The following is a 113,957-nucleotide window of genomic DNA, read 5'->3' on the forward strand; positions in this document are numbered from 1 at the left end:
CAGCTCGCTCGTGGCGTCGCCGACCCGGGAGTGCACGCTGGAGACGACCTCGACGGTGTTCGTCAGGAGTTCCTCGGTCACCCGCTCGCGGTCGCCGATCCGTTCGTGCACGGCCGCGATGACGGCAGGGGCACGGGGCGTGAGGTCGCCGGTCGACAGGTCGACCAGCGGGAGTTCCCACTCGACGCCGATGGTCGACGGAGGGGACTCGGTGAAGCGGATGTCCATGCTGTACATCCTGCCCGGAAGGTTGTCGGACACGCACAACGAAGCACCGTTCGGGTCGTGCGGATCCGATTCACAGTAGTTCCACACCGGGCGTACTTTGGAAGGGATCACCCAGGAAGAGGTACACATGCAGTTGGTCGTGCGCGGCACGTCCGCACCACTCGTCGGGGAGCTCGACGTCCCCGTCTCGAAGTACCACGCGCACCGAGCCCTGGTGCTCGCGTCGCTGGCCAAGGGCACGAGCATCGTCTCCGGCATCAGCGCCACCCGCCAGGTCGAGTGGACCGTCGGCACGCTCCGTGCCCTCGGCGTCGACGTCAAGCGTCGCGGGAACGAGTACCACGTCACCGGGCTCGGCGGCCGGTACGAGGCCACCGACGTCGTCGACCACGGGTCCCGCGGTGCCGACGGCATCCTGAACATGGGGTCGTCCGGCACCACGCTCTACTTCATGACGGGTCTGGCGTCACTCGCCGACCAGCCGATGACGCTCGCGGGCATGAAGTACTTCCAGCGGCGGCCCATCAAGGCGCTGCTGACGTCGCTGACCCAGATGGGCATCGAGCTCGAGGCGACGAACGACTGCCCGCCCGTCACCGTGCAGCCGAAGCGCCCCCGCGGCGGCGACGTCACGATCGCCGGCACCCTGTCGCAGTGGGTCTCCGGCCTGCTGCTGGTGGCCCCGTTCGCCGAGCAGGAGACCCGGATCCACATCACCGGCGGCCGGCTGAACGAGCAGCCCTACGTCGAGCTCACCGTGCGCATGATGCGGCAGTTCGGGCTGACCATCGAGGTCTCCGACGACTGGCTCGAGTACCGGATCCCGGCGAACCAGCAGGCCTCTCCGCACGACTACGTCATCCCGCCGGACATCGGTTCCGCCGCGTTCGGCATCGCCGCTGCGGGCATCCGCGAGTCGAACCTGCTCCTGCGCGGCATGACGGCCTTCACCACCGCCGAGACCGACCACCCGGAGAGCGAGTTCCTCGACCTCGCGACGGCGATGGGCGTCCCGATGCGGATCGACGAGGAGACCGGGTTCGTGCGCATCGAGCACGACGGCTCCCCGCTCCGACCGCTCGACATCGACTGCCAGCCGATCCCCGACCTGCTGCCGGTCCTGTCGACGATGGCCACGTTCGCCGAGGGCACCACCCGGCTCTGGAACGTCGCCCACATCCGGTTGAAGGAGTCCGACCGCGTCGCGGCGATGCTGCAGCTCAACCGCATGGGCGGTCGGGCCGAGCAGGGTGCCGACGAGCTCCGCGTCACCGGTGTCGGCGCCGAGGGACTGCACGGCGCGCAGATGTCGTCGTTCAACGACCACCGCGTGCTCATGTCGCTCGCCGTCGCCGCCTCGAAGGCGCGCGGCACCTCGGGGCTGACCTACCCGCGGGCCTACCGGATCTCGTACCCGACGTTCCTCGAGGCGATGAACTCCGTCGGCCTCGACATGGAGGTCGGCGACGCCCTCGCCGCGCAGATCGCCCGCGACGACCGGGCCGACGCGGCCGAGGCCGCCGAGATGGCCGATGCACGCACCGACCTCGGCGAGCGCACCGATGGCGAGCGCACCGACGGCGAGCGCACCGACGGCGAGCGCGCCGACGCCGAGCGCACCGACCTCGGCGAGCAGCAGCCGGTCGCGCCCACGAGCCCGGAACCGCCCGCGCTCGCCGGCATCGACGCCGACCCCCTGGTGCTGAGCGAGAAGGTCCGTGCGCTCGCCACCAGCGACCCCGACGGCCTCGCCGTCATCGAGGTCGGGGGAGCAGCCCCCGTGAACACCACGTGGCGCGAGCTGCAGGACGAGGCCGACAAGGTCTCCGCGCTCCTGCTCGAACTCGGGGTCCGCACGGGCGAGTCGGTCGCCATGCAGCTGCCGAACTGGCGCGAGTTCGTGTCCATCACGCTCGGGGCGATCCAGATCGGCGCCGTCGCGACGCCGATCATGCCGGTGTTCGGCCCGCGCGAGACGACGATGACGCTCGCCCGGTCGCGTGCTCGGGTGGTGTTCCTGCCGAACCTCTTCCGCAAGCGCCGTCCGGCGCTCGAGCTCCTCGACGTCATCGACGAGGCGAAGGCCCAGCAGCGCCGGCTGTCGGTCGAGCACGTCATCGTGCTCCGGTCCGAGGCGCGCGGGCAGGTCGACGCCCCGACGAACCAGCCGCCGCTGCCCGCCGACGCCCTGGACCGGGTGGCGGCGAGCGACTGGCACTGGCGGTACTTCGACAACGCGCTCGACGCGGTGCACGTGGACGTCGACGAGATCACGTCGCGTGCGCCGGGCCCCGACGACGTCTGCCAGCTGCTGTTCACGAGCGGTACGACGGGGGAGCCGAAGGGCGTGCAGCACCCGCACCGCACCCTCGGTCTGGCCACGGCGATGCACGTCGCGCAGTCCGGCCTGACGAGCGCGGACCGGATCTACATCCCGTCGCCGCTCGCACACCAGACCGGGTTCCTGTACGGCATGCTGCTGGCGTTCCGGCTCGGTGCGCCGCAGGTCATCCAGCCCGTGTGGGACGGCACGGTCGCGCTCGAGCAGGCGTTCGGCGTCGCGAAGGCGTCGTTCGTGCAGTGCGCGACCCCGTTCCTGACCGACCTCGTCGACCTGGTCGAGGCCGGTGCCGCCCAGCCCGAGTCGCTGCGGATCTTCGTGCCGACCGGTGCCGCCGTGCCGCGGGCGCTCGCCCAGCGGGCCGCGACGGTGCTCGGCACGGCGATCCTCGGCGCGTTCGGCACGAGCGAGACCTGCCTCGGCGCCCTGTCCAGCCCGAGCGACGACCCGGCTGCCGCGTACGGGCACGATGGCCGTGCGTTGCCCGGCATCCGGATCCGGATCGTCGACGACGATGGCCACGAGCTGCCCGCCGACACCGAGGGTGACTTCGAGCTGCACTCGCCGACCATGTTCGACGGGTACCTCGATCGCCAGGACCTGACCGACGACGTCTTCACCGAGGACGGCTGGTACAGGACCGGCGACCTGGCGAAGGTCGACGCGAACGGCTTCCTGTCGATCACCGGTCGGGTGAAGGACATCATCAACCGCGGTGGCGAGAAGATCCCGGTCGTCGAGATCGAGAACCTGCTCTACCAGCACCCGCTGGTCACCGACGTGGCGATCGTCGCCATGCCGGACGCCCGACTCGGTGAGCGTGCCTGCGCGTTCGTCGTGCCGGCCGCCGGCGCCGAGCAGCTCGACTTCCGGTCGATGCAGCAGGCACTCGACAAGGCGGGCGTGAGCAAGTACTACTGGCCGGAGCGGCTCGAGTACATCGACGAACTGCCGCGCAACGCGGTCGGCAAGGTCCAGAAGAACATCCTGCGCGAGCAGGCGGCCGCGCTCGTCGCGACGAAGGAGAACGAGACACGATGACGATCGTCGAGCAGACGAGCACCGGCTTCGACGAAGCCGCCTTCCAGCAGCTCAAGGCCGAGGTCACCGAGTGGGTCCGCGGCCGTGGTGAGGAGTGGGCCGAGGAGATCGAGCGCACCGGCCAGGTCGCCCCCGAGCTGTTCCAGGAGCTCAAGGCGAACGGGTGGCTCAGCCTCGCCGCGCCGACCGAGCTCGGCGGACGGGCCATCCCGTTCTCGCGCTACCTGGAGATCATGGAGATCGTGTCGCGTTCGCACGCGTCGATCCGCATGCTCGTGCACGTCATCAACGGGACGTGGCGCGCGATGGCCCCCTACGCGACGCCGGAGCAGATCGAGCAGGTCGTCAAGCCGTCCGTCGCCGGCGACACGCTCGTCGCGTTCACCCTGACCGAGGCCACCGCGGGCACCGGCGCGGACATCCGGACCACCGTCCGCCGCGAGGGCGACACCTACGTGATGAACGGCGAGAAGCACCTCATCACGTTCGGCGTCAAGGCCGACTACTGGCTCATCGCCGCCCGCCTCGAGGGCACCACCGGTCAGGACGGCACGGTCGCGTTCCTCATGCCGAACAGCGGGCTGCCGGGTGCCGAGGTGATCGACGACTCCGACACCATGGGCATCCGCGGCACCGACCACGCGATCCTGCGCTTCACCGACGTGCCCGTGCCGGCCAGTGCGCTGCTCGGCGCCGAGGGCCAGGGGCTCGAGGTCGCGCTCGGCGGCTTCCTGCTGCCGAGTCGTGTGTCCGTCGCGATGAGCGCCGTCGGCCTCGCCGAGCGGGCCAACGAGCTCGCCGTCGAGTACGCCAACAAGCGCGAGACCTTCGGCAAGCAGCTCTCCAGCCGCCAGGCGATCCAGTTCTACCTGGCCGAGAACTACGCCGACATCGCCGCCGCCCGCGCCCTGGTCCTCGAGGCCGCCCGCGCCTACGAGGAGGACCGTCCCGACGCCGGCACGCTGTCCAGCGCCTCGAAGATGGTCGCCGTCGACATGCTCGCCCGCGTCACCGACAAGGCCCTGCAGGTGCACGGCGGCCAGGGCTACTGGAAGCGCAACGCGATCGAGCGCGTCTACCGCGACGCGCGCGCGCAGCGCTTCGAAGAGGGCACCAACGAGATCCAGAAGCTGGTCGTCGGCCGCGCCGTCGTCACCGGCACGGCCGGGTTCTAGACCACCACCACCCACCGGACGGGAGGCCCGTGGCGGGCCCGCCCCGCGCCTCCCGTCCTTCCCCACGCACGTAGAGGACCGCAGTGACCGACACCACCAACGCACCCATCGCACTGATCACGGGCGCTTCGCGCGGCATCGGCCGCCTGCTCGCGCAGAAGCTCGGCCAGCGCGGCGTCACCGTCGTGGTGACGTACAAGGGCAACGCCGACCTGGCCGAGGAGTCGCTGGCCGACGTCAAGGCCGCCGGCGGCGACGGCATCACCGCGCAGGTCGACATCGAGCAGCCGGAGTCGATCGACGCCCTGTTCGACCTGGTGCGCGACACCTACGGCCGCCTCGACCACTTCGTCGCGAACGCTGCCGCCAGCGCGTTCAAGCCGGTCAAGGAGCTCAAGCTGCACCACCTGGACCGCAGCTACGCCACCAACGCCCGCTCGTTCGTGCTCGGGGCGCAACGCGCTGCCGAGCTGATGGACCGGGGTGGCCGCATCGTCGTCGTGACCTCGTACGGATCGCTCCGCGCCTTCCCGACCTACGCCGCACTCGGTGCCGCCAAGGCGATGAGCGAGTCGTACATGAAGTACATGGCGGTCGAGTTCGGACCGCGTCAGATCACCGTGAACGCGGTGAACGGCGGCCTCATCGACACCGACTCGCTCGAGTACTTCTACACGAAGGTCCCCGGGCAGGCGCCGATCGACTCCGTGTTCGAGAAGCTCCCACTGCAGCGCCCCGGCACCGCCGACGACATGGCGGACGCCGTCGACTTCCTGCTGTCGGACAAGGCCGGGTACATCACCGGGCAGGTGCTGTCGGTCGACGGCGGGCTGACCGTGATCGCGCCGCCGTTCTGGGCGGACACGACGTCGCCGCTCCGCGACGCGGTGCTGCCGGCCGACGCCGCGGGCGCGGACACCGCAGAATAGGCGCATGAGCAGCGTCGCTTCCGCCCCCGTCGTGCCGGACTCCCTCCGGACCGTCGCATCACCCTGGACCCTCGGCCCCCTGCACCTGGCCAACCGGGTGGTGATGGGGTCGATGCACACCGGCCTCGAGGTGCACGACGACGGCGGGGCCGGCATGGCGGCGTTCTACCGCGAACGGGCGGCCGGCGGCGCGGCGTGCATCATCACGGGCGGCATCGGGGTGAACGACGAGGCCCGGGGCGGCCCCGACTTCGCCGTGTTCGGCGTCGGGGGAGCGGACGAGCGGTTCCGTACGGCGGTCGACGCCGTGCACGAGGAGGGCTCCACGATCCTCGCCCAGCTCTTCCACGCCGGTCGCTACGCGCTCGCCGCGGGGATGGTCGACCGGCACGGGGAGCCCCAGCGGGTGGTGGCACCGACGGCCCTGCCGTGGGCGGCCGCCCGCGGCGTGGTGCCGACGGCACTGACCGCCGCCGAGGTCGAGCGCACCATCGAGGACTTCGCCGCTGCGGCCCGGTCCGCGCGCGACATCGGGTTCGACGGCGTCGAGATCATGGCGTCCGAGGGGTACCTGATCAACCAGTTCCAGTCGCCGCTGACGAACCTGCGCGACGACGAGTGGGGCGGTGACGCCGTCCGTCGCCGGCGCTTCACGATCGAGGTGGTCCGCGCGGTGCGCACCGCGGTGCCCGGGCTCGCCGTGACGATCCGGCTCTCCGGCGCCGACCTGATGCCCGGGTCCTCGACCGATGACGACGTCGACGCCCTCGTGCACGACCTGCTGCCGCTCGGGCTCGACGGCATCTCGGTGGGGATCGGCTGGCACGAGTCCCGCACCCCGACCGTGCAGGCCGCGGTGCCGCACGGTGCCTGGCTCGACTACGCCGCGCGCATCGCCGGGGTCGTGCGCGCGTCGTCGTACCCCGACGTCCGCGTGATCGCCTCGAACCGGATGACCGACCTGCGCGACGGCGAGACCGTCCTCGCCGACGGGACAATCGACGCCGTCGCCCTGGCCCGACCGTTCCTCGCCGACCCGGCCCTCGTGAACCGCTCGCTCGCGGGCCGGTTCGCCCTGGTGAACACCTGCATCGGCTGCAACCAGGCGTGCCTCGACCGCTCGATCATCGGCGCGCCGGTCTCCTGCCTGGTCAACCCGCGCGCCGCCCGCGAGGTCGCGTTCCCCACGCGTCCGACCACCGACCCGAAGCGCGTCGACGTCGTCGGCGGAGGACCGGCCGGCCTCGCCGCCGCGGTCGACGCCGCCCGACGCGGCCACCACGTCACCGTGTGGGAAGCCGCCGACCGGCTCGGCGGCCAGTTCGGCCTCGCCGCCCTCGTCCCCGGCAAGGAGGACTACGCCGCGACGGTCCGGGCCGCCCGCGCCGAGCTCGACGAGCGCGGTGCCACCGTGCACCTCGGGCGCCCGGCGACGGCCGCCGACCTCGCCGGTAGCGACGCCGTCGTCCTCGCAGCCGGGGTGGTCCCGCGGGACGTCGACGTCCCCGGCAGCGACCTGCCGCACGTCCTGTCGTACGAGCGGGCACTCCGCGAGGGCGTGCCCGCCGGTACCGTCGCGATCATCGGCGGCGGTGGCATCGGCGTCGACACCGCGGCGTTCCTGACCGAGTCGCCCGACGAGGCCGTCCGGGCCACCGAGTTCGCGGCCCGCTGGGACCTCGACGTCTCCGGTGCACTCGTCGGCGACGTGCCCCAGCGACTGCCCGCTGCGGCACGCACGATCCGGCCGGGCGCCGACGTCACCGTGCTCCGCCGCTCGGGCAAGTTCGGCCAGGGCGTCGGGATCACCTCGCGCTGGGTCGCCATCGGTCGCCTCCGTGACGCCGGGGTGCACATGGTGGGCGGCGTGCAGGAGTACCTGCGCATCGAGCCCGGCGCCCTCTGGATCCGCGACGAGCACGGCGAGGAGCGCGCGATCCCGGCGGACAGCGTCGTGGTCTGCGCCGGGCAGGAACGCGCGATCGACACCGATGGCGACGTGCCCGGCGGACTCGTGACGGGCCTCCAGGCCGCCGGTGTGCCGTTCGCCGTCGTCGGCGGCGCTCGCGACGCACGGAGCGTGGACGCGGTCCGCGCGACGTCCGAGGCCCTCGAAGCGGTCCGGCGACTCGCGCCGTAGCGCGTCGGCTCGCATCGCGGCCGGGAATCTGTAAGAATGAACGGTCGAATCGCCGCAGCTCGACCCTCTATCCAGCTGTGAGCGATCTCTCTCGAGCTTTCACCGTGTGTGCCCCCACGCCCGCGGTTCCGGTTCAACCACAACGTAAGCAAACAGGAGCAATTGTGGCTGTCAAGATCCGTCTGAAGCGTCTCGGTAAGATCCGTGCGCCCTACTACCGCATCGTCGTCGCCGACTCGCGCACCAAGCGCGATGGTCGTGTCCTCGAGGAGATCGGTCAGTACCACCCGACCGAGGAGCCCTCGGTCATCAAGATCGAGTCCGAGCGTGCGCTCTACTGGCTCGGCGTCGGCGCGCAGCCGACCGAGCAGGTCGCGGCCCTCCTCAAGCTGACCGGCGACTGGGCCAAGTTCAAGGGCGAGAAGGACACCGCGTCCAAGGTCAAGGTCGCCGAGCCGAAGCCGGCCTTCCAGGTCGACTCCTCGAAGAAGGCCGTCCTCAAGCCGAAGTCGGAGAAGACGGCTCCCGCCGCCAAGGCCGATGACGCCGAGACCGCCGACGAGACGACCGAGGCGTAGTCCTTGCTCGAATCCGCGCTGACGCACCTCGTCAAGGGGATCGTCGATCACCCTGACGACGTGCGCGTCGCCAGCTCCACCTCCCCGCGGGGCGAGGTCCTCGAGGTGCGCGTGCACCCCGAGGACCTCGGCCGCGTGATCGGACGTGCCGGGCGGACCGCCAAGGCACTCCGCACCCTCGTCTCGGCCCTGGCCGACGGCAAGCGGGTGCGGGTCGACGTGGTCGACACCGATTCCTAGGGAGACGACCCAGCTCCGGGTGGGTCGCATCACGAAGGCACACGGGCTCAAGGGCGGCATCAAGCTCGAGCTCTACACCGACGACCCGGATCGTCGGTTCACCCCCGGTGCCACGTTCACGCTCCAGGTCCCCGACGACTCACCGTGGTCGGGCAAGACCCTCGAGCTGGACGAACTCCGCTGGTACAACGGTCACCCCGTCGCGTTCTTCGCCGGGATCGACGACCGCACCGCGGCCGAGTCCCTGGCGCGCATCATCCTCTGGGTGGAGCAGGACGCCGACGCCGAGACCGGCGAGGACGACGCCTGGTACGACCACCAGCTCGTCGGGCTGAAGGTCCTGCGCGACGGCGTCGAGGTCGGCACCGTCGCCCGCGTGGACCACATGCCGGCGCAGGACCTGCTCGCGATCGACACCCCGTCCCGCGGCGAGGTCCTCGTGCCGTTCGTCGCGGCCATCGTGCCGGCGGTCGACATCGCGGCGGGCACCGTCACGGTCACACCGCCGCAGGGGCTGTTCGAGGACCCCGAGGACACCTCCCGGCCCGAGACGGTCACGGACTAGCTGCCGTGCGGATCGACATCGTCACGATCTTCCCGGAGTTCTTCTCCGTGCTGGACGTGTCCCTGCTCGGCAAGGCCCGGCAGCAGAACATCCTCGACCTGCACGTGCACGACCTGCGCTCGTGGACGACCGACCGGCACCGCACCGTCGACGACACCCCGTACGGCGGCGGCGCCGGCATGGTGATGAAGCCCGAGCCGTGGGCGCAGGCACTGGACGCGCTGCTCCGGCCGGACGGCTCGTCGACCCTGGTGGTCCCGACCCCCGCCGGCACGCCCTTCACGCAGTCCATCGCGCGCTCGCTCGCATCGACGTCCGACCACCTCGTGTTCGCCTGCGGGCGCTACGAGGGCATCGACGCCCGCGTCTTCGAGTGGGCGGCGTCTCGCTGCTCGGTCGTCGAGCTCTCGCTCGGTGACTACGTGCTGAACGGCGGCGAGGTCGCGGCGATGGCCATGATCGAGGCCGTCGGCCGACTCGTCCCCGGCGTCGTCGGCAACCCAGAGTCCCTGGTCGAGGAGTCCCACGAGGACGGTCTGCTCGAGTACCCCTCGTACACGAAGCCCGCCTCGTGGCGCGGCTTCGACGTCCCCGACGTGCTGCTCAGCGGGCACCACGCGCGGGTCGGTGCCTGGCGGCACGAGCAGCAGGTGGAGCGGACGCGTCGCGTCCGGCCCGACCTGCTGCCCGACGCGTAGCGCCTTCCTGCCCCGGGCTGGTCGCCGGGCTTGCCGGTCGCCGGTCGCCGGTCGCCGGTTGTCGCTTTCGCGAAAGCGACAGTCTGCCGTGGAACATCCGCGGGCAACTGTCGCCGTCGCGCACATGACGGCGGGCGCAGCCGAGATCTGTCGCTTTGGGGTACTGGTCGCGACCCGTGACGGACTGGAGGCGCGGGGCGGGGCTGCACCGTCCTCCCTCGCAGGCTCGGTCGGCGCGGCCCGCGTGACGCTGGCGCGTCACCGCTGAGCGGGTCGCGCCAGTCCGTCAGGCGGTCGGGTCGGCGCGCTGGGCGCGACGCAGGGTCAGGACCTCGGGTCCGGCCTCGGTGACCGCCACCGTGTGCTCGACGTGCGCTGCACGGGAGCCGTCGACGCTCCGGAGCGTCCAGCCGTCGTCGTCCTGGTACAGCTCGTCGGTGCCCTGCATGAGCCACGGCTCGATGGCGACCACCAGGCCGGGCCGGAGCTTCAGGCCGCGGCCCGGACGTCCGTCGTTCGGCACGTGCGGGTCGCCGTGCATGGTCCGACCGACGCCGTGTCCGCCGAACTGCAGGTTGACGCCGTAGCCGGCCTGCTTCGCCACGTGTCCGATCGCGTGCGACACGTCGCCGAGCTTGTTGCCCGGCGCCGCCTGCGCGACACCGGCGGCCAGTGCGCGCTCGACGGTGGCGATGAGTGCCTGGTCCTCGTCGCGGGGCGTCCCGACCTGCACCGACACGGCGGAGTCCGCCACCCAGCCGTCGACGCTCGCCGCGAAGTCCAGGCTGACGAGGTCGCCGTCCTGCAGCACGTGGTCGAAGGGCAGACCGTGCAGCGCGGCGTCGTTCACAGAGGTGCAGAGGTTCTTGCCGAACGGCGACCTGCCGAACGAGGGGTGGTAGTCGACGTAGCAGCTCTCGGCGCCCCGGTCGGCGATCATCCGCGCGGCGACGCGGTCGAGCTCGAGCAGGTTCACGCCGACGTCGACGGTGTCGAGCAGCTCGTCGAGGACGTCGGCCACGAACCGACCGGCGACGCGCAGGCCGTCGAGTTCGGTGGGGGTGCGCAGTTCGATCATGGGTCCATCCTCGCTGTTTTGCCCCCGGCGTTCCGTGTGGCAGTATGGATCGCTGTGCCCTGGCTGGACTCTGCCACGGGGGAGTCGCCGACACCGGGCACGCACCACCACTTCATCAGACATCGATCCGCGGCGACCCGTGTGCGTCCGCAGAGAGTAGAACAGCCATGAGCCAGCTCCTCGACAACGTCGACGCAGCATCGCTGCGGACCGACGTCCCGGACTTCCGCGCCGGAGACACCATCAAGGTGCACGTGAACATCGTCGAAGGCACGCGCTCGCGTATCCAGGTCTTCCAGGGTGTCGTCATCGGCCGCCAGGGCCACGGCGTCGGCGAGACCTTCAAGGTCCGCAAGGTGAGCTTCCAGGTCGGCGTCGAGCGCTGGTTCCCGGTGCACTCGCCGATCATCGACCACATCGAGATCGTCACCAAGGGTGACGTTCGTCGCGCGAAGCTCTACTACCTGCGCGAGCTCCGCGGCAAGGCGGCCCGCCGCAAGATCAAGGAGAAGCGCGACGCCTGATCGCCTTCACAGTGAGCGTCCGCGAGCCGGACGCCGCTGCTGGCCCCTCGCCGATGTACGGTTGTGCATCGACGGGGGGCTTTCCCTTTGCGCCCGCTGAACCCGGGCGGACGCGGTGTGAACGAGAGCGGAAATGACGGACACGACAGAGGAATCCGGGCGCAGGCCCCGGCCCGAGAAACAGCGCAACGGGATCCTCACATTCCTCCGCGACCTCGTCATCATCTTCATCGCGGCACTGCTCGTGTCGTTCCTGGTCAAGACGTTCCTGATCCGTTCGTTCTACATCCCGTCGGCGTCGATGGAGAACACGCTGCAGATCAACGACCGCGTGATCGTCAACGAACTCGTCCCGGGTGCCGTGGCGCTCAAGCGCGGCGACGTCGTCGTGTTCAAGGACCCGGGCGGATGGCTCGCCGGGTCCGAGGTGCCGAGCGTGACGCCCGACACCCAGCCCGCCAAGGCCATCGACTGGGTGCTGACGCAGATCGGTCTCGGGACCGGCGACAGCGACGACCACCTCATCAAACGCGTGATCGGCCTGCCGGGTGACAAGGTCTCCTGCTGCAACGACCTCGGGCAGATGTCCGTGAACGGCGTCCCCATCAAGGAGCCGTACCTCAAGCTGCCGGCCGGCGCCCCTGCATCGGCGACCGACTTCTCCGTCACCGTGCCGAAGGGCACCATCTGGGTGATGGGCGACAACCGCAACGACTCCAAGGACTCCCGCTACAACGGGGACACCCCGTCGAAGGGGTTCGTGCCGCTGTCCGACGTGACCGGCCGCGCCTTCGTGATCTCCTGGCCGACGAGCCGCTGGACGTGGCTCGACGACCACCCCGAGGTGTTCGCCGGCGTGGAGGAGCGCGACCAGTGACCGCCGTCCGCCCGTCCCTGCGTGTCGAGAAGCGACTGCTCGGCGCCGGCCGCGTCACGGTCATCGGGATGGACGAGGTCGGCCGTGGCGCGATCGCCGGCCCTGTGGGTGTGGGCGTCGCGGCCGTGACGATCGACGTCGGACGGGTCCCGCAGGGCCTGGCTGACTCGAAGCTCCTGTCGGCTGCCCGCCGGACGGACCTGGTCCCCGTCGTCACACGGTGGGCGCGCACCGCCGTCGGCATGGCGTCCGCCGAGTACGTCGACCGGCAGGGGATCGTCCCGGCGCTCGGTGCCGCGGGCGCGCAGGCACTCGAGTCGCTGGTCGCCGGAGGCCTGTCGCTCGACGGCGCCGTGGTCGTGCTGGACGGGTCCTTCGACTGGCTCACCCGAGCCGTCCCGGCGTCCCTCCGGCCACCCACGGACCCGCTCGAGGTCGTCGTGCAGGTCAAGGCCGACCGCGACTGCGCATCGGTCGCCGCGGCGTCGATCGTGGCGAAGGTCGCACGGGACGCCCTGATGATCGCGGCCCACGACGAGGCGCCCCACTACGCCTGGGCGTCGAACAAGGGCTACGGCTCGACCGCGCACTACGACGCCATCCGCACGGTCGGGGCGCACGCCCTGCACCGGAAGTCGTGGTTGCACCAGGCCTCGAGCGTCTCGCTGGACGGCTTCGACGCGCTCGTCGGCTGACGGCTGCTCCCTCCCGCACCCGTGAGGTTCCGAAATCTCGGCATCTCGGCGCACCTCCCGCTCGGACGTGAAACCTCGGTGGAACGCAGGCGGCGTGTTGTGGAACCTCGATGAGCTCAGGTGGGGGCAAGTGTCGAGGTCGCGCGCTGCTGCGGCTGTCGCCGTAGACTGTGGGCGCAATGGATGAGGACGAATTCGACGACTACGACCGCGAGGTCGAGCTGGCCCTGTACCGCGAGTACCGCGACGTCGTGTCGCAGTTCCGCTACGTGGTCGAGACGGAGCGACGTTTCTACCTGGCGAACGAGGTCGAACTCGTGCGCCGGGACACCGAGCACGATTTCTACTTCGAACTGACGATGAACGACGTCTGGGTGTGGGACGTCTACCGTTCCGACCGGTTCGTGAAGGGCGTGCGCGTCCTCACGTTCAAGGACGTGAATGTCGAAGAACTGACGTCGCGAGAACTCGAACTCCCGAAGGAACTCGCACTCGACGAGTGATCTTCATTTCCGGTGCATTCGGTGAATCGCCGGTGATCGGTGACGTGCGGCAATTCCACGCGGTATTCTGATCGGGATTTCCCGTCCAATGAACAGGAGCCGCGCATGGCACAGAAGGTCACCGTCCAGCTCGTCGACGACCTCGACGATTCCCCCATCACCACCGGTGAAGGACGCACGGTCGAATTCGGTTTCGACGGATCGTCGTACGAGATCGACCTGACGAACGACAACGTCGACAAGTTCCGTGAAGCGATCTCCGACTACATCGCAGCAGCGCGCAAGGTCTCCGGTCGTCGTACCGGTGGCACGGCTCCGAAGTCGGCCCCGAAGCGCGGGAACTCGGAAGAGCTCGGCAAGATCCGCGAATGGGCGAAGGAGAACGGCTACGAGGTCTCGACCCGTGGTCGTATCTCGACCCAGGTGCAGGAAGCGTACGCAGCCGCACACTGATCCGCTGCTGACGAAGGACCCGGGTGATCGCGATCACCCGGGTCCTTCGTCATTCCTCCCCAAAGCGGATCGTCCGCACCTGATTCCACAGATCCACCGTCTGCGCTGTCCGCCGCGGCCGGCCGCGCGATCGTTGTCGCGGAGGCAACGACATGGAACAGAAGGTGCAGGGTCCGCCCGGACGAACACTCCGCAACGGTCGCTTGGGGCGGTTCGGTGAAGACCGGGCCGTGGCATGGTTGCAAAGCCGGGGATTCCGGGTCCTCGAACGGAACTGGCGGTGTGCCCGCGGCGAGATCGACATCGTCGCGTGGGATTCCTGCACGCTCGCGTTCATCGAGGTGAAGACACGATCCGGGACGGCGACGGGACATCCGTTCGAGGCGATCACGGTGACGAAGCGCGCCCGGATGCGGCGACTCGTCCCCGAGTGGTTCGACGCTCATCCCGAAGTGCATGCACGCGCCGTCCGCATCGACGTCGTCGCGGTGCACGTCGACGGGCCCCGGACCGCCGTGGAACACCTGGCGGGTGTGCTGTGACGGGCATCGGTCGTGCTGCGGCCGTCGCCCTGCTCGGGGTGACCGGCCGCCGGATCGAGGTCGAGGCCCACCTGACCAGCCAGCTGCCCGCGTTCAGCATCATCGGACTGCCCGACACCTCGCTCGGCGAGGCGCGCGAGCGGGTCCGAGCCGCTGCTGCGAACGCCGGGTGTCCACTGCCGGCACGCCGGATCACGGTGAACCTGACGCCCGCGGCGATCCCGAAGCGCGGTTCCGGGTTCGACCTGGCGATCGCCATGGCGGTGCTCGCCGGGGCCGGGCTCGCCCCCGACGTCAGCGAGCGCATCGTCTACATCGGTGAGCTCGGCCTGGACGGCCGGGTCCGACCGGTCGCCGGGGTCATCCCGATGCTGCTGGCCGCGCGAGACGCCGGAGCCGACCGGGTCGTGCTGCCGATCGGCAACTTGCCCGAAGCACGCGTGGTCGACGGCGTGCGCACCACCGGAGTCGACTCGCTCCGGGCGGCCGCGATCGACGCCGGAGCGCTGTTGCCGCCGGTCGAGGTCGACGCGGTGCTGCCGGTGCCGGTGCCGACGGTCGAACGCCCGGTGGCCGAGTTGTCGGACGTCGTCGGCAACCCGATCGGGGTGCGCGCCGTCATCGCCGCCGCGGCCGGCGGACACCACGCCCTCCTGCTCGGTCCGCCCGGTGCCGGCAAGACGATGCTCGCCGAGCGGCTCCCCGGACTCCTGCCCGACCTCGACGACGCGACCGCGCTGGAGGTCGCGGCCGTCCGGTCCGTCGCCGGACTCGGTTCGGCATCGTGGAGCACGAAGCCCCCGTGGGAGGCCCCGCACCACTCGGCGTCGGCGATCTCGCTGATCGGGGGAGGCTCCGGTGTGCTGCGACCGGGAGCGGTGTCGCGGGCGACCGGCGGCATCCTGTTCCTCGACGAAGCGCCGGAGTTCCCCCGGGCGGTGCTCGATGCGCTCCGGCAGCCGCTCGAGTCGGGGCGGATCACGATCCACCGCGCAGCGGGGGCCGCCGAGTTCCCGGCGCGGTGCCAGGTCGTGCTCGCCGCCAACCCCTGCCCGTGCGGGAACGCCGGTGGTCCGCACGGCCAGCCGTGCGAGTGTCCGCCGAGTGCGGTCCGGCGCTACCTCGGCCGCATGTCCGGACCGCTGCTCGACCGGATGGACATCCGGGTGCTCGTCCCCCGGGTGACGACGGGGAAGATGCGCGGTGCGGACGGGAACGCTCCGACGACGGCCGAGGCCCGCGCCGGGGTCGCTGTTGCCCGGGCACGGATGGCTGCACGCCTCCGAGGGACCGGATGGACGAAGAACGCCGAGGTCACCGGAGCGTGGCTGCGGGCGGACGGTCGGATCGAACCGCGTTCGACCACCGAGCTCGACCGGGCGCTCGACCTCGGCACCCTGACCATGCGGGGCTGGGACCGGGTGATGCGGCTCGCCTGGACCCTCGCCGACCTCGATGCGGTCGACCGTCCGACCAGGACCCACGTCCGGGGCGCCCTCGCCCTCCGGAGCGCACTGTGAACGGCGTGGGCTCCGGACACGGCGGCGAACTCCTCGTCGCGATCCGGCGGATCCTCGGAACCGACGACACATCGGATCCGATGGAGACCGCAGCCCGGGTCGCGTGGTCCGTGATCGTGGAGCCGGGGGACTCCGTCGCGGGCGAGCTGATGGCTGCCTTCGGTCCGCAGCGTGCCCTGGGCTCGGTCCTGTCGGCGGCGGATGGTGCGTTCGACGAGCTGCTCGCCGACTGCGTCGAGGCCGGTGTGCCCGGGGCGGAAGATGCCGACGTCTTCGCCGGTGTCCTGCGCACGGCGATCGACCGATGGCGACCGCGGCTTTCCCGGTCCGACGTGGCCGACGTCGTCGCCGCGGCCGAGAGCGTCGGTGCCCGACTGCTCGTTCCCGGTGCTCCTGGATGGCCGACGGCGCTCGACGATCTCGGCCCGCACGCCCCGCTCGTGCTCTGGACGCGCAGCGCCACCACGAGCGTCGGCGACGGTGCACCCGCACTGGCCGTGGTCGGATCGCGGGCGAACACCGTCGCCGGGGCCGAGGCCGCCGCCGAGATCACCTCGACCGCGGCGGACGCCGGTTGCACGATCACCAGCGGTGGTGCGTACGGCATCGACGCCGTCGCACACCGCGTCGCGATCGCCGCCGGCGCGCCGACGGTTGCGGTCCTCGCCGGGGGCATCGACCAGCTCTACCCCGCTGGCAACGTCCAGCTGCTCCGCAACGTCGCTCGGCAGGGGGCGCTGCTGGCCGAGTCGGCGCCGGGGACACGGCCGACCCGGTGGCGCTTCCTGGCACGGAACCGGTTGATCGCCGCCCTCGCGGACGCGACGGTCGTCGTGGAGGCCGGCGCGCGATCCGGCGCGCTCAACACCGCGCACCACGCCGGCCAGCTCGGCCGCCCGGTGTTCGCCGTGCCGGGAGCGTTCGCGTCCTCGGCGTCGGTCGGGTGCCACCGGCTCGTGGCGCAGGGCCGGGCACAACTCGTCGTGCACCCGGGGGACCCGATCACCGCGTTGCGCCCGGCGACCGCGTCCGGTGCATCCGCGGTGCCGGACCAGCCCCTCGTTTCGGTCCAGCGTGATCCGGAGGTCGTCCGCGTCCTCGACGCGCTCGGCCGTCGTGCCCTGCCAGAGGTCGAGATCGCTCGTCGGTCCGGGCTGTCCGGAGCCGAGGTGGCGGATGCCCTCGCGCTCGCGCAGCTGCAGGGGCTCGTGGCGCACAGCAGCGGCGGGTGGGGCCGCGCATGACGTCGGCCAGCCGTACGCTGACGACGTGGTGGACCGAGCGGAGCAGACGGACGGGCGACTCGTGGCGGCGGTCGACACGTTCCTCGGGAACGCTCGACACGCCAGGGGCCTCAGCGAACAGACGCTGCGCGCGTACGCGAACGACCTCGAGCAGTTCATCGAGTTCGCCGCGCGGCGTGGTGTCGTCGGCATCGACGGGGTCGACCTCGAACTCCTCCGTGACTGGTTGTGGGAAGCCGACCAGCGGGGGCTTGCCCGGTCGACGATCGCCCGCCGGTCGTCGTCGGTGCGGGCGTTCACCCGGTGGGCGAGCGAGACCGGGGTGACCGCGACGGACGCCGGCGTGCGGCTCCGTGCGCCGAAGGGTGGTTCGCACCTGCCGCGGGTGGTGTCGGCCGACCAGGTCCGCGGGATGCTCGACGGCCTCGCGGTCCGTGCGGCGACCGACGATCCGAAGGCGCTGCGGGACCTCGCGCTCGTGGAGTTGCTGTACGCCGCGGCGATCCGGGTGAGCGAACTCGTCTGCATCGACGTCGCGGACGTCGATCGCGGGCGCCTCACGGTCCGGGTGCTCGGGAAGGGCGGGAAGGAGCGGGTCGTCCCGTTCGGCGTCCCGGCTCGCGACGCGCTCGAGGCGTGGACGTCGCGAGGGCGTCCGACCCTCGCAGAGCGGGCCGGTGTTCCGAGCACCGCTCTGTTCCTCGGCGACCAGGGCGGTCGGCTCGGGGTGCGCAGCGCGTACCGCGTGGTCGCTCGACTGCTCGGCGACCTGCCCGGTGAGGGGCCGAGCGGACCACACACCTTCCGGCACACTGCGGCGACGCACCTGCTCGACGGGGGAGCGGACCTGCGTGCGGTGCAGGAACTGCTCGGGCACGCGAGCCTCGGGACGACGCAGATCTACACGCACGTGTCCTCGGCGCGGCTGCGCGAGGTCTACCGGACGGCCCACCCGCGCGCCTGACACGCGACCGGTGCGCTCGCAGGAACGCGACCGGCGGAACTGGCAGGACCGGTTCGACCGGTGCCACCGGCGCGACCGGCGCTGCCGGTGCCACCGGCGCGACCGGCGCCACTGGCGCGATCGCCACGCCTGCAGGAACGGGGCCGGCGCAAGCGGCGTGCCCGCCCGATAGGGTCACCACGCGCCCGTCGTACCCGCCCCGTCCGAGTCACATCGATCAGCGCTTCGCGCCGACGCTCACCCGGGCCAGGCGGACTCCGGCAGCAGGACGGGCCACTCCGCCGGCGGCAGGTACGGCACCGGGTCCATGTAGCGGCCGTCCACCCTCGCGCCGAGGTGCAGGCACGGGGCCGTGGCCGGGCAGTGCCCGACGGACACCCGCCCGACCGGATCGCCCTGTCGGACGTCGTCCCCTGCGGCGACGAGCGGCTGCACCGAGTCGAGGGTGCTGACGAGCCCACCGCCGTGGTCGATGGTCACTACGCTGCGGCCGCCGACAGGTCCGGCGAACGCCACCGTGCCGTCGTCGACCGCATCCGCCAGCGTGCCGATCGGCGCAGGGACGTCGATCCCGCGGTGACCGGCGGCGTAGTCGTCGGACGGGGGCTCCCACCCGCGCTCGACCACCCGTGTGCCGGTCGGCCAGACCCACGGTTCGGCAGCGCGAGTCGCCGCCCTACGGTCCCGCTGGTCGAGCAGGCCATCCGGCACCGGCGTCGGTGTCCCCGACGAGCCGGTGAGCACCCCGACCAGACCGAGCGCCCCGAGCACCCCGGCCAGACCGAGCGCCCCGAGCACCCCGGCCAGACCGAGCGCTCCGAGCACCCCGGCCAGACCGAGCGCCCCGAGCATCCCGAACGGCTTCGCCACGACGCCCGCGACCGCGGGGAGCCGAGCACCGGAGCCGGGGAACACGAGCATGCCGCCACTCTGTCCGGCCCAGACCGGCCACACGACCGAGGTGGGCCTGCCCGTGGATGGTGGGGCGGGCCTCCCGGCCTGTGGAGGGACAGCGCAACCGCAACGAACGACGTCCTCGATGTCGCACGACGTCGAGGGTGTCGTTCCGAGTCGAGCCGACACCACGACACCGCACCCCCACCCCCGACACCGCACCCGCACCCGGTTATGACCACATCCCCCACGAGGAGTACAGTCGGGGCCGCTCCGGACCACGCAACGCCGCACGGACGGCGAACGAGCCGACCGCCGGGGCACCGTGCCCACAGCAGCACGGCCGGCAGAACCCAGGAGCATCGTGTCCAACACAGCCACCGGGCACGGCGAGGACCGTGCGTTCAAGGGGAAGGTCACCGCGTTCGCCATCGCAGCAGCGGTGGGCGGTTTCCTCTTCGGTTTCGACTCGTCGGTCATCAACGGCGCCGTCGAGGCCATCAAGGGCGAGTTCGGCCTGTCCGAGGCGGCGAGCGGCTTCGCGGTCGCGTCCGCCCTCATCGGCTGTGCGTTCGGCGCCTACTTCGCCGGTCGCCTCGCTGACCGCTGGGGCCGCACCCGGGTGATGTTCTGGGCCGCTGTCCTGTTCCTGGTGAGCTCGATCGGCTCCGGCTTCGCGTTCGCCACGTGGGACTTCGTCCTGTGGCGCCTCGTCGGCGGCCTCGGCATCGGGACCGCCTCGGTGATCGCGCCGGCGTACATCTCCGAGGTCTCCCCGAAGGCCATCCGCGGGCGGCTGGCCTCGTTCCAGCAGCTCGCCATCACGCTCGGTATCTTCGCCGCGCTGCTGTCGGACCAGTTCTTCGCCGTGACCGCCGGTGGCGCGTCCGAGGTCGTCCTCGGGCTGCCGGCCTGGCGCTGGATGTTCCTGGTCGGCGTGATCCCGTCGGTCGTGTACGGCATCCTGGCGATCACGCTGCCGGAGTCGCCGCGGTACCTGCTCGCAAAGGGCCGGACCGAGGACGCACGGGAGGTCATGACCAAGATCGTCCCGCGCGAGACCGTCAACACGAGCCTGGAGGAGATCCAGGACGGCATCAAGAAGGAAGCCAACGAGAAGAAGGGCTCCATCCGGGGCAACCGCTTCGGCCTGCAGCCCATCGTCTGGGTCGGCATCATCCTGGCCGTGCTGCAGCAGTTCGTCGGCATCAACGTGATCTTCTACTACTCGACGACGCTCTGGCAGGCCGTCGGGTTCAAGGAGAGCGACTCGTTCCTCATCTCGACGATCACCTCGGTGGTGAACGTCGCCGTGACCTTCATCGCGATCTTCCTGGTCGACAAGGTCGGGCGGAAGCCCCTCCTGGTGACCGGTTCCGCGGGCATGTTCATCTCGCTGGCGATGGTCGCGATCGCGTTCTCGCAGTCGACGATCGTGGACGGCAACCCGAGCCTGCCCGGCTCGTGGGGTGTCATCGCCCTCATCTTCGCGAACCTGTTCGTCGTGTCGTTCGGTGCGACGTGGGGTCCGCTCATGTGGGTGCTGCTCGGCGAGATGTTCCCGAACCGCATCCGCGCCACGGCGCTCGGTATCGGTTCGGCCGCCAACTGGGTCGCGAACTTCATCGTCACCATCACCTTCCCGGTGCTGTCCGGCTTCAACCTGACGGTCACGTACGGCATCTACGCGCTGTTCGCGCTGATCTCGTTCTTCTTCGTCATCGCGAAGATCCCCGAGACCAAGGGCCGCTCGCTCGAGGAGATGGGCATCTCGGCCGAGGGCGACACGGTGAACGCGAAGTCCTGACGGACCCAGAACACACCGGACAGGGCCCACGCCGCCGGTTCCGGACCGTCGCGCCAGCGACGGGCCGGCCGTGCCGGTGGGGAGAGGCCCGGATCACGTCAGCCGGTCGGCGCGCGTGATCCGGGCCTCCTGTCTGCTAGCATTTCTCCAGCAGTGCGCTGATGCGCGCTGACTTCGCGTGTCCACAGGGTCGTCAACGGTTCGCCGTCTTCGACCGGCACCCGACCATCGGTCCCGCTCTCACGAGCGGGCGGTCGCGTGCCAGGACACCAGGGATCACGACCTCCGGTCGTGCTCGACACAACCGCAACAGGAGCACAGCGCAGCTGTGCGCCGAGAACACAGAAGGAGGACGGCACATGGCCGTCGTCACCATCCGCCAGCTGCTCGACAGCGGCGTCCACTTCGGACACCAGACCCGTCGGTGGAACCCGAAGGTGAAGCGCTTCATCCTCGCCGAGCGCTCGGGCATCCACATCATCGACCTGCAGCAGTCGCTGACCTTCATCGACCGCGCGTACGACTTCGTCAAGGAGACGGTCGCGCACGGTGGCACGATCCTCTTCGTGGGCACCAAGAAGCAGGCGCAGGGCTCCATCGCCGAGCAGGCGACCCGCGTCGGCCAGCCGTACGTCAACCAGCGTTGGCTCGGCGGTCTGCTCACGAACTTCCAGACGGTCTCCAAGCGCCTCGCGCGCATGAAGGAGCTCGAGGAGATCGACTTCGACGACACGACGAAGGGCTTCACCAAGAAGGAGCTCCTCATCAAGAAGCGCGAGCTGGACAAGCTCCACAAGACCCTCGGTGGTATCCGCAACCTCACGCGGACCCCGAGCGCGCTCTGGATCGTCGACACCAAGAAGGAGCACCTCGCCGTCGACGAGGCGCAGAAGCTCGGGATCCCGATCATCGGCATCCTCGACACCAACTGCGACCCCGACGAGATCACGTACCCGATCCCGGGCAACGACGACGCGATCCGCTCCGTCGGTCTCCTCACCCGCATCGTCGCCGACGCCGCGGCCGAGGGCCTGAAGACCCGCCACAACGGTGGCGACGACGAAGAGGCCGCAGAGCCCCTCGCCGAGTGGGAGCAGGAGCTCCTCGGTGGCGACGCCGCGACGCCGTCCGCCGACGCCGCTCCCGAGGGTGCGACCGTCGAGGAGAACAACGCCGACGCGCAGGTCGCCGCGAAGGAGATCGGCGAGCCGATCGCCGACGACGCGAAGAACGCGGAGCCGACGGCCGAGGCCGAGGCAGCCGCGGAGACCACCCCCGCCGAGTGACCTGTCGCAGGCGCCGGGCCCGATCGGGTCCGGCGCCTGCGTCACCACTCTCCACACACGTACAGTCCAGAAAGGACTCCAGTCAATGGCAAACTTCACCGCTGCTGACGTGAAGAAGCTCCGCGAGGACCTCGGCGCCGGCATGATGGACGCGAAGAACGCGCTCGTCGAGGCCGACGGCGACTACGACAAGGCCGTCGAGCTGCTCCGCATCAAGGGTGCGAAGGCCGTCGCCAAGCGCGACGACCGTGCCACCTCCGAGGGTGTCGTCGTCGCGACCTCCGAGAACGGCGCCGCCACGGTCGTCGAGCTCGCGAGCGAGACCGACTTCGTCGCGAAGAACGAGAAGTTCACGACCCTCGCCGACAAGGTGCTCGGCGCCGTCGCGGCTGCCGGTGCAGCCGACGTCGCCGCCGCGAACGCCGCCCCGCTGGACGGCAAGACCGTCCTCGAGGTCGTCAACGAGTCGGCCGCCGCGCTGGGCGAGAAGCTCGAGGTCCGCACGGTCCGCCGTGTCGAGGGCTCGGCCTTCGAGATCTACCTGCACAAGACCAGCCAGGACCTGCCGCCGCAGATCGCCGTCGTCATCGCGTACGAGGGTGACAACGCTGCCGAGGCCCGCTCGATCGCCCAGCACGTCGCGTTCGCGAACCCGACGTACCTGACCCGCGACGAGGTCCCGGCCGACGAGATCGCCAAGGAGCGTGCGACCGTCGAGGCGATCACGCGCGAGGAGGGCAAGCCCGAGGCTGCGCTCCCGAAGATCGTCGAGGGCCGGGTGAACGCCTACATCAAGCAGGTGTCGCTCCTCGACCAGGACTACGCGAAGGACAACAAGATCTCCGTCGCGAAGGCCGCTGAGAACGCCGGCATCACGATCCAGGGCTTCGCCCGCGTCAAGGTCGGCGCGTAACGAACCCGTGACGGGGTCAGGAACCAACCAGGTTCCTGGCCCCGTTTTTCGCGCCTCCGGGCGCGACACACCCGCGACACATCCGCGAGTACATTTCCACGAGACCACGACGAAGGGTGCGACCAGATGACCGACGAGAAGACCGGACGACGCCGCGTACTGCTGAAGCTGTCAGGAGAGGCCTTCGGTGCCGGATCGCTCGGCGTGAACCCCGACGTGATCGGGACCATCGCCAAGGAGATCGCCGTCGCCGCGCGCGAGGTCGAGATCGCGATCGTCGTCGGTGGGGGCAACTTCTTCCGCGGCGCCGAGCTCTCCCAGCGCGGGATGGACCGCGGCCGCGCCGACTACATGGGCATGCTCGGCACCGTGATGAACGCGCTCGCGCTGCAGGACTTCCTCGAGCAGGCCGGCGCCGCGACGCGCGTGCAGTCCGCCATCGCGATGACCCAGGTCGCCGAGCCGTACATCCCGCGGCGCGCCGAGCGACACCTCGAGAAGGGCCGTGTCGTCATCTTCGGCGCCGGCGCGGGCCTGCCCTACTTCTCGACCGACACGGTCGCGGCGCAGCGGGCACTCGAGATCAAGGCCGACGAGGTCCTCGTCGCCAAGAACGGTGTCGACGGCGTCTACACGGCGGACCCGAAGAAGGACGCCACCGCCGAGAAGCTGCACCACGTGACCTACCAGGACGCGCTCCTGAAGGGCCTCAAGGTGGTCGACGCCACCGCGTTCTCCCTCTGCATGGACAACGGCATGCCCATGCACGTCTTCGGTATGGAGGGCGACGGCAACGTCCAGGCCGCCATCCGCGGGGAGCGCATCGGCACCGTGGTCAGCAACTGACCCGCACCGCTGACTAGACTCGACGCCAGTACCGAAGGAGTAACACCGTGATCAGTGATGTCCTGACCGAAGCCACCGAGAAGATGGCGAAGGCTGTCGAGGTCGCCAAGGACGACTTCTCGACCGTCCGCACCGGCCGCATCAACGCGGCGCTCTTCCAGAAGATCCCGGTCGAGTACTACGGCACGCCGACGCCGCTCGCGCAGCTCGCGTCGCTGCAGACGCCCGAGGCGCGCACGCTCATCGTGACGCCGTACGACAAGACGGCGCTCAAGGAGATCGAGCGCGCCATCGCGACGTTCCCGAACCTCGGCGCCAGCCCGACGAACGACGGTGACATCGTCCGCGTGACGATCCCGGAGCTCACCAAGGACCGCCGCAAGGAGTTCGTGAAGCTCGTGCGGACGAAGGGTGAGGACCACAAGGTCGTCATCCGCAACATCCGCCGCAAGGCCAAGGACGACCTCGACGCACTCAAGGGCGAGATCTCCGACGACGAGATCTCGCGCGGCGACAAGGACCTCGAGGTCCTGACGAAGAAGCACGTCGACCAGATCGACGACTCGCTGAAGAAGAAGGAAGCCGAACTCCTCGAGGTCTGATGCGCCGCCCGGAACAGGGCGGTGAACGCCCCACAGCAGAGCACGGACCCGAGCAGACCGGGCCCGTGAAGAAGGGGCTCCGCCAGGACTTCGATGCGCGTGCCCGAGCGGCCCGCACCGACTTCGAGGCGCAGCTCCGGCAGCGCAAGGCGGACTTCGGTGCGCGCAACGAGGCCCTGACCGCACGGACCGGGCGCAACCTGCCGGCGGCGATCGGCATCGCGCTCGCGTTCGCCGTCGTCATGCTCGGCACGCTCCTCATCTGGACGCCGTCGTTCATGGTCGTGGCGGCGTTCCTGCTCGGCGTGGGCGTCTACGAGCTGACGAGCGCCATGCGCTTCGCGGGCCGTGACGTCCCGCGGATCCCGAGTGTCGCCGTCGCGATCGCGATCGTGCCGGCGGCGTTCCTGCTCGGCCAGATCGCGGCACTCTTCACGCTGCTCGGCGGCATCGTCCTGATCAGCCTGTGGCGGTTGGTCGAGGTCGCGGTGTCGCGGCAGAAGCCGTCGGCCGGCAACGTGTTCCGCGACCTCACCAACGGGCTGTTCGTGCAGGCGTACATCTCGCTGCTCGGCGCCTGCGTGGTGCTGCTCTCCGCACAGCCGCAGGGCAACCTCTGGGTGATCGGCTTCATCCTGGTCGTCGTCGCCGTCGACACTGGTGCCTACGCCACCGGGCTCAACCTCGGCAAGCACCCGATGGCGCCACGGATCAGCCCGAAGAAGACCTGGGAGGGCTTCGCGGGGTCGGTCGCGGCGAGCATCGTCGTCGGCATCCTGGTCGCCTGGCTCATGCTCGGACTGCCGTGGTGGACCGGCGTCGTGCTCGGGGTCCTCATCTCCGGGTCGGCCACGTTGGGCGACCTCACCGAGTCGATGATCAAGCGCGACATCGGCATCAAGGACATCTCGTCCTTCCTGCCCGGGCACGGCGGACTGCTCGACCGCATCGACAGCATCCTGCCGTCGGCTGCGGTCGCGTACGTGCTGTACCTGATCGTCAACCACTGACCGACATCGATCGACCCCGTCTGCCAGCCTGAGCGCCGCCCTCAGCGCGTCCAGGTTGTGCAACGGGTCGGGACTGGCAGAATGACGCCGTGGCCACCACCTTCCCGACCGCAGCCCGCTCCGCCCTCGGATACGATGTCGACGAAGTCGAGCGTTTCCTCGAGGACGCCCGTCGCGCGTACTCCGCCGACGACAGCGCCCCCGGCATCGAGGCCGCGAAGATCCGCGCCACCGCGTTCTCGATGCGGAAGGGCGGGTACTCCACCTCGCACGTCGACGCAGCGCTGGAGCGGCTCGAGGACGCCTTCGCCGCACGTGAACGCGAGCGGGAGATCGGCGACGCCGGCCAGAAGGCCTGGTACGCCGAGGCCCGCACGAAGGCCTCCGACGTCGTGGCCCGCCTCGAACGTCCGGACGGTCAGCGGTTCAACCGGGTGAGCATCCTCGGCACCGGCTACCACCCGAAGGACGTCGACGCCTTCGCCGCCCGACTCGGGGGATACTTCCGCGAGGGCAAGCCGCTGAGCCTCACCGAGGTGCGGTCCATCGTGTTCCGTCCGAAGCACGGCGGCTACCGCGAGGCCCAGGTCGACGCGCTGCTCGACGCCGTCGTCGAGGTCATGCTCGCCGTCCGCTGACGACGCGCTGTCCCCAGGTGCTTCGCTTTCCGTGATCGTTCCGTTACCCTGGTCCTACTCATGGGCAGGCACACGGCAGACCACAGCTCCGACCGCGATCTCCGCGAGCACCTGAGCCTCCAGGCTTCGGGTGAGCGCCGCGCGGCACTGAACCGAACCCGTACGGCGGACACGTCGGTGCTCCAGGCGAACCCGCAGGTCCTGCCGGAGACCGGCCCGGTCGCGATGCCGAAGTCGGTCGCAGCGAACCGCGTGTCCGACGAACGCATCGCCGCGTTCGTGCACGAGGCCCCCGCTGCCCGCGTCGACCCGCGCGCCGCGAAGCAGCGGACCGCGACCGCGCAGCAGTCGACCCAGGGGGCTGCCGCCGCCGTGAACGCCTTCGCACGGAAGCGTTCGTCCGTCCCGGCCTTCTCGTTCGTCGGGGTCTTCCTCTTCGTGGGGGCGTCGCTGTTCAACCCGCTCCAGGCCGACGTCGCACAGGCCGCGGTCGACACCCCGGTGCTCGTGAAGACGCCGCAGGCCCCGCAGCAGTACACCGCGCACGGCACCTACGGCGAAGCCGCCGCAGACCGCGACGGCTACGGCGTGACCGTCCCGGCCCCCAAGGTCGTCAAGCCCGTCGTCGAGGAAGAGGCCGACGACGCCACCACCGACGAGACGACCGACGCTGCGGCGACCGAGACCGAGAGCGTCTCCGCTGCGAACACCCTCGCAGCCGTGGCCGCGACGCCCGACGCGGGCAGCGCGCAGGCCATCGCCCTGCAGCTGGTCACCGCCCGCGGCTGGGGGACCGACCAGTACAACTGCCTCGTCTCGCTGTGGAACAAGGAGTCCGGCTGGCGGGTGAACGCCTACAACCCCAGCGGTGCGTACGGCATCCCGCAGGCGCTCCCGGGCAGCAAGATGGCAACCGCCGGCGCCGACTGGCAGACCAACCCCGCGACGCAGATCACGTGGGGTCTCAACTACATCTCCGGGGTCTACGGCACCCCGTGCGGCGCCTGGGGCCACAGCCAGGCGAACAACTGGTACTGATCGGCAACTGGGGTGCCGCGCAGCAACCGGCCGCGGCGTCCCCGCGGTCGCGACGTCGAGCCTGACGAGGACACCGGCCTCGACCGGCTGATGAGTGCGTGGAAGCGCACCGAGGTTCGTCGCGGGCGCGAGTACCTCGTCCAGCCGGTCTCCGCGGCCTCGGCGCAGAAGGAGTACGTCTGCCCCGGGTGCGGCGGCACCGTGCTGCCCGGCACCGCGCACGTGGTGGTCTGGCGCTCCGACGGGGTGCTCGGCGACGCCGCCGACCTGGCATCACGTCGACACTGGCACAACCACTGCTGGAGCATCGCATGACCGACGACGACGGCGAGATCCGCTCCGCCACGCAACTGCCGGCCAGACGTACCGACGTCGAACTCGTCACCGACGACCACCTCACGCTGGTCGGTGAGCTCGCCGAACCCGAGACCCGGCCGGCACGGGGCACCATCGTGACGCTGCACCCGCTGCCGACCGCGCACGGCTTCATGGACTCGCACGTGCTCAAGAAGGCCGCGGCACGCCTGCCGGCCCTGGCCGACATCGCGGTCCTGCGCTTCAACTTCCGGTCGGTGACCTCGCCACGAGGCACGTCCGAGGGTGTGTTCGGCGAGGGTGTCTCCGAGGGGTTCGACCTGCGCGCCGGCGTCGCCGAGGTCGTCGACCGCGGCCTGCCGACACCGTGGCTGGTGGGGTGGTCGTTCGGCACCGAGGTGATCCTCAAGCACGCGCTGGAACACGTCGAGGCCGGAACGGTCGCAGGCGTCGTGCTGCTCTCCCCACCGCTGCACCGCACCACGGACGACGAGCTCGCACGATGGGCGGCCGTGGACGTCCCGGTGGTGGCCCTGGTGCCCGAGCACGACGACTTCCTGCAGCCCGACCAGGCGATCGCCCGGTTCGCCGTCGCCCCGAACGTCCGGGTCGTCCCGGTCGAGGGCGCGAAGCACCTGTGGGTGGGGGAGCGGTACGTCCGGATCGTGCTGGACGCGATCGCCGACCTCGTCGTCCCGGGCAGCGCGCCGTTGCCGACGCACTGGCCCGTCTGAGGGGTCAGCGCCCGGCGGCGTCCTCGTCGTCGGTGGTCTCGGACGCGCCGCCCGGAGCGGTCCCGAGCAGCCCGGTCGCGTGCGTCAGCACGCCGCGCAGGTTCTCGAGGTACCCCGCCACCGCTTCGCGCTCGGTGCGGATCGCCGACAGGCGGTCCTCGGCCTCGGCGGTGATGGCGGCGGTGCGCTCCTCGGCGTCCGAGACCATCCGGTGCACGCGGTCCTGGGCGTCGGCGACGATGGTGCGGGCGTGCTCCTGCGCCTCGGCGGTGCTGGTGCGTTCGAGGTCGTCTGCTTCCTGCTGGAGCCGCTCGGCGCGCTCCCGTGCCTCGGTGGCACGGCGGGTGGCCTCGGCGAGCTGCAGGTTCGCCTCGTCGAGGTACTTCTGCGTCTCCGTGACGGTCTCGTGGTGCTTCTGCAGGTAGTCCTGCTCGGCGTCGTCCCGGCGCGAGGCGAGCTCGGACTCGAGGGTCGTGCGGGCCTCGTCGCGCTCGCGGGCGACCTCGGCGCGGGCCTCGTCGCGTTCCTTCGCCAGGTCGGCGCGGGCCGTGTCGATCTCCTGACGGAGGGCGGTGCGCTCCGCCTCGAGCGCGTCGAGTTCGGCGGAGCGACGGTCGGCGATCTCGGTGTCGACCTCGGCGTGCTCGCGTTCGCGGCGGGCGGCCAGGGCGTTCTCGTGCTCGCGGTCCGCGCGCTCGGCGGCGGCCTCGGCCTCGGCACGCTCCCGGGCGATGCGGGTGTCGTGCTCCTCGAGCTCGCGGGCGATCCGGTCGGCGGTCTCCTGCACGAGCCGCTCGTTCTCGATGCGCGTCTGCTCCTCGTCGACACGCAACTGCGCTCGCACCGCCTCGGCTTCCTGCGCGAGGGCCGTGCGCGCCGAGGCGAGCTCCCGGTCCCACTCGGCGCGGGCGGCCGCGAGTTCCTCGTCCACGACGCGGCGGCGGTCTTCGAACTCGCCGTCGATCTCGGCGCGGCGGCGGTCGACCTCCGCCTGCAGCTCGGCGCGACCGGTCTCGATCGCCAGGGCGTGCGCCTGCTGCTGCTCGTCGCGCTCGCGGTGCCACGCGGCGCGCCCCTCGGTGACCTCACGCTCGAGTGCCTCGCGGCGGGTGGCCTCTTCGTGGTCGAGGTCCGCGACGCGGCGGGCGTGGTCGGCCTCGAACACCGAGCGGCGGTGCTCGGTCTCGCGGTCGAGGTCGGCCGCTGCCGTACGGGAGTCGGCCGACTCGCGCTGGGCGATCTCGCGCAGCTCGGCGACCTCGTGCTCGACCTGGGCGCGCAGGGCGTTCGTCTCGCGGATGGCGACGGAGCGGACCTCTGCGGCCTCGGTCACGGCGGCGCCGCGGATGGCAGCGGCCTCGTTGCGGGCGTCCTGGGTGAGCAGGCCGGCCTCGGCGCGGGCACGCTCGACGGTGTCGGCGGCCTCGGCACGCGCACGGGTGAGTTCGTTGGTGGAGCGGGTGCGGGCGTCCTCGAGGGTGTCGCGGGCTTCCTCCTGCGCCTCGCGCACGGTGCGGTCGGCCTCGGCACGGCTCGACGCACGCAGGCGCTGCGCGTCGATGTCCGCCTGGCTGATCAGTCGGGTGGACTGCTCCTCTGCCACGCGCAGGGTGGACTCGAGTCGCGTGCCCAGCCCGCTGTAGGTGGGGGTACCGGCCTCGTCGAGCTCGCCCTGGAGCTCCGAGACGCGGGACTGCAGGAGGCGGATCTCCTTCGCCGCGTCGGCGCGGTCGGTGTTCGACTTGATGAGCTCGCGGCGCAGGTCGTTCAGTGCACGGTCGACGTCGTCGCGGCGGTACCCGCGCAGCTCGGTCCCGAACTCGGCCTCGTCGTTCGCCACGTGTCGCTCCTGGGTGCTCGGCGGAGGGCCCGATCCGGCCCGCGGTCGATTGTAGTGGTGGCCCGACGGGCTCGTCTGAGTCCCGCGACAGCCCGGATGGATGCGCTGCTCAGCCATGCTCGCTATCCTGAGTCGCTGATTCGCGCGCCGACATCCCCACCCCGGCGCGGTAGGGAGAGTGTTCGTGCGATTCGTCCTGGCGATCGTCAGTTTCGTCATCGGCCTGCTGCTCGTCGCGCTGGCGGTGGGACAGCGGACCGTGTTCGCTCCGCCGTCCTCGCTCGTCGCGGACAGCTCGACCACCAGCTCCGCTCCGGTCACGGTGATCCCCGGGTCGACGCTCAACGCGAACCCCGGCTACCAGCGCATCAACGTCTCCGGATCCGGCAAGGTCTTCGCGGCGTACGGCAAGACGGCCGACGTCGACGCGTGGGTCGGTGACGCCGAGCACACCACGCTCCGGTTCGACGCCGAGAGCGCGAAGCTCGTCGGCAAGACCACCGGCTCCGAGGCGTCCGTCCCGTCGCCGAAGGGCAGCGACCTCTGGTACCAGGAGTACGACGGCTCCGGGCAGTTCACCGTCCGTCTGCCGCAGGACGTCTCCGTGCTCATCGTCAGCGACGGCACCGCCGCCGCGCCGAGTGACGTCTCGGTGACCTGGCCGCAGGACACCGCGACCCCGTCCGTCGGGCCGCTGCTGGTCGCCGGTGGCGTCTTCGCCGTCGGTGGCATCGTCCTGCTGGTCCTCGCGTTCCTGCACCAGCGCCGCGGGCGTGGGCCCCGTCGTCGCAGTGGGGGCACCCGGCCGCCGCGCGTCCGGGCCTCACGCCGCGCCGCTGCGGCCGGTGCCCAGGTCCCGACCAGGGGCCGCCGCGGGTCGCGTGCGTTCATCGCGGTCCCCGTGGTGCTCGTCGGCACGCTCGCCCTGGCCGGCTGCTCGTCCGACTACTGGCCGCAGGGCGGAGACCCCTCGCTCGCGACCCCGACCCCGACGGCCAGCGCCACCGGCGCGGCCGAGACGACCGAGCCGACGGCGGCGACCAAGCAGCAGATCACCCGGGTCGTCGAACGGATCGCCGCGGTGGCGAAGCAGTCCGACGGTGCCCGCGACCGCGACCTGGCGAAGACCCGCTTCACCGGGGCGGCGCTCGACCTGCGCCTCGCGAACTACTCGATCCGCGGCAAGGACTCCGAGGCCAAGGCGCCGCCGGCGATCTCTGCAGGTCAGGTCTGCGTCGCGTTGCCGCAGCAGACCGACACCTGGCCGCGCACGGTCTTCGCGATCGTCGCCGAGGACTGCGACGCCAAGTCGGCACCGCAGGCCCTGACGCTCGTGCAGGACACCGCGCGCGACCCGTACAAGGTCGCGTACGACGTCTCGCTCGAGGCCGACGCGAAGATCCCGAGCCTCGCCCCGACGTCCATCGGCGCCGCGCTGCTGGCCCCGCAGTCGAAGCTGCTCGCGATCGCCCCGGACCAGGTCGCGACCGCCTACGGCGACATCCTGTCGAAGGACTCGAAGAGCGAGTACGCCGACCTGTTCGCCACCGAGGGGGACGGTCTCCGCACCACCATCGGCAAGGCGTACAAGGACAAGAAGGCGAAGTCCCTGCCGGACACGGCGAAGATCGAGTACTCGTCCGAGGCCCCGGCGGACTCCGCCGTCGCGATCGCGACCGACGACGCCGGCGCGCTCGTCTCGGCCGACCTCGACGAGATCGAGAAGGTGACCCCGACCGCCTCCGGCGCCGAGGTCAACACCGAGGGCGCCGTCAAGGCGCTGTCCGGGGTGGACACGAGCAAGAAGGGCATCAGCGCCACGTACGGCGTCCAGCTGCTCTTCTACGTGCCGCCGGTCGCCTCGGATGACAAAGTGGTCCTGCTCGGGTTCACGCAGGGCCTGACCGCAGCGAGTGAGGTGCAATGAGCAACATCCCCCCGACCCCGTCCGGGCTCCGCGGAGCCGTGGACCTGTCGTCCCTCGTCGACCGCGCACAGCGGCCGCCCCAGCCGCCCGCCGGTGCTCCGGCGCAGGCGGGCAGCCCGACCGGCGCCGCCGCCCCGGGCACCGAGTCCGGCGCCGACCTGACCGTCCCGTCGCTCGTGTTCGACGTCACCGACGACACGTTCCAGGACGTCCTGCAGCTGTCCTCCGTGGTGCCGGTGATCGTCGACATCTGGGCGGAGTGGTGCGGGCCGTGCAAGCAGCTCTCGCCGATCCTCGAGCAGCTGACCGCCGAGTACGGCGGCCGTGTGCTGCTCGCCAAGGTCGACGCCGACACGAACCCGCAGCTCGTGCAGGCGTTCCAGGCGCAGTCGATCCCGACCGTGGCCGCGCTGATCGGCGGGCGCCCGCTCGGGCTCTTCGTGGGCGCGCTGCCCGAGGCGCAGGTCCGCGACGTCTACGAGCAGGTCCTCCAGGCAGCCGAGCAGAACGGCGTCTCCGGTCGCGTCACCGTGGACGGTGCCGCCGCGCCCGAGGACACCGCCGAGCAGGGTGAGCCGGAGCCGGAAGAGCTCCCGCCGCACCACCAGGCGGCCTACGACGCGATCGAGCAGGGCGACTACGCCACGGCGATCGCCGAGTACAAGACCGCGATCCTGCAGGACCCGCACGACCAGATGGCCGTCGCGGGGCTCGCACAGGTGTCGCTCCTGGACCGTCTGAACGGCCACACCGCCGAGGACATCCGTGCCGCCGCCGGTGCGGGTCCGCAGGACGTCCAGGCGCAACTCGCGGTCGCCGACCTCGACATCTCCGGTGGGCACGTCGAGGACGCCTTCGGACGCCTGCTCGACCTCGTGCCGACGGTGTTCGGCGAGGACCGTGAGGCGCTGCGCGTCCGGCTCGTCGAGTACTTCGAGCTCATCGGGACCGACGACCCGCGCGTGGTCGCGGCGCGCCGTCGCCTGGCGAGCGCCCTGTACTAGACCCGGCACGAGACGGACGGGAGGCCCGGTGCCAGCTGGCACCGGGCCTCCCGTCCGTCTGTCGGTCGCGTCCAGGACGCGGGCCGCAGCTAGCGGGCGAGCTGCAGCCAGACCGCGCCGAGCGGCGGCACCACCAGGTGCGCCGAGGCGGGGCGGCCGGCCCACGGGGTGTCCTCGGCCGTGACGACCCCGAGGTTGCCGACACCGGAGCCGCCGTACTCGGCGGCGTCGGTGTTGAGCACCTCGTGCCACGCACCGGCCTGCGGCAGCCCGAAGCGGCGTTCGACGGGCACGCCCGAGAAGTTCACGAACACCGCCAGCCGGTCGTCGCCGTCCTTGCGCAGGAACCCGAGCGTCGAGTGCGGTGCGTCGCCACCCTCGATCCACTCGAAGCCGTCGGCTGTGCTGTCGTGCGTCCAGAGCGCGGGCGTGTCCTTGTAGACCCGGTTCAGCTCGGCGACGAGGTCCTGCACGCCGCGGTGCCCAGGCTGGTCGAGGAGCCACCAGTCGAGCCCCTTCGCCTCGGACCACTCCGCGGGCTGGGCGAACTCCTGGCCCATGAACAGCAGCTGCTTGCCGGGGTGTGCCCACATGAACGCCAGGTACGCGCGGACGTTCGCGAGCTTCTGCCACTCGTCGCCGGGCATCTTGCCGTACAGGGAGCCCTTGCCGTGCACGACCTCGTCGTGGCTGATCGGCAGGGTGAACTGCTCGCTGAAGGCGTACACGAGCGAGAAGGTGATCTCGTCGTGGTGGTAGCTGCGGTACGCCGGGTCACGCTGCACGTACTCGAGCGAGTCGTGCATCCAGCCCATGTTCCACTTCTGGCCGAACCCGAGCCCCCCGGCGCTGGTCGGCTGGGTCACGCCGGGCCACGAGGTGCTCTCCTCGGCGATCATGACGATGCCCGGGTAGCGCTTGTACGCGGTGGCGTTCGTCTCCTGCAGGAACGCGACGGCGTCGAGGTTCTCCCGCCCGCCGTGGATGTTCGGCAGCCAGTCGGTGCGGGAGTAGTCGAGGTACAGGATCGAGGCGACGGCGTCGACGCGCAGGCCGTCGATGTGGAACTCCTCGAGCCAGTACAGGGCGTTCGCGACCAGGAAGTTCCGGACCTGCGGCTGCCCGAAGTCGAACACGTAGGTGCCCCAGTCGAGCTGCTCGCCGCGACGGGGGTCCGGGTGCTCGAACAGCGCGTGGCCGTCGAAACGTCCGAGGGCCCACTCGTCCTTCGGGAAGTGCCCGGGGACCCAGTCCATGATCACGCCGATGCCGGCGGAGTGCAGGCGGTCGATCAGGTACCGCAGGTCGTCGGGGGAGCCGTAGCGCGCGGTCGGGGCGTAGTAGCCGGTGACCTGGTAGCCCCACGAGCCGCCGAACGGGTGCTCGGCGAGCGGCAGGAACTCCACGTGCGTGAAGCCCGTGTACTGCACGTGCCCGATGAGCTGGTCGGCGACCTCGCGGTACGACAACCCGGGGCGCCACGAGCCGAGGTGCACCTCGTAGATGCTCATCGGGTGGTCGTGCGTGGTCGTTTCCGCGCGCCGCTCCATCCAGTCGCGGTCGCCGTCGGACCACGTGTAGCTCGACTCGGTGATGACCGAGGCGGTCGCCGGCGCGATCTCGGCCTCGCGGGCGAACGGGTCCGCGCGCTCGACCCAGCCGGAGTCGGTGAGGATCTGGAACTTGTACCGCTGCCCTGCGACCGCGCCGGGCCAGAACAGCTCCCAGACGCCGAGGTCGCTCAGGCGGCGCATCGCGGTGGTGCGGCCTTCCCAGCCCTCGAAGTCGCCGATCACGCGGACGGCGGTGGCGCGGGGCGCCCACACGGCGAACGCGACGCCGTCGACCCCGTCGATGGTGCGGACGTGCGCGCCGAGGTGGTGCCAGAGCTGCTCGTCGCGGCCCTCACCGAACAGGTGCAGGTCGAGCTCGCCGAGCGTCGGGGCGAACCGGTACGCGTCGTCCGTGGTCCAGGTGGCGTCGTCGTCCTCGGAGGACTCGTCGAAGTCGTAGTCGGCCTCGACCCGGTAGCGCCCGAGCTCCTCGGCGGTGGCACCGGCCCAGAGACCGTCGCCCTCGTGGGTGAGCTCCACGTCGTCGCCGTCGAGCCGGACGAGGCGGACCGCCTGCGCCAGGTGACGCACCACGCGGACGCTCGTGCCGCCGTCGACCGGGTGCGGGCCGAGGACGTCGTGCGGCTGGGACCAGCGGCCCTCGGCGACCTGCTGGCGGAGCCACTGTTCGAGCGGTGCCGGACGGGGGCCGGTCCCGTCGGCCGGGGCGGGCTCCGCGGCCGGTGGCGACGGCAGGGCGCCCGACGGGGCGACGGTGGACGGGCCTCCCGGCTGCGGGGCGGCGTCGACGGACGGCACCCGCGGGTGCGTGGCGTCGGCGGGGTGTCCCGCCAGGGTGGCGGACTCGTCGACCCCGCGGTCGGGTGCCTCGCGCGGCGCGGCGGGCGCGCCGGGCAGGTCCTCGTCGGGGGCGGAGACCCGCGGCTCGTAGCGCGGCTCCGGCGACGCGTCGGACGGTGTCCGCGCCGGCACGGGTGGCGGCGGGGGCGGTACCGGCGGGACGGCGGGGCCCCGGCGGGGCGGCGGCTGGGGTGCGGTCGGGTCGTTCGTCATCGGTGCAGTCCTTCCACGACGAGCAGGTGCACGGGTTCCTGGAACGCGTCCAGGCGGACGTAGTTCGACGAGCCCCAGACCCAGCGCTGCCCGGTCACGACGTCGCGGACGTCGAACCGGCTGTCGGCCGGCAGGCCGAGCGCAGCGAGGTCCAGGTGCACGGTGGTCTCACGCGCCGAGTGCGGGTCGACGTTCGCGACGACGATCACGGTGTCGGCGTGCCCGGAGCGGATGAACTCGCCGGACAGGTGCTTGGAGTACACGACGGTCGCGGGGTCGTCCGCGGCGTGGACGTGCAGGTTCCGCAGCTGGCGGAGCGCGGGATGCGCGGCACGGAGCCGGTTGAGCATCGTCACGTACGGGGCGAGGGACGCGCCCTCGGCCTCGGCGAGCGCGAAGTCACGCGGCTTGTACTCGTACTTCTCGTTGTCGATGTTCTCTTCCGAGCCCGGTCGGGCGACGTCCTCGAACAGCTCGTACCCGGAGTACATGCCCCACGTCGGGGCACCGGTCGCGGCGAGCGCTGCACGCACCTTGTAGCCGGCGCGGCCGCCGAACTGCAGGTACTCGGTGAGGATGTCCGGCGTGTTCACGAACAGGTTCGGACGCAGGTAGTCGCTCGTCTCGTGCGACAGCTCCTCGAAGTAGGACTCGATCTCCTCCTTCGTGTTCCGCCACGTGAAGTACGAGTACGACTGCTGGAACCCCACCTCGGCGAGTGCGCGCATCATCGCCGGACGGGTGAACGCCTCGGCCAGGAACACGGTGTCGGGGTGCTCGTCGCGGACCTCGCGGATGACGCGCTCCCAGAACCAGAGCGGCTTCGTGTGCGGGTTGTCGACGCGGAAGATCCGGATGCCGAAGTCGATCCAGTGCCGGAGCACGCGCAAGACCTCGGCGACCAGGCCCTCGGGGTCGGAGTCGAACTGGATCGGGTAGATGTCCTGGTAGCGCTTCGGCGGGTTCTCCGCCGTGGCGATCGAGCCGTCGGCGCGCTGCGTGAACCAGTCCGGGTGCTCGGTGACCCAGGGGTGGTCGGGGGAGCACTGCAGCGCGAAGTCGAGCGCGACCTCCATGCCGGTGTTCTTCGCGGTCTCGACGAAGTCGCGGAAGTCGTCCTCGGTGCCGAGGTCGGGGTGGATCGCGTCGTGCCCGCCCTCGGGGGAGCCGATCGCCCAGGGGCTGCCGGGGTCGTTCGGGCCGGGGGTGAGCGTGTTGTTCGGGCCCTTGCGCGCGGTCGTGCCGATCGGGTGGATCGGCGGCAGGTACACCACGTCGAAGCCCATCCGGGCGACGGCGGGCAGACGGCGGGCCGCGGTGCGGAAGTCGCCGCTCTTCCAGGAGCCGTCGGGGTTCTTCTTCGCGCCTTCGCTGCGGGGGAAGAACTCGTACCAGGCGCCGACGCCCGCGCGGGCGCGTTCGACGTCGAGCAGCTGCGTCGGGGAGTGCGTGCGGAGCGAGGTGAGCGGGGCCTCCTCGACCTCGGCCACGATGCGCGGGTCGTCGACGGCGGCCAGGCGCTCGGCCGGGTCGAGGTCGGTGTCGCGCACCGTCGCGGCTGCGCGGGTGGCGGCGGGCGAGTCGGTCTCGTCGGCGAGCCGGTCGAGCAGCAGGGCGCCGTCGAGCAGCGTCGCCTCGGTGTCCACACCGGCGGCGATCTTCAGCCGTGCGGCGTGCAGCCACGTCGCCCAGTCGTCGGAGTACGACTCGACGTGCCAGGTCCAGACACCGACGTGGTCGACCTGGACGGTCGCCTCGTAGCGGTCGGTCCCGGGCGCGCCGAGGGCCAGTGGGACGGTCCTGGTGCCCCCGTCCGGGCGTTCGAGCACGAGGTCGGCGCCGATGATGCCGTGTCCTTCTCGGAAGACGGTCGCACCGAACGTGATCACCTCGCCGTCGAACGCCTTGCCGGGGAACCCGTTCGGCGTCCTCGGAGCGAGTTCGGTGATCGGGATGCGCCCGATCTTCGGTCGGCGGGGTCGGTCTGCGGTGGCCACGTGCCGAACCTACCCGGAAGCCGCCCGGACGTTCCCCGGAACGCGTGTCGTGTGGACAGCTCGACGGTCGCTCGTGCCGGTGGAGGGACGGACGGGAGGCGCGGGACGGGGCCGCCACGGGCCTCCCGTCCGACCGTCGATCGGGACCACGCTGCGCCCCGCCGCGGTCATCGCGCCCCGACTCTCCGGGGCGCGATGACGTTGACGGGGCGCAGCGCGCGAGCGCGCGAGCGCGCGAACGCCCGGCGCTACGCCACCTCGAACAGGTGGATGCCGGGGCCGTACGCGGTGAACACCTGACCGGCGGGGCGGAGCCGCTCGTGGTCGCGGTGCTTCTCGCTCGACCACGCGAGCCGGTAGCCGAGCACGTCCTCGCGGACCGGCAGCGTCAGGTCGCGCGTGCGCCCGCTGCCGTGCACGACGACCAGGACGCGGTCGTACGGCTCGTGCTCCGGCGTCGACTCGGCGAAGTACTGCAGGACACGGTGCACCGGCTGGTCCCAGCCCTCGACGGTCATCGGGTGCCCGTCGGGTCCGTACCAGGACATCCGCGAGGCCCCGGGGGTCTCCTGGCCCTCGACGCCGAAGCGCGTCGGTCGGAGCGCGGGGTGCGCGGCGCGGAACCGAGCGAGCGCGGCGACGGCCTCGGTCATCGACTCGGCGTCCTCGTCGTCGGACCAGTCCACCGGGGTGAGGTCGTCGGAGACCACGTACGCGTTGTTGTTGCCGTGCTGCGTCCGGCTCCGTTCGTCGCCCGCGGTGAGCATCGGCACGCCGGCCGAGAGCAGCAGCGTCGCGGCGAGGTTCCGCATCGAACGGCCGCGCGCTGCCCGGACGCCGCGGTCGGCCGTGTCGCCCTCGATGCCGTGGTTGAACGAGCGGTTGTCGTTCGAGCCGTCGCGGTTCTCCTCACCGTTCGCCGCGTTGTGCTTGCCGTCGTACGACACCAGGTCGAGCAGGGTGAACCCGTCGTGGGCCGTCACGAAGTTGACGCCCGCGAGCGGACCCCGGTCGGCGCCGAACAGGTGTCGGGAGCCCGTCAGGGCGCCGGCGAGCGCGCCGATGCCCGTGTGCGGCATGCCGTTGCGGCGTTCCTCGGCGATGTCGGTGAGCCAGAACTGCCGCACGGTGTTCCGGAACCCGTCGTTCCACTCGCTGGTCCGGGCGCCCGCCGCGCCGAACGAGCCGGTCTTCCAGCCGTCGGGGCCGACGTCCCACGGTTCGGCGATGACCAGGGTGTCCTGCAGGTCGGGGTGGTTCCGGATCCGTTCGAGCAGTGGGTGCTGCGGGTCGAACACGTGGTGGGCGTCGCGGGCAAGAGCCGCCATGAGGTCGAAGCGGAAGCCGTCGACCTGCACCTCGCGGGCCCAGTACACCAGGCTGTCGACGATCAGGTCGGCGGTGGCCTCGACCGAGGTGTCGAGGGTGTTCCCGCAGCCCGTGGTGTCGTAGTAGGTGTCCCGGAACGGCGGCTGCGCCTGGGTCCACCGGTACCGATTCGCGCCGTCGATGCCGCGCAGGCTCGTGGTGGGTCCGCCGAGCCCTTCCTCCGCCGTGTGGTTGTAGACGACGTCGAGCACCACCTGGATGCCCGCCTCGTGCAGCAGCCGGACCATGCCCTTGAACTCGCGCAGGACCGCGGACGCGCCCTCGGCCCGGGCCGGTGCCGAGGCGTGTGCGGCGTGCGGCGCGAAGAACCCGAGCGTGTTGTAGCCCCAGGCGTTCTCGCGGCCGGCGTCCCGCAGCCAGTTCTCGGTGTCGAAGGCCTGCACCGGCAGGAGCTCGAGCGTCGTGACACCGATCCGGTGCAGGTGCGCGATGGTGCTCTCGTGCGCCACCCCGGCGTACGTGCCGCGCAGGTGCTCCGGCAGGTGGGGGTTCGCGGCGGTCAGGGTGCGGACGTTCGCCTCGTAGACGACGGCACGGTCGAGCGGGACCAACGGCTTGACGACGCCGCCCCAGTCGAAGGCGTCGTCCACGACGACACTCGTCCAGCGGGACGTGCTGGTCCCGGTGACGGCTCCGGGCCCGGCCCCGTCGTCGGGTCCGCTCTCGTGCGCGCCGGTCGGGGCGATGCCGCGGGCGTACGGATCGAGCAGGGGCCGTGTCGGGTCGAACTCGTTCCGCGGACCGACGGGGCCGTCGACGAGCAGGTGGTACCGGTCACCGGGGACGACGCCGGGCGTCTCGGCCGCCCACACGTCGGTCGCCGGCAGCCGCTCGAGCGGGTACCGGGCCGACTGCCCGTCCGCTCGCTCGACGACCACGACGACGGCCGTGGCGGTGGCGGACCGCAGGGAGAACCGCGGGACGTCGGCCCCGAGGTCGAACCCCGGGGTGTGGTCGATCGCTGTCTCGTGCACCCGACAAGGGTACGAGGACCGGCGCGTATCCTGGACATCGCTCGTTCCAGGGGGTGCAGATGCCGGTCTACCTCGACCACGCCGCGACGACGCCGATCCTGCCGGAGGCGCTCGCCGCGTTCACCGACGCGCTCGGAACCGTCGGCAACCCGTCCTCGATCCACAGCGCCGGGCAGCGCGCGAAGATGCTGCTCGAGGACGGTCGCGCCGCCGTCGCCCGGTCGCTCGACGCGGACACCGTCGAGGTTGTGTTCACCTCCGGCGGCACCGAGAGCATCAACCTCGCCGTGAAGGGCCTCTTCTGGGCGCGCCAGCGCGACCGCGCCCGGCCCCGCATCGTGGTCCCCGGTGGCGAGCACCACGCCACCGTCGACACGCTGACCTGGTTGGAGGCGCACGAGGGCGCCGTCATCGACGTGGTCCCGTTGGACGCGCAGGGTCGCGTCGACCTCGCCGGACTGGAGGCACGACTCGCCTCCGCCGACGACGTCGCCCTGGTCACGTTCCTGTGGGCGAACAACGAGGTGGGCACCATCCAGCCCGTGTCCCGGATCGTGGATCTCGCGCACGCCGCCGGGGTGCCCGTGCACAGCGACGCCGTCGCCGCCTACGGCCAGGTGCCGGTGTCGTTCGCCGCGTCCGGCCTCGACGCCCTGAGCGTCTCCGCGCACAAGGTCGGCGGACCGGTCGGCATCGGTGCGCTGGTGCTCGGGCGGAAGGCCACCGTCGAGCCCCTCATCCACGGCGGCGGGCAGCAGCGGCAGGTCCGGAGCGGCACGCAGGACGCCCCCGCTGCCGCAGCGTTCGGGGTCGCTGCCACGATGGTCGCCGCCGAGCCGATGCCGCACCCGTCGCTCGTCGCCCTGCGCGACCGGCTCGTCGCCGGCGTCCGAGCAGCCGTGCCGTCCGCCGTGCTGATGGGGGACCCCGACGACCGGCTGCCCGGCAACGCGCACTTCACCTTCCCGGGCTGCGAGGGCGACTCGTTGCTGTTCCTGCTCGACGCGGCCGGGGTCGCCGTCTCGACCGGATCCGCGTGCCAGGCCGGCGTGCCCGAGGCGTCGCACGTGCTGCTCGCCATGGGGCTCTCCGAACAGGACGCCCGCGGTGCGCTCCGGATCACGCTGGGGCACACCTCGACCGACGCGGACGTCGACGCGTTCCTGGCGGCGTTGCCGGACGCCGTCGCCCGAGCAGGGGCGGCGGGCATGGCGTCGCGGGAGCCCCTGCTCGGGCGGTAGGTCCTCGGCGGTCAGGGTCGGAAGACCGCCCGCACGCACCCGTCGGTCTTCTCCTTGAACATGGCGTAACCGGCGGGACCGTCCGCGAGTGGCATGACGTGCGTGGCCAGGTGCTCCGTGACGATCTCGTCCCGCGCCATGCGTTCGAGGAGCATCGGGATGTACCGCTGCCCGTGCTGCTGAGCGGATCGGAGCGTGAGGCCCTTGTTCATGACCGCACCGAGCGGGAACTTGTCGACGAAGCCCCCGAAGACTCCGAGCACGAAGAGGCTGCCGCCCTTGCGTGCGGCGAAGATCGCCTCGCGGACGGCCGTCGGTCGGTCCGTCTGCAGTCGCAGCTGCTGCTTCAGCTGGTCGTAGGCGAAGTCAGGACCGTCGCGGTGTGCCTCCATCCCGACCGCCTCGATGCAGACGTCCGGGCCACGCCCTCCGGTCAGTTCGCGGAGCTCGGCCGTCACCTCGCTGGTCTCGTAGTTCAGGGTCTCGGCGCCGATGACCTGTTCGACCTGCGTCAGTCGCTCCTGGAAGCGGTCGATCACGATGACGCGTTCGGCGCCGAGCAGCAGCGACGCGCGCGCCGCCATCTGTCCGACGCCGCCGGCGCCCCAGACCGCGACGGTGTCGCCGGGCTGGACGCCCCCGAGGTCTGCTCCCATCCACCCCGTCGGAGCGGCGTCGGAAGCGAAGAGCGCCCGCTCGTCACTGACCCCGTCGGGAACCGTGAAGGCGCCCTGGTCCGCGTACGGCACCCGGATGTACTCGGCGTGACTGCCGGCCCAGCCGCCCAGTGCGTGCGAGTACCCGTAACAGCCGCCGGGGGCTTGACCCCAGAGCATCTCGGGGATGCCCGCGTTGGGGTTCCCGTTGTCACAGAGCGAGAAGAGCTCGTTTCGGCAGTACCAGCACTTCCCGCAGCTGATGAACGAGCAGACCACGACGCGGTCACCGACCGCGTGCTCGGTGACGGCCGACCCGACCTCGACGACCTCGCCGATGAACTCGTGTCCCAGCACGTCTCCTGCTCGCATGGTCGGGACGTAGCCACCGAGGAGGTGCAGGTCGGATCCGCAGGTCGTGCTCAGCGTCACCTTGACGATGGCGTCATGGGCGTTGAGGATCTCGGGATCGTCGACGTTCTCCACGGAGAGTTCGTTCACTCCGGTCCAGCACAGCGCCTTCACAGCACACCCTCGCCCTTCGCATCGTCTTCTGCTTCGTCGACCGCGCCGCCGAGCAGTGTGCGCGGACGGTCTCCGTGCGGTCTCGGGGTCGCACGCAGCACCTCGCCCGTCTCGAAGACCTGCTTGGCGTCGCGCAGCGCTGCCCGCAACGCCGTGTCCGGATCGCCGTCCACCCCGGTGTCCGCCCCCGCCCGGACCCGAGCGTGCACCTCGAACCCCTTGTCCCCGGGCGCCGGATCGATCCGGATCTCGAGCGACTCGGACAGACGCTCCAACGGCTCGGGGTACCCGCCGCGCTCGAAGTCCTGGGCCGCTCCCAGGATCGTGACCGCCTTCCACCCGTCCGGGTGTGCGCCGTCGCCGTCCGAACCCCGTTCCTTCTTCACCAGGGAGCGGGCGACGAGGCCCGCCGCGATCCCCGCGACGCCGACGCCGACTGCTGCGGCCACTCTGCCCGCCATGATCACACCGCCGTTCCGGGCTTGAGGACGACCTTGGTCCACCCGTCGTCCCGGTTGTCGAAGTGCTCGTAGGCATCTGGTGCCTGGTCGAGCGGCAACTCGTGACTGACGATGAACGACGGCGTCGCCTTGCCAGCGGCGATCAGGTCGCGGAGCCGTCGGTTGTACTTCTTGACGGGGGCCTGTCCGGTCCCCATGGTCTGGCCCTTGAACCAGTGCAGTCCCATGTCGAACGCGATCTGCCCCTGCTTCGCCAGTTCGTCGCCGGCGCCCGGGTCCTGCGGCACGAACACTCCGACCGTGCCGATCCGACCCGTGAACCGCACCGACTGCACCAGACGGTTGAGCGTGAGGTTCGGTTGCTCGTCACCACCGGGGTCGTGCGCCTGGTAGCCGACGCACTCGCACCCGTTGTCGGCGCCGAGCCCCATCGTCTCCTCGAGGACGGCCTGCACCGGGTCGACCTTCGAGTCGTCGATGGCGATCGCACCGATCGACTCCGCCAGCCGGAGTCGGTCCGGATGCCGATCGACGACCATGACCTTGCTCGCGCCCCGGATGGTGGCCGACAGGGCGGCCATCAGGCCGACCGGTCCGGCGCCGTAGACGACGGTCTGGTCGCCCGGTTGCACCCCCGCCATCTCGGTCGCGTGGTAGCCGGTCGGGAAGATGTCGGCCAGCATCACGTAGTCGGCGGACCGCTCCTCTGCGTCCTCTCCCAGTCGGAGACAGTTGAAGTCGCCCCACGGCACCCGCAGCAGTTCGGCCTGGCCGCCGGCCCACGGGCCCATGTCCGCGAACCCGTACGCCGCACCGGCCCACTCCGGGACGGGCTGCGCGGTCAGACAGTAGTTGGTCAGACCCCGCTCGCAGTTCTTGCAGTGCCCGCACGCCACGTTGAAGGGGAGGACGACGTGGTCCCCGACCGAGACCTTGTCGACGCCGTCGCCGACCTCGATCACCTCGCCCATGTTCTCGTGACCGAACCACCGTCCGGTCTCGAAGCTGGTGCGTCCTTCGTACATGTGGAGGTCCGACCCGCAGATGTTGGTCGTCGTGACGCGCACCAGCACGTCGGTGGGGCGTTCGATGCGCGCATCCGGTACGTCCTGCACCGTGACGCTGCGCGGCCCCTCGTAGACAACGGCTTTCATGTTCGTCTCCTCACGTGCGTGACGTGCCCTGGAACGCGTCGCGGGCCGGTTGACCACGCGGCACCCTCATGTCACGCCCCGCAGCACGGGAAGGCCATCGGCAGACATGCCCACGCGGCCTGCAGCGATCTGAGCGCCGCACCCCGCTCGGCGTGCTACACCGGGAACCGACGGTTTTCGGACAATCCTTCGATTCCCGCTGCCGATGGTCCTGAGGTGGTCGATCTCCGTGACACGCACTGCTGCACACCTGTTCGCCGAGATCACGGCGCGCCCCGGACCTGTCCACGACCGTGCCCAGGCACTGCTGGACGAACTGCACCACCACGCCCCTTCGACGGCGCGTGGATGGCGCTGGCCGATCGTGGCGGCACGGGGTACAGCGCCGTCGCGAGCACCGACCTCGATGCGGCGAGCGTCCGCTACCTGAGCGGTCCCCAGATGGCGCACGACATCGAGATGACCGGTGCCGATCGCGAACGGCCGCCCACCAGCTTGTCGGATCTGCCCTACGCGTCGGCGGACCTGCGGTCGTGGGCGGAGTGCCTGCTCCCCGCGGGGTTCCGCGAGGCGCTGTCGGTCGCGTTGTTCGAGGACGGGGGCCGGCACGTGGGCTTCATGACGGTCCTGTTCCGGAGTCCCGCTCCGCCGTCGCAGACCCTCCGCCGGCGACTCGCTCGACTCGTGCCGGAGCTCGCGTCGAGTATCGACCCGGTCCGGTCGGTCGCTGCGTCGGCAGCCTTCGTCAGCGGGGTCAGATCGGGCGTCGTGCTCCTCCCGGGCCACGGGGTCACCAGCATCCCCGGCCTGTCCGACGACGAACTCCTCACCACGGGTTCGGCGCTCGTCGCCGCGGCCAGGGACGCCATCGGCGACGGGCAGGACTACGCCTCGTTCCTGTGGCCGCGCGGACGACGGCAGTCGCGGGAGGGCTACGTCCGGGTGACGGTGCTCGCCTGCGAACGCGATCTCGAGGCGCTGGCCTGCGGGGTCGTCGTGCTCGCACCCGCCACCCACCTGCGGGGTCTCACGCCGCGGGAGCTCGAGGTGCTGGGCCACGTGATCGAGGGGTGCTCCAACCTCGAGATCGCCCGAGCGCTCGCCATCGCGCCCCGCACGGTGGCTGCGCACCTGGAGCACATCCTGTGCAAGCTCGACGCCACGTCGCGCACGCTCGCCGCCGTCCGCGCCGAGCGGGCCGGGCTCTACGTCCCCCTCGCGCGAGCCCGGCCCGGGTGAGCACCGCGGAGCGGTACCCGAGCACCTGCACGACAGCACGAGCAGAGCGTCGTCGAGAGAGGAACCGTCATGTCCCACTTGTCCGTGAAGGCCGGTGTCGCCGCGATCGTCGGCGGAGCAGCCGCGGTGATCGCCGCGCTCCTCGGTGTCCCCGAGCTGTCGCCCCTGCTGGGCTGGGCGATCGCCTCCGGGGTGTTCCTCGTCTGGGCGTGGTCCGAGGCCTGGCAGGCCGATCCCGAGCGCACCCGTTCCCTCGCTCGCCACGAGGACCGATCGCGGAAGCTCGTCGACGTGCTGGTCATCGCCGCGACGTTCCTCAGCCTGGTGCTGGTGATCTTCGCGCTCGTCCGCAGCCAGCAGAAGGACCCCGTCGGGTCCGCTGCGGCGATCCTCGCGGTGGTCGGCGTCGTGGCGGCGTGGGCCGTCATGAACACCGTCTTCGCCTTCAAGTACGCGCGCATGTACTACCTCGACGACAGCCACCGCTTCGACTTCGACCAGGACGAGGACCCGTCCTACAGTGACTTCGCCTACACGGCGTTCTTGATCGGGATGGCGTACAGCGCGAGCAACATCACCCAGTCGTCCACGCCCTCGCGTCGCATCGCCCTGGGCCACGCGCTGCTGTCCTACTTCTTCGGCACCTTCGTGGTCGCGGTCGCCATCAACCTCATCACCGGCCTCACCCAGGGAGGCTGAGGCCAGGGTGCCGGCGACCGCCGTGGTGCTGCGGAACGGGCTGGTCTCGACTCCGGGCGGGTAGCTCGACGGACCCGCACCGGGCCTCCCGGTCGGTCTGACGTGGCGGGCTCGCGGCGGTAGGATCGGTGACCATGGTCGAACTTGACTTCACCGAGCAGCTCTCCGCCCTCCGAGAGACCTTCGGCAACATCCGCTCGGTGGTCGACGTCGACCGCCTGCAGCGCGAGATCGCCGACCTCAGCGAGCAGGCGGGTGCCCAGGACCTCTGGGACGACGTCGAGCACGCGCAGCAGGTGACGAGCGCGCTCTCGCACCGCCAGTCGGAGCTGAAGAAGATCACCGACACCGAGCGACGCATCGACGACCTCGAGGTGCTCGTCGAGATGGCGAACGAGGGCGACGACCAGGACTCCGCCGACGAAGCCGTCGCGGAACTCAAGGCGATCCAGAAGACGATGGGCGACCTCGAGGTGCAGACGCTCCTCGACGGCGAGTACGACGACCGCCCCGCCGTGATCACCATCCGTGCCGGGGCCGGCGGCGTCGACGCCGCGGACTTCGCCGAGATGCTCATGCGCATGTACCTCCGGTACGCCGAGCAGCACGGCTACAAGACGACCGTGATGGAGACGTCCTACGCCGAGGAAGCGGGCATCAAGTCCGCCACCTTCGAGGTCGACGCGCCCCACGCGTTCGGCACCCTGTCGATCGAGGCCGGCACGCACCGACTCGTCCGCATGTCGCCGTTCGGTGCGGCGGGCAAGCGGCAGACCTCGTTCGCCGCGGTCGAGGTCATTCCGCTCATGCCGGAGACGATGGTCATCGACATCCCCGAGAACGACATCCGTGTCGACGTCTTCCGCTCGTCGGGCCCCGGTGGGCAGTCCGTCAACACGACCGACTCCGCGGTGCGCCTGACGCACATCCCGACCGGCACCGTCGTCTCGATGCAGAACGAGAAGTCGCAGATCCAGAACCGTGCGGCCGCCATGCGCGTGCTGCAGTCGCGCCTGCTCCTCCTGAAGAAGGAAGAGGAGAACGCGAAGAAGAAGGAGCTCGCCGGCAACATCACGGCGAGCTGGGGCGACCAGATCCGGTCCTACGTGCTGGCGCCGTACCAGATGGTCAAGGACCTGCGGAGCGAGCACGAGGTGAACAACCCCTCAGCCGTGTTCGACGGCGATCTGGACGGCTTCATCAACGCCGGCATCCGCTGGCGCAAGCAATCCGTCGACGCGTAGGGGTTCGTGAGCCGCGCGCCTGGCTTGTTTTCCGAGCGGGGCGACCTACCCTGATCCGGTCATGATCAAATTCGACCAGGTCACCAAGGTCTACTCGGGCAACCCGAGTCCGGCGCTCGACAACCTCACCCTCGAGATCCTCAAGGGCGAGTTCGTGTTCCTCGTGGGCGCCTCGGGTTCCGGCAAGTCCAGCTTCCTGCGCCTCGTGCTCAAGGAGGAGAAGCCCTCCCGCGGCCAGATCCACGTGCTCGGGCAGCGCCTCGGCTCGCTGGCGTCGCGGAAGGTCCCGTACTTCCGACGGAACCTCGGCGTCGTCTTCCAGGACTTCCGACTCCTGCCGAACAAGAACGTGTTCGACAACGTCGCGTTCTCGCTGCAGGTGATCGGCAAGAGCAAGGGCTTCATCAGCGAGGCCGTGACCGACGTGCTGAAGCTCGTCGGTCTCGCCGGCAAGGCGACCCGCATGCCGCACGAGCTCTCCGGTGGTGAGCAGCAGCGCGTCGCGATCGCCCGCGCCGTCGTCAACAAGCCGGCGATCCTGCTGGCGGACGAGCCCACCGGCAACCTGGACCCCACCACGTCCGCCGGCATCATGGCGCTCCTCGAACGCATCAACCAGGGAGGCACCACCGTGCTCATGGCGACGCACGACGCCAGCATCGTGAACCAGATGCAGCGTCGGGTCATCGAGCTGTCGAACGGCACCGTCCTGCGCGACGAGCAGTCCGGCGGCTACCAGACCCAGGCGGTCCCGATCCAGCGCGGCACCGTGTCGAACACCACCGGCATCCAGACCATCCCGGGGCTCATCCGATGAGGCTCGGACTCGTCATGTCCGAGGTCGGCTCGGGCCTGCGGCGCAACGCGTCGATGGTCGTCTCCGTCGTCCTCGTGACCTTCATCTCGCTCACCTTCGTGGGCACCGCGATCCTGCTGCAGATGCAGATCAACCAGATGAAGGGGTACTGGTACGACCGGGCCCAGGTCGCCGTCTACCTGTGCACCGACACCGACACCACCGGCAACTGCACGGGCGCGAAGGCGACCGAGGACCAGCGGAAGCAGGTCCAGGCCCAGCTCGACTCGTCGACCCTCAAGCCGTACATCGAGAAGACGTACTACGAGGACCAGGACCAGGCGTTCACCCGCTTCAAGGAGCAGTTCAAGGACTCCGCGGCGACCGAGTTCGTCAAGCCCGAGTACCTCAACGAGACCTTCTGGGTGAACCTGAAGAACCCGTCGCAGGCCGACGTCCTCGTCGAGAGCCTGTCGAAGGTCGCCGGCGTGCAGAGCGTCGTCGACCAACGCGGCTACCTGCAACCCATCTTCAACCTGCTGAACGCGTCGTCGTACACGGCGATCGGCATCGCGGCGCTCATGCTCGTCGCCGCCGTGCTCCTCATCGCGACCACGATCCGGTTGTCCGCGTTCAGTCGCAGGCGAGAGCTCGGCATCATGCGACTCGTCGGTGCGTCGAACCGGTTCATCCAGACGCCGTTCGTGCTCGAGGGGGTGATCGCCGCCGCCATCGGAGCCGTCCTGGCTGGTGGTGCCATCACCGCAGTGGTGTGGTTCTTCGTCCGGAACTTCCTGGCCGAGCGCTTCACCGGCACGGCCTTCATCGGCATGGGGGACGCGGCCATCGTGGTGCCGTCGGTGATCGTCATCGGGGTGCTGCTCGCCGCGGTGTCGGCGTCGATCGCCATCCGCCGCTACCTCAAGGTCTGACCCGGCGCGCCGGGAAGGTGCGGAGGGCCTCCGCTGTTGGGTAGTCTGTAGGGCTGCGCAATGCAGTGCCCGGTACGAGAGGAGTCGTCATGGCGAAGGAACGCGGTGAGAAGATCGTCGCGACGAACCGTCGCGCCCGACACGACTACCTCATCGAGGACACGTACGAGGCCGGCATGGTCCTGTCCGGCACCGAGGTGAAGTCCCTGCGCATGGGTCGTGCCTCGTTGGTCGACGGCTACGCCTACATCGACCGCGGCGAGGCCTGGATCGATGCCGTGCACATCCCCGAGTACACCGAGGGCACCTGGAACAACCACGCACCTCGGCGCAAGCGCAAGCTGCTCCTCCACAAGCAGCAGATCGTGAAGATCTCGCACAAGACCGCCCAGGGTGGCTACACGCTGGTGCCGTTGCAGATCTACTTCCACGACGGCCGAGCGAAGATCGAGATCGCCGTCGCGAAGGGCAAGCGCGAGTTCGACAAGCGTCAGGCCCTGCGTGAGAAGACCGACAAGCGTGAAGCCGAGCGGGCCATGCGCACGAAGAACCGGGTCGGCGAGTAGCGGCCTCCCACCTCGGTCAGCTAGACTGAGGGACTGCTCCGATCGGAGCAGTGGCAACACAACTCAACAGCGTGACAGCGGCTCGCACGTCCGGCCCGCATGGGGATGATCGGTTTCGACATTGCCTGTGTGCCGACGGGAAGCGGGCCGAGGACCCACGGTTATCTCGTCAACGATCCGTGGAAAACAACAAGTGCCAATTCCAAGCGCACTGACTTCGCTCTCGCTGCGTAAGCAGCCCAGCACATGAAGTCCGTCGGCCAGGTGACCGTCCCCTAACCTGATCCCGGCGTCATCTAGAGGACTTGCTGCACGGTTGCGCCTCAGGGCCGTGCGGGACTTGCACTGAGACTGGGCCCGTCGTCCTAGAAGCCGGTAGCAAAGGACGGGGCCGAGCAGAACGAACTATCCGGATACGCCCGTAGAAGACGTCGAATTGCAGCGATGGACGGGGGTTCGATTCCCCCCATCTCCACCATTCGCCGGTCGTCGAGCCGCTGTCACCGTTGACCGAACGCCCCGTCACCGTCCCTGGACGATGCCGGGGCGTTCGCTGCTCGGCCACCTCACGGGACTACGATCCGGTGCAGGCGCAGGGACACGCCCGCGTCGACCCCGAACGGAAGGCCCCCACGTGGTGCAGGAGATCGCGATCCGAGTCCGTCTGCGCGAGCAGGAGCGAGTGGTACTCGCCGACTACGAGCGGATCGTCGGGTCCGTCGCCACGGTCGCGGCCCTCGCCGCCTGGCTGCCCACACCCGACGCCCGCCTGGTCGTCCGTGGCCGGGGTGCCGAACCGGTTCGCCTCGAGACCGTCACGTACGGGTCGGTCGTCGAGATGCTCGTCGTGCTCGACCAGCGTTCGGCCGCCGTCGAGCGGGGTGCCGCCGCGATCGCCGCCCTGATCGAGTCGGTGCGGCACGAGCACGTCGCCGACAACGTCGCCGGAGTGGCCGGTGAACTCGACCGCCTGGACCGCGCCGCACCGCGCGGCCGGTCGGTCGTCGAGCGCACCCTCCGCACGTTCCTCGAAGGTGCCCGAGCCGACGTGCTCGCCCGGAAGACGACGACGAGGGTCCGTACCGCACAGGCGCTGCTGCGACTCGCCGAGGACGACGCCGTGCTCACCGTGGAGCGGGTGACCGACCCGCTCGCGCCGGTGCTCGAGGAACACGCGGTCGACGTCGAGCTCGACACGGGCTCCGCCGTGGTCGTCGAGCCGATCGACGGGGTCGCGTCGCCGGAGCAGGCGCCGGTCCTGCCGTTGCCCTCGGCCCGGGTGAAGCCGGAGCAGCAGAAGGACGACGACAAGGAGAAGTCGTCCAAGAAGAAGGACCAGAAGAAGTCGTCCAAGAAGAAGGACGACGCCAAGAAGAAGTCGGACAAGAAGAAGTCGGACAAGAAGGGCGACAAGAAGAAGCAGAAGAGCGCGAAGGGCCGGTGAGGCGGCGAGCGTCGCGGGGCAGTTCGACGCGACGCTGGCGGATGATCACTCGATCGCGAGTGCCGGCCGGAACAAGGGTGCCAGCATCCCGCTGTACTCCGGGGAGATGTGCAGGCCGTCGCGGTACAGCCAGGTTCCGTTCCGGAACGTGGAACAGACGCCATCGCGACAGATGTCCGCGAGCAGGTCGATCTGGCCTGCCCCGGTCGTCCGGATGGCCTCGGTCTCCGCGGTACGGATGGCGTGCTGGCGATCGCGCACCGATCTCTCACTGATGGTGATCCCGCACGCAGCCGGGTCCGTGAACGCCACGGCGTTCTGGCACTCGACCGGGTGCCACCAATCGCGTTGCGCACCCGGGAAGTGCGGCAGCGTCCTGATGAGGACGACGTCGAACCCTGAGCGCTGGAGATCCTCGATCCGCTGGGCCAGGCGTTCCGCCCAGACAGCCGACTTGGCCGCCGTCGTGCGCGCCACCGAGCCGTCGCCGGCCCGGAACGTGTCATCGGCGGCCAGCACCATCTCACTGGACGCGGCGATGAGGACCGTGCCGCGCGGCTGTGACCGCAACCACGATGTGGTGTCCTCGACGTAGCGTGCGCACTCGGCGCCCTTCGATGCGTCGGAGGCGCGCTGCAGTCCGATGTCGAGGAAGGGACATCCGCCCCAGGTCGCGACGACGAGCCGTCGGTCCTCGCCGACAGCTGCCGATCTCGCGGCCTCGGTGAACTGTTGGGCGTTGGAGTCGCCGAGCAGGTACACCGGTCGGCCGTCGGCGGGCCCCCAGGTGCACGGGCCGAGGTCACGCTGAGAGACCGGAGTGGTCGACAGGCACTCGTTGTAGCTGATCGGTCGGGCCAGCAGCTGGTCAGCGGCGCTCGCGAGCTTCGGATCGCCCCACGACGTGAGTGCGCCCCCGAGGACGAGGACGCTCGCAGTGCTGCCGGCCACGACTGCGATCACCGGTGCGCGCAGCGAGCGGCGCGCCGACGTGACCGTTCGGCCACGGAACGGGGTCTCGACGAATCGGTGGGTGAGCGCAGCCAGTGCGAGTGCGAGGGCGATGGCGCCGAGGACTGCACCCTGCTGGCCGGGCCAGAGGCGCCACGCGAAGACGAGCAGCGGCCAGTGCCAGAGGTAGAGCGAGTACGAGACGTCACCGAGCCACGCGAGCGGGCGTTGCGCGAGCAGTCCGGACACCGGATTGTGACGTGCTCCGCCGGCGAGCACGAGGGCAGTCCCTGTGACGGGCAGGAGTGCCGCGGTGCCGGGGTACGCGCCGCCCGGCTCGATCCAGATGGCCGAAGCCGCGATGAGGATCAGTCCGAGGGCGACGGCGACCGGGTGCACCGCGTGCCACCGCGCTCGTGCAGACCACAGCGCGAGCGCGGCGCCGACGGCGAACTCCCACGCTCGCGTCGGTGTCATGTAGAACGCGAACTGCGACGGGTTGGCGATGCCGGGCAGCACCGCCGAGAAGGAGAACACCAGCGAGACCGAGAACGAGACGACGGCGACCACTGTGATGCACCAGAACAGCGTGCTCCGTCGAGATCGTCCCACTCGCCACGCGACGCAGAGCAGGAGCGGGAACAGGACGTAGAACTGTTCCTCGACACCGAGGGACCAGGTGTGCAGGAAGGGGTTCGACTGCACGTGTTCGCTGAAGTAGTCCGCCGAGATGAAGTACAGCGCGATGTTGGACATCCCCAGTGCGGCCGCGACCCCCGTGCCGGCCGACTGCTGTTGTGTGCCGAAGGGCGAGAGCAGGAGGGCGGTGCCGATCGCGGTGACGGCGAGGACGACACCCGCGGCCGGCAGGAGGCGATTGGCTCGTCGGATGGAGAACCTGCGGAGTGAGAAGCCCGCATCACTGGCGAGGTCCCTGACGACCATCGAGGTGATGACGAACCCGGAGATGACGAAGAACACGTCGACCCCGACGAACCCACCGGGCAGGGCGAGTTTCGCGTGTTCGATGACCACCAACGCGACGGCCACACCGCGGAGTCCCTGGACGTCGAGGCGAAGACCCTTGTGCTGCATCACATCAGAATATCAGATGTGATGCAATGAACTCTCGTCCGGTGACTCCGCCAGAGGTCGAGCAGGTTTGCCCGGACGCCCCGGCGCCGTACGCCCGCCGCAGGAGTCCGCGGAGCCGGAGCACCGGCACGAGGTCGAGGAGACGAACGTGGTGGAGCCGGCTCGCTCCCTGGCCTGCGCGGGGAGCGACCCCAGCAGATCAGCGGCCCGCGGTCTCTACCATGGTGCCGTGCCCCAGGTCCCACCCACCGAGCGCCGGCGAAGGCTGCTCCGTGCCGTCGAGCGTCACTCGGGCGCACTCGCCGCCGCCGCGCTCGCGATCGTCACCGCGATCGGGACCCTCCGGTACCACGCCGTCCACGCCGGCGACCCGGGCCACCTGAGGGTGGTCGTGCTCGGCGTGCTCCTGACGGCGGGTTCGGCGGCGACCGCGGTGCTGCCGCGGCGGGCACGGGTGCGCGAGCCGGCCGCGGTGACGCTCGCGCTCGTCGCCGTCGTCCTCGTCCTCGTCGCCCCGAGTGCCGCGTGGAGCGTGGTGCCGCTCGTGGTCCTGCTGCAGACGACCGTGCGCGTGGTGCCGGCGACCCTGGCGAGCGGCGCGGCCATCGTCGCTGCAGCGGCCTCGGTGCCGCGACTGACCGGGAGCCACGACCCCGGGCTCGTGGCCGGTTGCCTGCTCGCCGGGCTGGTCTTCCTGGCGGCGATCGTCCTGTCACGGTCGGCGCTCCGTGAGCGTTCCACGTCGGTCCGTCAGCTCGTCGCGACCCGGGCTCGACTCGTGGACAGCGAGCGGCGGGCGAGTGCTCTCGGGGAACGGCAGCACGTCGCCGCCGAACTGCACGACACGGTCCTGCAGTCCGTCGCCGGGGTGCTCCTGCTCACCGAGGCCGCCGAACGGTCCGGGGACGACGGGCTCGCTCGGGACGCCCGCCGTGCGCTGCGCTCCGCTGTCGCGCAGACCCGCACGCTGGTCGACGACCTGGGGTCCGGGTCGGACGACGAGGTCGACCTCGCGAGCGATTCGGCGGAGGCCGCCGCACGGGTCGGTGCGGGCTGGTCGACGACGGGGGAACCGCAGCCGCTCTCACCGTTGCGGGCGCTCGCGCTGCTCCGGACGGCCCAGGGGGCACTCGGCAACGCCGAGCGGCACGCGGACGCGACGACGATCACACTCGAGCTCCGGTACGGGGCGGATTCCGTCGTGATCGTGGTCTCCGACGACGGAGTCGGCTTCGACGTGGAGGCCGAGGTCGTGGCGGGCCCGGACGGCGGGCACGGCCTCGCGATCATGCGACGTCGGCTCGCGGCCGTCGGGGGAGCGCTCGACGTCCGATCGGACGACCACGGAACCGTCCTGACCGCGACGGTGCCGGTGGCGGAACGATGATCCGCGTCGTGCTCGTCGACGACCACCCGATGCTCCGGACCGGTGTCGCGGCCGTCCTGGGGACCTACCCCGGCATCGAGGTCGTCGGCTCGACCGGCGATCCGGACGCCGTCGTGTCCCTGGTGGAGGCGACGTCGGCGGACGTCGTGGTGCTCGACCTGGGGCTCGGTTCGCGGAACGGCGGTGACCTGCTGCCCGAGCTCGTGCAGCGCACCCGCGTGCTGGTGTTCACCGCGACGGGCACCGACGTGGCCATCATGCGCGCACTCGATGCGGGCGCGACCGGGTACCTGCTCAAGGACGCCTCGGCTGACGAGCTGTCGGCGGGCATCACGGCCGCGGCGACCGGCACCGCGGTCTACGCCGCGGCGGTCGCAGAACGCATGCTCGACCGTGGACGTCGTCCGGACGAGACCCTGACGCCGAGGGAACTCGACGTGCTGGAGCTCCTCGGTGAGGGGCTGACGAACCGGGTCATCGCCGAGCGGCTGTTCATGAGCGAGTCGACCGTCAAGACCCACCTGATCCGGGTGTTCGCCAAACTCGGCGTGGACGGGCGAGCGGGTGCGGTGGCGGAGGCCACGCGCCGCGGGATCATCGCACTGACGTGATGTGACGCGACGCGACGGCAGCGGAGCGACCACGTGGTCGCTCCGCTGCCGATGAGGTCCGGACCCCGGGGTCAGTGAGCAGGCGTCACTTCGAGATCGCGTCGAGGCCGGCCTGCGCGTACTGCTCGTCCTGGTCACCGGACGGGGCGCCGCCGACGCCGATGCCGCCGATCGAGGCGTCGCCGTCCTTGACGGACACGCCACCGCCGAGGAACAGGGTGCCGGGCAGGTCCCTCAGGCCCGCGTTGTCGCCCGTGGCACGCTTCGCGAGCTCCGAGGTGGCCGCACCGAACGCGGCGGCCGTGTACGCCTTCTCACGGGAGGCCTTGATCGTGTGCGACGCCGCGTTCTCACCGCGGACGAACGCCTGGAGCTGTCCGTTGCGGTCGACGACCGAGACGCTGACGAAGCCGGCGCCGTCCTCCTGCGCCGCCGCGAGCGCTGCCGAAGCGGCCTGCATCGCCTCGGTGGAGCCGAGACGCTTCGATTCGACGACGGCCTTGCCGCTGACGGACGCGGCGGTCTGCACCGAGGCGGTCTGCGCCGCGGCGGACGTCCGGTCACCGACGGTGATCGACGCGCCGGCGGTGACACCGGCGACGGCGAGTGCCGCGGCGGTCGTGGCGATGAGGGTGTGGGAGAGACGCATGGGGGCGACCTTTCGTTCGTCGTTGTGCTGCAAGCCTCCCTCCGGGGGACATGTCGGCACATCGACCGTTTGGGCAGCGGATGCGCACCGAACGGTTGACGTCAGAAATCGAACAGGTTCGCCCGGATGCCCCCGGCGCCGTACTCCCGCCGCAGGAGCCCACGGCGTCGGAGCCTCGGCACGAGGTCGCCGAGCATCCGGTGGATCTGCGCCGGGTGCAGGTCACCCGAGAAGATGATGCCGTCGTTGTCGGCGTCCGACCCGAGCTCCTCGATGAAGTCCGCGAACTCGTCGGCGGTCCCGACGAAGCCCTCGCGCGAGGACACCCGCCCCTTGCGGGCCTTGCGCTCCAGGAGCGAGCGCAGGGGAGCGTCCGGGGTGTCGCCGAGCAGTCCGCGGATCGTGCCGGCGGACACGTGGTCGCCGAAGGTACGGTCCGGCACGGGCGCGTCGAGGTCGAGCGCGAGCAGGTCGGTCTCGGAGTCGCTCGACCACGCGATCGCCGCGGTCCGGAGGTCGTCGTCGGACGGGTGCCGGGACGCCTCGACGATCCGATCGGCCTCGTCGGGCGACGACACGATCTCGGGCTTGAGGACGAACAGGATCCGCAAGTCGGCGGCGGTGCGTCCGGCGGCCTGCGCTGCGCTGATCACGCGATCGCGGTAGTCCGACACCGCGGCGGCCGACAGCGGTGCGAGCGCGAGCTGCACGTCCGAGTGGGTCCCGGCGAACGCGAGGCCGCGACCGGAGCCTCCGGGGGAGACGACCACCGGGTCGGAGTCGAGCGGCAGCGCGTTGAGCGGGCCGTCGGCGGTGAAGTACGCGCCCTCGTGGTGGAACGCGTCGAGTTCGTCGCCGTCGGCGAAGTGCCAGTCCGAGGGATCCCCGACGTGTCCGTCGGGCCCCCACGAGTGCCAGAGTCGGCGGAGCAGCGTGAGCCACTCCTCGGCACGGTCGTACGCCTGGTCGTGCGGCAGCGGTGGCAGACCGGCGTGCCGGGCACTGCCGACGTCGGTCACGACGTTGATGCCGAGGCGTTCCGACGACAGGTGCGCCAACGTGGCGAACTGTCGCGCCGCCAGGTACGGCGGGGTGAACCCGGCGTTCACGGTCGGCGCGATGCCGATGTGCGAGGTCGCGGCGAACAGGTACGGCGCGAGCAGCAGCGGGTCGTGCTTCGGGCCGCCGTACGCCTGGCGGATGCGCAGGTCGAGCGTCGACGGGTTGCCGAGGGAGATGGCGTCCTCGGCGATGACCAGGTCCATGCCAGCCTGCTCGAGCGTGCGGACGGACTGCTGGTACAGGTCGGGCTTGGTCCAGCCGTGCCCCCAGTCCCAGTCCGAGCGCCCCCACGCCTGCGGGCCGAACCCGCGCGAGAAGAAGTAGCCGAAGTGTTGCGGTCGTGCCATCGTCTAGAGCTCCTCGGAGATCACGTGCGTGCCCGGGACCGAGTGTTCCAGGGACGCACGCTCCGCGTCGGACGCGCCACGGGCCTCCAGGCCAACGCTGCCGTCTGCGGAACGCAACGCGGCGAACCCGCGTTCCAGGTCGCGGAGCAGGTCCGCGACGTCCTCGATGCCGACCGACAGTCGGATCAGGCCGTCGTCGATGCCCTGGTCGGCGCGCTCCGCGGCGGTCTTGCCGGCGTGCGTCGTCGTCGCGGGGTGCAGGATCAGCGAGCGGACGTCGCCCAGGTGGGTCATCCGGCTGAACAGCTGGACGCTGTCGATGAAGGTGTGCGCGGCGGCTTCGCCGCCCGCCAGCGTGAACGCGAAGACGGAGCCGGCACCACGCGGCAGGTAGCGCTGGGCGAGGTCGTGGAACGGACTGGAGGCCAGACCCGCGTGGTCGACGCTCGTCACCTCCGGCTGTGCTTCCAACCACTGCGCCACCGCCAGCGCGTTCGCGCTGTGGCGTTCCACGCGCAGGCTCAGCGTCTCGATGCCCTGGCGGATCAGGAACGCGTTGAACGGCGACGGGGTGGGGCCGATGCGCGAGGCGACGACGTCGCGCGCGAAGACGACGAACGCGCGGTTGCCGTAGCGCTCGACGTAGCTCTCGCCGCCGAGCGACCGCTCCGGGCTGGTGAGGTGCTGCCAGCGCTCGGGGGAGGCGGACCAGTCGAACGTGCCGCCGTCGACGACCACGCCGCCCAGTCCCGCGCCGTGACCGGAGAGGAACTTCGACGCCGAGTGGATGACGATGTCGGCGCCGTGCTCGACCGGCCGGACCAGGTACGGCGTCGCCAGGGTGTTGTCGACGATCAGGGGGACCCCGGCACGGTGGGCGGTGTCGGCGACGCCGGTGATGTCGAGGACGTCGTTCTTCGGGTTCGGGATCGTCTCGGCGAAGAACGCCTTGGTGTTCGGGCGGACCAGGCGCGCCCACTCGTCGAGGTCGCGCTGGTCGGCGACGAAGTCGACCTCGATGCCGAGGCGGCCGAGGTTCTGCACGAGGAGCCCCTTGGTGCCCTCGTAGATGCTGCGGGCGGCGAGGACGTGGTCGCCGGCCTGCAGGAGCCCGAGGAACGCGATGGTGGCTGCCGCCTGTCCGCTGCCGACCAGGATCGCCTCGACGCCGCGCTCGAGCAGGGCGACGCGGCGCTCGACGTCGGCGTTCGTCGGGTTGCCGAGGCGGGTGTAGGTGTAGCCGTCCTCGGTGCCGGCGAAGCGGTCGCGCGCCTGGTCGAAGTCGTCGAAGAGGAAGCCGGAGGACATGTGGATGGCGGGGATCCGTGCGCCGTGCCCGGCATCGGGCACGAAGCCGCCGTGCACCTGTTCGGTCGAGAAACCGTGATCGTCGTTCGCCATGGGACACCTCCGGGAGTCGTCTGGCGGTAGCCTCGCAGCCTTCGCCGTGCGGACAGGCGATTGCGGCGTTCCGTTACGCAGGGCGGGGGCGCGGCGCCGGTCCCGATGCGGAACGACGAGGTCGACGTCGTACGACATCGAGGGCGTCGTTCCGGGTCGACCAGCGCCCGTCAGCCGCGGTGACCGACCGATGCGATGGCCGCCGACAGCCGGCCGGGCAGCCCCGGCGGGATCTCGGCCGGCAGCGCATCGAGCGCGAGCCAGCGGACGTCGTCGCTCTCATCGCTGACGGCCGTCACCACCGACGGGTCGGCGAGGGCGACGAAGCCGACGTCCCAGTGCGCCGCGCAGGCGAACCCGCCGCCGAGCTCGTGCCGGTCCAGGTCCGCGATGCGGCCGTCGACGAGCTCGAGGTCGGTGATGCCGGACTCCTCGCGGGCCTCGCGACGAGCGGCGTCGGCCAACGAGGCATCCGACGGCTCGAGGTGCCCGCCGAACTGCACCCAGAAGCCGCCCTTGCGGTGCAGGCAGAGCAGCACCCGGGCCAGGTCGGGCGAGAACACGAAGCACGACGCGGTGAGGTGCTCCGGGCCGCCGTCACGCCACAGTGAGGCATCCCCTCCGGCGGCGACGAACGCGGCGAACGCATCGCGGTGCCGATCGTCAGCGGTGGCGAGGGCGGTGGTGACGGTGTCGAGCAGCACCGCACCATCCTCCCAGGTGTGATGACGACGACGCGGTGGGTGGCGACGACGCGGAACGACGAGGTCGACGTCGTTCGACATCGAGGGCGTCGTTCCGGGTCGACCAGCGCCCCTCGTCAGAAGAGTGCGCGCACGCCCGCGACCACGGTGTCCCAGACCTCGAGCAGTGGGACCCGTGCGAGCCACACCGCCAGGCCGTTCACCAGCACGAACAGCACGAACCAGACCCCGGCCGGCACCCGCATCTCGGCTGCGGCGATGTGGAAGTCCGTCTGCACGCGGGCACCGGTGAGCAGCCACCGTGCGACCTGCACGACGGACCGCAGTCCGTCGACGACGAAGAACGCCCCGACGGCGGCGACCACGAGCACCGTGGTCTCGGACGGACGCAGTGCCACCCACAGCGCCAGGACGTCGAACCCGAGCACGACGAGCAGCCCGAACCAGTTCCGCACGAACACCAGCGCCACGAGCCCGATCACACCGAGCACCGCGACGGGCAGCCACCGCGAGCCGTGCAGCACCCCGGTCACCAGGAGCACCCCGGCCCAGAGCGGCGCGCTGTACCCGGCGTAGAGGTTGAGGATCCGGACGAGCCAGCGGATGCCACCGGGCACCCGGCCGAGCTGGACCCAGGCCTCGCCGGAGCCGTCCGGGTGCAGGTCGATGCGCTGGATGCGGCCACCGAACGGGACGACGACGACGCAGTGCCCGACCTCGTGGGCGATGGTCGCGGCGATCCGGGCGACGCGGCCGACGAGCGGCAGGAACGGCAGGAGCGCGCCGACGACGAGCGCGACGAACACGAGGGGCGGGGCTGCGGTGGTCAAGGGACCAGCATCGCAGCCGTGTCCCGCGAACTGCCCGAGACCCAGCCCAACCGTGCCCGTCAGCCCAGGGCGGTCGGCCCCGCCACCACGACGACGAGCACCGTCGTCATGGCGATCGCGAACGCGGTGAGCACGACCAGGAACGTCGTCAGGTGGTTCATCCGGCCGCGCATCACTCGACCGTCACCGACTTCGCCAGGTTGCGCGGCTTGTCGACGTCGCAGCCGAGCTGCAGCGCGAGTTCGCGGGCGAGCATCTGCAACGGTACGACTGCCTCGAGCGGGCCCCACGGCGCGGCCATGGCGCCCCAGGCGAGTCCGCCGGTGCCGCGGCTGCCGAGCGCCGGGATGTCCGACCCCTCGCCGCCGATGGTGATGACGAAGCCGCCGCGCGCACGGACCTCGGCGATCGCGGACTGGATCTTCGGCTCGCCGTGGTCGACCACGACGACGGGCGTGCCCTCGTCGACGAGTGCGAGCGGCCCGTGCTTCAGTTCCCCGGCGGGGTACGCCTCGGCCCAGCGGTAGCTGAGCTCCTTGAGCTTGAGCGCGCCCTCGGCGGCGTACGGCAGGCCGGCACCGCGGCCGAGGAACAGGAAGCCGGTGGCCTCCTTCACGCTCGACACCAGGAGCGGCATCCGGTCGGCGGACACCTGGGTGGCGTGTTCGATGCGTGCCGGCAGGTCGAGGAGTTCGTCGACGAGCGCGTGGGCGCGTGCGACCTCGATGCGGCCGGACGCGACGAGCGCGGAGATCACCGCGGCGACGCCGACGACGACCTGCGCCGTGAACGTCTTCGTCGCGGCGACGCCGATCTCCGGGCCGGCGTGGCAGTCGAGCACGGCGTCGGCGCGACGGGCCAGCGAGGAGTGCATGTTGTTCGTCAACGCCAGCACCGGGTGGCGGTCCTCGAACCGGTCGAGCGCACGGAGGACGTCGGCGGTCTCGCCGGACTGGCTGATCGCGACGACCAGGGTGTCCGGGCCGAGGACGGCCTGGTCGGCCTCGCTGGCGACGACGATGTCGGTCGGCACGCCGCCGATGCCGCGCAGGGCGGTGGCGATCACCTGGCCGGCGTTGAGCGAGGTCCCGCAGGCGACGATCGCCAGGCGTTCGAAGGCGGGCAGCCCGAGGCCGACCCACATGCTGCCGTCCGCGGTGCGCCGGGCGATGCGGTCCAGGATCGTGCTGACGACGTCGGACTGCTCGCCGATCTCCTTCGCCATGTGGTCCGGGTGGTCGCCGAGGTCCAGCGCGGTCGCGGCGAACGGCGAGGGGGTGGGGAACGGCACGGGCACCGTGATCCCGTTCGACGACCAGGTCCAGGCCTCGCCGAGCTCGACGACGTCACCGTCGCGGAGTGCGACGAAGGTCTCGCACCACTCGGCGATCGCACCGATGTCGCTCGCCACGAAGTCGCCGCGGGCGGACCGGGCGACGACGAGCGGGGAGCGGTCCGCGGCCACGACCATCCGGCCGTCGCGGGCGTCGAGGACGACGATCGCCCACGACCCCTCGAGCTGCGCGGTCGCGATCTGCACGGCGAGCATCAGGTCCGGGTCGACGGCCAGGGCGCGCTCGACGAGGTGCGCGATGACCTCGGAGTCGACCTCGGAACGGAACCGGTGCCCCTGCGCCTCGAGCATGTCGCGCAGGCGGTCGGCGTTCTCGATGATGCCGTTGTGCACGATGCTGATCCGGCGCGAGCAGTCGGCGTGCGGGTGGGCGTTCGCCTCGCGCACGGCGCCGTGCGTCGCCCAGCGGGTGTGGCCGATGCCGACACCGGTCAGGGCATCGCCGGACCGGGCGGCGACGAGCGTGCGCAGGTCGCCGACGCGGGACACCGAACGGATCGTCTCGGTGCTCCCGGTGGCGGTCCGGACGGCGATGCCGGCGGAGTCGTAGCCGCGGTACTCGAGTCGCTCGAGTCCGTCGAGCAGGTAGGGCGTCGCGTCGTCAGACACGCGGGCCGCGATGATGCCGCACATCGGCTGTCCCTTCGGGGGAACGGGGTGGGGGAGTGGAGCGGGGTTCGGCACCGACCGCCGTCGGGTCTGCCGCGCGTCCGGGTCCTCGCGGTCCTGACCGGCGCCCGTCCTCGGATCAGGCGAGGACGGACGACGGAGTGGGTGGGCCACGAGGTTCGGGTACCGGACGGGGTACCGCGGTCTGGCCCCTGGGGAGGGGCACGGCGGTCGGTGCATGAGAAGCCTCACCCGGCGACGCCGCCACGGCAACAGTCGTCGACTGCTCTTGCGGTTCCCCGCGTGCGGGGGACGCCGCGGTGCGGTCGCGTGCGGACTCCCGCAACGTGCGCGCGCAACGCACGCCGCGTTCTGGACAGGGAAAAGGCGGACGGGAGGCCCGGTACCAGCTGGTACCGGGCCTCCCGTCCGCCTCGTGGTCGCGTCGACTACGTGAGCAGCGCGACCAGGTGGGAGCGCGACCGCGCGCCCACCTTGCGGTAGATCTGCGTGAGCCGCAGCTCCACCGTGCGCTGCGACATGAACAGCGACGACGCGATCTCGCGGTTGCGGTAGCCCTCCGTCACCTTCTGCACCACGGCGCGTTCCTCGGCCGTGAGCGAGGTGAGCACCGCGGAGGCGTCCGGAGCGCTCCGGGGCGTCCCCGGCACCGACGCGGACAGCACCGGTGCGGACCGGAGCGACGACCCCGTGCCGAACGGCGGCATGGCCGCTGCCGGTGCGGGGGTGACGAGGGGACGGCGCATGCCGGCCGCCTCGTACGCCGCGGCCGCTGCTGCGCCGAGACGCGGACGCTCGGCGGGGTTACCGACGACCGCGAGGGCCGCGAACGTCCGTGCCCGCTCGAACTGCGAGTCGTGCGGCTGGAACAGCTCCAGCGCGCGGCGACGGGCCGTGTCCCGGGTGGTGTCGTCGGCGACGAGCGCGAGGCTCCTCGCCAGCACGAGCGCACCCCAACGACCCGGTCGGGCGTGGTGGTCCGCAGCGAGTCGCGCCGTGATGGTGCGGGCGTCGTCGATCCGTCCGAGGCGCGCGTACGCCTCGACCAGGTCGCCGAGGTGCCGGAGCACCGCGGGGTTCCGCAGGGACCGGCCGATGGCGTCCGCCGCTTCGAGTGCGGCGGCTGCCTCCTCCAGTCTGCCGTCGAGCAGCAGGACCCGACCGCGGAGCGCGTGCAGCTTCGCCGTCGCACCCCACAGGCGGCTCGTCGAACGGTGCTCGAGGCACCGGTCCACGACCGCCAGGGCTTCGGCGGAACGCCCCTCGGCGAAGTGCCGCCAGGCGATCGCGATGGCCCGCGACGGCTCACGGAGCCGCTCGACCACCGAGGAACCGGCCTCCCACACGTCGATCGCGCGGAGCGCCTGCCGGAAGTTCCCGGAGCGCACCTCGTTCTCGGCGGTCAGGTAGCGAGCTGCCTCGGTCCACACCGGTGCCGTCTGCGGGCCCCGGGCGAGCACGAGTGCGAACACCCGACGCGCGCTCCGGTACCGCTCGGCGATGCTCAGCGCGTGGGCGAGGAGCAGCAGGGCCGGGTCGGACATCGCCAGCAGCACCGACGTCGCGAGTCCGTCGTGCAGGTCGGTGTCCGCCGGCAGGGTGCCGTCGATCGCGGCGATGAGCTCCCGCGCGGTCGTCGTGATCTCCAGCGTGTGCGGAGACGCCGACGCCTCGAGGGGCTCCACACGGTGCAGGAGGTCCCTCGCCTGGTCGAGCTCCCACGCCTCGGCACGGAAGCACGCCACCATGGCCATCAGCCCGGCGATCGCGTCCACGTCGGCCGGCTCGGTCGCGTCCACCGACACGAGGAGCTCGTCCGCGTGCACGGCGTCGCCACTGAGGTACTGCGCCGAGTACTGCAGGCGCAGCCGGCGGACCTCGTGCGCAGTCGTCCGGAACGGACGGAGCGCGGCGAGGTAGCGCGCGGCGTAACCGAGCATCCGGTTGCCGAGCAGGGCCTCGGCGACCCCGAGCAGCGCGACGAGCTCGTCCTCGGTGCCGCCACCGACGTGCAGGGCACGCTCGGTGAGGGCGATCGCGGCGTGCACGTTGCCGTCCACCACGTAGGACCGTGCGGCGCTGAGCAGCGCGACCACGTCGGGGACGTCGTCGACGAAGCTCCGGTGCCACGCGGCGGCCCGCGGGTCGGACTCGGCGCTCGCCGTGGCCAGCGCGGCGTGTGCCGCGCGGCGGTCACGGGCGGGCATCCGCCAGTACAGCGCGGACCGGACCAGGGGGTCGCGGACCGTCACACTCTGACCCCGCACGGTGGCGAGGCCTGCTCCGACCAGGTCGTCCAGCTCGTCGCGGTCCCAGGCCGTGGTCTTCGCGACCGGCACCAGGGCGAGCTTCGCGAGGACGTCCAGATCTCGTCCCGCGGCGGACCCGAGTGCGAGCGCCGCGAGGGCCTCGGTCGTCGGAGTGGGTCGGAGCGGGAGCACGATCGGCTCCGCACCGGTGAGCTGCTCGCGGCTGAGCACCGCGAGCTGTTCGCGGAGTGCGCCGGGGTTGCCACCGGTCTCCGCGGCGAGGACGGCGAGGACGCCGTCGTTCGCCTCTTCCGGTGCCATCGACCGGGCGAGGATCAGTGCCTCGTCGGACGGCAGCGGCTCGATGCGGAGCGCCGGCAGGGCCGCGAGCGGACCGTCCGACGGCACCGAACGGACCGTCGCCACGACGCGCAGGGCGGTGCCCGCGAGTCGGCCGGCGAGGAACGCGATGAGCTCCTGGCTCTCGACGTCCATGCGGTCGAGGTCGTCGATCAGCACGAGCGTCGGCGGCAGGGTGAGCGCGTGCACGGCGTCGAGGAAGTCGTGCGCCGCCGCCAGTCCGGCGGTCACGGGGACCGCCGTCTCGCCCGTCTGCAGGAGATGGGCGATGTGGGCCGTCGCACGGGGGTCGTCGAGCGCGGTGAACAGGGAGGTCACGCCGGCCAGGGGCCACCGGGATTCACTCCCGTTGACACCGACCCGCACGACGGGGAGGGAAACGCGGTTCGAGACCGCGTCGAGGACGCTGCTGCGTCCGGAACCAGGGTCGCCGACCACGACCATCGCGGACTCCCGAGGGAGTACAGCGAGGGTCGCGATCCGGTCGACCTCGAGACGTCGACCGGTGAGTGCCATGACTCACCGGCCTCCGGGCCCGGAAGCGGATCCTGCGGAGAGGTCGTCGGCGAACGCTGCGTTCGCTGCGACGGGGCGCCGTGAGGCGGACCGGACTGCTGCACGGTGGGTGGCCGTGTCGGAGTGCGGACGGGAGGCGGCGACTGCGCGCGCGCCGGAGCTGTCGTGGATTGGATGCGGTCGACGAGTGAGGGTGCACTCGGTTCCGCTCGGGAACGATGATGTCATCGTCTGTATCACCCCTCGGGTTAGGGTCTTCGGACGAACACGGTCGGTCTGCGCTCATGTACTCGGATCTAGGGAATCCGGGTCAGCGCGTGACCTTCCGCATGAGCACGATAACTCAGGTACTGGCCATCTGAGCCGCCCCGCGCACCCCGTATCCGGCAACGGTGCCCCCAGTCCGGGGGGCCACGACGAGGGGGTGTCACCCGCCCGGGGGTGGGTCTCGCCCGCCCGGAGGCCGGTCGGTGTACGAACGATGGTGATGTCCAGCGCTGACCCGACCGACGCCCGCCTCGACGACCGCACGCGTTGGAGGGCCTTCGCCGTGTGCGTCGCCGTGGCGGCCCTGACCATCCTCGACCTGTCGAAGGTCAACGTCGGACTGCCGTCGATCGAGCAGTCCCTCCACGCCACCAGCTCGTCGCTCCAGCTCATCGTGGCGGGGTACGCCCTGGCGTTCGGTCTCGCCCTCGTGCCCGCCGGTCGGCTCGGCGACCTGAAGAGCCGCCGCGCCCTGTTCATCGTCGGGCTCGTCGCGTTCACCGTGTCGAGCCTGCTCTGTGCCGTGGCACCGACCATCGAGGTGCTCATGGTCACGCGGATCCTGCAGGGCTTCGCCGCGGGCACGCAGATGCCGCAGGTGATCGGGCTCGTGCAGCAGCTGTTCCGCGGGCCGGAACGCGGACGGGCCTTCGGGCTGTTCGGCGCCATGATCGGCATCTCCACCGCGCTCGGCCCGACCATCGGCGGTGGGCTCATCGCGATCGGCGGTGAGGAGAACGGGTGGCGCCTGCTGTTCTGGATGAACGTGCCGCTCGGCCTCGTCGCCCTGTTCTTCGCGGTGAAGCTCCTGCCCAAGGGAGCGCAGGGACAGGCGAAGGACCGCGAGCTGGACATCGTCGGCATCCTGCTGCTCGGCGCCGCGATCATCACGCTGATGCTGCCGTTCGTGCTCACCACGGGTGCTGGTGACTCCGGCGCGCGGTGGCTGTGGCTCGTCGGGTTCGTGGTGTTCCTCGGACTGTTCGTGCTCTGGGAGGTCCGGTACAAGCGGCAGGGCAAGTCGCCGGTGGTGCACTTCGAGCTGTTCCGGCTGTCGTCGTACCGCAACGGGCTGTCGATCGTCGCCGTCTACTTCGCGGCGATCCCGGCGTCCTTCCTGATGGTGACGCTCTTCCTGCAGGAAGGCCTCGGACTCTCCCCGCTGTTCGCCGGCATGGTGAGCATCCCGTTCGCGGCCACGAGTGCCGTCGGGTCGTACATCGGCGGTCGGATCGTCGACCGGGTCGGGCGGGCACTGGTGGTCTTCGGGCTGTTCATGGTCGTGGTCGGCTTCGTGCTGCTCATGCTCGCCGCGGTCCTGACCCCGCCGGAGGTCACGCCGTGGGCGATGGCCGGGGCGTTCCTGGTCGGCGGGCTCGGCGGCGGGTTCGTGGTGTCGCCGAACCAGACGCTCACCCTGGCCGAGATCCCCGTCGAGCAGTCCGGCGTCGCCGGGTCCATGCAGCAGCTCGGGCAGCGCGTCGGGACCGCGATCGGCACCGCGGTGGCGACGAGCATCTTCTACGGGATCGTGCGGGGTTCCGCTGCCGGTGGCGACGGGTCCGGGGGGAGTCGGCTCGACGCGTACCACGACGCATTCCGGAGCGGCACGACGTTCACGGTGTCGCTGATGGCGCTCGCACTCGTGCTCGCCGTCGGGGACCTGGTGGTGCGGCGGCGTGCGGCTCGGCGCGAGGCCGCGGCGGCCTGATCGACTCGGAACGACACCGTCGACGTCGTCCGACGTCGACGGTGTCGTTCTGCGTCGCGCTAGCGGCGGATGACCTCGACGACGGCGTCGTGCACCAGGCCGTTCGTCGCGAGCGCGCTGCCGTGCCAGGCTCCGGGGTCGCCGTCGAGCGAGGTGAAACGTCCGCCCGCCTCTTCCACGATGGGGACGAGGGCGGCGATGTCCCACGGCTTCAGGTCGGGTTCGCCCGCGATGTCGATGACGCCCTCGGCGACCAGCATGTACGACCACATGTCGCCGTAGGCGCGCGTGCGCCAGACCCTGCGCGACAGGTCGACGAGCGCGTCGAGCCGGTCGTCGTCGTCCCACTGCTGGATGCTGTTGTAGCTCAGGCTCGCGTCGGACAGGTCCGCGACGCCGGACACGCGGAGCGCGCCGTCGAACGAGTGCGCGCCGAGCCCCTCCGCCGCCCACCAGCGCTTGCCGAGTGCGGGGGCGCTCACCACGCCGAGCACGGGGCGACCGTCGACCGCCAGGGCGATGAGCGTCGCCCACACCGGCACGCCGCGCAGGTAGTTCGCGGTGCCGTCGATCGGGTCGACGACCCACTGGCGGTGGCCCTCGCTCGTCGCCTCGGCGCCGGTGTCCGCCGTCGTCTCCTCGCCGAGGAACGCGTCGTCGGGCCGTTCCGTCGCGATCCGCTCGCGCAGGGCGTGCTCGACGGCCTGGTCGGCATCGGTGACGTGCGTGCTGTCGGCCTTCTTCGACACGTGCAGGTCGGCGGCGCGGAACCGCTCGAGGCTGATCGTGTCGGCGATGTCGGCGAGCGAGCGGGCGAAGTCCAGGTCGGCGCTGAGGTCCACGGGTCGAGCGTAGCGGGGCTACGCGGCGACGACCTCTTCCTCCTCGAGCCGGGTGACCTCGCGCTCGCGGGCGATGCGCGTGCGGCGGGCGACGAGCCCGTGCACGACCACGCAGAGCAGGACCGCCGCGGCGAGCCAGAGTGCGAGGACCAGGGACGACCGGCCGAGGGAGGCGTCCGGGAAGTACTGCAGGTCCTGCGCTGCCTGCAGCCACGCGGCGCCGCTCCAGAAGGAGTGGAGCGCGGAGAAGAACCCGGGCACGAACGACGCCTGGAAGATCCCGCCGGACGACGTGAAGTTGAGCATCACGAACAGCATCGTGAGCACCGGAGTGGTCCACCGCCCGAGCACCGGGTGCAGGCCCACGCCGATCGCGACGATGATCGCGTCGTACAGCCAGGCGAACAGGAACACCTGCCAGTGGTGCGTGGTGATGACGCCGTAGATCGGTCCGGCGACGATGATCCCGATGCCGGCGACGACCCCGGCGGTGGCGAGCCCGACCACCGCGGTCCACACCGCGCGGAGCTTCGTCGCGACGGACGCCACGGCGATGGCCGATGCGTAGCCGCCGACGCTCAGCGCGACGAGCAGGAAGAACAGCCCCTGCCCGGTGCTGTCCTGCTCGCCCGTCGGGACGACGTCGACCACCCGGAACGGCACGTGCTGCTCGTACGCGATCGGCAGGAAGACCTTCTGCGCGGCGGACGCGGTCGTCTCCGACGCAGCCGTCGAGACGTAGAGCGTCGCGCCCGTGGTGGTCGGGGCGTACACGGCGGCGAGGTCGCGGTCGCGGATCTGCCGCTCGGCGTCCTTGGTCGAGGCGACGACGTGGGCGACGAGCGCGCCGTCGGACTCGTCGGTGACGGTCTGGGCGAACACCTGGGTCGCGGCAGACTGCCCGACGATGCCGACCGGCAGCTCCTTCGGCGCGGGTGCGTGGAAGGCGCCGAGGTAGGCGAGTCCCATGCCGGCGGCCAGGAAGAGCGGCACGAGGATGTGCGTCGCGAAGGTCAGGAGCACCCGTCCGAGGCCGGCGGGGCGCAGGACGCTGTCGGTGCGCTGCGGCTTCGGGGCCCTGGGGGACTTGTGCGTGGGGGAGTGGTGCGCGTGCGACGTCGTTGTCGTGCTCGAGGACGGGGCGTCGACGGCGGGGGTCGGCGCAAAGTTGTACTTTGCAACTTCAGACACGAGGGTCCACTGTACAACACTGCTGCACACGTGTCGACGCGGGGGTGGGCAGGCGGGCGGGCAGCGGGGCGTGGCGGGCAGCGGGGCGGGGCGTGGTGGGGCGCGGCTCGGTGATACTGGCGACACGCCCGAGCTCACTCCGCCGAGGTTCCACAACACGCCGCGCGCTGTTCGCCGAGGTTCCACGAACGGCCCGTGACGCCGCCGAGATGTGCAGATTTCGGAACCTCGACGGGACGGCACGGGCGCGGCGGGACGGGCTACTCCAGGCCGGGGTCGGAGGCGCCCATGCCGGTCAGCAGCGCGCGGAACGAGTCGAGCCGCTCGACGCCCGTCGGCCCGAGCTCGCCGTCCTGCACCCGGTCGACGATCTCCCAGTCGTGCGCCTGCGCCAACGGGATGCCGTCCCGCGCGGGCCGCACCGGGATCGCGTGCGAGGCGAACGCGCGGAAGACGTTCGCCGGGTCGACGTGCCCGAGGCCGAACGACCGCACGCCGGGGGTGTCGATGATCCAGCCGCCGTCCCGCACCCGCAGCGCGATCGACGACGACGAGGTGTGCCGCCCGCGACCCGTCACCGAGTTCACGACACCGATCGCCCGCGTCGACCCGGTCAGGGCGTTCACGAGCGTCGACTTGCCGACGCCCGAGTGCCCGACGGTCACGGTGACCTTGTCGTCGAGCAGGTCGTGCAGCACCTCGAACGGGACGTCGTCCGATCGGCTCGTCACGATCCGGAGGTCGAGGCACGCGAAGTGCGCCAGGAACGGGGCAGGGTCGGCGAGGTCGGTCTTCGTGATGCAGAGGATCGGGTCGAGGCCGGCGTCGAACGCGGCCACCAGGTACCGGTCGATCAGGCGGGTGCGCGGCTCGGGGTCGGCGGCGGCCACCACGATGAGCATCTGGTCGGCGTTCGCCACGATGACGCGCTCGACCTCGTCGGAGTCGTCGGCGCTGCGGCGGAGCAAGGTGGTGCGCTCGGCGACCTTCACGATGCGCGCCAGCGATCCGGGGTCACCGGAGACGTCGCCGACGAGCGACACGTGGTCGCCGGTGACGACGGACTTCTTGCCGAGCTCCCGGGCCTTGGTCGCCGTGATGACGTGCTCGTCGCCGGAGCCGGAGCCGGAGCCGGAGCCGGACCCCGTTCCCACCAGCACGCCGAACCGCCCGCGGTCGACGTTCGTCACCCAGCCGACGGGGGCGTCGTCGTAGGTCGGCCGCGTCTTCGTGCGGGGTCGGTTGCCCTTCGGGTTCGGACGCACCCGCACGCTCGACTCGTCGTACTGTCCGTACGGCTCGTCCGCGTCGGAGTCGTCCCCGTCGACGTCGTCCCACCAGCTCATGGGCTCAGACTCCCGGAACCGAGTCGAGCGAGCCGGAGGAGGCGACCATCGCCGCCCACAGCTCGGGGAACTGCGGCAGGGTCTTCGCCGTCGACCCGATGTCGTCGACGGCGACGCCGTCGACGACGAGCCCCACGATGGCGCCGGCCGTCGCCATCCGGTGGTCGTCGTACGCGGCCCAGTCGCCGCCGTGGAGCGCGGCAGGCTCGATCCGCAGGCCGTCGTCGAGTTCGTGCACCGAGCCTCCCGATCGGTTCACGTCCGCCGCGAGCGCGGCGAGGCGATCCGTCTCGTGCCCACGCAGGTGGCCGATCCCGGTGATCTCGGTCGGCTCGCCGGCCAGTGCCGCCAGCGCGACGAGCGCCGGTGCGAGCTCGCCGCCGCGGCTGAGGTCCAGGTCGACACCCGGCAAGGAGGCCCCGCCGCGGATCCCGACGCCGCCGTCGACGACCAGGTCGTCACCGTCTCGGGCCACGGTCGCGCCCCACAGGGGCAGGAGCGTCTCGAGGTCGGCGCCGACCTGCGTGGTCGCGCGCGGCCAGGTGCGGATGCGGACGGTGCCGCCCGCGACGAGCGCGGCGACCGCGAACGGTGCGGCGTTCGACAGGTCCGGCTCGATCGTGACGTCGCGCGCGCCGATCGGCCCGGGGTGGACGACCCACTCGCCGACCGCGGGCTCGTCGACGGTCACGCCGCGGGCACGGAGCGTGGCGACGGTCATCTCGATGTGCGGCAGGCTCGGCAGTCGTTCGCCCACGTGGGTGAGGTGCAGGCCCTCGTCGAAGCGCGGCGCGGAGAGCAGCAGGCCCGAGACGAACTGGGACGACGCCGACGCATCGATCGACAGGGCGCCACCCCGGACCGAGCCGGTGCCGGTGAACGCGAACGGCATCGAGCCGTCGCCGTCGTCGGTGACGTCGACGCCGAGGTCGACGAGCGCCCGGATGATCGCGTGCATCGGACGCTTGCGGGCGTAGGGGTCGCCGTCGATGACCACGGGGCCGACTGCCAGGGCGGCGAGGGGCGGCAGGAACCGCATCACGGTGCCGGCGAGCCCGCAGTCGACGCGCACGTCACCGTGCATCGGCGCCGGGGTGATCCGGAGGTCCGGGCCGTACGGGTTCGGCTGCTCGCCCGGTGCCGGTTCGACCTCGTCGATCCCGACGCCGAGCTGCCGGAGCCCCGCGATCATGAGCGCCGAGTCGCGGGAGTGCAGCGGCAGGCGGATGACGGAGGGGCCGTCCGCGAGGGCGGCGAGCACGAGCTCGCGGTTCGTCAGCGACTTCGAGCCGGGCAGCGCGACGTCGCCGCGCAGGGGGCCGCGCGCGAGCGGGGCGATCCAGGGGGCCGGGTCCGCGGCGGGCTGTGCACCGCTCCGGGAATGCGTCGTGTCTGCCATCGGTTCACAAGACTACTGAAACGATCGGGAGGACCCTTGGCGACAGCACTCGCACCATCGCGGACGCGCCTGCCCGGCGTGTCCACGTCGCTCGCTCTAGACTGGCCCGCGATGACGACCGACGAGCCGCAGGCAGCACCGCACGACCTGGTCGAGGAGACCGAGGAGCAGCTCGACGCGGTCGAGGCGGAAGACGAGGCGTCGTTCGTCGACGCCAAGACGGTGCCGGCCGACGAGCTCCGCGCCCTCTTCGAGACCCAGGCGCTGCCCTTCATGGACCAGCTGTACGGCGCGGCGATGCGGATGACCCGCAATCCGGCCGACGCCTCGGACCTCGTGCAGGAGACCTTCGTCAAGGCGTTCGCTGCGTTCCGTCAGTTCAAGCAGGGCACGAACCTGAAGGCCTGGCTGTACCGGATCCTGACGAACACGTTCATCAACACGTACCGCAAGAACCAGCGGAACCCGTACCAGGGCACCATCGACGAGCTCGAGGACTGGCAGTTGGGCGGCGCGGAGAGCGTCACCCAGTCGATCTCCGCACGGTCGGCCGAGGCCGACGCGATCGACCACCTGCCGTCCTCCGCCGTCAAGGACGCCCTGCAGGCCATCTCGGAGGACTTCCGGATGGCCGTGTACTTCGCTGATGTCGAGGGCTTCTCGTACCAGGAGATCGCCGACATCATGAAGACCCCCGTGGGGACGGTCATGAGCCGTCTGCACCGTGGTCGCCGGCTCCTCCGGGGGCTCCTGGCGGACCACGCCCGTGAGACCGGCATCGTCCCGGACGCAGCGTCGACGGCGACGATGCGCGGACGAGGCCGGAAGACTGCCGCGACCGAGGGTCGCGTCGATGGGAAGGAAGCACGATGAGCGGCTGCGACTGCTCCAAGGCGAAGGCCGAGCTCGAGGAGTTCCTGCACGGGGAGCTCTGCCGCGAGGACGCGGCGGACATCCGCGAGCACATGGACGACTGCGAGGACTGCACGACCGAACACCGCGTCGGCGTCGTCCTGATCGAGACCGTGCGCCGCGCGTGCAAGGAGACCGCTCCGGAAGAACTGCGTGGCGAGATCCTCGCGCGCATCCGGCTGGAGCAGTCCACCCACTGACGAAGCCGCGGGCTCAGCGTCCGGCGGCGTGGTGCGCTGCGATCGTCGAGGCGTCCAGGACGTCGTCGTACACGCGGACCGTGTCGACGTCGCCGGTGAACGCGTACCCACCGGCGTTCGGCCATCCGGCCAACGTCTGCCGGCCCGCTCGCCAGTGCCCGTCGTACTGTCGGAGTGACACGGCGTCGGTCCGGGCGTCCTGCTGCACCCCGTCGAGCCAGAGGGTCAGCAGCATATATGAATATCAGTTGTGATGACACCCCGTCGCAACACAGCGCGGCGCCCGGGTAGGGTCGCCAGCATGACCCTCCTCGTCGAGTCGATCACCACCTGGTCCGACACGGACGTCTCCGACGTCGCTGCTCTCGTCCGCCTGCTCGGCCACGAGGTCGACGACGCGGCGATGCGCGCACGCCTCGAACGGCTCACGCCCGAGGCCGGACACCGCACCTGGGTGGTGCGTGGCGAGGACGGCCGCCCGGTGGCGGTCGCCGGCGCGCAGGTCACCTGGGCGTACGCGAGCGACGAGCCGACGGCGCAGCTCCTGCTGCTGGTGGTCGACGACACGGCGAGGAGGCTCGGCACCGGTTCGGCGCTCATCGCCACCTTCGAAGCATGGGCGGTGGAGCAGGGCGCGCGTCGCCTGAGTGCCGTCAGTGCGGCCGCGACGGACAGCGCGCACCGGTTCTACCAGAAGCGCGGGTACCACGACGCCGGGGTGCGCTACACGAAGATCGCGTAGCGCACCCCGGCGTGGGGTCTAGCCGAGTGCCTTCTCGATGACCTCGGTGGCCTCCTGCGCGGAGCGCTTCGACGATCCGGTGGCCGGCGCGGCACTCGCGGCACGGGCGGCGACCGACAGCGGTCGACCGTCGAGGTGCGGTGACAGGTTCATGCAGACGAAGGGCCAGGCGCCCTGGTTCTCGGGCTCTTCCTGCGCCCACACGACGTCGGCGTCCGGGTAGCCCGCGAGCACCTCGAGGATGCGCGCGAGGGGGAGCGGCGCGAGCTGCTCCAGCCGGACGAGGGCGACGTCGGTGACCCCGCGCTTGTCGACCTCGGCGCGCAGGTCGTGGTGCACCTTGCCGGAGTGCAGCACCACGCGACGCACCGCTGCCTTGTCGGTCACCCGGTCGTCGTCGATGACCTCTTCGAAGGTGCCGTCGGTGAAGGCCTCGACCGCACTCGTCGCCTGCCGCAGCCGGAGCATGGCCTTCGGCGAGAAGACGATCAGCGGCTTCTGCGGACGCGCCCACGCCTGACGGCGCAGCAGGTGGAAGTAGGACGCCGGGGTCGAGGGGCGGGCGACGACCATGTTGTCCTCGGCGCACAGCTGCAGGTACCGCTCGATGCGGGCGGAGGAGTGGTCCGGTCCCTGGCCCTCGTAGCCGTGCGGCAGCAGCAGCACCAGGCCGGAGCGCTGTCCCCACTTCTGCTCGGCGGACGAGATGAACTCGTCGATGACGGTCTGGGCGCCGTTCGCGAAGTCACCGAACTGCGCTTCCCACAGCACGAGTGCCTCGGGGCGCTCCACCGAGTAGCCGTACTCGAACGCCATCGCCGCGTACTCGCTGAGGAGCGAGTCGTAGATGGTGAAGCGGGCCTGACCCTCGGAGAGGTTCGACAGCGGCAGCCACTCCTGGCCGTTCGACCGGTCGTGGAACACCGCCTGGCGCTGGACGAAGGTGCCGCGCCGGGCGTCCTGGCCGGCGAACCGGACGGGCTTGCCCTCGACCAGCAGCGAACCGATCGCCATGAGCTCGGCCATCGCCCAGTCGACGCCGCCGTTGCGGGTCATCTCGGTGCGCTTCGACAGCAGCTGCTGCAGCTTCGGGTGGATCGAGAAGCCGGCGGGCGGGTTGCTGTGGGCGTCCCCGATGGAGCGGACGAGTTCTTCGGAGACCGCGGTGTCGCGGACCTCGACCTCGGAGTCGTCCTGCTGCGCCGCCGGACGTTCGAGCCCTTGCACGGCGCCGTCGTCGTCGACCTGGATGACCGGGATGGTGCCGGTCTGCGCCTCGTGCGTCTCGGCGAAGGCACGCTCCAGGCGGTCCTGGAAGTCGCGGTGCGCCTCGTCGTACTCCTCCTGGGTGATGTCACCGCGGCCGACGAGGGCCTCGGTGTACAGGGTGCGGACGGAGCGCTTCGCCTCGATGAGGTTGTACATGAGCGGCTGGGTCATCGAGGGGTCGTCGCCCTCGTTGTGTCCGCGGCGGCGGTAGCAGATGAGGTCGATGACGACGTCGCGGTGGAACGCCTCGCGGTACTCGAACGCCAGGTCGGCGACGCGTGCGACGGCCTCGGGGTCGTCGCCGTTGACGTGGAAGATCGGCGCCTGGATCGTCTTGGCGACGTCGGTGGAGTACACCGAGCTGCGTGCCGACTCCGGCGGGGTGGTGAAGCCGACCTGGTTGTTGATGACGAGGTGCACGGTGCCGCCGGTGCGGTAGCCGCGCAGCTGCGACATCTGCAGCGTCTCGACCACGACGCCCTGACCGGCCATCGCCGCATCGCCGTGGACGAGGACCGGCAGGACGTTCGTCGAACCGGGGCCCTGCTTGTCCTGCTTGGCGCGGACGATGCCCTCGAGCACGCCGTCGACGGCCTCGAGGTGGGACGGGTTCGCCGCGATCGTCACGGGGATGCTCGAGCCGTCCGAGGTGCGGAAGAGCCCCTCGGTGCCCACGTGGTACTTCACGTCGCCGGAGCCCTGGCCGGACACCGACCCCGGCAGGGACGACCCCTCGAACTCACGGAAGATCTGGCCGTACGTCTTGCCCGCGATGTTCGTCAGCACGTTCAGGCGACCGCGGTGCGCCATGCCGATCGCGACCTCGGCGAGGCCCACAGCAGCGGCGTGCTGGATGAGGGTGTCGAGGAACGCGATGGTGGACTCGCCGCCCTCGAGCGAGAAGCGCTTCTGTCCGACGTACTTCGTCTGCAGGAAGGTCTCGAACGCCTCGGCCTCGTTGAGCTTGCCGAGGACACGGAGCTGCTCGTCCTTCGACGGCTTGGAGTAGGGGACCTCGATGCGTTCCTGCACCCAGCGGCGCTGCTCCGGGTCCTGGATGTGCATGTACTCGATGCCGACCGTGCGGCAGTACGCGTCGCGCAGGATCCCGAGCACGTCGCGCAGCGGAGCGCTCGTCGTGCCGGCCAGCCCGCCGGTGACGAACTCGCGGTCGAGGTCCCAGAAGGTCAGCCCGTGGCTCTCGATCTCGAGGTCGGGGTGTGTGCGCTGGCGGTACTCGAGCGGGTCGATGTCGGCCATCAGGTGCCCGCGGACGCGGTAGCTGTTGATGAGCTCCTGCACGCGAGCGGTCTTGTTGACGCGGTGCGCCAGGTCGACGTTGATGTCGTTCGCCCACTGGATCGGCTTGTACGGGATCCGGAGCGCGGCGAAGATGCCGTCGTAGAAGCCGTGCTCGCCGATGAGGCGCTCGTGCACGTGCTTGAGGTACTCGCCCGACCCGGCGCCCTGGATGACCCGGTGGTCGTAGGTGCTCGTCAGGGTGATGGTCTTGCCGATGCCGAGCTCGACCAGGGTCTTCGACGCCGATCCCTGGAACTGCGCCGGGTACTCGAGGGCGCCGGCACCGATGATGGCGCCCTGCCCCTTGGTCAGGCGGGGGACCGAGTGCACGGTCCCGATGCCGCCCGGGTTCGTGAGCGAGATCGTCGTGCCCTGGAAGTCGGCCGGCGTCAGCTTGTTGTCGCGGGCCCGCTTCACCAGGTCCTCGTACGCCGACAGGAACTGGCCGAAGGTCAGGGTCTCCGCGCGCTTGATGCTCGGGACGAGCAGCGACCGGGTGCCGTCCTTCTTCGGGACGTCGATCGCGATGCCGAGGTTCACGTGCGCCGGGGCGACGACGAACGGCTTGCCGTCGCGCTCCTCGTAGAACACGTTCTGGCTCGGGAAGTCCTTGAGCGCCTGCACCATCGCCCACCCGATCAGGTGGGTGAAGGAGATCTTGCCGCCGCGGGCACGGCGCAGGTGGTTGTTGATGACGATCCGGTTGTCGATCATCAGCTTCGCCGGGATCGTCCGGACGCTCGTCGCGGTGGGGACGGTGAGCGAGGCGTCCATGTTCGACGCCAGGGTCTTCGCCATGCCCCGGAGCGGGGTCGCCACGTCCTCGTGGGTCTCCTCGTGGTCGTCGGCGGCGTCGTTCGCCTCGGCCGGGATCGGCGGTGGCGTCGGCTGGCGCGACGTGGTCTTCGCCTGGATCGGACCACCGGCCGGAGCGGGCGCTGCGGCGGACGGCTCCGTGGTGGTGGTCTCGGCCGCGGCGGGAGCGGCGGGGGCGGTGTCAGCTGCCGGAGCGCCGCCGACCTGCGTGCGGTGGTAGCTCTCGAGGACCGGCCACCAGGACTTGTCGACCGACTCCTTGTCCGCGACGAACTGCTCGTAGAGCTCGTCGACGAGCCACTCGTTCGCCCCGAATTCGCCCGCGGTCTCGTCCGTTCCGGTCAGATGGCTCGACACAGCCGATCGCCCACTCTCCGTCGATAGATGCTCGTGTGTGTCGTGCGGCGCAACCCTGCCCCGCACAGGTGCCAAGCCTAGCCGCTCGCACATGTCCGTTCCGTGTCAGCCTCGGCGCGAGTCGGGGCCCGGTCCGGCCCCCGGGCGGAGCCGTACAGTGGGGCCCATGAGGTTCTACGAGACGCGGCCGACGCACGACCTGACCTACTCCGACGTCTTCCTCGTCCCGAGCCGTTCCGGTGTGACGAGCCGCTTCGACGTCGACCTGGCGTCCAACGACGGCAGCGGTGCGACGATCCCGATCGTGAGCGCCAACATGAACTCGGTCACGGGTCCGCGCCTCGCCGCGACCCTGGCCCGGCGCGGTGGCCTCGGCGTCCTGCCGCAGGACATGCACCTGCAGGACCTCGACGCCGCGATCCGCTGGGTGAAGGACCAGCCGGTCGACTACGACACCGCCTACGACATGGGCTCGTCCACCACCGTCGCCGAGGCACTGGAGCAGCTGCTGCCCGTCGCCGGTCGTGGCGTGGTGGTCCGTGACGCCGCCGGAGAGTACCTCGGCTGCGTCCCCGCGAGCCGCCTCGGCGATGCCGGCCCGGACGCGACGCTCGGCGACCTGCTGCACGGCGCCTCGACCGCGATCGACGCCGAGGACGCCGGCACGCCCCGCCACGTCTACGACGTGCTGAGCGGCGCCGAGGTCGACTTCGCACCCGTCGTCCGGCACGGCAAGGTGGTCGGCACCACGAGCCGGACGAGCGCCATCCGCTCCGACATCTACACCCCCGCCGTCGACGCCTCGGGCCGCCTGCGTGTCGCAGCCGCGATCGGCATCAACGGCGACGTCGCCGCCAAGGCGCAGGCCCTCGCCGCCGCCGGGGTCGACGTCCTGGTCCTCGACACGGCCCACGGACACCAGGAGGGCATGCTCCGCGCGCTCCGCACCGTCGCCGCACTGCGGCTCGGCATCCCGCTCGTCGCCGGCAACGTCGTCACTGCCGACGCCGTCGCCCACCTGGTCGACGCGGGTGCGGACATCATCAAGGTCGGTGTCGGACCCGGCGCCATGTGCACCACGCGCATGATGACGGCGGTCGGTCGGCCGCAGTTCTCCGCCGTGCTCGAGACCGCGGCGGCTGCCCGGTCACTCGGCGCACACGTCTGGGCCGACGGCGGGGTGCGGTACCCGCGCGACGTCGCCCTCGCCCTCGCGGCCGGCGCCTCGGCCGTGATGATCGGCTCGTGGTTCGCCGGCACGCTCGAGGCGCCGGGCGTGCTCCGCCGCGACGCCGCCGGCAAGGCCTACAAGGAGAGCTGGGGGATGGCGTCCGCCAAGGCCGTCCGCGAGCGCTTCGAGCGGCTCGACCCGTACGAGCGGGCCCGCAAGGAGCTGTTCGCCGAGGGGATCTCGTCGTCGACGATCTACCTCGACCCGGAGCGCCCGAGCGTCGAGGACCTGCTCGACATGATCACCACGGGCGTCCGCAGCTCCGCCACCTACGCCGGTGCCGCGTCGCTCGCCGAGTTCTCGGAGCGCGCCCTGGTCGGCATCCAGTCCGCCGCCGGCTACGAGGAGGGCAAGCCGCTCCCCGTCAGCTGGTAGCGGCTGGCCGCCAGCACCGCGAAAGCGACAGATCCCTGTGGAACGTTCGCAGGGATCTGTCGCTTTCGCGGCGGTGAACGTGGCCACACGATCGACGGGAGGCACGATGCCAACTGGCACCGTGCCTCCCGTCCGTCTGTTCCCGCGTCTACCGGCGTCGGGTCGCGTCCTCGACCTCTCCGACGAGCTCCTCGAGGATGTCCTCGAGGAAGAGCACGCCGATGGTCCGGCCGTCGGCGTCGAACGCGCGAGCCACGTGGCGGCCAGCAGCTCGCATGGTGGCCAGGGCGTCCTCGAGGTCCATCTCCGTGTAGAGCGAGATGAGCTGCCGGATGCGCTTCGGCGGCACCGGGTCGTCGAACTCGTCCGGCCGCAGGTCGATGACGTCCTTCACGTGCACGTAGCCCGTGGGGGAGCCGTCCTCGCCCACGAGCACGTACCGCGAGAACCCACGCTGCGCCACCGCACGCTCGACGTCCGCCGGGGTGGCGTCCTCGGGCAGGGTGACGAGCTCGGCCATCGGCACGGCGACGTCGCGGACCTTCTTCTCGGTGAACTCGAACGCCAACGCGAGCTTGCCGTCGTCGGTCAGGGTGCCCTCGCGGCGGGACTGCTCCACGATGGTCTGCACCTCTTCCACCGTGAACGCGCTGACGGCTTCGTCCTTGGGCTCGACACGGAACAAGCGCAGCACGGCGTTCGCGACCTCGTTCAGGCCGACGATGACCCAGTGCAGGCCGTGGCCGATGTACCAGAGCGTCGGCACGAGCAGCAGTGCTGCCCGGTCCGGCATCGAGAACGAGATGTTCTTCGGGACCATCTCGCCGAACACCACGTGCAGGAACGAGACGAGCAGCAGCGTGATCACGAACGCCACGGTGCCGATGACCTCGACGCTCCAGCCCGTCAGGTGCAGCGGGACCTCGAGCAGGTGGTGGATCGCCGGCTCGGAGACGTTCAGGATGAGCAGCGAGCAGACCGTGATGCCGAGCTGCGTGGTCGCGAGCATGCGGGTGGCGTGCTCCATCGCCCACAGGGTCATCTGCGCGGCCTTCGAGCCCTCCTCCGCACGCGGTTCGATCTGCGAGCGGCGCGCGGAGATGACGGCGAACTCGGCGGCGACGAAGTACGCGTTGCCGAGCAGCAGCACGAAGAGCCAGAAGATGCCCCACCAGTCGGAGCTCATCGGGTACTGCCCTTCGTGGTGGTCTTCGTGGACGGGATGATGATGGCGGTCGCCGCGGTGTCCGTCGGCGGGGGCGTCGGGGTCCAGCGGATGCGGTCGATCCGCCGGCCGTCGAGGCGTTCGACGCGGAACACGCCGCCGTCGAGCGGGACCTCGTCACCGACGACCGGCAGGCGGCCGAGCGTCGACATGAGGAAGCCGCCGACGGTCTCGTACGGGCCGTCCTCCGGCACCTTCACGCCGGCGCGGTCCTCGAGCTCGTCGGGCCGCAGGAGACCGGGGAAGGTCAACCAGTCGCGGGAGCGGACCACGTCGATGCGCGCGCGGTCGTGCTCGTCGGAGACCTCGCCGACGATCTCCTCGATCAGGTCCTCGAGCGTGACGACCCCGGCGGTGCCGCCGTACTCGTCGACCACGATGACCATCTGGTAGCCGCGGCCGCGGACCTCGGCGAGCAGGGTGTCGCCCGGCATCGTCTCGGGCACGCGTTCGGCGTCGGTCATGAGGGCCCCGACGGGGACCTCCGCGCGCTTCTCGCGGGGGACGGCGACCGCCTGCTTGACGTGCACGATACCGACGACGTCGTCCGCGTCCTCCTCGATGACGGGGAAGCGGCTGAAGCCGGTCTTGCGGGCGAGGGCGATGACGTCCTGCGCGGACTCGGACACGCGGATGGTGGAGAGCCGCGGGCGCGGGGTCATCACGTCGCTGGCGCTCAGCTCGGAGAACGAGATCGTCCGTTCGAGCAGGGTTGCGGTGTCCTGCTCGAGCGACCCCTCTGATGCCGACCGGCGGAGCAGCGAGGTGAGCTCCTCGGCGCTGCGAGCGCCGGACAGTTCCTCTTGCGGCTCGATGCCGATCGACCGGAGCACGGCGTTCGCGGTGCCGTTCAGCACCGCGACGGCCGGCTTGAACACGGTCGTGAAGGCGATCTGCAACGGCACGACGAGCTTCGCGGTCTGCAGCGGCAGCGCGAGGGCGAAGTTCTTCGGCACGAGCTCACCGAGGATCATCGACAACAGGGTCGCGATGACGAGCGCGATGATCGAGCCGACCGTCTCGACGATGCCCTCCGGCAGGTTCATCGCCAGGAACGGCGCCTCGAGCAGCTTCGCGATCGACGGCTCGAGCAGGTAACCGGTGAGCAGCGTGGTCAGCGTGATGCCGAGCTGCGCACTGGACAGGTGCGTCGAGGTGACCTTCAACGCCCCGATGACGGGTGCCAGGCCCGGCTCACCGCGGTCGCGACGCGCTTCGACGTCGGCGCGGTCGAGGTTGACGAGCGCGAACTCGGACGCGACGAAGACGCCGGTGCCGAGCGTCAGCAGGATGCCGCCGACGAGCATGACGATGTCGATCGGACTCATGATTCACCCCCGTCCGCGCACGGGGATGACGTGCAGCTCACCGAGTGAGCGGCGGATGAGTGAGGCGAAGAACTATTCGGGGGATCGTCCACAGTGCTGCCAATCGTACTGCCTGCCGGGGCCCGGAGCCGTGAAGCCGTACAGAACCGCCGGTCCCTACGCGGTGACGCGGGCGCGGTGGTACTGCTGCGGCTCGTAGTCGACGGTCACGCCGAGCTCGACGGCCACACGCAGCGGGAAGCCCGGGTCGCGCAGGAACTCGCGGCCGACCATCACGACGTCGGCCTGCCCGGTCGCGACGATCTGCTCGGCCTGGAAGCCCTCGGAGATCATGCCGACCGCGATGGTGCCGATGCCGGCGTCGCGCTTGATCGCCGCGGCGTGCGGCACCTGGTAGCCGGGGCCGACCGGGATCGGTGCGCTCGCGACGTTGCCGCCGGTCGAGACGTCGGCCAGGTCCGCGCCGTGCTCCGCAGCCCACCGGGCGACCTGCGTGGTCTCGTCGAGCGTGACCCCGCCGTCCACCCAGTCGGTCGCCGAGAACCGGACGACGATCGGGAAGCCCTCGCCGACCTCGGCACGGACGGCGTCGACGACCTCGAGCAGCGCCCGGGCACGGTTCTCGAGCGATCCGCCGTACTGGTCGGTGCGGTGGTTGCTGAGCGGCGAGAGGAACTGGTGCAGCAGGTACCCGTGGGCTGCGTGGATCTCGACCAGGTCGAACCCGGCCTCGACGGCACGGCGAGCGGACTGCGCGAACGCCAGGGCGACGACCCGGATGTCCTCGGTCTCGAGCTCGCGCGGCACGGCGTACCCGTCGAAGGCCACGGCGGACGGGCCGACGGTCGACCAGCCGCCCTGCTCGGCGGGGACCGACCCGTGCTCGGACTCCCACGGACGGAACGTCGACGCCTTGCGGCCGGCGTGCGCGAGCTGGACACCGGCGGCGGCACCCTGCGCGTGCAGGAAGTCGACGATCGGCTTGAAGGCGTCGCGCTGCTGGTCGTTCCAGAGTCCGAGGTCCTGCGGGCTGATCCGGCCCTCCGGCACCACGCCGGTGGCCTCGACGACGACCGCTCCGGCCCCGCCCTTGGCGAAGCCGCCCAGGTGGACGAGGTGCCACGGGGTCGGCATGCCGTCCTGCTCCTCGGCCGAGTACTGGCACATCGGGGAGACCCAGATGCGGTTGCGGACCGTCAGGTCACGGATGGTGATCGGCTCGAACAGGGCGTGCGTCACGCGGGACTCCTCAGGGGACGGGCGCCGGCTCGGCCGCGAGTTCCGTCAGGAACGACCGCAGTGACGCCGACGACGTGTAGTGGTGGCCGACCGCCCCGATCGCTTCCGCACCGGTGGCGTTCTCGGCCCTGTTGTCCACGAACACCATCTGCTGCGGCTCGATTCCCAGACGCGCGCAGGTGTCGCGGTAGATGGATGCGGCGGGCTTCAGGACGTGCTCCTCGGCGCTCACCACGACGGTCTCGAACAGCGAGCCCATCGGGGAGCGTCGGTACGGGTCGCCGAAGTCGAAGCCGGCGTTGGACAGCAGCGCCACCCGGGTACCCGCGTCGTGCAGCTCCTCGACGATCGCCAGGGTCTCCGGTTCGACCTCGAACCACCCGGTGAAGTCGATGGCCCAGAACCGGTGGATGTCCGTGATGCTCCAGCTGCGTCCGACGCGCTCGCCGATAGCCCGCCAGTACGCCACGACGGAGAGGTCCCCGCGGTCCAGGTCGTGGCGGAGCTCCTGGTAGACGGGGAACAGCTCGTCGGCCGGCACCCCCGTCAGCTCGACGAGGGCATCGCGTGACGCGTGCGGCGTCCGGCTGATCACCTCGCCGTAGTCGAAGACCACCACGCGACCAGGCAGGAACAGGCTCATGCGCTCCACCGTAACGTGGGGCCGGTGAACGACTTCGTGCCCGTCCAGCCGTCCGATGCAGCCGCGTGGGTCACCGCGCCGACGGGGGAGTCCACCAAGTACCGCCGCGGGGTCCTCGGCATCGCGACCGGGTCCGACCAGTACCCGGGCGCCGCGGTGCTGGGCGTCGACGCCGCCGTGCACACCGGCGTCGGCATGGTCCGCTACGTCGGACCGTCGCGTGCCACCGACCACGTGCTCACCCGCCGCCCCGAGGCCGTGTCCGGCGTGGGACGCGTGCAGGCCTGGCTCGTCGGCTCGGGCATCTCGGCGTCGTCGCTCGGTGACCTGGACGACACGACCGCCTCGGGGTTCCGGCACGCTTCCGACGACGGCGTCCCGGTCGTGGTCGACGCGGGCGCGATCCCGCTCGTCGACCTCGGCCCGCTCGCCGTCCTCACCCCGCACGCGGGGGAGCTCGCCTCGTTGCTGCAGGAAGACCGCGAATCGATCGAGCAGGACCCGGCCGCCGCTGCCCTCCGTGCAGCCGAGCAGACCGGCAGCGTCGTGCTGCTCAAGGGCGAGCGCACGCACGTGGTCACCCCGGACGGGTCGGTGCGGCTCGTGGCGTCATCGGCGACGCCGTGGCTCGCTGCGGCCGGTGCCGGGGACGTGCTGGGCGGGGTCCTCGGGGCGCTCGTCGCCGCGCGGCAGGGGTCCGTCGAGGCAGCCGGATCGTCGCTGACGCCGTCGGACCTCGCGCACCTGGCCGCGTCGGCTGCGGTCGTGCACGGCCTCGCGGCCCGGCGGGCGTCCGGCGGCGGCCCGTTCCCGATGGCCGGGCTGATCGCCGAGCTGCCGGGCGTCGTGCGGGACCTCGTCGTCGACGGCGACGCGCGCGGGTAGCGGTCGGTGCGACATCCTCGACGTCGTACGACGTCGGTGATGTCGCCTGTTGCAGACGCCGCGTGACGACTTCCTCGTTGTCGCGCGACGACGAGGACGTCGTTCCGTGCGAGCGCCGGGGGTTGCACGCGCGCGGTGGCGACAGCGTCGATGTCGTACGACATCGAGTTCGTCGTTCCTTGCCCACCTGCATGGTTGCGGGAGCGGGATGACGACACGGTCGACGTCGTGCGACATCGATCGTGTCGCCAGTTGCAGACGTGAGCGGAGACGGACGGGAGGCCCGGTGCCAGCTGGCACCGGGCCTCCCGTCCGCCTGTCGCGCACGTCCCGGGCGTGACGCGCGTCGCGGACGTCAGCTCGCGGGTGTCGCGTGCACCAGGAACTCGACCGTGCCGGAGTCGTCGACCTTCACGAAGCCGAGGCTCGGTGCCTGCACGTCGTAGTCCGAGAACGTGACCGGGATCGAGCCGGAGATGTCGACGCCGTCGCCGTTCAGGCCGACCTGGAGGTCGGCGGTGACGTCCTTCGTGACGCCGTGCAGCGTGAGCTTGCCGGTCGCGGTGACCGTCGTCGTGTCCGAGCCGCTGGGAACCGCGTCGGCGATCGGCTCGGTGAGTTCGAACGTGGCCTCGGGGAAGGCGGAGGTGTCCATCGCGGAGTCGCGGAAGTAGGAGTCGCGCTGGTCGGAGTCGGTGGCGATGTCGGCGACCTGCACGGTGATGGTCGCCTTCGTGATGCTCGTGCCGTCGACGGTGGCGCTGCCGGAGACGCTGTCGGTGCGGCCCGTGACGGTGACGTCCGAGCCGTTCAGGACCTCGTGCAGGCGGTAGCCGGCCTCGGAGTCGCCGCCGACCGTCCAGTCGCCGGACAAATCGGCGTCGTCGAGGGTGGAGGCCTGTCGGCTGGCGGCCACGGACGGTGCCGCGGACGCCTTCGCGTTCTCATTGCTCGTGTAGACGTTCGTCGCGACGATCGCCCCGATGACGCCGAGCACGACGACGGCGGCGATGACGGAGATCCAGATGACGGCCTTGCGGCGCTTGCGCGGGGTTTCGGAGGTCACGAGCAAGACGGTGACACGTCATGGTTGGGGGAGCCTGGGATTCTCAGCCGGTTCGGGTGCGCTTGGTGCCGGTTCGGGTGCGCCCGCTGCCGGTACGCGCGCTGCCGGTACGCTCGTTCGGTGCTGAGGACCGGGAACCCGTGGATCGAACGCGTCGGGTTCGTGGTGGCGTTCGCCGCCGTGCACGCGGCGCTGTGGTGGCTGACGGCCGTCTCGGCGAACCTGCCGCTCGGCGACGTCACCATCACGTACAGCCGGTGGATCGAGACCGGGCGGAGCGCGGACTTCTGGGTCGGTATCGACGGCGAGTGGGTCTACCCGATCCTGGCGATCGTGCCGATGGCCGCCGCGGCGCTCGGCGGCATCGCGTCGATCGGCTCAGGGTGGCTGCTGCTGATGGTCCTGCTCGACGCCGTGGCGTGTGCGTTCCTGTGGCGGTTCCGGGCGCGCGGCGCGTTCGGCTCGCGTACGGGCGGCTCGTCGTCGCGTGGCGTGCGGGTCGTGTGGTGGTGGCTCGCCTTCCTGCTCGCGCTCGGCCCGATCGCCCTCGGGCGCATCGACACCGTGGCGACCGTGTTCGCCCTGGTCGGTGTGGCGTTCGTCGCCTCGCGGCCGGCGGTCGCCTCGGCGCTGTTCACCGCCGGAGCCTGGACGAAGGTCTGGCCGGCCGCCCTCGTCGCCGTGCTGCTGCTCCTGCGGAAGGGGCACCGCCGCGGCGTGCTGTCGGGGGCGCTCGTGCTCAGCGCGCTCATCGTGCTCGTCGACGTGCTCTGGGGCGGAGCGCCGTACCTGCTGTCGTTCATCGGTGAGCAGACCGGGCGTGCGCTGCAGATCGAGTCGCCACTCGCGACGCCGTTCATGTGGGCGGCGGCGTTCGGGGCTCCCGGCGCTGCCGTGTTCTACAACCAGCAGATCCTGACGTTCGAGGTCTCCGGCGCCGGCACGCACGCAGCGGCCGCGCTCTCGACGCCGCTGATGGCCCTCGTAGTCGTCGCCGGTGTCGTCCTCGCGCTGTGGGCCGCACGCCGTGGTGCTCGTCGGGCCGAGCTCGCTCCCGTGCTCGCGCTGCTCTTCGTCGCGGCGCTCATCGCCACCAACAAGGTCGGGTCGCCGCAGTACATCGGTTGGCTCGCCGTGCCGATCGTGTGGGGGCTCGCCGCAGGGACGCCGAGTGTGCGCCGGTTCGTGCCGATCGCCATCGCCGCGCTGCCCACCGCCGTGCTGACGCAGCTGATCTACCCGGCGTACTACGACCAGGTGCTCACGCTGCAGCCGTGGATGCTCGTGGTGCTGACGCTGCGGAACGTGCTCGAGGTGGCGATCCTGGCGTGGACCGTGGTCGAGCTGGTGCGGATGGGCCGGGGCGCGGGCAGGATGGACGCATGATCGTCGCCTTCTCCGTTGCTCCGTCCGGTGGTCCCTCCGAACAGGCGGACGGCTCCGTGCACGACGCCGTCGCCGCAGCCGTGCGGGTGGTCCGCGAGAGCGGCCTGCCGAACCGCACGTCGTCGATGTTCACCGAGCTCGAGGGGGAGTGGGACGAGGTCATGGACGTCGTCAAGCGCGCCACCGAGGCCGTGGGCGCCTACGGCACGCGGGTGTCGCTCGTGCTCAAGGCCGACATCCGACCGGGCCACACCGGCGAGATCGACGGCAAGCTCGAGCGGCTCGAGGCGGCACTGGGCGAGTAGCGCTCTCGCTCTCGCTCGGCGCTCGCGCTCAGCGCTTGTCGCGCCGCCGTGCCCGGGTCCGTCGGCGGGGGTCCGGCCCGAGCACCACGAGGACGGTGAGCAGCGCGATGCCGGCGAGCACCGCGATGAGCACGATCACCATGCCCATCGGGTCGGTGGCGTCCTCGCAGTTCACGGGCGCGCCGGCGGGGCACGAGGCGAGCACGGTGGCGGCGAGGGACATGTGCTCATTGAACAACGGGGGCCCGCGCGACACGCCGTCGCCCTCCCGGGGATGTCGGTGGTCGGGTGTCTCATGGCCCGTATCGAGCCACATCCGGTGGCCCCGAGACGACGAGGAGCGCGTGATGACCCACGACGGCTGGTGCCCTGACTGCGACCTGCAAACGGTCGTCATCGACACGGACGAACAGGGCGAGAACGCCTGGGCTACGTGCGCCGAGTGCGGCGTCGGCTGGACGCACCGCGACGAGCTGCCCGAACTCGCTTCTCCGTCGACGCGTCCCGCCCACACGGAGCGTCAGGCGGCCTGAGCCGGTTCTCCTCGGTTACGGCCGGGCCAGCCCGGTGCGACCCGTGCCGGCCGCGCACGGCGACTTCCGTTCGGCCTTTGGAGCGGTCTACACTGCTCGGACCGGGATGGTCGTCGCCACCCGGACCGTCCCGTTCGCTGCTGAACCCGGACCGGCACCCCGTTCGGGCGTGGCCGCGCTGCCGATCAGCACGTGGACCGCGACGATCGCGGATCGCCCCCGCCGACACCGTCCAGCCGACACCCCGATCCGACGCCGCCCGTGCAGGACGTCGTCCGAGAACAGGCCCCATGTCACAGCTCACGCCTGCGCGTCGCACCGCCGCGCTCATCTCGCTCGCCCTCGGCGGCTTCGCCATCGGGTCGACCGAGTTCGTCGCGATGGGCCTCCTGCCGAACATCGCGCAGGCGCTGCTGCCGCAGCAGTACGGCCTCGACCCGGATGCCGGCATCGCGCACGCGGGCTGGCTCGTCAGCGCCTACGCGCTCGGCGTGGTGGTCGGTGCTCCCACCATCGCGGCGATGTCCGCGAAGTTCCCGCGCAAGGGCCTGATCCTCGTGCTGCTCGTCGGGTTCGTCCTCGCGACGATCGCGAGCGCACTGCTGCCGTCGTTCGGCCTGGTGCTCGTCGCCCGCTTCGTGGCCGGCCTGCCGCACGGCGCCTACTTCGGCATCGCCTCGATCGTCGCCGGCGACATGATGGGCCCGGGCAAGCGCGGCAAGGGCATCGCGATGGTGCTGCTCGGTCTGTCGGTCGCGAACGTCGTCGGCGTCCCCGCGATCACCTGGGTCGGCCAGCTCGCCGGCTGGCGGATCGCCTACGGCGTGGTCGCCGCGCTCTTCGCGCTGACCTTCCTCGCCGTCGCGGCCTTCGTGCCGAAGAGCGCCCGTGACGAGCACGCGACGATCGGCCGGGAGCTCCGCGCCTTCCGTGTGCCGCAGGTCTGGATCGTGATGGGCCTCGGCGCGGTCGGGTTCGGTGGCTTCTTCGCCGTCTACTCGTACATCTCACCGCTCGTGCAGCACGTCACCGGCATGCCCGAGTCGTTCGTGCCGATCGTCCTGGTGGTCGTCGGCATCGGGATGGTGGTCGGTGGTGTGCTGGGCGGACACCTCGCCGACCACAGCGTGAAGCGCACGATCTACTTCGGCATGTTCTCGCTCATCGGCGCCCTGCTGCTCACGGTGCTGACCGCGCAGTGGCTCTGGGGCATGCTCCTCGGCGCGTTCCTGCTCGGGGCGACCTCGTCGGCGATCCCGCCGGCGGTGCAGTCCCGGTTGATGGACGTCGCCGGCGACGCCCGGACGATCGCCGCGGCGCTCAACCACTCGGCGTTCAACATCGGCAACTCGCTCGGCGCGGCACTCGGCGGCGCGGTCATCGCGGCCGGCTTCGGGTTCGTCGCACCGGGCTGGCTCGGCATCGTCCTCGCACTGCTCGGCGTCCTCGTCACGATGTTCAGCTACTCGGTCGAGCGTCGTACCACGCGCCGTGCCGCGCTGCGCTCCCCGTCGCCCAGTACTGGCCCGATCACCGCGCCCGTCCCCATCCACTGACCGCGCGCGGGCGACGCCAGAGCGGTTCGCGAAAGCGACAGTCTGCCGCGAACTGTTCACGGCAGACTGTCGCTTTGCCGGATGGGACCGTCGGCGTCGGCGGCACAGTGTCGCTGTGGCGGTACAGACCGCAGGTCGGCCCCGATCGCCGGACACGCGCGGTGGGTGTGCCCACGCACCGGACGGGAGGCCCGTGGCGACGCCGCCACGGGCCTCCCGTCCGATGTGGGGTGCGGTAGACCGCCGCACGTGCGCCGCGCGCTACAGGCCCAGCGGGCCGCCGTCCTGCACGATGATGCCGTCGGTGATCGCGCGCTTCCGGAGCGCGACCTTCGTGCCGACGTCGAACCCGGCGACGCGGTACTTCTCGCGGATCCGCTTGAGGTAGCTCTTCGCGGTCTCCTCGGAGATGCCGAGCTGGTAGGCGACGCTCTTGACGGGCTCGCCACCGCCGTACAGCGCCATGACGCGACGCTCCTGGGCGCTGAGCTTCGGCACGCCGCCGACGTCACCGCTGTTGATCGCCAGGTCGAGCTCGGCGGAGACGTACTGTTCACCGCGCTGGGCGGAGCGGATCGCCTCGACGATCATGTCGGCGTCCTCGCTCTTCACCAGGTAGCCGAGGGCTCCGGCCCCCAGGGCCTCGCGCACGACGTTCGGCTCCGAGTACGTGCTCATCACGACCGTCTTCACTCCGGCGGTCTTGAGCGTCGAGATCTTCAGCGACACCGGGATGGAGTCCTTGAGGTCCAGGTCGAGCAGCACCACGTCCACCGGGAACGCCGGGCTCGTCAGGAGCTCGGGCCAGGTCGTGACCGCGGCGACCAGGGTGATGTCGTCGGCGGCGTTCCGGATCCACTCCGTGAGCGCGCCGAGGAGCATCCTGTGGTCGTCGACGAGTGCGAGTCGGATGGGTTCCTCTGGAGTCGCCATGCGGGCGTCCTTTCTCGGGGGCAGGTCGTGCCCGATCCTAGGAGGGCGGGGCACGTGGCACGGGCAGGCTGTCCGGGTGTCCGGCAGCTACATCGACGGATGTCGGTCCACGACACAGTGCGCGACGATGTGGAGTGCGCCGTCGCGGACCGTCTCGGTGTACGGGCCGATGCGTTGCAGGGCACTCCAGGCGGTGGGGCCGAGGCGTCGGCGCTGGACGCCGCGGGACTCGATCACGACCGGCACGTCCATCCGCTCGTCGGTGACGGGGTGGCCGTCGGACCCGACCGGGCCGAGCGTGACCGAGACGACCGGCAGGCCGGGGGTGGCGGTGCGGCCGTCGCCGACCATCTGCCACAGGGCCTGCAGCAGTCCGTCGCGCTGGGCGGGGGTGAGGTGTCCGGCGAGGGCGCCCGGATCGGCGACGCTCACCGAACGCCCGAGGTGGTCGGACTCCGTGATCGCGTGGTAGAGCCAGGTCTCGCGTCGGCCCTCGATGAGGTGCAGGCGGAGCTCGGTCGCGAGCGAGGCCGCGACGGAACTCGAGGCGTCCGACAGCGGCAGGGGATCGGTGCCGTTCGCGACGGCGTCGAGCAGCTTCTCGGCGGCCAGGTCGAGTCGGGCGAGCTCGTCCGAGGCGAGCATGCCGACGGCGAACTGCGGCGCCTGCACGTTGCTCTGCACGAGCACGCGGTCGAGTTCCCGCTGCACGAGCTGCCGGAACCGCTGCACGACGTACAGGGCGATCGACGGCGGCACGACGACCAGGGCGAGCAGGGACACGATGCCGGGCAGCGTGTCGTTCGTGATCGGGGTCGATGCGATGCTCATGCCGATGAACGCCAGGCCGAGCACCGCGATGGCGGCGGCGACTTCTCGGGCGGGCCGGAGCGTGGCGATCGGCAGCAGCGCGAAGCCCGCGGCGATCGACGCCGACGCCCTGTGCGCGATGTCGTGCTCGGGCCAGATCCCGATGAAGTCGAGGGTCACCACGCACGCGAGTACGACGCAGATCAGCACGAACGCCAGTCCGGTCAACCGCTCGCCGTAGGTCAGCACGCTCAGGCCGACACCGACCGCGGCGACGAGGTAGAGCGCCCACGCCGCGGCGGGCAGCCACGGGTCGGAGAAGTCGGACCAGCGGACCAGGAAGTACACGATGCCGGACACGGCCTCGATCGCGGTGAGCACCGCGGCGCCGAGGCCCAGGTACCCGGCACCGAGCGAGGCGCCGGGCTTGGCGGCCTGGCGGAGCGACCGTGCGCCCGTCGAGGTCGAGGGGAGTCCACGGGCCTGCCGACGTTCGCTGGTGCGGTAGCGCTCGCGCGCCTCGCGGCGGGTGCGGGGCGGCTGCTGGCCGCTGGACTCACCGGGCAGGCCGCGGCTGATGGTGTCCTCGGGGACCCGGGTCATCGCGGTGCCTCCAGGACGACGGTGGTGCCGGAACCCGGCGCGGAGAAGAGCTTGGCGTCGCCGCCGACCTCGCGCAGACGGCTCACGACGCTCTCCTTGAAGCCGAGTCGTTCGGCGCTGACGGTGGTCAGGTCGAACCCGACCCCGGAGTCCGTGACCATGGCGCGCACCATGTCGTTGTCGTGGACGATCGTGACGTGCGCCTCGCCGACACCGGCGTGCCGGCGGACGTTCTCGAGGCACTCGCCGAGCGCCAGCAGGAAGGCGTCGAGCACGTGCGACGGCAGGAGCACCTGGCCGGTGCCGTGCCAACTGACCTCGAGGCCCATCCGGCCGAAGCGCTGCTTCACCGACTCGAGGGTCTGGCCGAGCGGCGACTCCTCTTCGCGGGTGAGCGAGTAGTCGCCGGACTGCGACGGCTGCGGGGTCGCGCCGAGTCGCAGGTGGCGCAGGAGTCGGGCGTCCTCGGCGGCCTGCTCGCGCATCGCCTGCTCGGAGACCCCGACGCCCGAGTGGGCGAGGAGCGTGAGCGTCGCGAGGACCGTGTCGTGCAGCAGCCGAGCGCCCTGCCGCCGCTGCGCCTCGGTCTCGCTCGCCTGGCGTTCGGCGCGGTGCGCGGTGCCGATGCTGTAGATCCGTCGGGCGACGCGGGGGATGCTGCGCGAGATCCAGATGGCGACGACCGCGATGAGCACCCAGCCGAGCAGGGCGCCGCTGACGGGCGTCGACAGGAACCCGCCGGTGGCCCAGACCATCACGACCACGACGACACCGCCGGCGGCGATCGTGAGTCCGAGGCCGACCGGCTGCCCGCGCTGCGCCATCAACGGTGCGGACAGCGAACCGCCGGCGAGCGTCATGACGGCACTGGCGACGAGCGGGCGGACCGACTCGTCCGCCCCGGAGAACAGGATCGCGAGCGACGCGAGCCCCGTCACGAGGATCGCGGCGGTCCACCACACGGTGCCGCTGCGCCCGAAGAACACGAACGAGGCCACCATCGCGGCGATGCAGAGCAGGGCGCCCACGAGCGGCAGAGCGGGGACCGCGGCGGCGGAGACCACGCCGACGACGCTGACGAGCGCGCAGACGATGCCCACGACACGGGTCGTCGCCCGCAGCAAGCGGTCGCGTTCCTGTGCGATGAAGTCCATCGATGTCCTGGTTGGTGACGAGCTGGTGTGACGGGTCGTGCGGGGAAACCGAGCCTCGTTCAGTCCGGGCTCGCAGCCATCCAACCACGGGCGACACCCGTTGGGGGGTGTTCGGCGCGCCGTGCCGCGCGCGCCGCGCTCAGTCGTCGAGCAACCGCCGCAGGTGCGCGCCGACCTGCTCGTGCTCGATGAGGAACCCGTCGTGCCCGAACTCGCTCTCGATCACGGCGGCCGTGTCCCCGTCGACCGTGTCCGGGACCCCGGCGGCGATCCGGTGCTGGTCCTCGATCGGGAACAGCCGGTCGCTCGAGATCCCCACGACGAGCGTGCGCGCCGTCACGAGTTCGAGCGCCGCCGCGACACCGCCACGTCCCGCGCCGACGTCGTGCGAGTCCATCGCGTGCGTGAGCGTGATGTACGACGATGCGTCGAAACGCCGGGTGAACTTGTTGCCGTGGAAGTCGAGGTAGCTCTCCACCGAGAACCGTCCGTCGTCGCCGAGCGGTGAGACGTCGCTCTGCCAGGACCGGGCGAACCGGCCGTTCAGCTCGTCGGACGCCCGGTAGGTCATCAGCGCCATCCGCCGCGCGAGCGCCAGCCCGCGGTGCGGTCCCTCGCCGGCGTGGGCTTCGTAGTAGTCGCCGCCGGCGAACGCCGGGTCCATCTGGATCGCCGAGCGCTGCAGCGAGTTCGCCGCGATCTGGTCCGCCGTGGTCTGCGCCGTCGACGCCAGCACCGCCAACCGCTGGACCCGCGCGGGGTGCGACACCGCGAACTCGAGGGCGTGCATCCCGCCCATCGACCCGCCGACGACGGCCGCGAACACCTCGATGCCGAGTCGGTCGGCGAGCTGGCGCTGCACCTCGACCTGGTCGCGGACGGTGACGAACGGGAAGCGCGAGCCCCACTCGACGCCGGTGGGGGACACCGACGACGGCCCGGTCGTGCCCTGGCAGCCGCCGAGCATGTTCGGTGCGATCACGAACCACTCGTCGGTGTCGATCGCCAGGCCGGGGCCGACGACGTCGCCCCACCAGCCGGCGGTGCGGTGCCCCGGACCGGGAGCGCCGGCGACGTGCGAGTCGCCGGTCAGGGCGTGGAAGAGCAGGACGGCGTTGTCGCGCGCCGGGTTGAGCGTGCCCCACGTCTCGTAGGCGACGCGCACGGCCGGCAGGCGCCCGCCGCGCACCCACTGCTCGCCGAGGGACACGAAGTGCCGCGCACCCGGGTGGTCGCCGGGGCGCCAGGCGCCCGTGACGGGCGGCTTGCCGAGGGTGCCGAGTTCGGCGCCGGGCACCAGGGTGGACGGCACGGAGTCCTCGGGGGTCGTCTGCCAGTCCATGGTGCGTCCAGTCTGCCGGGAGGCGCGGCTCGCCGCCGCCGTGTTACGTCACGTCCGCCCCGCGGCCGGGTCTTCGGCCGCGGGTGGGTGCGACAACATCGACGTCGTACGACATCGAGGAAGTCGCACCGCCGCGCCGGCAACTGTTGCACGGGCGGGCAGACGACAAGGTCGACGTCGTGCGACGTCGACCTTGTCGTTCGGAGTCGGAGTCGGGGTCCCCGGGCGGGCGAACGCTACGCGCGCTGCCCCTCCTGCGACACCGCACGCGCCGCGGCGAGCCCGGCCTCGAGGTCGGCCTTCAGGTCCTCGATGTTCTCGATGCCGACGGACAGCCGGACCAGGCCCGGCGTGACCCCGGTGGTGAGCTGCTGCTCGGGCGTGAGCTGCGAGTGCGTGGTCGACGCCGGGTGGATCACGAGCGAGCGCACGTCACCGATGTTGGCCAGGTGCGAGAACAGCTGCAGGTTGTCGACGAACGCCTTGCCGGCCGGCACGCCGCCCTTGAGTTCGAACGACAGCACGGCGCCGACGCCCTTCGGCGCGTACCGGTTCGCCGCGGCGTACCAGGGCGACGTCGGCAGGCCGGCGTAGGCGACGGTGGCGACGTCCGGGTGGCGGTCGAGCCACTCGGCGATCTCCTGCGCGTTCGACACGTGGCGCTCGATGCGGAGCGACAGGGTCTCGATGCCCTGCAGCAGCGCGAACGCCGTGTCCGCCGAGTTCGACGCCCCGAGGTCGCGCAGCAGCTGCACGCGCGCCTTCACGATGTAGGCGAGCTCGTTGCCGACCGCCTCCGCGAAGACCGCACCGTGGTACGACGGGTCGGGCGTGTTGAACTCCGGGAACTTGTCCGGGTGCTGCGACCAGGCGAACTTCCCGCCGTCGACGATGATGCCGCCGATGACGGTGCCGTGGCCGCCGAGGAACTTCGTCGCCGAGTGCACGACGATGTCGGCTCCGTGCTCGAACGGACGGATCAGGTACGGCGTCGCGATCGTGTTGTCGACGATCAGCGGGACGCCGGACTCGTGTGCGACGTCGCTGACGCCGGTGATGTCGAGGACGTTGATCTTCGGGTTGCCGATGGTCTCGGCGAAGAACAGCTTCGTGTTCGGGCGGACGGCGCGCCGCCACTCCTCGAGGTCGTCCTGGTCCTCGACGAACGTCGTCTCGATGCCGAGCTTCGCCAGCGTGTACTTGAACAGGTTGTACGTGCCGCCGTAGATCGACGACGACGACACGATGTGGTCGCCCGCCCCCGCGATGTTCAGCACGGCGTACGTCTCCGCCGCCTGACCGGACGCCACGAGGAGTGCGCCGCTGCCGCCCTCGAGCGCCGCGATGCGCTGCTCCACGACGTCGTTCGTCGGGTTCATGATCCGGGAGTAGATGTTGCCCGGCTTGGCGAGGGCGAACAGGTCGCGGGCCTCGTCCGAGTTCGCGAAGACGTACGAGGTCGTCTTGTAGATCGGGGTGGCGCGGGCGCCCGTGGTCGGGTCCGGCTGTGCGCCGGCGTGGACCTGCGTGGTCTCGAACCGCCACTGCGCGGCGTCGTGCTCGGTCATCTTGGTGCTCCTGTCCGGTGCGGCTGGTCGTCGGGTCGCCTTGCGCTCGGCCTGGAGGCGCGGCGCTGCTTTGCGTCGGCACTCACGGTACGCAGGTGGTCGCGCTGGTACCAGCGCGCCCGCCTCGGGACGTAACGCGCACGCCCGACGCGCCACGGGCCTCCCGTCCAGCGCAGCGCGACGCGGGGTCGCACGGTGCGAGGTCACCTGTGGTGCGAGGTTCCGGACTCGGTGCGCGCCTGCGCCCCCTGCACCACGGGCGGAACCTCGCACCGTTCGCCAGCGGGCCTCGCACGGTGCGAGGAAGGGGGAAAGGGTCACGCGTCGCGACGGAACAGCCAGCCGACGTTCGGTTCCAGCAGCCAGCGCATCCCGCGCCGCACGAAGGGCTGGGCCAGGAAGAGGCTGACCGCGCAGGCGATCGCGACCATCAGCAGCACGAACGGCCACGCGGAGTGCGGGCCGGCGAGCACACCGGACTCGCGGATCGGGTAGAGCACGAAGGTGTGCAGCAGGTAGACGTACATGGTCGCCGCACCGAACTGCGTGAGCCAGATGTTCCGGCGGGGGATGAGCACCAGGAACGACGCGGTCAGCAGCGACGCGAGCAGCATCAGGCCGAAGCGGACGGCTCCGGCCCACCACGCGTCCTCGCCGAGACCCGAGTACGAGTCGTCGTAGAAGAACCAGTGGTGCAGGTCGAACTCCTTGAACTGCGGGATCCACACCGCGCACGACACCGCCCAGGCGGCGAACACCACGGCGGCGGCGACCCGGACCCTGACCACCACGCGACGCGAGGCCTCGTACCAGCGGTCGAAGAGCCCCCACTGCTTGACCTGCCACCCGAGCAGGAAGAACGGCAGCAGGCTGATGGCGCGGGACAGCGAGAGCGTCGAGTCCACGTTGTCGAAGTAGCCGACGCCGATGCTGGACACGACGGCCCAGAACAACGGCCACCGCAACTGTGCGAGGTACGGCAGGATGAGCTTGAAGATGCCGAGGGCCAGCAGGAACCACAAGGTCCAGGTCGGCTGGGTCGGGTTGAAGTCCTTACCGCCCTCGACGATGCCCTGCACCACGGTCCAGATCGTCTGCATGATGATGTACGGCACGACGATGTCGGTGATCGTGCGGCGCATGCGCTTCGCCGTCGGGGTGTCCGCCGACGAGAAGTACCCGCTGATCACACCGAACGCGGGCATGTGGAACGCGTAGATGAACGTGTAGAGCGCCAGGGCGTGCTCGCTCGCCGTCGTCTGGCGCTGGATCGCGTGACCGATCACCACGAGCGTCACGGCGACGAACCGCGCGGTGTCCCACATGGGGATACGGCGCGGTGCCCGGCCGGGTTCGAGCTGCGTCGCCGGGGCCGAGGGTGCGGGAGGGGCGGCATCCGTCGTCATCGTCGGTCACGTTACCGGATCGTGACCTGGGAGGGTCGGTACGGTTGGGGTCCGGGGCGAGCAGTCGTCCAGGAACCGGGGCGATCAGTCGCCCGGTCACCGACCCAGGAGGCAGATCACATGGCAGCACGGCGCGCAGTCGTCACCGGAGCGAGCTCGGGCATCGGGGCGGCCACCGTCCGGCTGTTGCGGTCGCGGGGCTGGGACGTGCTGGCCGTCGCCCGCCGAGCGGCGAAGCTCGAGGCGCTCGCCGCGGAGACCGGTGCCGAGGTCCTGGTGGCGGACATCACGAGTGCTGCCGACGTCGAGGCGCTCGCCGCCCGCGTCGCCGAGCTCGGCGGCGCCGACGTCCTGGTGAACAACGCCGGTGGCGCGTTCGGCTCGGCCAGCGTCGAGGAGTCGGACGTCGACGACTGGCGTGCCATGTTCGAGGTCAACGTGATCGGCACGAAGCGTGTCGTCGCCGCGCTGCTGCCGCACCTGCGGGACCGTGCCCGTGCGACCGGTGGAGCCGACATCGTCACGGTGACGAGCACGGCCGGGTTCGTGGCGTACGAGAACGGTGGCGGCTACAACGCCGCGAAGTTCGCCGAGCACGCCCTGGTCGGCGCGCTCCGGCTCGAGCTGAACGGCGAACCGATCCGCGTCGTCGAGATCGCCCCCGGACTGGTGAAGACCGACGAGTTCGCGCTCACCCGGTTCCGCGGCGACGAGCAGAAGGCCGCAGCGGTCTACGACGACGTGCCGGGCCCGCTCGTGGCCGACGACGTCGCCGAGGCGATCGTGCACGCGGTGGAGCTGCCGGCGCACGTGAACCTCGACCTGGTCACGATCCGGCCGGTCGCGCAGTCGGCGCAGCACAAGCTCGCGCGCGGAACGCTCACGCCGCGCTGAGCCGCCGCGCTGATCCCCTGCGCAGCGCCCACGCTGATCCGCTGCGCAGCGCCCGGGCGGCGACCACGGGTCGCGGGCGCGGGGTCCCTGCCGGTACCGTGGTCGGATGCCGATCAGCAGCGAACCCGAGCCCACGGCGCCGGCTCAGTCGACCGTGACCGTGACGAGCGGGCCCGAGGTGCTCGGATGGCTGGAGTTCGGTGACGCCGCACGCCTGCTCGCGAAGGACGTGCTGTCCTCCGGCTTCGAGCCCGAGGTCGTCGTCGCCGTCGCCCGTGGCGGGCTGATCATCGCCGGTGCCGTGGCGTACGCGCTCGGCACCAAGGAGTGCGGCTCGATCAACGTCGAGTTCTACACCGACGTCGAGCAGCGCCTGGACGAGCCCGTCGTGCTCGCACCCGCGCTCGACGCCCCGAGCCTGGCCGGCAAGCGCGTGCTCGTCGTCGACGACGTGTCGGACTCCGGTCGGACTCTGCGCCTGGTGGTCGACATCATCCGGAACGCCGGTGCCGACGTCCGCAGCGCGTGCCTGTACTCGAAGCCCGGCACCGTCCTCGAGCCCGACCACGTCTGGCGCCGCGTCGACGGCTGGATCACCTTCCCGTGGAGCGCCCTCGCACCGGTGACGGCCGAGTCGTGAGCATCCACCTCGTCGGCGGCGGACGCTTCGCCGCCTCGGACGCCGCAGCGCCCTTCCTCGCCGAGGCCACCGCACGGTCGGCTGCCGTCGGCCGGACGGTCCCGCGCATCGCCCTGCTCTCCGTCGCCGGCCCCGACGGCGGCAGCCCGTCGTCGACCGCCGACATCGCCGAGGTGCTCGGTGGTGCCCGCGCGGCCGAGGTCGTCGTGACCGAGGTCGCAGCCGGCCAGGTGTTCGACACGACCGTGCTGAGCGACGTCGACGCGCTCGTCGTCGGTGGCGGCGTCACGCCCGACTACCTCGGCGCGATCGCCCCGCTCGTCGACCAACTCCGGTTGCTCGTCGCCGACGGCCTGCCCTACCTGGGCTACTCCGCTGGCGCGATGATCGCCGCCGACCGCGCGCTCGTCGGCGGCTGGCGCATCGGCGGCGTCGAGATCTGCCCCGGGGAAGCCTCCGAGGGCCTCGACGAGGTCGAGCTCCGCGAGGGCCTCGGCCTGGTCGACCTGACCATCGACGTCCACGCTGTGCAGGCCGGCACGCTCGCCCGTCTCATCGCCAGCGCCGAGGCCGAGTTCGTCACCGCCGGCCTGGCGATCGACGAGGACACCGCACTCGTCGTCGGCGAGGGCGCGCTCGAGGTCCGGGGCACCGGCAGCGTCTGGCGCGTCATGGCCGGCGAGGAGTCCGTGGCCGTCGCCACGATGGGCGCGTAGCCGTCGTGGAACCACGACCGCTCGCAGACCTGGTCGACCCCGGCTGGGCGTCGGCACTCGCTCCGGTCGAGGACGACGTGCACCGCATGGGTGCCTGGCTCCGTGACGAAACAGCGGCTGGCCGTACCTACCTGCCGGCCGGCGCCGACGTGCTCCGAGCCTTCACCACGCCGTTCGACGCCGTCAAGGTGCTCGTCGTCGGGCAGGACCCCTACCCGACGCCCGGCCACCCGATCGGACTGTCGTTCGCCGTCGACCCGGCCGTCCGCCCGGTGCCGCGCAGTCTGGCGAACATCTACAAGGAGCTCAGCGCCGACGTCGGCGTGACCCCACCCGCGCACGGTGACCTGCGTGCGTGGTCGGACCAGGGCGTCCTGTTGCTCAACCGGGTGCTCACGGTCCGCGCGGGCGATGCCGGCAGCCACCGCGGCAAGGGCTGGGAGGCCGTCACCGACCAGGCCGTCCGCGCACTGGTCGGCCGGGGGACCCCGCTCGTCGCCGTGCTCTGGGGCGCGCAGGCCGCGTCCGTCCGTCCGCTGCTCGGTGGCACCCCGGTGGTTGCGTCGGCCCACCCGAGCCCGTTGAGCGCCTCGCGGGGCTTCTTCGGCAGCCGTCCGTTCTCGCAGGTCAACGCGCTGCTCGAGGAGCAGGGCGCGACGCCGGTCGACTGGTCGCTGGCCGGGCGCTGACGCGCCGCGCTCACTAGGCTCGGCACGTGCTCGAGGAGGAATACCAGCGACGGCGGGTCCTGCCGCGACACCTGCGTGCCCGTCCGGCGAGCGAGACCGCGTTCGAGTACCGGATCCGTGCCGCCGAGGTGAGCGACCTGCCCGACGTGCGTGAGATCCACACGCACTACGTCCGCAACTCGTCGGTGACCTTCGACCCGTCGGCGTTCACCTTCGCCCGCTGGAAGCAGCGCTACGACGACATCCGGAAGCGCAAGCTGCCCTTCCTGGTCGCGGAGAACCCCGCCGGGCAGATCCTCGGCTACGCGCTGGTCGACGCCTGGAACCCGCGCGACCGGTCGAACCGCGTGGTCGAGGACTCGATCTACCTGGGAGCGGCGTCCGGCGGCAAGGGGCTCGGGCGTGCACTCATGGAGGCGCTGCTCGACGAGTGCCGGTCCGCCGGGGTCCGCGAGGTCGTCGCGGTGATCGCCGACCGGCAGGCCGAGGCCTCGATCCGCCTGCACGAGCGGCTCGGCTTCGAGGAGGTCGGTCGCATGGGCAAGGTCGGCTACAAGTACGACCGGTGGCTCGGCACGGTGACCATGCGCCTGCGGTTGCGCGGTCCGCGCCTCTTCGCCCGGAAGTAGCCGGGCGGTCGTCCGTCGTTCGGTCGTGTCTCGGGCCGCGCCGAGGTTCCGAGATCTGCGCATCTCGGCGTGCGATCGCGCGTGTTGTGGAACCTCGACGACCAGCGCACGGCGTGTTGTGGAACCTCGACGGTCAGCGCACGGCGTGCCGCCCCTCGCCCGCCCCCGCACACCCCGTCAACCGTGCGGGGCCTCGGCGATGAACTCGTCGCGCGTGACACCGACGAGCGCGGTCGTCGCGGCCGCCGCGGCGGCTCCGTCGCCCGCGACCAGCGCGTGTCCGACGGCCTCGTGCCGGAGGGCGGCCTCGCGCGTCCAGCGCGTGATGGTGTCGCGCGACTCCGAGGTGCGGGTGCGCAGCAGCGCCTCGACGGTGCCCGCGAAGTGCGCGAAGACGGCGTTGCCGGACCCGCTGAGCAGGGCGCGGTGGAAGCGGACGTCGGCCTCGAGGTACGCGCGGCTGTCCTCGCGCGCGCAGGCGGCGAGCATGTCCTGCGCGGCGTCGAGGACGGCAGACGCCCCGGATCCGCCGGCGGTGAGCGACGCCGCGACGGGTTCGACGCCGAGCCGCAGCTCGAGCAGTTCCCGCTGCTGCACGAAGTAGGCGGGCGATGCGCCGCGCCACCGGATGACCGTCGGCGCGAGCAGCTCCCACGACCCGATGCCGAGCACCTGCGTGCCCACGCGCTGCCGGGGCTCGACGAGTCCGAGGGACTGCAGGACGCGGAGCGCCTCGCGGACGACCGACCGGGACACGCCGAACTCGTCCGCCACGAGTTCGGGGCGGACCACCGTGCCGGGCTCCAGCGCGCCGTCGACGATGCGCTGCCCGAGGGTGTCGAGCACGTGGGCGTGCAGTCCGCGTGCGGGGGGCATCGTTCCTCCATGCAGTACGTGTCGCGCGGTTGGCGTGACGTCGGTCCCATCGAAACGGCAGACTGCGTCCGAGGGCGGATGGCGCGCGGCGGATCGTCGTATAGTCTGATTAATCAGATTATTGAGGGTCGGCTCGTGCAGCGCCAGCCGCCCTCGACACGAAGGCGACGGAGCCGCGCGGCAGCGGCTCCAGGAAGGGGCACCGATGCCTCACCCTCCAGTCCACGCGCTCGCGCACCCCGTCGGCGCGGTCCTCGCCGCCGAGGGTGGCGGCACCGAGACGGTCGACCCGTCCGGTCCGATCCCGCAGCTGATCATCGCGGCCCTCGTCGGCATCGTCGTGATCATCGCGCTCATCACCTGGCTCAAGGTGCACCCGTTCATCGCGCTCGTGATCGGTGCCCTGGGCGTCGGCATCGGTGCGGGGCTCGCGCCCGACAAGGCGGTCACGAGCTTCGGCAACGGCTTCGGCGCGACGATGACGAGCGTCGGCATCCTGGTCGGCCTCGGGTCGATGTTCGGCAAGATGCTCGTCGACTCCGGCGCTGCCGACCGCGTGGTCGACACCCTCGTCCGCAGGTCGTCGAAGGCCGCGCTGCCGTGGACGATGGCCCTGATCGGTGCGCTGATCGGCCTGCCGATGTTCTTCGAGGTCGGCCTCGTGCTCCTCATCCCGATCATCGTGCTGGTCGCCAAGCGCAGTTCCGTGCCGATCATGAAGATCGCCGTGCCCGCCCTGGTCGGCCTGTCGACGATGCACGCGTTCGTCCCGCCGCACCCCGGGCCGCTCGTCGCCATCTCGACCGTCGGCGCGAACCTCGGCACCACGCTCGCCTTCGGCATCGTTCTGGCGATCCCGGTGATCGTGCTCGCCGGTCCGGTCTTCGCGCAGTTCGCGGCACGCTGGGTCGACATCCCGGCCCCCGACCTGTTCGGGTCGCGTGGTTCGGACTCCGGGTCGGCGTCCGGTCCGCAGGACCCCGCTTCGGGCGGACGGGAGGCCCGGCGCGGCCCCACCACGCAGGACACCGCGTCCCTGCCCAACGGCAAGAGCGACTTCACGCGCGTCATCAGCGAGCCGCGCAGCCCGTCCTTCACCGTCGCGCTCGTCGGCATCCTGCTGCCCGTCGTCCTCATGCTCGCCCAGGCGATCCGCGAGGCCACGATGCCCGATGCCGCCGGCTCGTGGGTGAGCCTGCTCGACTTCCTCGGGTCGCCGATGATCGCGATCGGCATCGCCGCGATCTACGCGATGGTCTTCTTCGCGATCGGCGGCGGCATGGACCGGTCCGCCGTGGCGAAGTCGCTCGAGAGCGCGCTGCCCCCGGTCGCCGGCGTGCTGCTCATCGTCGGTGCCGGCGGTGGCTTCAAGCAGGTGCTCATCGACACGGGCATCGGCGGGGTGATCGCGGACGCCGTGAAGGACTCCGGCATCTCGGTGCTCCTCGTCGCCTGGGTCGTGTCGGCACTGGTGCGCGTCGCGACCGGGTCGGCCACGGTCGCCACCGTCACCGCGGCGGGCATCATGGCGCCGATCGCGGCCGACCTGTCCTCGCCGATGACCTCGTTGCTCGTGCTGGCGATCGGTGCCGGGTCGGTGTTCCTTTCGCACGTGAACGACGCCGGGTTCTGGCTCGTCAAGGGCTACCTCAACACCACCGTGGGGCAGACCTTCAAGACGTGGACGGTGCTCGAGTGCCTCATCTCGGTGCTCGGTCTGCTCGGGGTCCTGCTGGCCGGGGTGTTCATCCGATGAGCGGCGACTCCGCTCTGGATGCGCGCGTCCTGGTCGTCATGGGGGTCTCCGGTTCGGGCAAGTCGACCGTCGCGGCGATGGTCGCTGAGCAACTCGGGTGGGACTTCGCCGAGGGCGATGCGATGCACCCGCAGGCGAACGTCGACAAGATGCACGCCGGCACACCGCTCACCGACGAGGACCGCTGGCCGTGGCTCGACGTCGTCGCCGGCTGGATCCGCGGGCACCTCGACGCCGGCACGCACGGTGTCGTGACCTGCTCGGCGCTGAAGCGGTCCTACCGGGACGTGCTGCGGGCACCCGGGGTGGTGTTCGTGCACGTGGCGGGTGACGGTGCGCTCATCGAACAGCGGATGTCGCAGCGTTCGGGGCACTTCATGCCGACGTCGCTGCTGCAGTCCCAGCTCGCGACGCTCGAGCCGCCCCAGGACGACGAGGCGCACCTGACGATCGCCGCCGACCGCACTCCGGAGGAGGAGAGCGCCGAGGTCGTCGAGCGGCTCGGGCTCGGCGGCGGCCGCTAGCTGAACCGGATCGGGGTGCCGACCGGCAGTGCGGCGAGGGTGCGGGTCATCTCCGCTGAGATCCGCACGCACCCGTGCGAGCTGCCGGTCGGGTCGGGGTAGTAGTGCAGCGCCGTCAGGGCCGCGTTGCCGCCGTACGACGGGATCCGTGACGAGTGCGCCCCGGTCAGGATGATCGGGTTGCCCTGCGTGTAGGTCACGCGGGTGTCCACGTACGCCGCTTCGACGTAGGTGGCGGTGTCGGTCGGCGTGGGGTCCTCGGGAGTACCGAGCCGAGCCGCCTCGGTGGAGGTGACGTCACCGCTCCGGGTGACGACCGACACCGTGCTCCGGGCGACGTCGACGCGGATCATCCGGTCGGTGTCGGCGATGGTGAAGTCGGCGGCCCGCGCCCAGGCGAACGTGGCACTCGGCGCGTCCGGGTCACCGCCGTCGCCCGGAGTGCGGTTCCGGGCGGGGGTCGAGACGAGGAGCATGCCGCCGTCGGCACCGGGTGACCGGCCCCAGACCGCGGTGGCGGCGGGCAGGTCGATCGTCGACACCAGGTGCGAGAGCGTGGCCACCGGACGCGCGCGGCTCGACGGGCTGGCGTACAGGGCCACGAGGTCGTGCCGCGGGGTGGCGATCTGCCAGGTGTCCGTGGGGCGGACGTCCCCGCCGTCGAGGAGTTCCGGGACGACGCCGTCGTGGAACGTCAACGGCAGGGCGGCGAGGGTGGCGGCCGACGGCGCTCGGGGGACGGCCGCGAGCGTCGGGGTGGGGGTCGGCGTCGGCGTCGCGGTCGGGGTGGCCCGTGCGACGTGGGTCGGGTCGGCGTCTGGCCGGTCGGCGGTCACCCCGACGACGACGGCCGCGACGGCGACCGCAGCGGCGCCTGCGGCCACGGCGATCCAGGTCTTGCGTCGCATCGGCATCCCCCTGTGCTCCTGGTCCAGCGTGCGCTCGTCGTCTGGGTGTGTGCTCGTGGTGTCGGTCAGCGTTCGGTGACGTGGCCGGCGTCGACGTGCCACTGCCGGTCGAGGCGGACGGTCTCCAGCATGCGCCGGTCGTGCGTGACGAGCAGCAGGGTGCCGTCGTAGGACTCCAGCGCCTGCTCGAGCTGCTCGATCGCCACCAGGTCGAGGTGGTTGGTCGGCTCGTCGAGCACGAGCACGTTCACCCCGCGGGCCTGCAGCAGCGCGAGTCCGGCGCGGGTCCGTTCGCCGGGGGAGAGCGCCGACGCGGGACGCCCGACGTGGTCCGCCTTCAACCCGAACTTCGCCAGCAGCGTCCGGACGTCGGCGGTCGTGTACTCGGGCACGATCGCCTCGAACGCCGCGGCGAGCGACTGGTCGCCGGTGAAGGCCGCACGGGCCTGGTCGACCTCGCCGACGGCGACGCTCGATCCGAGCGAGGCCGTGCCGGTCGTCGGCACCTGCTTGCCGAGCAGCGCACGCAGCAGCGTGGACTTGCCGGCGCCGTTCGGTCCGATGATCCCGATGCGGTCGCCGCCGTCGACCTGCAGCGACACCGGACCGAGGGTGAAGTCGCCCTGCGTGAAGGTCGCGTCGGACAGCGTTGCCACGACCGCGGACGACCGCGGTGCGCTGCCGATCGTGAACTCGAGCTGCCACTCCTTGCGTGGTTCCTCGACCTCGTCGAGCCGCGCGATGCGGGACTCCATCTGCCGCACCTTCTGCGCCTGCTTCTCACTCGACTCCGAGGCGGCCTTCCGGCGGATCTTGTCGTTGTCGGGGGCCTTCTTCATCGCGTTGCGCACGCCCTGGCTCGACCACTCGCGCTGCGTCCGGGCGCGGGAGACCAGGTCGGCCTTGGTCGCGGCGTAGTCGTCGTACGCGTCTCGCTTGTGCTGCCGGGCGATCTCGCGCTCCTCGAGGAACGAGTCGTACCCGCCGCCGAACAGCCGGTTGGACGACTGCGCCAGGTCGAGCTCGAGGACGCTCGTCACCGAGCGCGCCAGGAACTCCCGGTCGTGGCTGACGAGCACGACGCCGCCGCGCAGGCCCCGGACGAACCCCTCGAGCCGGTCCAGCCCGTCGAGGTCGAGGTCGTTCGTGGGCTCGTCGAGCAGGACGATGTCGAACCGCGACAGCAGCAGCGCCGCCAGCCCGACCCGAGCGGCCTGCCCACCGGACAGCGCGGTCATGAGCGAGTCCGGTCCGACGCCGTCGTCACCGGCTCCGGTCTCGAGGCCGAGGTCGGCCAGGACGGCGGGGATGCGGTCCTCGAGGTCGGCGGCGCCCGCGGCGAGCCAGCGGTCGAGCGCCGTCGAGTAGCGGTCTGCGGCGGCGTCCCCGGCGTCCGGGTCGCCGAGCGCCGCCGCCGCGGCGTCCATGGCCTCGGTCGCCTCGGCCGAGCCGGTCCGGCGGGCGATGTAGCCGGCGACGGTCTCGCCGGCGATCCGTTCGTGCTCCTGGGGGAGCCAGCCGACGAACGCGTCGGTGGGTGCGAGCGACACCGTGCCGGCCAGGGGCTCGTCGACGCCGGCCAGCAGCCGGAGCAGCGTGGACTTGCCGGCGCCGTTCACGCCGACCACGCCGATCACGTCGCCCGGCGCCACCGTGAGGTCGAGGGAGTCGAACAGCGTGCGTGCGGCGTACCCGCCGGACAGGCCCTTGGCGACGAGCGTGGCGGTCATGCGCCAATCGTCCCACGTGGCGGCGTCCGCACGGCACCGTGCTCAGAGTGCCCGGGGCTCCGGGTGCAGCACACTGGTCGGATGGAACCCTGCGTCTTCTGCGCGATCATCGCCGGCGACGAACCGGCCGTCTGGGTCGAGCGCGAGGAGCACGCCGTGGCGTTCGCGCCGCTGCCCGGGTCGGCGCTCGCACCCGGGCACACCCTGGTCGCGCCGGTCGAGCACGCCGACGACCTGCTCGGCGCCGCACCGGTGGCACTGGCCGCCACCGCCGCGCTCGTGCAGCGGGTCGCACGGGCGATGCGGGGTGCGCTCGGCGCCACCGGGACCGTCGTGCTGCAGGCCTCCGGCGCCGATGCCGGGCAGAGCGTGCGGCACCTGCACTTCCACGTCGTGCCGTGCTGGCCGGACGACGGCACGACGCACTGGCCGGAGCCGCCCTCGGCACACGTCGTCGACGGTGACCCGCACGCGCTCCTCGCCGAGATGTTCGAGTAGCCGATCCCGGGCAGCGGTGCGCAGAACGGAGTGGAGTGGGCGCTGCACCGTCTCGCTGTCCCACCGACACCTCCAGGAGCACACCATGACCACGAAGATCACCCTGATCATCGACAACCCGGCCGACCCGTCCGCGTTCGAGCAGTCCTACGTGGAGCTCGAGTCCCTCGCCGCGAAGCTGCCGGGCCTGCAGCGGCTCGAGGCGGCGAAGGTCTGGCCGAAGGAGGACGGCACCCCGACCCCGGCCCACCGCACCCTCGACCTGTACTTCGCGTCGTACGGGGACGCGTCCGACGCGGTGGCGACCGCCGAGGCCGGCGCGTTCTTCGAGCGGCTCGGCGGGACGGGCGCCACGTTCACCGGCCTGTTCTCCGACATCGAGCACGAGTAGCACCGACGGCCCGGCCCGGGTCTCGGGCTCAGCGACACTCCTCGGGTCCCGCGCTGCGAGGAGTGTCGTTCAGCGCGAGTCTCGGCCCGGCACCGGCGTCAGCCTGCCCGCGCCGAGAGGGAACAGGCCAGCGTGGTACTCGAGCACGGCGGCGTCGCCGACGGACAGCGTCGCCGCACCGAAGCGCCATGCCCGGTTGAACAGGTACACCCCGATCGCGGTCCGGCCGTCGTCGGCGACCGCCCACGTGCCGGTGCCCCACTGCGCCGGGTGCCCGACCCCGTCGATCGTGACGGTCGGGCGGGCGAACCAGGTGAGCAGGGGGCGAGCGAGCCGGAGCTCGATCCGGCGCTTCGTCGTGCCGGAGGGGAGAGTCGTGTCCACCTCCGCAGGATAGGGCCACCGCACTGCCGCCACCGCGCCGCCACCACCACACCTGTGCCCGCCGCACCCACGCACCCGTAGCGTGGCCGCCATGACCACCACCGTCCTCGTCGCCGGCGCCACCGGAGACCTCGGCGGACGCATCGTGCACGAGCTCCTGCAGCACGACACCCGCGTCCGCGTCCTGACCCGCCCGAGCAGCGACGCAGCACAGCGCCGTTTCGCCGACGACGACCGCATCGACGTGGTCACCGCCGCCTACACGGACCGACCGGCCCTGGTGGCGGCGCTCGCCGGGGTCGACGTCGTCGTCTCCGCGGTGAGCGGCACCCGCGCCGTGATCGTCGACGCGCAGCGCGCCCTGCTCGACGCCGCGGTCGAGGCCGGCGTCCCGCGGTTCATCCCCTCGGACTACGCCGCCGACTACCGGTCGATCACCCCCGGCTCGAACCGCAACTTCGAGCTCCGCCGCGAGTTCGCCGCCGCCCTCGACGCCGCTCCGATCCGTGCGACGTCCGTGCTGAACGGGGCGTTCACGGACATGCTCACCGGTCAGGCGCCGATGATCCTGTTCGACCGCCAGCGGGTCCTCTACTGGTCGTCGGCCGACCAGGTCCTCGACTTCACCACGAAGGACGACGTCGCACGCGTGACGGCGCTCGTCGCACTCGACGCGGACGCACCCCGTGTGGTCGAGGTCGCGGGGGACCGCGTCACGGCACGGTCGATCGCCGACACGATGTCACGGCTGACCGGCACGCCGTTCCGGTTGCAGTGGGCGGGCACGACCGGCACGCTGTCGGCGATGGCCCGGGTCGGTCGGCGGCTGTCGAAGGACGACGCCGAACCGTTCCCGGCGTGGCAGGGCATGCAGTACTTCGTGAGCATGTTCAGCGGCGAGGCCGAACTGCACCACGTCGACGACGACCGTTACGGTCCGCACGGGTGGACGAGCGTCCGCGACGTGCTCGCCGCCCACCTGGGCGTCTGACCGTCCGCCGTCACGGTCCGACCGGGAGGCCCGCCCCGCGTCGCGCGGGCCGGCTGCCGGTCGGACTCGTGCCCGGGTTCAGTGCGTCGGCTCGCTGAGCCCGAGGAGCGCACCCCGCACCGCCGCGACGCGGATGGTCGCCGCGTCGTCGTAGAGCACCGTCTGGCTGACCGCGCCGACGTGCGCGGCGACGACCGCACGGGTGAAGACGTCCGGCGCGACGGTGAGGCGTCGGCCCTGCGCCGTGACCGACTCGACGAGCAGCGGTTCGAGCGCGGCGTGGAAGGCGTCGGTGTGCGTGCGGAGCAGCGCCCGGAGCTCGGGCTCGTGGCGTGCCCGCGACAGCAGGACCGAGCGGATCGCGTACCACTTGCCCTCGGGTGGCAGGCCACCGAGGACCCCGGAGACGATCGCGTCGACGGACTGCTGGTCGGTCGCGTCGAGCGCTGCCCGGAAGCCGTCCTCGAGCCGCTCGACGACCACGGCCTCCTGCGCTTCGTACACCGCGAAGAAGAGCTCGTCGGTCGTCGCGAAGTTCGAGTAGAAGGCCCCGCGCGTGAAGCCCGCACGCGCGACGATCGCCTCGACGCTGGCCGAGGCCGAGCCGGTCTCGTCGAACAGCGCCTCGGCGGCGCGGACGAGCTCCGCACGGGTGCTGCTGCGCCGCCGGACGGGTCGGGCGCGTGCGGCGGGGTCGTCGCTCACTCGTGGGGACACCGGTTCATCCTAGGAGGCGTCGTCCGACCGGCGCGGGTCCGCCAGGTAGTCGTGCACGGACCGTACCGGCGCGAGCGTCAGGTCGGTCAGGACGTGTGAGGCGCTGACGACCTCGAGCACCGGCAGGTCCGCCATCGGCGCGAGGGCGTGCTCGAACAGTTGCAGTCGGGCGGACCCGGTCCAGGCCCCCTTCACGACGATGTCGGTGATCTCGGTCCGCACGAGGTCGGCGGCCCGCAGCCCCAGGGTCGTCACGTCGGGGACGAGCTTCACCATCCAGGTCGGCACCGTGATCTGCGCCGCGGCCTCGACCGGGTCCATCGGCTCCCACTGGTACGCCATGGTCGCCGTCGCCACCCGTTCGGAACCGCGGTCGAGCGTGCCGACGAGGGCGCCCTGGTCGACCCGCAAGCCCGGGGTCCCGAGCACCTTCGGGTAGGCGCTCAGTTCGCGACCGGCGAGCGTCGCGGCGGAGTTGTCGAGGTACATGGCGTGCAGGTACTCGCCGACCTCGCCGTCGAGGGCGACCTGGATCGCCTGACCGGACTCGACGTACGGGCCGCACCCGTCGACGTCGCCCATCTTCATGACCTCGAACCGGACCAGGGGTGCCTCGACCCGCAGCGGCTCCGGCACGACGGCACGGAGGGCGTCGGGGTCGGTCCGGTACACGACGTTGAAGTACTCGCGGTCGGTGAAGCGCGTCGGTCGCAGCGGGTACACCGGCGCGGTGAGGGGCGTGGTGGCGTGGCGGAGGACGTCCGAGGCCTGCATGGGAACTCCTTGTCGGTTGCAGTACGATCCGTACTGAGTACGTTGTGTATCGAACGTACACCCGAGAACGAAGGACACCATGGGCTTCCCCCTGCCGACCGACATCCGCAACCGACCCGTCACCGTGATCGGCGGTGGGACCCTCGGCCGGCGCATCGCGCTCATGTTCGCCAGCGCCGGCGGCGAGTCCCGCGTGTACGACCTCGCCGAACCGGTCCGCACGGCCGCCGTCGAGTACGTCGAGCGCGAGCTCCCGGCGCTCGCCGCCGCGCGGGACGGCGGCGCGGTCGGCACCGTCCGCGCGTTCGACGACCTGGACGAGGCGGTCGCCGGTGCGTGGCTCGTCGTCGAGGCGATCCCGGAGCGCATCGACCTCAAGACCACGGTGTTCGGCCAGCTCGACCGCGCCGTCGGGGCGGACACGATCCTGGCGAGCAACTCGTCGTCGTACGCGAGCCGACTGATGATCGACGAGGTCGAGCATCCGGAGCGTGTGCTGAACATGCACTTCTACATGCCGCCGGCGCAGAACGCCGTCGACCTGATGAGCGACGGCGAGACCGACCCCGCGGTCGTCGACCTGCTGCTCGAGGTCCTGCCGACCTACGGCGTCCGCCCGTTCGTCGCACGCAGGGAGTCGACCGGGTTCATCTTCAACCGCATCTGGGCGGCCGTCAAACGCGAGTCCCTGGCGGTCGTCGCCGACGGGGTCTCCACGCCCGAGGACGTCGACGCCATGTTCGCGGTGAACACCGGGTCGCCCGCCGGTCCGTTCCGGATGATGGACCAGGTGGGGCTCGACGTCGTCCTGGACATCGAGGAGCACTACGCGGCCGAGGACCCGCACCTGCCCGAGGGTCCGCGGCAGCTGCTCCGTCAGTACGTCGAGGCCGGCGACCTGGGCGTGAAGACCGGCCGCGGCTTCTACCGGTACGACCAGGACTGACGCACGACCAGCACCGACGCCGCCTAGGCTCGGGAACCGTGTTCGAACTCCACCACCTCGCCGCACAGGAACTCTGGGACTGGATCCGCCGGGGGGAGGCGACCGCGCTCGAGGTGACCGAGCACTACCTCGCCCGCATCGAGCGCCTCGACCCAGCCCTCGGCGCGTTCGTGACGGTCACGGCGGACGCAGCGCGCACGAGAGCCGACCGTCTCGGCCACCTGGTGCCGACGTCCAGACCGTTGTGGGGCCTCCCGTCCGCCGACAAGGACCTGTACGACCGCGCCGGGGTCCCCACGCGCAGCGGCACCGCGAGCCTGCCGGAGCGCCCCGCCGGGGCCGACCACCCGCTGGTCGCCGCGCTCGACGCGGCCGGCACGGTGAGCCTCGGCAAGACGACGTCGCCCGAGTTCGGGATGTCCTCGTCGTCGGAGACCCGGTTCGGGGTGACGCGGAACCCGTACGACACGAGCCGTGCGCCCGGCGGGTCGTCGAGCGGTGCGGCGGTCGCCGTCGCGGCCGGACTGCTGCCGGCGGCCGTCGGGTCCGACGGTGGGGGATCGGTCCGGATCCCGGCCGCCGCGACCGGACTCGTCGGCCTCAAGCCGAGCCGTGGGCGGGTGCCGTCGATGCCCGGTCGCTCCGGCGTCGGTGGACTGTCCGTCGCCGGGCCGCTGACCCGGTCGGTCGCGGACGCCGGGATGCTGCTCGACGCGCTCGTGGCGCCGACCGGGCTGGCGGAACCGGCACCGTACGCCCTGGTCACGCCGGACGTGGGTGACGGCCCGTTCACCGCGGCGGCCGTCCGCGGCGAGGGGCGCTTCGTCGTCGGACTGCTCGACGGCTCACCGTGGGACGACACCGTCGACGTGGTGGTCGACCCCGCGGCGCGCGCTGCCGTCGAGACCGCGGTGCGGGTCCTCGGCGAGGTGGGGCACGGCGTGGAGGACGTGCAGATGCCCCGGGCGCCGTACGCCGACGCGTTCCGGGTGGCCTGGGAGAGCTCTGCGGCGCGGCTGCCGATGGTCCCCGGCATCGACCTGACCGCGCTGACGCCCCTGGTGGCGTGGCTCGTGGAACGGGGACGGCGGCTCACCGGCACGCAGGTGCTCGACGCGATGACCACGCTCGACACGTTCTCGGCGACGCTGATCGGCGCGTTCGACCGGCTCGACGCGGTGCTGTCACCGACGCTCGCGCTGACCCCGCGGCCGCTCGGCTGGTACGGCGACGACCCGGACGAGGACTTCCGCCGCCAGTGCGCCTACTCGCCGTGGACCTCGATGGCGAACGTGGCGGGGCTGCCGGCGATCACCCTGCCCGTCGGGGTCACCGCCGACGACCACCCGGACGGTGGCGGCCTGCCGATGGGCGTCCAGTTGATCGGGCGGCCAGGGGGCGAGCGGGTCCTGCTCGCGATCGGGGCCCAGCTCGAGCGTCGGCTGCGGTGGCAGCGGCGGCACCCGGCGGCCTGGACCGCCTGACCGCGCCGCCGCCCGCGCTACGGCAGGGTCGGCGCGGCCTCGACCAGCGCCCGCGTCACCGGGTGCACCGGCGCGTCGAGCAGCCCGACCGGCCCGTGCTCCACGATGCGCCCCGCCGACATCACCGCGACGGTGTCGCACAGCCGCTGCACCACGCCGATGTCGTGCGACACCAGCACCAGCGTCAGCCCGAGGTCGTCGGCGAGCGAGCGGAACAGGTCGATGACCCGTGCCCGCACCACCACGTCGAGCGCGCTCATCGGTTCGTCCCCGAACAGGATCCGCGGACCGTGCACCACCGCCCGCGCGATGGCGATGCGCTGCCGCTGGCCGCCGGAGAACTCGTGCGGGTAGCGGTCGACGGCGTCCGCCGGCAGGTCGACCCGTTCGAGGACGTCCCGGACGAGCGCGGCGTGCGAACCCTCCACCCGGAGCGCCCGCAACGGTTCGCGGATGATCGCGCCGACGCGCATCCGCGGGTCGAGCGACGCGTACGGGTCCTGGAACAGCACCCCGGTCTCGCGACGGAACCAGCGCATCGCACCCGCGGACCCGGACGCCACCACCGGACGACCGGAGGCGGTCACGGAACCCGCGGAAGGTGCCTCCAGGCCGGCGAGCAGCCGAACCAGGGTCGACTTGCCGGATCCCGACTCGCCGACGATCCCGAGCCGCTGGCCGGGGGCGACCGTCAGGTCGACGCCGTCGACGGCGGTGCGCACGGGGCCGGGTTCGAAGGGCCCGCGGCGGGGGAGTCGGTAGGTGCGGTGCAGCCCGACTCCGTCGAGGACGGCGGTCATGCGGAGCCTCCGGACGGACGGGTACGACGGGCGGTCGCGCGCGCGGCATCGACGAGCGCGACGGTCGCGGGGTGCTGCGGCGCCGCGAGCAGCGACGCGACCGAGCCCTGCTCGACGACCCGGCCGGCGTCGAGCACGACGGCGGTGTCGGCGATCCGGGCGAGCACCGCCAGGTCGTGCGTGACGAAGACCATGCCGGCCGACAACCCTTCGAAGAGGTCGAGGATCCGTGCCTCGGTCGTGACGTCGAGCGCCGTCGTCGGTTCGTCGGCGACCAGGTACGCGGGCTGCCCGGCCATCGCCATCGCGATGCAGATCCGCTGGCGCTGCCCACCGGACAGCTGGTGCGGGTACTGGCGCAGCAGCGACTCCGGATCCGGCAGTCCGAC

At 71.3% G+C, this 113,957-nt stretch carries 106 protein-coding genes and 1 other RNA gene (2 of these 107 cut by a window edge); 62 read left to right on the forward strand and 45 right to left on the reverse strand.

All coding sequences use genetic code 11. The features are described from left to right. Positions 1-237: the 5' portion of a glutamate--cysteine ligase gene (locus EDF63_RS06780; RefSeq protein ID WP_185021391.1), read on the reverse strand. The gene continues 903 nt to the left of window position 1, outside the view; the window shows 237 of its 1,140 coding nt (coding positions 1-237); its start codon is at positions 235-237; the stop codon falls past the left edge of the window. Positions 238-355: 118 nt separating this feature from the next. On the opposite strand from EDF63_RS06780, the gene aroA (EDF63_RS06785) reads away from it, so the two are divergent. The 8 genes from aroA (EDF63_RS06785) (at position 356) to trmD (ending at position 9,935) form a co-directional block, all read left to right on the forward strand. Continuing rightward, positions 356-3,610 (forward strand): 3-phosphoshikimate 1-carboxyvinyltransferase, encoded by a 3,255-nt coding sequence (gene aroA / locus EDF63_RS06785; RefSeq protein WP_123312283.1) that lies wholly within the window; start codon positions 356-358, stop codon positions 3,608-3,610. Further along, positions 3,607-4,785: an acyl-CoA dehydrogenase family protein gene (locus EDF63_RS06790; protein WP_123312284.1), complete on the forward strand. Its 1,179-nt coding sequence runs from the start codon at positions 3,607-3,609 to the stop codon at positions 4,783-4,785. Before aroA (EDF63_RS06785) ends, EDF63_RS06790 begins: the two co-directional genes overlap by 4 nt. Positions 4,786-4,868: 83 nt before the next feature. Further along, positions 4,869-5,714, forward strand: coding sequence for an SDR family oxidoreductase (locus tag EDF63_RS06795; protein ID WP_123312285.1), 846 nt, complete (start codon positions 4,869-4,871; stop codon positions 5,712-5,714). Positions 5,715-5,718: 4 nt separating this feature from the next. After that, entirely contained in the window at positions 5,719-7,854 is a 2,136-nt protein-coding gene (locus tag EDF63_RS06800; protein ID WP_123312286.1) for an FAD-dependent oxidoreductase, read from the forward strand. 164 nt (positions 7,855-8,018) lie between these two features. Further along, a complete protein-coding gene (rpsP, locus tag EDF63_RS06805) occupies positions 8,019-8,432 on the forward strand; it encodes a 30S ribosomal protein S16 (protein WP_123312287.1) in 414 nt (137 codons plus the stop codon). Between the two features lie 3 nt (positions 8,433-8,435). After that, positions 8,436-8,672, forward strand: a complete 237-nt coding sequence (locus EDF63_RS06810) for an RNA-binding protein (RefSeq protein WP_111086067.1) — start codon at positions 8,436-8,438, stop codon at positions 8,670-8,672. 19 nt (positions 8,673-8,691) lie between these two features. Beyond that, complete coding sequence (rimM, locus tag EDF63_RS06815; RefSeq protein ID WP_311316880.1) at positions 8,692-9,237, forward strand: ribosome maturation factor RimM; 546 nt, start codon at positions 8,692-8,694, stop codon at positions 9,235-9,237. Between the two features lie 5 nt (positions 9,238-9,242). Continuing rightward, positions 9,243-9,935: a tRNA (guanosine(37)-N1)-methyltransferase TrmD gene (gene trmD, locus EDF63_RS06820; RefSeq protein WP_123312288.1), complete on the forward strand. Its 693-nt coding sequence runs from the start codon at positions 9,243-9,245 to the stop codon at positions 9,933-9,935. 286 nt (positions 9,936-10,221) lie between these two features. Here the strand turns inward: trmD and map are convergent, their stop codons facing one another. Next, on the reverse strand, positions 10,222-11,013 hold the full coding sequence (gene map, locus EDF63_RS06825; RefSeq protein ID WP_123312289.1) for a type I methionyl aminopeptidase: 792 nt from the start codon (positions 11,011-11,013) through the stop codon (positions 10,222-10,224). 167 nt (positions 11,014-11,180) lie between these two features. On the opposite strand from map, the gene rplS reads away from it, so the two are divergent. The 9 genes from rplS to EDF63_RS06870 all read left to right on the forward strand — a co-directional run bounded on the left by rplS (position 11,181) and on the right by EDF63_RS06870 (position 18,335). Then, on the forward strand, positions 11,181-11,537 hold the full coding sequence (gene rplS, locus EDF63_RS06830; RefSeq protein WP_123312290.1) for a 50S ribosomal protein L19: 357 nt from the start codon (positions 11,181-11,183) through the stop codon (positions 11,535-11,537). 133 nt (positions 11,538-11,670) lie between these two features. Further along, positions 11,671-12,414 carry a signal peptidase I gene (gene lepB, locus EDF63_RS06835; protein WP_123312291.1) on the forward strand — a complete coding sequence of 248 codons (744 nt, stop codon included), beginning with the start codon at positions 11,671-11,673 and terminating at the stop codon, positions 12,412-12,414. Beyond that, complete coding sequence (locus EDF63_RS06840) at positions 12,411-13,109, forward strand: ribonuclease HII (RefSeq protein WP_123312292.1); 699 nt, start codon at positions 12,411-12,413, stop codon at positions 13,107-13,109. The genes lepB and EDF63_RS06840 overlap by 4 nt, the downstream gene beginning before the upstream one ends. Before the next feature lie 179 nt (positions 13,110-13,288). Beyond that, positions 13,289-13,612 (forward strand): DUF2469 family protein, encoded by a 324-nt coding sequence (locus tag EDF63_RS06845; RefSeq protein WP_111086072.1) that lies wholly within the window; start codon positions 13,289-13,291, stop codon positions 13,610-13,612. Between the two features lie 105 nt (positions 13,613-13,717). Further along, the gene (locus EDF63_RS06850) at positions 13,718-14,065 is read left to right on the forward strand and encodes an Lsr2 family protein (protein ID WP_123312293.1); all 348 of its coding nucleotides are present in this window, start codon (positions 13,718-13,720) and stop codon (positions 14,063-14,065) included. 152 nt (positions 14,066-14,217) lie between these two features. After that, on the forward strand, positions 14,218-14,607 hold the full coding sequence (locus tag EDF63_RS06855; protein WP_123312294.1) for a YraN family protein: 390 nt from the start codon (positions 14,218-14,220) through the stop codon (positions 14,605-14,607). Next, a complete protein-coding gene (locus EDF63_RS06860) occupies positions 14,604-16,127 on the forward strand; it encodes a YifB family Mg chelatase-like AAA ATPase (RefSeq protein WP_123312295.1) in 1,524 nt (507 codons plus the stop codon). Before EDF63_RS06855 ends, EDF63_RS06860 begins: the two co-directional genes overlap by 4 nt. A gap of 5 nt (positions 16,128-16,132) precedes the next feature. Continuing rightward, on the forward strand, positions 16,133-17,371 hold the full coding sequence (dprA, locus tag EDF63_RS06865) for a DNA-processing protein DprA (protein ID WP_148061742.1): 1,239 nt from the start codon (positions 16,133-16,135) through the stop codon (positions 17,369-17,371). A 25-nt stretch (positions 17,372-17,396) separates the two neighbouring features. Beyond that, positions 17,397-18,335: a tyrosine recombinase XerC gene (locus EDF63_RS06870; RefSeq protein WP_395871558.1), complete on the forward strand. Its 939-nt coding sequence runs from the start codon at positions 17,397-17,399 to the stop codon at positions 18,333-18,335. A gap of 237 nt (positions 18,336-18,572) precedes the next feature. On the opposite strand, the gene EDF63_RS06875 is transcribed toward EDF63_RS06870, so the two are convergent. Further along, complete coding sequence (locus EDF63_RS06875) at positions 18,573-19,256, reverse strand: murein hydrolase activator EnvC (protein WP_221180539.1); 684 nt, start codon at positions 19,254-19,256, stop codon at positions 18,573-18,575. Between the two features lie 337 nt (positions 19,257-19,593). On the opposite strand from EDF63_RS06875, the gene EDF63_RS06880 reads away from it, so the two are divergent. The 10 genes from EDF63_RS06880 (at position 19,594) to EDF63_RS06930 (ending at position 28,418) form a co-directional block, all read left to right on the forward strand. Continuing rightward, positions 19,594-21,036 (forward strand): sugar porter family MFS transporter, encoded by a 1,443-nt coding sequence (locus EDF63_RS06880; RefSeq protein ID WP_260233003.1) that lies wholly within the window; start codon positions 19,594-19,596, stop codon positions 21,034-21,036. Between the two features lie 359 nt (positions 21,037-21,395). Then, on the forward strand, positions 21,396-22,322 hold the full coding sequence (rpsB, locus tag EDF63_RS06890) for a 30S ribosomal protein S2 (protein ID WP_123312300.1): 927 nt from the start codon (positions 21,396-21,398) through the stop codon (positions 22,320-22,322). An 85-nt stretch (positions 22,323-22,407) separates the two neighbouring features. After that, a complete protein-coding gene (gene tsf, locus EDF63_RS06895) occupies positions 22,408-23,235 on the forward strand; it encodes a translation elongation factor Ts (RefSeq protein ID WP_123312301.1) in 828 nt (275 codons plus the stop codon). A 126-nt stretch (positions 23,236-23,361) separates the two neighbouring features. Then, complete coding sequence (gene pyrH, locus EDF63_RS06900) at positions 23,362-24,081, forward strand: UMP kinase (protein WP_071406376.1); 720 nt, start codon at positions 23,362-23,364, stop codon at positions 24,079-24,081. Between the two features lie 47 nt (positions 24,082-24,128). Next, positions 24,129-24,683: a ribosome recycling factor gene (gene frr, locus EDF63_RS06905; RefSeq protein ID WP_123312302.1), complete on the forward strand. Its 555-nt coding sequence runs from the start codon at positions 24,129-24,131 to the stop codon at positions 24,681-24,683. Positions 24,684-24,748: 65 nt separating this feature from the next. Then, positions 24,749-25,693 (forward strand): phosphatidate cytidylyltransferase, encoded by a 945-nt coding sequence (locus EDF63_RS06910; protein ID WP_123313072.1) that lies wholly within the window; start codon positions 24,749-24,751, stop codon positions 25,691-25,693. An 89-nt stretch (positions 25,694-25,782) separates the two neighbouring features. Further along, positions 25,783-26,331: a DivIVA domain-containing protein gene (locus EDF63_RS06915; RefSeq protein ID WP_123312303.1), complete on the forward strand. Its 549-nt coding sequence runs from the start codon at positions 25,783-25,785 to the stop codon at positions 26,329-26,331. 60 nt (positions 26,332-26,391) lie between these two features. Continuing rightward, positions 26,392-27,369 (forward strand): transglycosylase SLT domain-containing protein, encoded by a 978-nt coding sequence (locus EDF63_RS06920; RefSeq protein ID WP_395871564.1) that lies wholly within the window; start codon positions 26,392-26,394, stop codon positions 27,367-27,369. 12 nt (positions 27,370-27,381) lie between these two features. Next, complete coding sequence (locus EDF63_RS06925) at positions 27,382-27,684, forward strand: hypothetical protein (RefSeq protein WP_260233004.1); 303 nt, start codon at positions 27,382-27,384, stop codon at positions 27,682-27,684. Beyond that, a complete protein-coding gene (locus EDF63_RS06930) occupies positions 27,681-28,418 on the forward strand; it encodes an alpha/beta hydrolase (protein WP_123312304.1) in 738 nt (245 codons plus the stop codon). Before EDF63_RS06925 ends, EDF63_RS06930 begins: the two co-directional genes overlap by 4 nt. Before the next feature lie 4 nt (positions 28,419-28,422). Here the strand turns inward: EDF63_RS06930 and EDF63_RS06935 are convergent, their stop codons facing one another. Further along, entirely contained in the window at positions 28,423-30,258 is a 1,836-nt protein-coding gene (locus EDF63_RS06935; RefSeq protein ID WP_123312305.1) for a hypothetical protein, read from the reverse strand. Between the two features lie 184 nt (positions 30,259-30,442). On the opposite strand from EDF63_RS06935, the gene EDF63_RS06940 reads away from it, so the two are divergent. Further along, on the forward strand, positions 30,443-32,185 hold the full coding sequence (locus tag EDF63_RS06940; RefSeq protein WP_148061743.1) for a hypothetical protein: 1,743 nt from the start codon (positions 30,443-30,445) through the stop codon (positions 32,183-32,185). Beyond that, positions 32,182-33,189, forward strand: a complete 1,008-nt coding sequence (locus tag EDF63_RS06945; RefSeq protein ID WP_123312307.1) for a tetratricopeptide repeat protein — start codon at positions 32,182-32,184, stop codon at positions 33,187-33,189. The genes EDF63_RS06940 and EDF63_RS06945 overlap by 4 nt, the downstream gene beginning before the upstream one ends. An 89-nt stretch (positions 33,190-33,278) precedes the next feature. Here the strand turns inward: EDF63_RS06945 and glgB are convergent, their stop codons facing one another. The 3 genes from glgB to EDF63_RS06960 form a co-directional block, all read right to left on the reverse strand. Then, positions 33,279-35,816 carry a 1,4-alpha-glucan branching protein GlgB gene (glgB, locus tag EDF63_RS06950; RefSeq protein WP_123312308.1) on the reverse strand — a complete coding sequence of 846 codons (2,538 nt, stop codon included), beginning with the start codon at positions 35,814-35,816 and terminating at the stop codon, positions 33,279-33,281. Next, on the reverse strand, positions 35,813-37,813 hold the full coding sequence (locus tag EDF63_RS06955; RefSeq protein ID WP_260233005.1) for a maltotransferase domain-containing protein: 2,001 nt from the start codon (positions 37,811-37,813) through the stop codon (positions 35,813-35,815). The genes glgB and EDF63_RS06955 overlap by 4 nt, the downstream gene beginning before the upstream one ends. 248 nt (positions 37,814-38,061) lie before the next feature. After that, positions 38,062-40,176, reverse strand: coding sequence for a glycogen-debranching protein (locus tag EDF63_RS06960; RefSeq protein ID WP_123312309.1), 2,115 nt, complete (start codon positions 40,174-40,176; stop codon positions 38,062-38,064). Between the two features lie 59 nt (positions 40,177-40,235). Here EDF63_RS06960 and EDF63_RS06965 point away from each other — a divergent pair, with 59 nt between their 5' ends. Further along, the gene (locus tag EDF63_RS06965) at positions 40,236-41,417 is read left to right on the forward strand and encodes a cysteine desulfurase family protein (RefSeq protein ID WP_123313076.1); all 1,182 of its coding nucleotides are present in this window, start codon (positions 40,236-40,238) and stop codon (positions 41,415-41,417) included. Between the two features lie 11 nt (positions 41,418-41,428). Here EDF63_RS06965 and EDF63_RS06970 read toward each other — a convergent pair whose 3' ends face one another. Genes EDF63_RS06970 through EDF63_RS06980 form a run of 3 tightly spaced genes read right to left on the reverse strand, consistent with a single transcriptional unit; the run spans position 41,429 to position 44,213 of the window. Then, positions 41,429-42,559 carry a zinc-dependent alcohol dehydrogenase gene (locus EDF63_RS06970; protein WP_395871570.1) on the reverse strand — a complete coding sequence of 377 codons (1,131 nt, stop codon included), beginning with the start codon at positions 42,557-42,559 and terminating at the stop codon, positions 41,429-41,431. Positions 42,560-42,594: 35 nt separating this feature from the next. After that, complete coding sequence (locus EDF63_RS06975; RefSeq protein WP_148061744.1) at positions 42,595-43,059, reverse strand: hypothetical protein; 465 nt, start codon at positions 43,057-43,059, stop codon at positions 42,595-42,597. A gap of 2 nt (positions 43,060-43,061) precedes the next feature. Then, positions 43,062-44,213, reverse strand: a complete 1,152-nt coding sequence (locus tag EDF63_RS06980) for a glutathione-independent formaldehyde dehydrogenase (protein WP_123312312.1) — start codon at positions 44,211-44,213, stop codon at positions 43,062-43,064. A 348-nt stretch (positions 44,214-44,561) separates the two neighbouring features. Here EDF63_RS06980 and EDF63_RS18870 point away from each other — a divergent pair, with 348 nt between their 5' ends. From EDF63_RS18870 to EDF63_RS07020, 8 genes are all read left to right on the forward strand, one after another. Beyond that, positions 44,562-45,452, forward strand: a complete 891-nt coding sequence (locus EDF63_RS18870; protein ID WP_260233006.1) for a response regulator transcription factor — start codon at positions 44,562-44,564, stop codon at positions 45,450-45,452. Positions 45,453-45,521: 69 nt separating this feature from the next. Further along, positions 45,522-46,151 (forward strand): DUF1345 domain-containing protein, encoded by a 630-nt coding sequence (locus tag EDF63_RS06990; protein WP_123312313.1) that lies wholly within the window; start codon positions 45,522-45,524, stop codon positions 46,149-46,151. 134 nt (positions 46,152-46,285) lie between these two features. Further along, on the forward strand, positions 46,286-47,395 hold the full coding sequence (prfB, locus tag EDF63_RS06995; RefSeq protein WP_123312314.1) for a peptide chain release factor 2: 1,110 nt from the start codon (positions 46,286-46,288) through the stop codon (positions 47,393-47,395). A gap of 61 nt (positions 47,396-47,456) precedes the next feature. Then, positions 47,457-48,212: a cell division ATP-binding protein FtsE gene (gene ftsE, locus EDF63_RS07000; RefSeq protein WP_111086441.1), complete on the forward strand. Its 756-nt coding sequence runs from the start codon at positions 47,457-47,459 to the stop codon at positions 48,210-48,212. Then, the gene (gene ftsX, locus EDF63_RS07005) at positions 48,209-49,123 is read left to right on the forward strand and encodes a permease-like cell division protein FtsX (RefSeq protein WP_123312315.1); all 915 of its coding nucleotides are present in this window, start codon (positions 48,209-48,211) and stop codon (positions 49,121-49,123) included. Before ftsE ends, ftsX begins: the two co-directional genes overlap by 4 nt. 89 nt (positions 49,124-49,212) lie before the next feature. After that, on the forward strand, positions 49,213-49,689 hold the full coding sequence (gene smpB / locus EDF63_RS07010; protein WP_123312316.1) for an SsrA-binding protein SmpB: 477 nt from the start codon (positions 49,213-49,215) through the stop codon (positions 49,687-49,689). Between the two features lie 101 nt (positions 49,690-49,790). Then, positions 49,791-50,167: a transfer-messenger RNA gene (gene ssrA / locus EDF63_RS07015) on the forward strand. 156 nt (positions 50,168-50,323) lie between these two features. Further along, on the forward strand, positions 50,324-51,133 hold the full coding sequence (locus tag EDF63_RS07020; protein ID WP_123312317.1) for a hypothetical protein: 810 nt from the start codon (positions 50,324-50,326) through the stop codon (positions 51,131-51,133). 45 nt (positions 51,134-51,178) lie between these two features. Here the strand turns inward: EDF63_RS07020 and EDF63_RS07025 are convergent, their stop codons facing one another. After that, on the reverse strand, positions 51,179-53,179 hold the full coding sequence (locus EDF63_RS07025) for an acyltransferase family protein (protein ID WP_148061745.1): 2,001 nt from the start codon (positions 53,177-53,179) through the stop codon (positions 51,179-51,181). A 229-nt stretch (positions 53,180-53,408) separates the two neighbouring features. Between EDF63_RS07025 and EDF63_RS07030 the strand changes: the two genes are divergently transcribed. Beyond that, entirely contained in the window at positions 53,409-54,566 is a 1,158-nt protein-coding gene (locus tag EDF63_RS07030) for a sensor histidine kinase (RefSeq protein WP_185021327.1), read from the forward strand. An 8-nt stretch (positions 54,567-54,574) separates the two neighbouring features. Further along, positions 54,575-55,177: a response regulator transcription factor gene (locus tag EDF63_RS07035; RefSeq protein WP_260233007.1), complete on the forward strand. Its 603-nt coding sequence runs from the start codon at positions 54,575-54,577 to the stop codon at positions 55,175-55,177. A gap of 85 nt (positions 55,178-55,262) precedes the next feature. Here the strand turns inward: EDF63_RS07035 and EDF63_RS07040 are convergent, their stop codons facing one another. From EDF63_RS07040 to EDF63_RS07070, 8 genes are all read right to left on the reverse strand, one after another. Continuing rightward, on the reverse strand, positions 55,263-55,826 hold the full coding sequence (locus EDF63_RS07040) for a heme-binding protein (RefSeq protein ID WP_123312321.1): 564 nt from the start codon (positions 55,824-55,826) through the stop codon (positions 55,263-55,265). 101 nt (positions 55,827-55,927) lie between these two features. Beyond that, positions 55,928-57,235: an LLM class flavin-dependent oxidoreductase gene (locus tag EDF63_RS07045; protein ID WP_123312322.1), complete on the reverse strand. Its 1,308-nt coding sequence runs from the start codon at positions 57,233-57,235 to the stop codon at positions 55,928-55,930. A gap of 3 nt (positions 57,236-57,238) precedes the next feature. Next, positions 57,239-58,636, reverse strand: coding sequence for an O-acetylhomoserine aminocarboxypropyltransferase/cysteine synthase family protein (locus tag EDF63_RS07050; RefSeq protein ID WP_123312323.1), 1,398 nt, complete (start codon positions 58,634-58,636; stop codon positions 57,239-57,241). Positions 58,637-58,806: 170 nt separating this feature from the next. Continuing rightward, positions 58,807-59,340, reverse strand: a complete 534-nt coding sequence (locus EDF63_RS07055; protein WP_260233008.1) for an NUDIX hydrolase — start codon at positions 59,338-59,340, stop codon at positions 58,807-58,809. A gap of 116 nt (positions 59,341-59,456) precedes the next feature. Continuing rightward, positions 59,457-60,170, reverse strand: coding sequence for a M50 family metallopeptidase (locus tag EDF63_RS07060; protein ID WP_185021328.1), 714 nt, complete (start codon positions 60,168-60,170; stop codon positions 59,457-59,459). Between the two features lie 59 nt (positions 60,171-60,229). Further along, positions 60,230-60,343 carry a Rax2 family protein gene (locus EDF63_RS18945; RefSeq protein ID WP_260233009.1) on the reverse strand — a complete coding sequence of 38 codons (114 nt, stop codon included), beginning with the start codon at positions 60,341-60,343 and terminating at the stop codon, positions 60,230-60,232. Continuing rightward, positions 60,343-62,157 (reverse strand): glutamine--fructose-6-phosphate transaminase (isomerizing), encoded by a 1,815-nt coding sequence (glmS, locus tag EDF63_RS07065; protein WP_123312326.1) that lies wholly within the window; start codon positions 62,155-62,157, stop codon positions 60,343-60,345. Before glmS ends, EDF63_RS18945 begins: the two co-directional genes overlap by 1 nt. 425 nt (positions 62,158-62,582) lie before the next feature. Beyond that, positions 62,583-65,279, reverse strand: a complete 2,697-nt coding sequence (locus tag EDF63_RS07070; protein WP_123312327.1) for a LuxR family transcriptional regulator — start codon at positions 65,277-65,279, stop codon at positions 62,583-62,585. 487 nt (positions 65,280-65,766) lie between these two features. Between EDF63_RS07070 and EDF63_RS07075 the strand changes: the two genes are divergently transcribed. After that, positions 65,767-67,257 carry an MFS transporter gene (locus EDF63_RS07075; protein WP_123312328.1) on the forward strand — a complete coding sequence of 497 codons (1,491 nt, stop codon included), beginning with the start codon at positions 65,767-65,769 and terminating at the stop codon, positions 67,255-67,257. 59 nt (positions 67,258-67,316) lie between these two features. Here EDF63_RS07075 and hisN read toward each other — a convergent pair whose 3' ends face one another. The 4 genes from hisN to aroA (EDF63_RS07095) form a co-directional block, all read right to left on the reverse strand. Further along, a complete protein-coding gene (gene hisN, locus EDF63_RS07080) occupies positions 67,317-68,099 on the reverse strand; it encodes a histidinol-phosphatase (protein WP_123312329.1) in 783 nt (260 codons plus the stop codon). 18 nt (positions 68,100-68,117) lie between these two features. Then, a complete protein-coding gene (locus tag EDF63_RS07085) occupies positions 68,118-69,290 on the reverse strand; it encodes a hypothetical protein (protein ID WP_148061746.1) in 1,173 nt (390 codons plus the stop codon). A gap of 260 nt (positions 69,291-69,550) precedes the next feature. Further along, entirely contained in the window at positions 69,551-70,636 is a 1,086-nt protein-coding gene (gene rsgA, locus EDF63_RS07090; RefSeq protein WP_123312330.1) for a ribosome small subunit-dependent GTPase A, read from the reverse strand. Positions 70,637-70,640: 4 nt separating this feature from the next. Then, on the reverse strand, positions 70,641-72,035 hold the full coding sequence (gene aroA, locus EDF63_RS07095; RefSeq protein ID WP_123312331.1) for a 3-phosphoshikimate 1-carboxyvinyltransferase: 1,395 nt from the start codon (positions 72,033-72,035) through the stop codon (positions 70,641-70,643). 111 nt (positions 72,036-72,146) lie between these two features. On the opposite strand from aroA (EDF63_RS07095), the gene EDF63_RS07100 reads away from it, so the two are divergent. Both EDF63_RS07100 and EDF63_RS07105 read left to right on the forward strand, forming a co-directional pair. Next, entirely contained in the window at positions 72,147-72,908 is a 762-nt protein-coding gene (locus EDF63_RS07100) for a sigma-70 family RNA polymerase sigma factor (RefSeq protein WP_123312332.1), read from the forward strand. After that, the gene (locus EDF63_RS07105) at positions 72,905-73,147 is read left to right on the forward strand and encodes a zf-HC2 domain-containing protein (protein WP_111086426.1); all 243 of its coding nucleotides are present in this window, start codon (positions 72,905-72,907) and stop codon (positions 73,145-73,147) included. Before EDF63_RS07100 ends, EDF63_RS07105 begins: the two co-directional genes overlap by 4 nt. Positions 73,148-73,160: 13 nt before the next feature. Here EDF63_RS07105 and EDF63_RS07110 read toward each other — a convergent pair whose 3' ends face one another. Beyond that, complete coding sequence (locus tag EDF63_RS07110; RefSeq protein ID WP_123312333.1) at positions 73,161-73,382, reverse strand: LamG-like jellyroll fold domain-containing protein; 222 nt, start codon at positions 73,380-73,382, stop codon at positions 73,161-73,163. Positions 73,383-73,448: 66 nt separating this feature from the next. On the opposite strand from EDF63_RS07110, the gene EDF63_RS07115 reads away from it, so the two are divergent. After that, positions 73,449-73,889, forward strand: a complete 441-nt coding sequence (locus EDF63_RS07115) for a GNAT family N-acetyltransferase (protein ID WP_185021329.1) — start codon at positions 73,449-73,451, stop codon at positions 73,887-73,889. 18 nt (positions 73,890-73,907) lie between these two features. Here EDF63_RS07115 and EDF63_RS07120 read toward each other — a convergent pair whose 3' ends face one another. After that, positions 73,908-77,633, reverse strand: a complete 3,726-nt coding sequence (locus tag EDF63_RS07120; protein WP_185021330.1) for a multifunctional oxoglutarate decarboxylase/oxoglutarate dehydrogenase thiamine pyrophosphate-binding subunit/dihydrolipoyllysine-residue succinyltransferase subunit — start codon at positions 77,631-77,633, stop codon at positions 73,908-73,910. A 166-nt stretch (positions 77,634-77,799) separates the two neighbouring features. Between EDF63_RS07120 and EDF63_RS07125 the strand changes: the two genes are divergently transcribed. Then, positions 77,800-79,239, forward strand: coding sequence for a GuaB1 family IMP dehydrogenase-related protein (locus tag EDF63_RS07125; RefSeq protein WP_123312335.1), 1,440 nt, complete (start codon positions 77,800-77,802; stop codon positions 79,237-79,239). Positions 79,240-79,387: 148 nt separating this feature from the next. Here the strand turns inward: EDF63_RS07125 and EDF63_RS07130 are convergent, their stop codons facing one another. The 4 genes from EDF63_RS07130 to EDF63_RS07145 all read right to left on the reverse strand — a co-directional run bounded on the left by EDF63_RS07130 (position 79,388) and on the right by EDF63_RS07145 (position 83,674). Further along, positions 79,388-80,425, reverse strand: coding sequence for a hemolysin family protein (locus tag EDF63_RS07130; protein ID WP_123312336.1), 1,038 nt, complete (start codon positions 80,423-80,425; stop codon positions 79,388-79,390). Beyond that, the gene (locus EDF63_RS07135) at positions 80,422-81,792 is read right to left on the reverse strand and encodes a hemolysin family protein (protein WP_123312337.1); all 1,371 of its coding nucleotides are present in this window, start codon (positions 81,790-81,792) and stop codon (positions 80,422-80,424) included. The genes EDF63_RS07130 and EDF63_RS07135 overlap by 4 nt, the downstream gene beginning before the upstream one ends. A gap of 156 nt (positions 81,793-81,948) precedes the next feature. Then, positions 81,949-83,031 carry an NADH:flavin oxidoreductase/NADH oxidase gene (locus EDF63_RS07140; RefSeq protein WP_123312338.1) on the reverse strand — a complete coding sequence of 361 codons (1,083 nt, stop codon included), beginning with the start codon at positions 83,029-83,031 and terminating at the stop codon, positions 81,949-81,951. A gap of 10 nt (positions 83,032-83,041) precedes the next feature. Next, positions 83,042-83,674: an HAD family phosphatase gene (locus EDF63_RS07145; RefSeq protein ID WP_123312339.1), complete on the reverse strand. Its 633-nt coding sequence runs from the start codon at positions 83,672-83,674 to the stop codon at positions 83,042-83,044. Positions 83,675-83,698: 24 nt separating this feature from the next. On the opposite strand from EDF63_RS07145, the gene EDF63_RS07150 reads away from it, so the two are divergent. Continuing rightward, positions 83,699-84,559, forward strand: a complete 861-nt coding sequence (locus tag EDF63_RS07150) for an ADP/ATP-dependent (S)-NAD(P)H-hydrate dehydratase (RefSeq protein ID WP_123312340.1) — start codon at positions 83,699-83,701, stop codon at positions 84,557-84,559. Positions 84,560-84,914: 355 nt separating this feature from the next. Here EDF63_RS07150 and EDF63_RS07155 read toward each other — a convergent pair whose 3' ends face one another. Further along, positions 84,915-85,625 carry a YceI family protein gene (locus EDF63_RS07155; RefSeq protein ID WP_260233010.1) on the reverse strand — a complete coding sequence of 237 codons (711 nt, stop codon included), beginning with the start codon at positions 85,623-85,625 and terminating at the stop codon, positions 84,915-84,917. A gap of 120 nt (positions 85,626-85,745) precedes the next feature. On the opposite strand from EDF63_RS07155, the gene EDF63_RS07160 reads away from it, so the two are divergent. Further along, positions 85,746-87,011, forward strand: coding sequence for a glycosyltransferase 87 family protein (locus EDF63_RS07160; protein ID WP_123312341.1), 1,266 nt, complete (start codon positions 85,746-85,748; stop codon positions 87,009-87,011). Beyond that, positions 87,008-87,316: a thiamine-binding protein gene (locus EDF63_RS07165; RefSeq protein WP_123312342.1), complete on the forward strand. Its 309-nt coding sequence runs from the start codon at positions 87,008-87,010 to the stop codon at positions 87,314-87,316. Before EDF63_RS07160 ends, EDF63_RS07165 begins: the two co-directional genes overlap by 4 nt. Before the next feature lie 28 nt (positions 87,317-87,344). On the opposite strand, the gene EDF63_RS18420 is transcribed toward EDF63_RS07165, so the two are convergent. Next, the gene (locus EDF63_RS18420) at positions 87,345-87,539 is read right to left on the reverse strand and encodes a hypothetical protein (RefSeq protein WP_148061747.1); all 195 of its coding nucleotides are present in this window, start codon (positions 87,537-87,539) and stop codon (positions 87,345-87,347) included. Positions 87,540-87,663: 124 nt separating this feature from the next. On the opposite strand from EDF63_RS18420, the gene EDF63_RS07170 reads away from it, so the two are divergent. Next, a complete protein-coding gene (locus EDF63_RS07170) occupies positions 87,664-87,849 on the forward strand; it encodes a hypothetical protein (RefSeq protein ID WP_148061748.1) in 186 nt (61 codons plus the stop codon). Positions 87,850-88,139: 290 nt separating this feature from the next. After that, positions 88,140-89,405 carry an MFS transporter gene (locus EDF63_RS07175; RefSeq protein WP_123312344.1) on the forward strand — a complete coding sequence of 422 codons (1,266 nt, stop codon included), beginning with the start codon at positions 88,140-88,142 and terminating at the stop codon, positions 89,403-89,405. Between the two features lie 261 nt (positions 89,406-89,666). Here EDF63_RS07175 and EDF63_RS07180 read toward each other — a convergent pair whose 3' ends face one another. The 6 genes from EDF63_RS07180 to EDF63_RS07205 form a co-directional block, all read right to left on the reverse strand. Further along, entirely contained in the window at positions 89,667-90,338 is a 672-nt protein-coding gene (locus EDF63_RS07180; protein ID WP_123312345.1) for a response regulator transcription factor, read from the reverse strand. An 87-nt stretch (positions 90,339-90,425) separates the two neighbouring features. Next, positions 90,426-91,751, reverse strand: a complete 1,326-nt coding sequence (locus EDF63_RS07185) for a hypothetical protein (protein WP_123312346.1) — start codon at positions 91,749-91,751, stop codon at positions 90,426-90,428. Beyond that, positions 91,748-92,905 (reverse strand): sensor histidine kinase, encoded by a 1,158-nt coding sequence (locus EDF63_RS07190; RefSeq protein ID WP_123312347.1) that lies wholly within the window; start codon positions 92,903-92,905, stop codon positions 91,748-91,750. The genes EDF63_RS07185 and EDF63_RS07190 overlap by 4 nt, the downstream gene beginning before the upstream one ends. Positions 92,906-93,044: 139 nt before the next feature. Further along, positions 93,045-94,247, reverse strand: a complete 1,203-nt coding sequence (locus EDF63_RS07195) for a homoserine O-acetyltransferase (RefSeq protein ID WP_123312348.1) — start codon at positions 94,245-94,247, stop codon at positions 93,045-93,047. Between the two features lie 236 nt (positions 94,248-94,483). Then, positions 94,484-95,815, reverse strand: a complete 1,332-nt coding sequence (locus tag EDF63_RS07200) for a bifunctional o-acetylhomoserine/o-acetylserine sulfhydrylase (protein ID WP_123312349.1) — start codon at positions 95,813-95,815, stop codon at positions 94,484-94,486. Between the two features lie 317 nt (positions 95,816-96,132). Next, positions 96,133-97,221 carry an acyltransferase family protein gene (locus EDF63_RS07205; protein ID WP_123312350.1) on the reverse strand — a complete coding sequence of 363 codons (1,089 nt, stop codon included), beginning with the start codon at positions 97,219-97,221 and terminating at the stop codon, positions 96,133-96,135. A 120-nt stretch (positions 97,222-97,341) separates the two neighbouring features. Between EDF63_RS07205 and EDF63_RS07210 the strand changes: the two genes are divergently transcribed. From EDF63_RS07210 to EDF63_RS07230, 5 genes are all read left to right on the forward strand, one after another. Beyond that, positions 97,342-98,115, forward strand: a complete 774-nt coding sequence (locus EDF63_RS07210; RefSeq protein WP_123312351.1) for an SDR family oxidoreductase — start codon at positions 97,342-97,344, stop codon at positions 98,113-98,115. Positions 98,116-98,221: 106 nt separating this feature from the next. After that, the gene (locus EDF63_RS07215) at positions 98,222-98,755 is read left to right on the forward strand and encodes a phosphoribosyltransferase (RefSeq protein WP_173168683.1); all 534 of its coding nucleotides are present in this window, start codon (positions 98,222-98,224) and stop codon (positions 98,753-98,755) included. After that, entirely contained in the window at positions 98,752-99,471 is a 720-nt protein-coding gene (locus EDF63_RS07220) for a Type 1 glutamine amidotransferase-like domain-containing protein (RefSeq protein ID WP_123312352.1), read from the forward strand. The genes EDF63_RS07215 and EDF63_RS07220 overlap by 4 nt, the downstream gene beginning before the upstream one ends. Positions 99,472-99,476: 5 nt before the next feature. Beyond that, positions 99,477-100,160: a uracil-DNA glycosylase gene (locus tag EDF63_RS07225; protein ID WP_123312353.1), complete on the forward strand. Its 684-nt coding sequence runs from the start codon at positions 99,477-99,479 to the stop codon at positions 100,158-100,160. Positions 100,161-100,186: 26 nt separating this feature from the next. Continuing rightward, positions 100,187-100,789 carry a GNAT family N-acetyltransferase gene (locus EDF63_RS07230; protein WP_123312354.1) on the forward strand — a complete coding sequence of 201 codons (603 nt, stop codon included), beginning with the start codon at positions 100,187-100,189 and terminating at the stop codon, positions 100,787-100,789. 177 nt (positions 100,790-100,966) lie between these two features. Here EDF63_RS07230 and EDF63_RS07235 read toward each other — a convergent pair whose 3' ends face one another. Further along, the gene (locus EDF63_RS07235; protein ID WP_123312355.1) at positions 100,967-101,665 is read right to left on the reverse strand and encodes a FadR/GntR family transcriptional regulator; all 699 of its coding nucleotides are present in this window, start codon (positions 101,663-101,665) and stop codon (positions 100,967-100,969) included. Between the two features lie 205 nt (positions 101,666-101,870). On the opposite strand from EDF63_RS07235, the gene EDF63_RS07240 reads away from it, so the two are divergent. Both EDF63_RS07240 and EDF63_RS07245 read left to right on the forward strand, forming a co-directional pair. Further along, entirely contained in the window at positions 101,871-103,421 is a 1,551-nt protein-coding gene (locus tag EDF63_RS07240; protein ID WP_221180540.1) for a GntP family permease, read from the forward strand. Then, positions 103,418-103,945 carry a gluconokinase gene (locus tag EDF63_RS07245; protein WP_123312356.1) on the forward strand — a complete coding sequence of 176 codons (528 nt, stop codon included), beginning with the start codon at positions 103,418-103,420 and terminating at the stop codon, positions 103,943-103,945. Before EDF63_RS07240 ends, EDF63_RS07245 begins: the two co-directional genes overlap by 4 nt. Here the strand turns inward: EDF63_RS07245 and EDF63_RS07250 are convergent. Then, complete coding sequence (locus tag EDF63_RS07250) at positions 103,942-104,853, reverse strand: L,D-transpeptidase (RefSeq protein ID WP_185021331.1); 912 nt, start codon at positions 104,851-104,853, stop codon at positions 103,942-103,944. The genes EDF63_RS07245 and EDF63_RS07250 overlap by 4 nt on opposite strands. A gap of 65 nt (positions 104,854-104,918) precedes the next feature. Further along, positions 104,919-106,583 (reverse strand): ABC-F family ATP-binding cassette domain-containing protein, encoded by a 1,665-nt coding sequence (locus tag EDF63_RS07260; RefSeq protein WP_123312359.1) that lies wholly within the window; start codon positions 106,581-106,583, stop codon positions 104,919-104,921. Between the two features lie 81 nt (positions 106,584-106,664). Here EDF63_RS07260 and EDF63_RS07265 point away from each other — a divergent pair, with 81 nt between their 5' ends. Together EDF63_RS07265 and EDF63_RS07270 are read left to right on the forward strand one after the other, a co-directional pair. Next, positions 106,665-107,081, forward strand: a complete 417-nt coding sequence (locus EDF63_RS07265) for an HIT family protein (protein WP_123312360.1) — start codon at positions 106,665-106,667, stop codon at positions 107,079-107,081. 85 nt (positions 107,082-107,166) lie between these two features. Beyond that, the gene (locus EDF63_RS07270; protein WP_123312361.1) at positions 107,167-107,472 is read left to right on the forward strand and encodes an EthD family reductase; all 306 of its coding nucleotides are present in this window, start codon (positions 107,167-107,169) and stop codon (positions 107,470-107,472) included. Between the two features lie 69 nt (positions 107,473-107,541). Here the strand turns inward: EDF63_RS07270 and EDF63_RS07275 are convergent, their stop codons facing one another. Continuing rightward, entirely contained in the window at positions 107,542-107,856 is a 315-nt protein-coding gene (locus EDF63_RS07275) for a hypothetical protein (RefSeq protein WP_123312362.1), read from the reverse strand. A 91-nt stretch (positions 107,857-107,947) separates the two neighbouring features. On the opposite strand from EDF63_RS07275, the gene EDF63_RS07280 reads away from it, so the two are divergent. Then, positions 107,948-108,847, forward strand: a complete 900-nt coding sequence (locus tag EDF63_RS07280) for an NmrA family NAD(P)-binding protein (protein WP_123312363.1) — start codon at positions 107,948-107,950, stop codon at positions 108,845-108,847. A 78-nt stretch (positions 108,848-108,925) separates the two neighbouring features. Here EDF63_RS07280 and EDF63_RS07285 read toward each other — a convergent pair whose 3' ends face one another. Then, positions 108,926-109,564, reverse strand: coding sequence for a TetR/AcrR family transcriptional regulator (locus EDF63_RS07285; protein ID WP_123312364.1), 639 nt, complete (start codon positions 109,562-109,564; stop codon positions 108,926-108,928). 9 nt (positions 109,565-109,573) lie between these two features. Further along, positions 109,574-110,338 (reverse strand): acetoacetate decarboxylase, encoded by a 765-nt coding sequence (locus EDF63_RS07290; RefSeq protein WP_123312365.1) that lies wholly within the window; start codon positions 110,336-110,338, stop codon positions 109,574-109,576. Positions 110,339-110,417: 79 nt separating this feature from the next. On the opposite strand from EDF63_RS07290, the gene EDF63_RS07295 reads away from it, so the two are divergent. Both EDF63_RS07295 and EDF63_RS07300 read left to right on the forward strand, forming a co-directional pair. Next, complete coding sequence (locus EDF63_RS07295; RefSeq protein WP_123312366.1) at positions 110,418-111,284, forward strand: 3-hydroxyacyl-CoA dehydrogenase family protein; 867 nt, start codon at positions 110,418-110,420, stop codon at positions 111,282-111,284. A 38-nt stretch (positions 111,285-111,322) separates the two neighbouring features. Continuing rightward, positions 111,323-112,768: an amidase gene (locus tag EDF63_RS07300; protein WP_123312367.1), complete on the forward strand. Its 1,446-nt coding sequence runs from the start codon at positions 111,323-111,325 to the stop codon at positions 112,766-112,768. Between the two features lie 17 nt (positions 112,769-112,785). Here EDF63_RS07300 and EDF63_RS07305 read toward each other — a convergent pair whose 3' ends face one another. Both EDF63_RS07305 and EDF63_RS07310 read right to left on the reverse strand, forming a co-directional pair. Further along, a complete protein-coding gene (locus EDF63_RS07305) occupies positions 112,786-113,568 on the reverse strand; it encodes an ABC transporter ATP-binding protein (RefSeq protein WP_123312368.1) in 783 nt (260 codons plus the stop codon). Further along, a protein-coding gene (locus tag EDF63_RS07310) for an ABC transporter ATP-binding protein (RefSeq protein ID WP_123312369.1) crosses the window boundary here: on the reverse strand, positions 113,565-113,957 show its end. The gene runs 432 nt beyond the window's last position; the window shows 393 of its 825 coding nt (coding positions 433-825); its start codon lies off the right edge, out of view; it ends in the stop codon at positions 113,565-113,567. The genes EDF63_RS07305 and EDF63_RS07310 overlap by 4 nt, the downstream gene beginning before the upstream one ends.

Origin of the sequence: Curtobacterium sp. JUb34 (genome assembly GCF_003755065.1) — a bacterium.
In the GTDB taxonomy this organism is placed as follows: domain Bacteria; phylum Actinomycetota; class Actinomycetes; order Actinomycetales; family Microbacteriaceae; genus Curtobacterium.

Coding starts and splice junctions, on each gene's coding strand:
- EDF63_RS06965 (WP_123313076.1), top strand. CDS start 40,236: ATGCCGGTCTACCTCGACCACGCCGCGACGACGCCGATCCTGCCGGAG.
- EDF63_RS06930 (WP_123312304.1), top strand. CDS start 27,681: ATGACCGACGACGACGGCGAGATCCGCTCCGCCACGCAACTGCCGGCC.
- prfB (WP_123312314.1), top strand. CDS start 46,286: ATGGTCGAACTTGACTTCACCGAGCAGCTCTCCGCCCTCCGAGAGACC.
- glmS (WP_123312326.1), bottom strand. CDS start 62,157: ATGTGCGGCATCATCGCGGCCCGCGTGTCTGACGACGCGACGCCCTAC.
- EDF63_RS07170 (WP_148061748.1), top strand. CDS start 87,664: ATGACCCACGACGGCTGGTGCCCTGACTGCGACCTGCAAACGGTCGTC.
- EDF63_RS06980 (WP_123312312.1), bottom strand. CDS start 44,213: ATGAAAGCCGTTGTCTACGAGGGGCCGCGCAGCGTCACGGTGCAGGAC.
- EDF63_RS07110 (WP_123312333.1), bottom strand. CDS start 73,382: ATGCTGCTGACCCTCTGGCTCGACGGGGTGCAGCAGGACGCCCGGACC.
- EDF63_RS07145 (WP_123312339.1), bottom strand. CDS start 83,674: ATGAGCCTGTTCCTGCCTGGTCGCGTGGTGGTCTTCGACTACGGCGAG.
- EDF63_RS07295 (WP_123312366.1), top strand. CDS start 110,418: ATGGGCTTCCCCCTGCCGACCGACATCCGCAACCGACCCGTCACCGTG.
- EDF63_RS07025 (WP_148061745.1), bottom strand. CDS start 53,179: ATGCAGCACAAGGGTCTTCGCCTCGACGTCCAGGGACTCCGCGGTGTG.
- EDF63_RS07260 (WP_123312359.1), bottom strand. CDS start 106,583: ATGACCGCCACGCTCGTCGCCAAGGGCCTGTCCGGCGGGTACGCCGCA.
- EDF63_RS06850 (WP_123312293.1), top strand. CDS start 13,718: ATGGCACAGAAGGTCACCGTCCAGCTCGTCGACGACCTCGACGATTCC.
- EDF63_RS07180 (WP_123312345.1), bottom strand. CDS start 90,338: ATGGCGACTCCAGAGGAACCCATCCGACTCGCACTCGTCGACGACCAC.
- EDF63_RS06945 (WP_123312307.1), top strand. CDS start 32,182: ATGAGCAACATCCCCCCGACCCCGTCCGGGCTCCGCGGAGCCGTGGAC.
- EDF63_RS06855 (WP_123312294.1), top strand. CDS start 14,218: ATGGAACAGAAGGTGCAGGGTCCGCCCGGACGAACACTCCGCAACGGT.
- EDF63_RS07195 (WP_123312348.1), bottom strand. CDS start 94,247: ATGGACTGGCAGACGACCCCCGAGGACTCCGTGCCGTCCACCCTGGTG.
- EDF63_RS06800 (WP_123312286.1), top strand. CDS start 5,719: ATGAGCAGCGTCGCTTCCGCCCCCGTCGTGCCGGACTCCCTCCGGACC.
- rplS (WP_123312290.1), top strand. CDS start 11,181: ATGAGCCAGCTCCTCGACAACGTCGACGCAGCATCGCTGCGGACCGAC.
- smpB (WP_123312316.1), top strand. CDS start 49,213: ATGGCGAAGGAACGCGGTGAGAAGATCGTCGCGACGAACCGTCGCGCC.
- EDF63_RS07245 (WP_123312356.1), top strand. CDS start 103,418: ATGAGCGGCGACTCCGCTCTGGATGCGCGCGTCCTGGTCGTCATGGGG.
- EDF63_RS06975 (WP_148061744.1), bottom strand. CDS start 43,059: ATGGCGGGCAGAGTGGCCGCAGCAGTCGGCGTCGGCGTCGCGGGGATC.
- EDF63_RS07250 (WP_185021331.1), bottom strand. CDS start 104,853: ATGCGACGCAAGACCTGGATCGCCGTGGCCGCAGGCGCCGCTGCGGTC.
- EDF63_RS06845 (WP_111086072.1), top strand. CDS start 13,289: ATGGATGAGGACGAATTCGACGACTACGACCGCGAGGTCGAGCTGGCC.
- EDF63_RS06920 (WP_395871564.1), top strand. CDS start 26,392: ATGGGCAGGCACACGGCAGACCACAGCTCCGACCGCGATCTCCGCGAG.
- EDF63_RS07165 (WP_123312342.1), top strand. CDS start 87,008: ATGATCGTCGCCTTCTCCGTTGCTCCGTCCGGTGGTCCCTCCGAACAG.
- EDF63_RS07210 (WP_123312351.1), top strand. CDS start 97,342: ATGGCAGCACGGCGCGCAGTCGTCACCGGAGCGAGCTCGGGCATCGGG.
- EDF63_RS07050 (WP_123312323.1), bottom strand. CDS start 58,636: ATGGCGAACGACGATCACGGTTTCTCGACCGAACAGGTGCACGGCGGC.
- aroA (WP_123312331.1), bottom strand. CDS start 72,035: ATGGCAGACACGACGCATTCCCGGAGCGGTGCACAGCCCGCCGCGGAC.
- EDF63_RS07130 (WP_123312336.1), bottom strand. CDS start 80,425: ATGAGCTCCGACTGGTGGGGCATCTTCTGGCTCTTCGTGCTGCTGCTC.
- EDF63_RS07290 (WP_123312365.1), bottom strand. CDS start 110,338: ATGCAGGCCTCGGACGTCCTCCGCCACGCCACCACGCCCCTCACCGCG.
- ftsE (WP_111086441.1), top strand. CDS start 47,457: ATGATCAAATTCGACCAGGTCACCAAGGTCTACTCGGGCAACCCGAGT.
- EDF63_RS07200 (WP_123312349.1), bottom strand. CDS start 95,815: ATGACCGAGCACGACGCCGCGCAGTGGCGGTTCGAGACCACGCAGGTC.
- EDF63_RS07205 (WP_123312350.1), bottom strand. CDS start 97,221: ATGACGACGGATGCCGCCCCTCCCGCACCCTCGGCCCCGGCGACGCAG.
- pyrH (WP_071406376.1), top strand. CDS start 23,362: ATGACCGACGAGAAGACCGGACGACGCCGCGTACTGCTGAAGCTGTCA.
- aroA (WP_123312283.1), top strand. CDS start 356: ATGCAGTTGGTCGTGCGCGGCACGTCCGCACCACTCGTCGGGGAGCTC.
- EDF63_RS07305 (WP_123312368.1), bottom strand. CDS start 113,568: ATGACCGCCGTCCTCGACGGAGTCGGGCTGCACCGCACCTACCGACTC.
- EDF63_RS07115 (WP_185021329.1), top strand. CDS start 73,449: ATGACCCTCCTCGTCGAGTCGATCACCACCTGGTCCGACACGGACGTC.
- EDF63_RS07185 (WP_123312346.1), bottom strand. CDS start 91,751: ATGACCCGGGTCCCCGAGGACACCATCAGCCGCGGCCTGCCCGGTGAG.
- EDF63_RS06990 (WP_123312313.1), top strand. CDS start 45,522: ATGTCCCACTTGTCCGTGAAGGCCGGTGTCGCCGCGATCGTCGGCGGA.
- EDF63_RS18945 (WP_260233009.1), bottom strand. CDS start 60,343: ATGCGCGGCCGGATGAACCACCTGACGACGTTCCTGGTCGTGCTCACC.
- ftsX (WP_123312315.1), top strand. CDS start 48,209: ATGAGGCTCGGACTCGTCATGTCCGAGGTCGGCTCGGGCCTGCGGCGC.
- EDF63_RS06875 (WP_221180539.1), bottom strand. CDS start 19,256: ATGCTCGTGTTCCCCGGCTCCGGTGCTCGGCTCCCCGCGGTCGCGGGC.
- EDF63_RS07105 (WP_111086426.1), top strand. CDS start 72,905: ATGAGCGGCTGCGACTGCTCCAAGGCGAAGGCCGAGCTCGAGGAGTTC.
- EDF63_RS07045 (WP_123312322.1), bottom strand. CDS start 57,235: ATGGCACGACCGCAACACTTCGGCTACTTCTTCTCGCGCGGGTTCGGC.
- lepB (WP_123312291.1), top strand. CDS start 11,671: ATGACGGACACGACAGAGGAATCCGGGCGCAGGCCCCGGCCCGAGAAA.
- glgB (WP_123312308.1), bottom strand. CDS start 35,816: ATGACGAACGACCCGACCGCACCCCAGCCGCCGCCCCGCCGGGGCCCC.
- tsf (WP_123312301.1), top strand. CDS start 22,408: ATGGCAAACTTCACCGCTGCTGACGTGAAGAAGCTCCGCGAGGACCTC.
- EDF63_RS07280 (WP_123312363.1), top strand. CDS start 107,948: ATGACCACCACCGTCCTCGTCGCCGGCGCCACCGGAGACCTCGGCGGA.
- EDF63_RS07215 (WP_173168683.1), top strand. CDS start 98,222: ATGCCGATCAGCAGCGAACCCGAGCCCACGGCGCCGGCTCAGTCGACC.
- EDF63_RS07190 (WP_123312347.1), bottom strand. CDS start 92,905: ATGGACTTCATCGCACAGGAACGCGACCGCTTGCTGCGGGCGACGACC.
- EDF63_RS07070 (WP_123312327.1), bottom strand. CDS start 65,279: ATGGCACTCACCGGTCGACGTCTCGAGGTCGACCGGATCGCGACCCTC.
- EDF63_RS18420 (WP_148061747.1), bottom strand. CDS start 87,539: ATGTCCCTCGCCGCCACCGTGCTCGCCTCGTGCCCCGCCGGCGCGCCC.
- EDF63_RS07075 (WP_123312328.1), top strand. CDS start 65,767: ATGTCCAGCGCTGACCCGACCGACGCCCGCCTCGACGACCGCACGCGT.
- EDF63_RS07135 (WP_123312337.1), bottom strand. CDS start 81,792: ATGAGTCCGATCGACATCGTCATGCTCGTCGGCGGCATCCTGCTGACG.
- EDF63_RS07175 (WP_123312344.1), top strand. CDS start 88,140: ATGTCACAGCTCACGCCTGCGCGTCGCACCGCCGCGCTCATCTCGCTC.
- rsgA (WP_123312330.1), bottom strand. CDS start 70,636: ATGAGCTGGTGGGACGACGTCGACGGGGACGACTCCGACGCGGACGAG.
- EDF63_RS07125 (WP_123312335.1), top strand. CDS start 77,800: ATGAGGTTCTACGAGACGCGGCCGACGCACGACCTGACCTACTCCGAC.
- EDF63_RS07270 (WP_123312361.1), top strand. CDS start 107,167: ATGACCACGAAGATCACCCTGATCATCGACAACCCGGCCGACCCGTCC.
- EDF63_RS18870 (WP_260233006.1), top strand. CDS start 44,562: ATGGCGCTGGCCGATCGTGGCGGCACGGGGTACAGCGCCGTCGCGAGC.
- EDF63_RS06790 (WP_123312284.1), top strand. CDS start 3,607: ATGACGATCGTCGAGCAGACGAGCACCGGCTTCGACGAAGCCGCCTTC.
- EDF63_RS07265 (WP_123312360.1), top strand. CDS start 106,665: ATGGAACCCTGCGTCTTCTGCGCGATCATCGCCGGCGACGAACCGGCC.
- EDF63_RS07235 (WP_123312355.1), bottom strand. CDS start 101,665: ATGCCCCCCGCACGCGGACTGCACGCCCACGTGCTCGACACCCTCGGG.
- EDF63_RS07040 (WP_123312321.1), bottom strand. CDS start 55,826: ATGCGTCTCTCCCACACCCTCATCGCCACGACCGCCGCGGCACTCGCC.
- EDF63_RS07240 (WP_221180540.1), top strand. CDS start 101,871: ATGCCTCACCCTCCAGTCCACGCGCTCGCGCACCCCGTCGGCGCGGTC.
- rpsB (WP_123312300.1), top strand. CDS start 21,396: ATGGCCGTCGTCACCATCCGCCAGCTGCTCGACAGCGGCGTCCACTTC.
- map (WP_123312289.1), bottom strand. CDS start 11,013: ATGATCGAACTGCGCACCCCCACCGAACTCGACGGCCTGCGCGTCGCC.
- EDF63_RS07100 (WP_123312332.1), top strand. CDS start 72,147: ATGACGACCGACGAGCCGCAGGCAGCACCGCACGACCTGGTCGAGGAG.